Consider the following 111005-nt stretch of genomic DNA (forward strand, 5'->3'; position numbering starts at 1 on the left):
GGCTCGTGGTCCGCGGCGGAAACAGTCCCGTCGGCGCAGCCCCTCGCTCAGCAAGGCCGACTGGGGGCCGCTGGGCAAGCACCCCGATCTCGACGCGATCGTGGCCCGCCAGCGCCTGCAGTTGCCGCTCTCGGGCCGGCTCAGCGCTGCGGCGGTGAATCAGGCCTGGAAGCGCTGTGCCGCCGAGCACCACCCCGATCGCGGCGGAGCCCACGACACGATGCAGCTGGTCAACGGCGCCCGTGATCGTCTGCTGGGCCGCGGTGAGGCCTGATCCGGCCACCCTGACTCGACCACCACGTCGAACAGCACGCCGTCTCGATGCCGCAGCCTCCATGCCGCCGAGGGTCTGGTCATGCCCCAGGCGTGGCGGATGGCTGCCTGAAGATTGCTGCCTGCAGAGGGGGCTGCCGGGCGTCAGTCCCGCCGTGCGTCCTCAAGCTGCAGGGTGGTCTTGCGGATGCCGAGCTCCTGCAGGCGCCCACGGGCCTCGGCCAGCAGCTGATCCCGGCTGAGGCCCTCGGCCGCCAGCCGATGCGGATCGATCCGCACATGGGCGGTGAGGGCTGTACGCGACGTGCTCAATCCCCAGACATGCAGTTCCTCCACCTGCTGCACTCCCGGCAGGGCCGCCAGGGCGGCTTCGACCCGGCCCAGATCGACATGGCGGGGGGCGGCATCGAGGCTGAGGGCGACGGCCTCGCGCAGGAGGCCCAGGGCGCTCCAGATCACGGCGCCACCGACGCCGATCGCCACCAGCGCATCCAGCCTCACCCAGCCGGTGGCTGCCACCGTCAGGGCACTGAACAGCACCGCCACCGAGACCGCGGCATCGGTGAGCAGGTGCAGCACCGCCGCCCGCTGATTGAGGTCATGGTGATGGTCGTGGCCGAACAGCCGTGCCGAGAGCAGGTTGATCGCAATGCCCGCCGCCGCCGCCCACACCACTGGTCCGGCGTCCAGGGTGCCCGGCTCGATCAGCCGCTGGATCGCCTCGACGATCACCACCGCGCCGGCCCCGAGGATCAGCAGGCCATTGGTCAGGGCGGCCAGATGGGTGCTGCGGCCGTAGCCATAGGTGAAGCGGCCCCGCCCGGGCCGGCGACTGAGCCGATCCGCCGCCCAGGCCAGCACCAGCCCGACCACATCGCCGAGATTGTGCAGGGCGTCCCCGATCAGGGCGAGCGAACCGCTGCTGAAGCCCACCACCAGCTGCAGGGCCGTCAGCCCGGTGTTCAGCGCGATGCTCCAGCGGAAGGCCTGACCGCTGCGCCCGTCGCCGGGGTGTTCGTGTCCAAGGCCGTGGTGGGCATGGCCGATGGACTCATGGCTGTGGCCACCGGCATGGTCCTGGCCGGGATGGGGGTGCTCCATCCGCTCAGGCCTCACCGTGGGCGGCCAGATAGGCGGCGATCATGTCCTCCATGCCCTTCTGGGTGCGCCCATGGGGGCGCAGGCCCTTGGCGGCCCAGAGCTGGTCGAGCCGCATGCGCAGCTCCGGGGTGATCCAGCACGAGAGCAGCAGCTTGCCGTCGCGACTGGAGCTGCAGCGCCTGGGGGTCATGGGCATCTCCGCCTCGCTGAGTACATGTATACAAGTGGGTGGGCGCCCCTGCGGGCCGCGCACCGTCGCGCTGCGCCCGCGATCACTCGGTGGCCAGGAGCTCCGGAGCCCTGAGCGCGCTGTCGAGGCCGTCCGGGACGGCTGGTGGATCCTGCGGCACCAGCTCCGGGGGGTTGGGCTCGGTCTCAGGGCCGATCACATCCACGGACACGCGCTGCACGACCAGCCGGTAGCGGATGGGTTGATGGTCATTGATGTAGGCCTGAACCTCCGCCACCTGCTTGGCTGTCGGCAGGCGTGGATTGGTCACCCGCACGGAGGCCCGGATCAGCGGCGGGTTCTGGGTCCAGTCAATGCGGACCGTCACCAGCTCCGAATCCTTGCCGAGCGTGAGCGTGCGGTTCTTCAACGACGCCGTGATCGCCTTCTCGATCTCCACCAGGGCGGCCGTGCGCCGTGCCTGAGCCATCAGCGAGACAAAGCTTCCCGACAGCGGGATCAGCAGCAGAGCGGTGAGCAGGAGGCTGACCAGTCCGAGGCGACTGCGCCAGAGATTCACCCGGAATTCCGGCTGGCTGATCGCCAGGGTGATCAGTCCGCCGCTCAGGATGCCGAGCAGGTTGGCGGCAAACAGCAGGGCGGCCCCCAGCGCATCGCTCCACTGCGCCTCGGAGAGCAGCAGCCCGAAGGCGCAGACCGGCGGCACCAGGGCCACGGAGATCGCTGTTCCCGCCAGCGAGGAGACGGCCTTGGCGCTCACGGCGGCATAGGCCGCGATCGCACCGGCCACGAGGGCCACGCCGAGATCCAGGAGGTTGGGCTGGGTGCGGGCGGCCACCTCTGCGCCGAGGATCGGCAGCCCCACCAGCGATCCGAGCAGCACCGACAGCGCCACCGTGATCGCCAGCCCGATCAGCAGCGTCAGCAGGGCCCGGGCCACCAGACCCAGACGGCCCTGCAGGATCCCGAAGGCGGCGGAGCGCAGCGGCAGCATCCACGGTGCGATCAGCATCGCCCCGATCACCACGGCGCTGCTGTCGGCCAGCAGGCCCAGGGTGGCGATCGTCCCGGCGGCGAGGGTCAGGACGAGGAATTCCTGATCGCTGCGGGCATCGTCCTCGAACTGTTCGGCGAGGTCCTGCTCGGTCATCTCCGCCCGGTCATGCCCTCCCAGCACACCACGAGCCGGGCCTGGGGGACCAGCCGCCAGGCCACTGGATGACGGGCCACTGGATGACGGGGCACTGGATGACGGGGCACTGGACGGCGGGCTCGCCCGGATGCAAGAGGCTCCATTCGGAACATGGCTGGCCCGCTGCCGTGCCGCCCGAAGGGTTCCGGATGGCGCTGATAGGTTGTGCCCATGGTGAACAGTCCCCCGTAGCAGGGCCGTTGTGCTGCTGGAGCCCCGGGAGGGCCCTCGACGACCGCTGTGACTGAACGCTGAGACTGAACCTCGTGACCTTCTCCCTCAAGGAGTGGTGGGACCGGCCCCACCGCGACATCCTCTCGGGCCTGGTGGTGGCCTTCGCCATGATCCCGGAGGCGATCGCCTTCTCCGGCATCGCCGGCGTCGATCCCCGGGTGGGGCTGTTCGGAGCCTTCCTGCTGTCGGTGACGCTGGCGGTCGTGGGCGGGCGCACCGCGATGATCACCTCGGCCACCGGCTCCACCGCCCTGCTGATGACGGGTCTGGTGCAGCAGGGCGACGCCCTCGGCGAGGGCATGGGACTCCAGTTCCTGCTGGCGGCCGGCATCCTCACGGGCCTGCTGCAGATCGCCTGGGGCTATCTGCGCCTGGCCCATCAGATGCGCTTCGTGCCGCAGCCGGTGATGGCGGGCTTCGTGAACGCGCTGGCGATCCTCATCGCCCTGGCCCAGCTGCCGCAGCTGGGGCTGGACTGGTTCCAGCCCGAACCGGTGCCGGTCACGGCATCTCAGCTGCCTGCCGTCTGGGGCCTGATGCTGCTCACCCTGTTGATCATCTACCTGCTGCCGCGGCTCACAACCGTCGTGCCCTCGGCCCTGGTGGCGATTCTGATCAGCACCGGTCTCTCGATCGGGCTGGGGCTCGACATCCCCACGGTGGCCAGCCTCGGCACCCTGCCCGACGGCCTGCCGCAGTTCGGCCTGCCCCAGGTGCCGTGGACCCCGGCCACCCTCGGACTGATCCTCCCCACTGCCCTGGCGATCTCGCTGGTGGGTCTGATGGAGACCTTCCTCACCCAGGACATCCTCGATGACCTGACCGACAGCTCCAGTCCCAAGAACCAGGAAGCGCGCGGTCAGGGCCTCGGCAACATCGTCAGCGCCCTCTTCGGGGGCATGGCCGGCTGCGCCCTGGTGGGGCAGTCGGTGATGAACGTGGGCTACGGCGGTCGCACCCGCCTCTCGACGCTCACCTCCGGCGTGGCCCTGCTGGCGATGATCCTGCTCGCCAGCCGCTGGGTGAATCAGATCCCGATGGCCACCCTGGTGGGGGTGATGGTGATGATCGCGATCAACACCGCCAACTGGGACTCGATCCGCGCCATCCGCCGCATCCCCAGAAGTGACACGGCGGTGATGCTGCTCACGGTGGTCGTGACGGTGCTCACCCACAACCTGGCCGTGGGGCTCCTCTCCGGCGTGGCCCTCGCTGGCATCCTCTTCAGCCGAAAGGTGGCCAAGGTGATCGCCGTGCGCAGCGAACGGCTCGCCCCCGACCACCGCCTCTACCGGGTGCGGGGTCAGCTGTTCTTCGTGAGCAGCATCTATTTCCGCCAGGGATTCGCGCTGCATGAGCAGCCCCATCCCGCGCGCGTCACCATCGACATGGGTGAGGCGCACATCTGGGATCAGAGCGGTGTGACCGCCCTCGATCAGGTGATCCGCCGTCTCAAGCTCGGTGGCAGCGTCGTCGAGGTGGTGAACCTCAATCCCGAGAGCACCGACCTGTTCGCCCGCATCGGAGTCGCCGAGGAAGCCGGTGGGAGAGTCGGAACGGCGCTGAACGCGGCACATTGAAGCCCTGGCCCCCCTCCACCTCTGGATCCCGATGACCTCCTCACTGCGCCATGGCCTGCGGCTGATCAGCCTCTGGATGGTGTGGCTGCTGGCCATGCTCTTCCACGTCGATCTGGGCCTGATGCCGCTGTTCCACGGTCAGTCACCGGAGATCCACAGCCATGTGCACAGCGGGGCGCTCCCCTGGCTGTTCGGGGCGATGCTCGCCTATTTCCTGTTGCCCCTGATCGCGATTCTTCTCATCGCTTATGCCTGCACGTCCGAAGCGCCCGCGCAGCGCTGGCGCGGCTGGCGGCGGCTGCATTTCTGGTTCAGCATCGTCTACACGATCACCAACATTCCCCACCTGCTCGCCGACATCCTGGTGCCCGACTCCAGGGTGGATCAGGTCGTGCTGATGGTGGCGCTGGTGGTGTTCGGGCTGCTCATCAACCTCGAGGGATGGCGCTGGTGGCGCCAGAGTTCCAGCATTGCCTGAGGGCCGCGACAGAGCGACACGCGGCTCTGTCACAAATGTCACGCCCCCAGCCACCTGGGGCGGTTGCATCAAGGATCCCTGTCTTCCTAGAGAGGCATTGGCACCACAATCCCGTGTCGATGCAAAGACGGACCCGAACGATCCATCACGCACTTGTGTCTGCTGTCGCGATGGAATGTCGGGTGAGGGAACAGGAGCCCAGGCCCGCCCATCGCCTTCAGCACAGGCCTCTCACCTGGCGGCCTTTCGTTCCGGTGATGCTCACCACGCTGCATGGCTTGGGCCGCACCGTCACCGCCTTCCTCCACCTCCACCGGCTGACTGGTTCAGCCAAGGCTCCTGGAGCGGCCGGCGGAGCCCTTTCATGAGTGCCGCCCGCTCCCGCCGCAACGGCTGCCACGGGACCACCACCGACCCTCGCCCCAGGGGCGGGGTGGTGACCGTGGCGCTGCTGGGCATGCCGAACACCGGCAAATCCACCCTCTACAACCGGCTCACCGGCGGCAACGCTCAGATCGCCAACTGGCCGGGCCTGACGGTGGAGCTGCTGCGCGGCGCCATGCCCTCCGACCGCCAGGGCCGCGCCTATCAGCTGGTGGATCTGCCCGGCATCCACGACCTCAGCGGCAGCAGCGAGGACGAAGCGGTGGTGCAGCGCTTCCTGAGGCAGACGCCGCCGGATCTGCTGCTGCTGGTGCTCAACGCCAGTCAGATCGCCAGCCAGCTGCGCTTCCTGCTGCAGCTCAGAGCCCTGGCCATCCCCACGGTGGTGGCCCTGAACATGAGCGATGAGGCGCGGCGCTTCGGCCTCTCCATCGATGCTCACGGCCTGGAGCATGCGCTGGGAGTGCCCGTGCTGGCGGTGAGCGCTCGCCGCAACCAGGGCATCTCGGAGCTGATCGCGAGCGTGCACCAGCTGGGCGAGGGCCTGAGCGGCCCACCGCGGGAGGCCGATCTGGATCAGGCCCTGGCCGACATCCCCCAGGAGTGGGTGGAGACCCTGCTCTCGCAACACGTGCAGCTGCCGCCGCGCCAGGTGAACCGCCGCACGCGCCGGGCCGATCGCCTGCTGCTCCACCCCTTGGTGGGAGTGCTGCTGTTTCTGGCCATCGTTCTGGGCCTGTTCCAGCTGCTCTATGCGGTGGGCACGCCGGCTCAGGATCTGGTGGGCAGTGGGATCGACTGGATCCAGGAGGCGCTTCTGGAGCCGGTGCTGACGGCCCTCAACACCCCCCGGTTCCTGCGCGATTTTCTGATCGACGGCGTCTGGCTGGGGGTGGGCACGGTGGCCACCTTCCTGCCGATCATCTTTCTCTTCTACCTGGTGCTCGCCGTGGTGGAAGACTCCGGCTATCTGCCCCGGGCGGCCTTCCTGATGGATGGCTTCATGCGCTGGCTCGGCCTGGATGGCCGCGCCTTCGTGCTGCAGGTGATCGGCTTCGGCTGCAACGTGCCCTCGATCATGGGCACGCGGGTGATCCGCGACCGCGGCATGCGCCTGCTCTCGATGCTGGTGATTCCGTTTGCGCTCTGTCAGGCGCGGTTGACGGTGTTCCTGTTCATGGCCGACGTGTTCTTCCCGAAGCCCTGGTGGGCGCCGGGATTGGTGGTGTTCGGCTTCTATGTGCTCAGCTTCGTGGCAGTGGTGATCACCGGACTGGTGTTCAAACGGGTCTATCCGAGCCAGGAGGCCTTCGTGCTGGAGTTGCCTCCCTATCGCGCGCCGAGCCTCAGCACGATCCTGCGGCGGGGATGGACGCAGATGCTGAACTTCATGGTGACCACCCGCAGCTTCATCGTGCTCGGGGCAGCGGCGATCTGGCTGCTCACGAACCTGCCGCCCGGTGCGATCCAGGGCAGTGGCAGCACGATCGCCGACTGGATCGGTGGCCTGTTCCAGCCGCTGCTCGGGCCGATCGGCATGAATCCGGCACTCACCGTGTCGCTCTTCTTCGGCTTCATCGCCAAGGAGATCCTGCTCGGGGCGATGGCCGTGATCTACCGGACGAGTGAAGTCGATCTGGGCGGGGTGATCAGCGGCCTGATCACCCCCTTGCAGGCACTCAGTTTCATGACCTTCGTGCTCCTCTACACCCCCTGCCTGGGGACGGTGGCGGCCCAGCTCCAGGAATCGAAGAGCCGCGCCTTCGCGCTGCTGTCGCTTGGCTGGTCGTTGCTGCTCGCCTGGCTGATGGCCCTGGTGGTGTTCCAGGGCGGTCGCCTGCTGGGTTTCGGTTGATCAGCCGCAGGGGCGCACGCGCATCTCGCGGGCGTGCTCATCGCGCAGCATGAACTCCACAAACCCGCAGGCCAGGTGCAGGATGCCGCCCGGTCTGCCCCGACGCACCACCTCCACTTCGGCTCCGGGACGGATGCCAAGGGCCTTCAGTCGCTGCATCAGCACGGGATGGGACGGCAGGCTCTCGATGCGCACCATCACGCCGCGTTCGATGCTGCTGAGGGGCATGAAAACAACCTGAAGCAGTCTTCACCCTACGACCGGCATCCAGCAGCGAGAGGCTGCTGCGTTGTCACATCGGTCACAGGGTCGCGTGGTCAATGACGCGGCCCTGAGTGGACGCAGCCCCGCTCAGAACCGGAAGGAGGTCTTCACCAGGCCGCCCAGCTGCCGGAAGCTCTCGCCGCTCGGCGTGTCTCCTCCCAGCGGCCGGCTCAGATAGAACAGTGCCGGCGTGATGGCGATGTTGTCCGTCACCTGGAACTTGTACCACCACTCCCAGACGACGTTGCCGTCATTCGGTGTGGCGCCACCCTCCAGGCTCGTCGCGAAGGTGGGCTGTCCCACCCCCATCCCCAGCGCGTTGCCCGCCGCAAACACGTCCTGCCACTGCAGGCCCACGCTCCACGACTGGCTGGTCGTCACCAGGCCGTCGCTGGCGACACCGCTGTCATAGCTGGTGCTGTTCACGCCCCAGCCGGCGCTGATCGAGGGGATCCAGCCCGCCCTGGCCGGTTGCCAGTAGCCGCTCAGCCCGAAGGCCGAGGTGGTGCCGGGGTTGCTGAAGCTGCTCAGCGCGAAGTTGGTGCCATAGACAATCAGGTCGTTGCCGTTCTGGATCGACGAATAGATCGCCGCCAGGCCCCAGTTCTCCTGGCTGTAGCCCACCTGCACCGTGCCGGTTCCCCCGGATCCCGCCGTGGCGATGCCACCGTCTGCCGGTGATCCCACATCCCCGTTGGCGGCCACATAGTTGGCGCTGATCGCAAAGCCGTTCTTCTGCCACCACACCCCGGCGCCGGCGCCGAGGTTCTTGTTGTAGGCCGCCGGTGCACCGCCGAGGGTGAGCACATCCAGCACCGTTTCAGCCGGATACACGCTCGGCCAGATCGCCAGCATGTCCTCCTGACCGATGCGGCCGCCGATGCTGAAGGTGAAATCGCCGAGCGGGAACTGATAGAAGAGACGATCGATCGCCACCACATCACGGCCATCGGCGCCGCCGAGATCCTCCTGGAACGCCACCTCCAGCTGCGACAGGCTGCTGGGCCCCGCCCCCCCGAAGCTGCTGGCGGCAAAATTGCCGCCGCGCAGGTTGGTGCGCAGCAGATCCTTACCGCTGAAGCTGGTGTCGAACGTCAGCTGCAGGTCGTAGTTGAACGTGGTGGCTCCATAGAGCTCCCGGCTGCCGTCCACCAGTGCATCGGCGCTGCCGCCGAAGCTGTTAGCGCCCAGCACGAAGGTGGCCTGGCCCGACAGCTTGGTGGTGGTCGAGAACTGGGTGCTCTCCAGCTCTCCCACCTTGGCCTCCAGGCCATCGACCCGGCCGCGCAGCACCGCCAGCTCCTTCTCGAACTCCGCCATCAGCGTCCTGAGCTCGTCGGTCACCTCGCTGATGCGATCGAGGCAGGCATTCAGCAGGGCCGCGGCCTCGTAGCGGCTCATCGCCTGCCCCCCCTTGAAGGTGCCGTTGGGATAGCCCGCCACGCAGCCGTAGCGCTCGATCAGGTTGCTCAGCGCCTGATACGCCCAGTCCGTCGGACGCACATCCGAGAACTGGCTGATCGAGGTCACCTGCTCCCTGGTGGCGTAGGCATTGACCCCGGCAAGATTCAGCTCGGCGGCCTGGCCTGACAGCGGGACCAGGAACCCCAGGGCCATCGGTGCCAGGGCCCAGCGCTGCATAGGTGTCATCGGCTCTTCAGATCAGAAGGAGGAACAGGACAGGCCGGGTGACGTCCTGACGCGCGGGAATGATAACGGTTCTCATACGGTCTGGCAGTGGCGGGCCCGGTAGGTGCACGGCGCTCGGCGCCGGCGGCCCGGCAGCGGAGGCGCTAGACACCATCCAGCCCAAGGCCGGAAGCCATGAAGGAACTCACCCGCGCGATCAACGACCACCTGGCGTCGGAGTTCCAGGCCAGCCACACCTATCTGGCGATGTCGATCTGGCTGCGGGAAAAGGATCTCGCCGGCTTCTCCACCTACATGCTCGACAAGAGCAACGAGGAGCGCGGCCATGCCGCACGCATGATCGCCTATCTGGTGGACAGCGACGAACAGGTGGAGCTGCCGACCGTGGAGGCACCCGAGCGCCCGTGGAGCTCGGTGCAGCAGCTGTTCGATGCCGTCTACGAGCTCGAGAAGCGCGTCACCGCTTCGATCAACCGCCTCTATGGCATCGCCGAGCAGCAGGGGGAGCGCAGCGCCACGGCGATGCTCGACTGGTTCGTGGCCGAGCAGCTGCAGGAGGAGGCCGAAGCCCGCTTCGTCTGCAAGCGCCTGCGTCTCGCCGCTGACAACAGCGCCGCCCTGCTGCTGCTCGATCAGCAGTTCCTCGAAGGCACCGCCCTCAGTCACGTCAAGGGGGGCCTGAGCGCCAACGGCGGCACAGCCGAGGCCTGAGCGACGCCAGGGCACACCGCACCTCTCAGCGCTCCAGCAGCTGCCAGAAGCTCCACTTCTGGCCGAAGGCCTCCCGCAGCCTCCCCGCGAAGCTGCTGTGGGGCTCCACCCCCTGCCAGTCGTCGATGCAGGCGGCGAGCCGCTCGCACTGGCGCAGGTGCTCGGCCGCGTAGCGGTAGCGCTTCGAGCGGCCCATCGACAGGGCGAACACCACCATCGCCCGCAGCAGCAGGCTCGCGGCCACCGGATGCTCGGCGCTGAGGCGCTCGGCGGCGGGTTCATAGATCTCGAAGGCGTCGCCATCCCAGACCTCCCAGTGCTCGATCACGAACCGGGCCGCCCGCGGCAGGGAGGGCCAGAACACCAGGAACTGCAGTGCCGCCAGCCGCAGCGGATGCGCCTCCGCCACCGCCAGCGCCCGCTCCTCCGCCTCTACATCGGCGAAGTCATCGAGCCGCCTGAGGTAGTCGCGCAGCAGCGGAATCGAGAGGGTTCTGCCGAACACCAGCCAGCGGTGCGCCTGGGCGTCGTCGCTGCGGCCGAGGGCTTCGAGCACGGCGATGCGCGTGGCGTGCCACACCTCGGCCTCCATGATCTGCGTCGCGCCGGCGGCGTGATCCAGCACGGTCAGGGCCTGCTCGGCGCGGCCGGCCTGCAGGAGATGGCCCGCCACCTCGGCGGCGGTGGCGGGCCAGGTGAGCTGGGAGGGCTCGAACAGCTCCAGATAGCCCTCCAGATCGCCCCGGCCGCGGGCGAGCTGCTCCATCGTGAAGCGATCGATGCCGCCGCGCTCCAGCAGGGCCTCCTCCAGCTGCCGCAGGCCTGCCTCCCCCAGCACCGGCGCCAGCGCCGGGATCAGGCCCTCGAACTGGCCGTAGCCGTGCTCCTGCAGCAGATCCGCCGCGTGCTCCACCAGGGTGCCTGTGGGGGTGTTCGCTGCGGCGGCCAGGCTGGCCAGGGTGTCCACCCCCCGCTGGAACAGGCCGATCACCGCCCCGGTGGAATCGGAGCACCGGTCCAGCACCCCCTCGCTCAGCTCCAGCAGGCGCACCTGCAGCTCCACCGCCAGCGCCGGATCGGCGGCGGCGATCGGCCCTGTGATCGCCTGCTGCTGGGCCTCCAGATCCGCCAGCAGCGCCTTGCGCCTGGCCGAATCGATGAAGGTGGTGGACCGGGCGATCGCTGCCAATCGCTTGCGCACCTCCCGGGCCGCCTCCGCGGCGCCGCCGGCTGCGGCAAGCGCCAGGCGCAGACGCCGCTGGATCACGGCATGGCCGGCGCTCACCTCAATCAACAGCTCCGCCAGGACCGCCGCCCCCAGCGCCTCCAGGTTCCTGGCATTGAGGGTGCGCTTGGGGGCCATGGCCTCCGGTCAGGTGAGCTGAGCATGCCGGGGCCGGTGGGCCTCTGAGGGCAGAGACGGCGCTATCCGCCCGGCAGCCACTGGGCCTGGGTCACCGATGGCGGCAGCGGCTGGACCGTGAGTCGCTCCCCATCGATCAGCACGGCCCGGGCCGCCTGCCTGCCGTCGCCCCTCCAAGACAGGGGCCGCAACACCGTCAGCAGCTGGCCGGTGCTGGGATCCCAGTGCAGACCGGCGCCGGGTTCAGCTTCCCACTCCGGCAGATTGCGACGTGCCAACAGCCGTCCATCGCCACTGAACCGGGCCACGCTCAGGCGCGGCTGCCGGATGCCCTCCAGCAGCAGTGCCCACGCCCCCTGGCCGCCACGACTGCAGGCACTGGCCAGCAGCGCCTCCCCGCCCAGCCAGAGCTGCCGCGGGGCCTGCCCCGGCTCCACCAGCTCCAGGGAGCGGCGGTAGTCGGGCCAGTGGCGCACCAGCAAGGCGCGCCCGGCCTGCGGGCAGAAGCTGCTCAGATCGCGGCTGCCCGGCAGGATCTGACGACGGACCGGTTCGCTGCCCCCCAGCGACGCCGGCAGGGTCTGGAGGCTGAGGCCCTCCGGTTCGGGCACGAGCATGGCGCCGCCTTCCGGGGCCAGACGGATCGGGCCTCCGGCCTGGGTGGTGAGTGCGTGGATGCCCCCACCTGCGGCATGCATCACGGTGGAGCTGCCGTCGGCTTCGAGCCGACCGCTCTGCACCAGCAGATCGCCGCGGCGGTTGCTGCTGAAGTGGGCATAGAACACCGGTTCGTCCGCCAACGGAATCGCGCGGCCGATCTCCAGGTCGCCCTTCTGCGCTGATGCCCGGCGGGGGTTGTGCTGCTGCAGCGGAATGCGCCACAGCTGCAGACGGCCGTCGGCAAGCTGGCTGGCGGCCGCCACCGCGGAGCCATCCCCCAGCGGCAGCATCATCGGAATCGCCCGCCAGATCGGACTGATCGGCCGCCAGCGACCGGTGTGGTCGCGCAGCTGCAGCTGCTCCCCTCCGGCGACCTGCACCACAGCCACCACCGACGGGCGCGGATCCCAGTGCCAGCGGCTGGGGCGCAGAGCCAGGCCGCGCGGGTCATGGCCGGCCAGCAGCAGGTTCAGCGGACCCTCGATCCGCTGTCCCTCCTCGAGCGTCAGCAGCAGGGTGCTGCCCTGCCCGAGCCAGCGATGCGTCAGGGGAGGATCGAGGCGACTGTCCTTCTCCAGTCCCGCGGCCGTCATCGGCCGGCTGAAGCGCACCTGCAGGGCCGCCGGACCGGAGCTTGCCGGAGCCTGCCGGAGCTGCTCGAGCCGCGGGGGCTGGCGCTGGAGGAGCTGCTGCTGCACCAGCGCCAGGAGCGCCGGCAACCCCAGGGCCAGCACCAGCGGGCGTTTCCAGAGGGGAGTCATGGCTCGAGCGGCCGGGCCGGCCTCGGGATGGGTCGGATCCGGTCGGGCACCACCACCACATGGTCTCCCTCCACCTGCATGCGGCCCTCGATCGCCAGCCAGGTGTCGGCGACAGGGGATGGTGCGTTGGCGGGCCAGCGAACCGGCAGCCCCACGGGAGTGGCATCGGCCAGGCAGCAGCGCACCAGCAACCGCGCCAGCTGGGGCGGCTGGTCCGGCATCGGCAGCACGAAGCCGCTGATGCGCACCGGATCGCCCGCATGCAGCTGTGGGTCGGGCTGCTGGCGCAGCAGCCGCACCCAGTCCGTGAGGCTGCGCTGGGCCGGCGGCAGCACGAAGCTGAGGGATTCCGTCACGGTGTCGTCGGCTGGCCGCTGGCGGGCCAGATCCGCGAAGGAGGGTGCGGGAGGCACCGCCAGCAGAAGCAGGGCGATGGCGGCACTGAAGAGGGCCTGGCGCCGATCGCGCCGCAGCCCGGTCCGCTCGGCGGCGACCGACCGCTGCTTCCAGCCCAGCACCAGCTGAAGCAGGGCGATCAGCAGCAGGGCGAGTCCTGCCACAAGGACCAGGGGATGGAAGGCAGCGCGCAACAGCAGATCAAGCCGGCCGTCGACGCTGCTGCGCAGCAGCACGGCGGCCCACAGGCCCAGAACGGCAGCACGGATCAGAGACGCCACAGGTTCACCCACTGACCGATGAGCAGGACCACCAGCACGGCACCGGCGCTGGTGAGCAGCAGGGCGCGGGGTCGCAGCAGCAACCCGAGCAGGCCCACGAGCTTGAGATCGATCACCGGACCGAGAAGCAGAAAGGCGAGCAGGGCCCCGGGGGTGACATGCGCGGCGAACCCCAGGGCCAGGAAGGCATCGACGCTGGAGCACACCGACACCACCAGGCTGAGCAGCATCAGCGCCAGGATCGAAAGGGTCGGGGCACCCCCCACCGCCAGCAGCCACTCGCGCGGCAGCAGGGTCTGCACCGAGGCGGCGATCGCACAGCCGATCACCAGCAGCAGCGCCAGGCTGATGAATTCGCGGCTGCCATGGCGCAGCACCTCGCTCCAGGGGGGCCTGATCACCCGGGCCGGAGCAGGCGTCGCGCCGACCGGCAGACCGATCACCCCCGAACCGCGCTCGAGCAGGCTCACGCTCGCCAGGGGTTGATGCAGGCGCCGCTCCTCCAGCAGATCGTCCTGCAGCAGTTCTCCCTCCGGAAGCTGTCGCAGCAGCAGGGCCAGGGCCAGGGCCAGCAGCACCGCACCGAGCGGGCGGGCCACCAGCATCCAGGGTTGATCGGGGAAGGCGGCCCAGGTGCTCAGGAGCACGATCGGGTTGAGCACCGGCGCGGCGAACAGAAATCCCAGGGCGCTGCCCATCGGTGCACCGCCCACCAGCATGCGGCGCGCCACCGGCACATTGCCGCACTCACAGGCCGGCAGGGCGAAGCCGAGCGCCGCGCCGCTGAGGGGCCCGAGCACGGGATGGGGCGGCAGCCGCCGCAGCCACTCGCCCCCGGGACTCCACCACCGGGCCAGGGAGGCGATCAGCACGCCGATGAACAGAAACGGCAGCGCTTCGATCAGCAGCCCCTGGAACAGGGCCCAGGCCGTGGCCAGTCGCACCGGAAGCCTCCTGGTTTCAGCCGCAGATTCTGGGCAGACGAGCAGGCACCTGGGTGCGCCGCGGCGCCCTGGCGTCCGGCATCACTTCGGTGAAAGCGGGAGCGCAGGCCCGGGCCGCGCGGCTCCATCGGTGGGATCGAGCTGTTCGCCCAGCCAGGCCACCGGCAGCATCAGCAGCATGGGCAGCGCGCAGATCAGAAGCAGTTCCAGATCCAGCGGCGCCGTGCCGAAGAAGCTGTTCATCGCCGGCGTCTGACTGAACACAGCCTGCACGGCCAGCGTGCCGGCGATTGCCAGCAGGGTGGCGGGTGCCTGCATCAGCGCACGCCAACCCAGCCGGGGCAGGGTCCTCAGACCACGGCGCAGCTGGCTGATGCTCACCAGATACACCAGGTGGGCCAGCACCAGGCCCTGCACGGCCATGGTGCGGGCCAGGGCCAGTCCGCCGCTGTGATGCTGACCCCAGAAGAACAGCCCGTAGATCACCGCCCAGTTGAACAGCGAAACCACCAGCACGCGACGGATCAGGCCGCCGGTGAGCAGGGGCTGCTCGGGGGGGCGCGGCGGCTGGACCATCAGCTGCGGAGCGATCGGCTCGAACGCCAGGGCCAGCGACATCGTCAGCGAGCAGATCATGTTGAGCCAGAGCACCTGCAGCGCCGTGATCGGCAGAGGGGCACCCAGCACGGCGGACAGCAGGATCGTCATCGAGGCGCCACCATTCACCGGCAGCACGAAGGCCAGGGTCTTGCGCAGGTTGAGGTAGACCGTGCGCCCCTCCTCCACCGCCGCCTCGATCGTGGCGAAGTTGTCATCGGTAAGGAGCATGTCCGCCGCCTGCCGCGCCACTTCGGTGCCGCCTTCCCCCATGGCAATGCCGATGTCCGCCTGCTTGAGGGCCGGGGCGTCGTTGACGCCGTCACCGGTCATCGCCACCACCTCGCCGTTGGCCTGAAGGGCACGCACCAGCTGCAGCTTCTGGGCGGGCGCCACCCGCGCGAACACATCGACGCGATCCACCAATCCGGCCAGGGCATCGGGGTCGACTGTCGCCAGTTCCGGTCCATCGACGGCCACCACCTCCGGCGGTGGCCCCGCGTTCTGCCCCAGGTCCCTGCCGATTCCAAGCTGGAGCGCGATCGCCCGGGCGGTCTCGAGGTGATCGCCGGTGATCATCTTGACCCGGATGCCCGCGGCCTGGCAGGCGGCCACGGCCCGGATCGCCTCGGGACGCGGCGGATCGAGCATCCCCTGGAGACCGAGGAAATCGAGGTCTGCCGCGACGTGGCGATGCTCCAGCTGGTCGAGGCTGGGATCGGCCTGGCCGATGGCAAAGGCGAGCACCCGCTCGCCCTGGGCCGCCATCCTCGCCACGGCGGCTTCGATGGCAGCGCGATCGAGCGGCCGGGGCCGACCGGCGGCATCGAGCTGACGGCTGCAGCGCTGCAGCACCGCCTCCACGGAACCCTTCAGCAGGATCCGCTCACTGCCATGCAGGGTGGCCATGAACTGCTGTTCGGATTCAAACGGGATCGCGTCTCGGCGCGGGTGGCGGTCCATGGCCGCCTGGCGATCGATGCCGATCGAATGGGCCGCCGCCAGCAGGGCCGTTTCCGTGGGATCCCCCACCAGGCCCTCCCGCGTACTGGGCCGGGCGTCATTGCACAGCAATCCGGCCAGCACGGTCTCCTGAAGCGCCACATTGCTGAAGGAGCCGTTGGCCGGCCAGAGCTCCTCGATGGCCATGAGGGCACCACCGCCGTAGAGGTGGCGCACCGTCATCCGGTTCTGGGTGAGTGTGCCGGTCTTGTCGGAGCAGATCACCGTGGTGCTGCCCAGGGCTTCCACAGCCGGCAGGCGGCGAATGATCGCCCGACGCCGCGCCATGCGGTGCACCCCGATCGCCAGGGTGATCGTGACGATCGCCGGCAGCTCCTCCGGGATGGCCCCCACGGCCAGGGCCACGGCGCCATCGAACATCTCCTCGGCACCCCGCCCCCGCACCACCCCCACCAGGAACGTGAGAGCGGCCACCACGAGAATCGCCCTGAGCAGGGTGCGGCTGAAGCGCGCGAACTTGCGGGTGAGCGGGGTGGTGAGATCCACCTGCTCCTGCAGTGAGGTGGAGATGCAGCCCACCTGCGTGCGGTCACCCGTGGCCACCACAAGGCCCAGACCCTGGCCAGCCGTGACGAAACTGCCGGCGTAGGCCATGCCGATCCGCTCGGCCAACGGCGCCTCCGCTTCGACGGCCGTGGTGCCCTTACCCACCGGCAGCGACTCTCCGGTCAGGGCGGACTCATCGGCCTGCAGGTTGCGGCATTGCAGCAGGCGCAGGTCGGCCGGCACCCGTGCGCCGGCCTGCAGCGACACCAGGTCGCCGGGAACCAGCTGGGCGGAATCCAGACGGCGGCGCCGGCCGTCCCGCACCACCTCCACCTCGGTCTGCACGGAGCGGGCCAGGGCAGCGATCGCATCCTCGGCCTTGCTCTCCTGCACGAAACCGATCACGGCATTGATCACCGTGACGCTCCAGATCACCAGGGCATCGCGAGGATGGCCCTGGGCCAGCTTGACGCTGCCCACCACGAGCAGGGTGATCAGCAGCGGATTGTTGAACTGCAGCACAAACCGCAGCCACCAGGGCGTGCCGCCGCGCCGGGTGAGGGTGTTCGGTCCGTGGCTCTGCAGGCGCCGCTCGGCCTCGGCGTCGCTCAGGCCTCGTACGGCATCGCTGCCCCACAGCTCCAGCACCCGGGAGATCGGTTCCGCGTGGGGCTGGGGAAGGGCAGGCAAGGGAGCTGTCGGCATCGCGCTCCTGTCCATGCGCACGGGCCTCGTTCTAGGAGATCAGATCAGGCCGTGAAGCGGACACCTCGGCGGAGCGGCGCGAACCCAGGAGACATGTGGGTGCCCTTCACCCTGAAGCCCCAGCACTTCCCAGGCGAAGGGGTCTTGAAAGCAGAACCATGCAGCGCGGAATTGATGATGAGGAATCAGCTGGAATCCTCACCCGTTCGCTCACGACAGATGCTCCAGAGCAGCGATGGCACAACGAGCACGCTCCGAACCACCCCGAGTCAGGATTCTGTGGCGATGCGCTGCCGCATTCCCCTCTCGTCCTGGCGGCGATTTCGGTGCCTCCAGCTCCTGGCGCCGGCGCCTCAGCTGATCGCGATCACCCTGTCGCGGCCGCCGCTCTTGGCCTGGTACATCGCCTGATCGGCCCGCGCCACCACCGCGTCGATCGCATCGCCGGTCTGGATCAGGGTGACGCCGATCGAGAGGGTGGGTACCACCTCCCCATCCTCCAGCTGCAGGGGCGCGTGGGCGGCGGTGTGGACCTTGGCGGCGATCGCCAGTGCCGCCTGCAGGGAGGGCACGGCCTGCAGCACCACCAGCAGTTCGTCGCCGCCGATGCGACCGACCAGGTCGCCCTGGCGGATGTTCTGCCGCAACCGATCCGCGAGAGCCTGCAGCACCTTGTCCCCACCGCCGTGGCCGTGACGGTCATTGATCGCCTTGAAGTGGTCGATGTCGCAGAACAGCACCGCCAGAGCCCCATCGCTGGCCCGACGGTGATGCTCCAGCTGCTCGAGCTGCTCGAGAATCTCCTGGCGGTTGAACAGGCCCGTGAGCGGATCGGTGCGGGCGCGCCTCTCGAGAGCAAACTCGCTCTCCATCTCGGCCTGGGCATCCCGCCAGCTGCCCACCAGGCTCGTCACCCTGCCGTCGCTGTCCACGACGCCCCGGGCATTGACGCCCACCCAGTGGTAGCCGCCATCCTTATGGCGGACGCGCAGGCGGAACTGGCGCCGCTCGCCCCGCCGGAAGGCGGCCCGCATGTCCATCAGCAACTCCAGGTCGCCTGGATGCACGAAGTCAGCGAACGGCTGTTGCTCCAGTTCGGCCGGGGCCCAGCCGAGCAGGGGGGTCACCGAGGGGGTGATCCACTCGGTCTCGCCCGTCAGATTGGCGCGGAACACCACATCGGAGGCGTTCTCGGCCAGCAGGCGGAAGCGCTCCTCCGAGCTGGCGATCCTGTGGCTGGCCTGCCGCCGCTCGCTCACATCACGGAAGCTGAGCACCAGCCCCTGGCGCATCGCCACCGCCCGCAGATCGAGATACAGCGGCGGCTGCTCTTCGCACAGCCACAGCGGGGATTCATCGGCAAGCCAAGGCGGTCCGCCACGTGCCACCGCCATCAGCCTCTGATGGAGGTGTTCATTGCAGGTCACTGGTATCGCCTCAGGCAACGGCTGGCCCAACAGCTGCGGCTGGCTGCGACGGAAGAAGGCGGCAGCGGCGGGGTTGATCTCGGCGATCCGCAGCTGCGGATCGCCCAGCGCCGACTGGTCGAGGGTCAGGAACAGCAGAGGATCGACCAGAGCATCGATGGTGGCCGACAGCAGCTGGCGCTGCTGCTGCACCTCCTGCTCACGCTCCACCTGTTCGGTGATGTCGTAGTTGACGCCGATCATCCGCAGCGGCGTGCCATCGGGCCGGAGGCTGAGGCGACTTCGGGCCTGGATGGTGTGAATCGAGCCGTCAGGCCAGATCACCCGGAAGCGGGGCTGGTATTCCCGCCAGCCCCGCAGAGCGCCCTGCAGCTCCTGCAGCACGAAGGCCTTGTCGTCCGGATGCACGGCCTTTTCCCAGGCTTCCCGGGTGCCCTCGAAGTCCTCCGCCCGCAGGCCGTAGAGGCGGTACATCACCGGGTCCCAGGTGAGCACATCGGAGGTGATGTCCCAGTCCCAGATGCCCACCACCCCGGCGCTGGATGCTGCCTCCAGGTAAGCCGTCTTGGCCACCAGCTCGCTCACGTCGGCGATCTGTCCGATCAGGTCGCGGATGCTGCCGTCAGGGTCGCGGGTGCAGGCCACCACCAGGTCACCCCACTTGCTGCTGCCATCGCGGAGCAGGAAGCGTTTGCGCAGCCGGTAGCTGTCGAACTCGCCGTGATGCAGCCGGACCGCCAGCTTCTGGTCGGCCTCCAGATCCTCCGGGTGGGTCAGATCCTGCCAGGTGCACCGCAGCAGCTCGGCGTCACTGCGGCCGAAGAACGCGCACAGGGCTGCGTTCACCGTGAGAAACCGCCCCGAGAGCGGATCGCACAGGCACATGCCCACGCCGGCACTCTGTTGCACCGTTTCGAGGCGCTGCTGCAGGCGCCGCTCCTCCTCCTTCAGCTGCTCGAGGTGGCGCCTGTAGATGACGAGGCCGACACTGCCGGCGGCCGCCAGTCCGTAGAGCAGGGCCACCAGCGCCAGACCGACGGGCTGGGCGAAGACAGAGGTGCGGTGGAGCGCATCCGCCGGCACCTGGATCACCACCGCCAGCGGTTGCCGCTGACGGTCTCTGTCGAACACGAACAGCCCCTCACCCGAGCCGCCCTGGGCCGGCGGGAGCAGGGGATCAGCGAAATAGAGAAACAGCCCCTGGTCGGTGTGGACCACCCCGCGGGGCTGGCGCTGGATCTGCTGCCACACCCGTGGGAAGCGGGCGGCGAAGTTCATGCCGGCGCTGCCACCGGGTGGCGCGTTGATCGTGCGGCCGTCGTCGCTGAGGAGGTAGCCGAGCTCCAGGGCTGGACCGCTGTTGGTGATCCGGTTGAAGTCGTGGGCCAGGGGCGTGAAGGCCACCACCGCCAGCAGCAGGCCGCTGCGCTGGCCGGCTGCGTCGACCAGGGGACGGGCGGCGAGCAGCTCCGGGGCATCCCGCGCCGGCCATTGCACGCTGGAGAGCCACAGCTGATCGGGCTTGAGGGTCTGCGCCCTGCTGAGGGCGCTGGCCACAGCCGCCGCCGGCAGCGGGGTGGTGTTGCGGCTGCCTTGCGCCAACAGGCGGCCGTCCGTGCTGACCACCGCCAGGGCCCTGAGGCGTTCGTATCCCCGCAGCTGGGAACGGAACACCGCCTCCAACCGCTGTCGTCTCGCGGGGCTGGGACTGGACACCCCCAGCACATCGCGCATCGCCGGCACGGTGGTGATCACCGCGGTGTTGGCGGCCACCTCCTGGAGTGTGAACTCCACCTGCTTGCTGCCGGCTTCCAGCAGCCCTTCCACCTGCGCCTCCAGGGCCTGGCGGCGACTGTGCTCGTAGAGCGCCACCATCGGCAGCAGCACCAGACTGATGGCGCCGCTGATCGGCAGGAACACCCACAGGCAGCGCCACAGGAGACGCGGAGTCAGCGAAGAAGGCCAGGGTCTGCCCATGGCTGGAGGGTAGGCATGAAGACCTCCGCGAGATCGTCGACGGGGGGCGGGCCGTCACTCCCCTGGCAGCGAGGGGGATCCCTGCGCATGCTGGGAATGCCAACGAGGGCGTTTTCGTGGTGCGGGAGAGCTTGCGTTCAGCCCTGCGCGTCCTGGCCGCCCTGGCGATCGCCCTGCAGCCGGTCGGCGCCTGGGCCCGGGCCTCGCTCGATGGACTGCTCGAGCCCGTGCGCTTGCGCCATGGGCTGCCGGCCCTGGCCGCCGCGGTGGTCGTCAGGGGGGAGGTGGTGGCGGCCGGTGCGGTGGGGCTTCGCCGAGTCGATGCCGCCACACCGGTCACGCTGCAGGACCGCTTTCACCTGGGTTCCTGCACCAAGGCGATGACGGCGCTGCTGGCGGCGATAGCCGTGGAGCGGGGCCTGCTGCGCTGGGACTCGACCCTGGCTGAGCTGTTCCCGGGGCTGCGGGCAACGATGCGCCCGGCGATGGCCGGCGTGACCGTCCGCCAGCTGCTGAGCCACAGCAGTGGAATCGGCGACGATGCTCTGGCGGCGGCGTTGCAGCAGATCGGGGAGAACGGCAAGGCCAACCTTGATGGCCTGCGCCTCGAGATGGTGAAGATCTTCGTGCGCCAGCCGCTACAGAGCCCGCCAGGCACGCGCTTTCTCTATGGCAACGCCAACACCATCCTGGTGGGAGCCGCTCTGGAGCGGCTGCAGGGGCGCACCTGGGAGGAGCTGATCCAGGAGCAGATCTTCCAGCCGCTGGCGCTGGCAGGCGCGGGGCTGGGTCCGCAGTCGACCCCAGGTCTCACCGATGCGCCGCTCGGCCATCGACGCGTGCAGGACACGCTGCTGCCGATGCTGGCCGGTCCCAATGGCGACAACCTCCCGGTGATCGGACCGGCGGGCACGGTTCACATGGGCCTGCTCGGCGCCGCCCGCTGGCTCGGCTGGACGGCGGGTGAGGGACGCCGCGGGCCGGAGCTGGTGTCGCCGGAGAGCCAGCGGTTGCTGCACACGCCGGTGATCGTCACGGATCCGAACCGGCCTGAAGACGGGAGCTATGCCCTCGGTTGGGGTGTGGTGAAGCCGGCCTGGGCCTCAGGTCCGTGGTTGATGCATGCAGGGTCCAACACGATGAATCTGGCCCAGTTCTGGGTGGATCCCCGCCGTGACGTGGCTGTGGTGCTGCTCACGAACACGGCGGGCCCGCAGGCGGAGCAGGCCCTGCGAACCCTGGCGCCCCTGCTGGTGGAGAAGGCCGGGCTTCCACCGGGAGATGCACGTGGCGACCGGCCGCCAGCGCGGCAGGGTGTTCGACCGAAAGAACCCCAGCGCTCCCGTCTGCTTCCGATGCACAATCCGCTCAACGCAGCTGCTGAGCGGTGGTGATGATTGTTCCGTCGGTGGCAGCAGTCCCAACGATTCTGGCTTCTGAATGAACGATCACTCTCAAGGAAGCTCTGGAAAACCCAGCCGCCGCCGGGAGTGCAGACGCACCCGACTGAGATCTCGGCGCTTCACCAAGGCTGATCATGGGTTTTCCAGAGGTTCCTCAACTGAACCCTGGGCTCGATGCCATCACCTTCATGCCTGCTGATCCGCTTCCCTCCTGGAATGAGGGCCCAACCAAGCAGGGCATTCTCGCGTTCGTCGCCAGGGTGACAGACGAGACATCACCCGACTTCCTGCCTGTGGCAGAGCGGATTGCCGTTCATGACAACGATGGCACGCTCTGGCCGGAGAACCCCATGCCATTTCAGGCCGCTTTTGCGATTGACGAACTGAAGCGACGTATCCATGTTGAACCCGAACTCACGGGCGATCTCATGGTGCAGGCCGCCCTGGCGGGTGATCTGCAGGAGCTCCTCAAAGGCGATGACTTCGCCGGCCTGATGCGGATTCTGGCGCTCACCCATGCAGGAATGACCACCGATGACTTTCGCCATGCTGTGGAGTCATGGTTGACGACGGCAACGCATCCAAGGTTTGGCAGGCCTTATGACGCACTCACCTACCAACCCATGCAGGAACTGCTCGATCTTCTCCGCGCGCACGATTTCAAGAACTTCATCGTTTCCGGCGGTGGAGTGGACTTCATGCGCGTCTGGGTGGAGCGTGTGTATGGCATACCAAATGAGCAGGTTGTCGGTTCTGTGGCTCGCACTGTCTTTGAGCTTCGCGATGATGGCCCGGTGTTGACCAAGACCCTCGACCATCTCTTCGTCAATGACAGGGAAGGCAAGCCGGTCGCCATTCATCACCATATCGGCCGTCGACCTGTCGTCTGTTGTGGCAACAGCGACGGCGATCATGCCATGCTTCAGTACACCACGATCAAGAACCCACGCCCCAGCATGGGCATCCTTGTTCACCATACAGATGATGAACGAGAATATGCCTATGACGCCAGGACGACGAGCACCGGCAAGCTTGTTGAAGCTCTGAAGGCAGCCCCGGAAAGGGGTTGGCTCGTTGCGGACATGAAACAGGATTGGAACACCATCTTCCCGAATCAGTAGACGGAATCCCGCATAAGACCCATGGCCCCGGCCCATGGCACAGTTCGCTCGCGCGTCCGAGCGGCAGCATCCGGCCTGTAGGCCGTCCTGCGGCCCTCTGCCCTTGAGTTGAAGATGCACGAGCAAAAGTCCAGGGTCGTGGCAGGTTCGATCGTGCTGGCCTCCGATGATCCGGCCGCACTGGCTCAGTTCTATGGCGCCTTGCTTGGCGTTGAGCCGCAGCCGGGCGTGAGCGGCACGCACTGGCGCTTGCCCTGGCCGGCCGGAGGTTGGCTGGAGCTGTACGCCCCTTCCAGGACCAGGCCGCAGCCACGTCAGCAGGGTCGCCTGGCCCTGTGCCTGCAACGTCAGGCGGATGGCCAGGATGCCGTCGCCGTGCTCAATGCCTGGATCACCACAGCCCTCACTGTCGGGGCCTCGCTGGCGGTTCCGCCGCGGCAGGAACCGTTCGGTGCCGAGGCCTGGCTTCTGGATCCGGAGGGCAACCGCCTGCTGTTGTTGGTGCTGCCCTGAGGGTTGGGCGAGGCTGGGTTGAGTTCCCCCACCCATCATCAGGAGTCCATGGGCAAGCCGGTGACCTGGATCGCGGTGGGCACCTTCGTGCTGCTGGATGAAGGCCGCGGGGAACTGAACTGCGCGGTCACAACCGTGAGCGGGCCGAGCAGCGCTTCTCGCCGGCCTGCACCTTCAAGGTTGCCAATGCCCTGATCGGTCTCTCCCTGGGGGCAGTGACGAGCGTGGACGCTCTGATCCACTACACCGGCGATGCCAACCCGTTCATGCGTGAGTGGCTGGAGCCGATGGGAGAGTGCTCCTGGGCGGCAGACAGCAGCGGGCGACCATCCGGCCATTGCTCCGATACTCCCGACGGACTTCTGTAGCCCTTGGGTTGTCACGCAAGTCGACGTCTGCCAACCGTCAGCCTGCAATGCCGCTGACCAGCAGAAAAGCGTTGATCAGAACGATCAGCCCAGCGCAGAGCCAGCCCAGCTGCAGCAGCCAGCGGGGAGTGGGGAGAGCGGCCATCAATTGCCGATTCGCGCAGAAGATCATCAGCGGGATGACAGCAAAGGGCAGCTGCAGGCTGAGCACCACCTGGCTGAGCACCAGCAGTTCTGTTGTGGCGCCCTCACCCATCCACACAACCACTGCCAAAGCCGGAATCAACGCGAGGCTGCGGGTGAGCAGCCGTCGCTGCCAATCGGGCAGCCGCAGCTGCAGAAAGCCCTCCATCACCACCTGGCCGGCCATGGTGCCGGTGATCGTGGAGCTCTGCCCGGCTGCCAGCAATGCCAGCGCAAACAACAGGCTGGCCAGTGGGGTGCCGAGCAGCGGGCTCAGCAGGCGATAGGCCTCGGCGATCTCCTCGATCGGCTGCTCCACCACGCCGTGGAAACTGCCAGCAGCCACCACCAAAATCGCGGCGTTCACCAGAAACGCCAAGGTCTGGGCCACCACCACATCAGCGGTGGCGTAGCGCAACGCACGCTGCACACCACCCACCAGATCACCCCAACGGCGCGTCTGCATCAAGGGAACCTCGAATAATCGCCGTCCATCTGTAGGCAGAACGGACAAAAAGCCTGCATCATCTGACCCTGCTTTCAGCAGGGAGCAGCAGTTCGGAAAGAGCGCTAGTCTTTGATCTGTTTGCTTGTCTCTTCAGGCAGCCGCCATTGTCGCGCCAGTGCAGTGCAGATACCGGAGAAAGTTGTAGGTCAGATTCCTGAGTCCCCACCATATCTGGTTTCTGGCCAACCCAATCCGCCTGGTCAGCTTCCCGCGCATGCAGGTTGTCATCGCGCCAAATACGTGTTCAACTCGGGCTCTCACCTTTGAGCGTAGCTTATTCGTACCCATTCAGGGGGGCGGGACAGCTCATCGCGAACATCGATACGACTGAACCCTTGACGTCGGCTTGAATCCCGGTTGCATCTCAGGCAGAGACTTCCTGCGATGACCACCCCTCCGGCCGGGATTTCAGAAGCGGACTGGGCTTCCACTCCGGTGGGCGTGAGGGCTGGCTTCCTTGAGGTTCTTGCACAGCTCCAGAGACAACAGCAGGAGAACGACCAGCTCCGAGCGCAGCTCACCGACCTGGCGACGGAACTGGCCAGCCTGCGCGAGCGGATCGGCCGCAACTCCCGCAACTCCTCCAAGCCGCCCTCCAGTGACGGCACGGGTTTTAAGCCGCCCACCCGCTGCAAAGGCACTGGTCGCAAGCGGGGTGGTCAGCAGGGGCACCCGGGAGCAGGGCCGGAGCTGCTGCCGATCGCGCGTGTGGATGAGGTGCTCGAGCACCACCCGGACGCCTGCCGCCGCTGCGGCACCCTGCTACAGGGGGAGGATGCGGAGCCGCTGCGCCATCAGGTGATCGAGATTCCACCGATCAGCCCGGTGGTGATCGAACACCGTCTGCACCGTCTGGTCTGCCCCTGCTGCTCCACCAGCACCTGCGCCGAGCTGCCGGCGGATGTGGAGCCCAGCCGCTACGGCCCACGCCTGAGCGGCCTGGTGGGACTGCTGGGCAGCGCCTTTCCCCTGAGTTTCGGCCGAACCCAGGCGCTGCTGGATCAGCTGCTGGGTGTGGAAATCAGCCGCGGCGCTATCGCCACCATCCGGGCACGTCTGAGCGCAGCCCTGCAGCAGGCGGTGGAGGAAGCCCTGGAGGTGGCCCGGCAGCAGCCGGTGGCCTACGTGGATGAAACCGGCGCCCCCACCGGCAACGCCGACGGTTGTAATCCTGCTGGCAGGCGCGGCTGGCAGTGGGTCATGGTCACACCACTGGTTACGGTGTTCCTGCAGGGCCTGAGCCGCTCAAGTGCAGCGGCAATGGAGCTTCTGGGCCATACCTTTGCAGGGATCGTGGTGAGTGATCGCTTCTCGGCCTACAACCACCTGCCCGTGGAGCAGCGGCAGCTGTGCTGGGCCCACCTGATCCGGGATCTGGCGGCCATCGCTGAACGCCAGGGCGCCAGCAGGGAGATCGGAGCCCAGATGCTGGCTCTGCAGCAGCATCTGTTCGCTCACTGGCACCAGTGGAAGAGCGGAGCGATCGACCGGCCCCAGCTCCTGCATCGATGCCACCCCCTCCGCTTGGCGTTCGAGGCCACGCTGCAGCGGGTGGTGGATCTGGGCTGTGAGCGGGGCGAGCAAACGCCCTGGGCCCAGACGGTGCGAACCTGTCGCCAGTTGCTGCAGCGCAAGCAGGCGCTCTGGACTTTTCTGGAAACGCCAGGGATCGAGCCCACCAACAACGCTGCCGAGCGGGCACTGCGGCAATCGGTGATTCACCGCAAGATCAGCCATGGCGTCCAGTCCTCCGGCGGCGCCATCTGCCGCAGCCGGTTGCTCACCGTCACCGCCACCCTGCGGCAGCAGGGCCGCGATGTCTGGCAATTCCTGGAGCAGGCCTGGATTGCCCATCGCCTCGGCGGCGTGATGCCATCGCTGGTGCCGGATCGCTGAGGCAGCGATCACACGTGGAAGGAACAGATGGCCCCTCTCAGAGGAGAGATCGGAGATTGACTGACGCACTGGGGTGTCCCGACCCCTGAACGCTTACGCTTATTCCTCTCTTTGGCCTCCTTGCTGAGTGGATGATTCCTCGTTCCCTTTTCGTGGATATTGCTTTCATATCCAGCTAATTCCAGTAACTCCTCAAACTTCACTCCTGCATAGCCTGAATCCGCCCAGACGAAGTCATCGCTGTTCTCGGGATCGAGAACGTGGGTAAGCATCTGACTGTCGTGGATGTTGGCCGGGGTGATTGCGTATCTGCGGATGAAGCCATGAGTCGCATCGATGCAAATGCTATTCTTATATCCGTAGTGGCTGGTGCCGTTCTTCTTCACCCAGCGGGCGTCAAGGTCCTTCTGGCGCAAGCGGTTTGGCTTGTCTTCCCATCCTTCGGGCAGCTTGCCCTGCTTGATGGCTTCGTTCTCAGCTCGAGTATTTCTCTGCTTCGGCACAGGTACAAGCGTGGCATCGATAATCTGTCCACCACGAGCTTCCAGCCCTTGGGCTCGTAGGTGCCCCTCAAAACGCTCGAACAGCTCCTCAATGACGCCGGCATTGCGCAGCCGTTCGCGGAAGAACGCAACGGTGGTTGCATCGGGAATCGAGTTCATCACTCCAAGGCCGATGAACTCCTCGAACGACCGCCTGTCGTTGACCTGGAATCCAGCTCCTCATCACTGAGGTTGAACAGCTGCTGCAACACCAGCATCTTGAAGAGGATAAGGGGGCCGATCCTTTTCCTGCCGGCATTGCTCTTGCGCTCATGGGTATATCCCTGTTCCAGCAGCGACCGAAAGCTCTCCCAGGGAATCGACTCGGAGAGGGTCGTCAATACAGGCTTCTTGTGGCGAAGCTTTTGGATCCTCTTCTCTTCATCCCAGAATCCGCGCTGGCCCATTCAGGTATGCTGAGCTTTTCTTATCTTAGCTCTTATTTCAGGTCAGGCCAGGCCATGGCGTGATTTTTCGAGGTGCCCTCAAGCCGGTGTGCAGATAGAGATTGTGGGGCATCACGGTGGCGCCCAGGATCCCGGAGGCGAGGTAGAGCTGATGGCTGTCCTGGAGAAACCCTCCACGAGGAAGCAATCCTGCAGCAACTTGACTCCAATCGGGCTGCACCAGGAGCAGCTCGACCGCAAAGCAGGCACCCACCAGGGCCACCAGGGCGATGATCAGGGCTTCCAGGCGCCGCAGCCCCTGCTGCTGCAACACCAGCACCAGCAGCGTGTCGAAGCCGGTGAGCACCACACCCCAGACCAGGGGCAGTCGTAAGAGCAACTGCAGGGCAATGGCACTGCCCACCAGTTCGGCCAGATCGCAGGCCACGATGCCCACCTCCGCCAACAGCCAGAGCGGAATGCGCGAGCGTCTCGGCAGATGCAGCCGGCAGGCCTCGGCCAGGTTCAGGCCGGTGGCCAGGCCAAAACGGCAGCAAAGCGATTGCAGCAGCATCGCCATGGCACTGGAGAGGGCCACCACCCAGAGCAGGGCATAGCCGTAGCGCGACCCTGCCGCCAGGTCGGTGGCCCAGTTGCCCGGATCCATGTAGCCCACAGCCACCAGATAGGCGGGGCCGGCGATCCGCAGCAACCAGCTGAGGCGTTGACTCCTCATGGCAGGCGATCCGTGCCGCCAAGGTCCAGGCGAATGTGAAAAGTCAAGCTCCAGCGCTTCTTGCGTGATGGCCCAGCGGCCCAAGATCCTGCCAGCAGCTCCGCGATGTGTGTGAGCACAGCACTGAGGGATGCGCAGGGGCTGATCGGCGTACCGGAGCAAGCAGGCAACGGCCTGGGGCCGACGCTCCTGGCTTTGTTGTAGGGATCGAGCACGTTCAGATCACCCCACCCAGCCGGATCAGGCCACCCACCACCACGAAGGTGATCGCCAGGCCGGTGATGCCACGGATGTGCCAGGCCAGGCCAGGCCAGTGAGGTTGTCGAAGGCGGGGTGCGCAGCGACGTGCTGGTGCAGCTCAAAGAGGATGCCCGTCAGAACCTCGACGCGATTCGCTCGGTGCCTGTTGCCTTCTCCAATGGCATGACGGTGCCCCTCGGCAGCGTCGCCTGGATCGAGGAGGGACTGGGTTTCAACGTCATCAACCGTGAGGACATCCAGCGCATGATCGACCGCGAGGTGCGCCTGCCCCAGGGCTATGCGATCCGCTACGGCGGCCAGTTCGAATCGGAGGAGCGGGCCACCGCCAGCCTCGTGTCTTACCGCCTGGTCGCCGCCGCGGTCATCAGTGTGCTGATGGTGGCCTCGGTGAAGTCGCTGCCGGCCACGGTGGCGATCAGGCTCAACCTGCCGCTGGCCCTGATCGGCGGGGTGGTAGCGGTGCTGCTCACCGGCGGGGTGCTCTCGATCGCCTCGCTGATCGGCTTCATCACCCTGTTCGGCATCGCCGTGCGCAACGGTCTGCTGCTGGTGGACAACTACAACCGCCGCCACGCCGAGGGCCAGCCCCTGGAGCAGGTGATCCGCGAGGGAAGCCTGGAGCGCCTCAACGCCATCCTGATGACAGCTCTCTCCTCCGCTCTGGGGGCGTTGCCCCTGGCGCTGGCCTTTGAGGCGGGCAACGAAATCCTGCAACCCCTGGCGATCGTGGTGCTCGGCGGGCTGATCACCTCCACCGCGCTCACCCTGCTGGTGATCCCAGCGCTGTACGCCTGCTTTGGCCGTTGGCTGCTGCCCCCTGCTGCGGCTCCGGTGCTCTCCCTTGCTGCCCCCCAGCCATGAACCTCAGCCTTCCCCACCTCACGGGTCGTCTGCGTCAGCCCCGGGTGCTGCTTCCTGTGGCGATCGGCGCATCGCTGCTGCTGGGCATCGCGCTGGGGCGCCTGCAGGGCAGCCCAGGCAAAGCCCCGTCAGCTGCCGAAACAGCCAGCACCGAGCGCAGCGACTCCCTCGCGTTCAGCGACGAGCAACTGCGTCGCTCCGGCCTGGCCGCGGTGCGCCCGGAGGTGAGCAGCGGCACCGAACGGCCGATCTCCGGCTTTGTGGAGGCCAGCGGTAGGGGCGAGTTCCAGCGTCGGCATGCCGGTGGCGGGTCGGATCGTGCGCGTGCTGGTGGCACCGGGTGCTGCCGTCGAGGCCGGCGCGCCGATCGCTGAAGTGCAGAGCCCCGATGCAGCCGTGGTGCGCGCCGATGCGGATGCAGCGCGGGCCACGGCTCAGTCGCTGGCCTATCAATACCGCCTGGCCCTGCCCATGGCCCGCCAGGGTGCCCTCTCCGCGCAGGAGCTGGAGAGTCTGTCCGCCGCATCGCCAGCGTGACGGCAGCGGCTGAAGCCCGGGCCGCAGCAGCCAAGGCCATGGCGATGGGCCAGCCCGATGGCATGGGCCGTCTGCTGATCCGCACCCCGATCCAGGGCCAGATCGCGGCTGTCAAGGCCTCACCGGGAGCGGTGCTCCAGGCCGGTGAGGAGGTGGCGCAGGTGAGCGATGCTCGCGGCAGCGAACTCCGCTTTCTGGTGTCGCCGGTGCTGGCCGCCAACCTGGCGAGCGGCCAGCTGCTGCGGGTGCGGGCAGGATCTCGCGAGCTGCGCGCCCGCGTACTGGCCGTGGCTCCAGACAGCGGCAGTGCCAACCGGGTCAACGTGGTGCGTGCCGAGGCCGTCGATGCACCCCTTCCTCCGGCTGGCACGGCGGTGACCGCCCAGTGGTCGTGGGGCAGCAGTCCGCTGATCGGGTGGAGATCCTGCAAGGTCTGCGCAGCAGCGATGTGCTGCTGAGCGGCAATACGGGCAAGCTGCGCGATGCCATGGCGGGTCCACAGCCGACAACCCGGAGCTGAGCGAGCACGAACCTTCCGCCGGATCGAGATCTTCGTCGGCTGGTGGTCACAGTTCAGGATCGGTCGAATGATCCCGGCCGAGATGGCTGGTCGATCCCGGCTGAATCATGAGATCGCGCAACGCACAGAGAGGCGGACCTCACCCCCTCAGGAACCCGTCTGGCTGCATACACTCTGGAGACAGGCACGAGTGGCAAGCCATGCCATTTCAGAGGATTGGAGACCTCGATCTCTTCTACCAGCAAATCGGTAGCGGGCCCGATGTGGTGATGATCTCTGGACTCAGCGCCGATCACCAGATGTGGGAAACAGCGCGATTGGCGCCTGATTTTCGCGTCACCGTCTTCGACAACCGAGGCTGCGGTCAAAGCAGCATTCCCGAGGGGCCCTATCGACTGGAGATGCTGGCCCGCGACACCCTCGACCTGTGCGCAAGCCTCGGCATCCACAAGGCCCATCTCGTGGGCCACTCGATGGGTGGACACATTGCCCAGATCATTGCGGCGATAGCCGCCGATTTTGTAGACCGGCTGGTGATTGCCTGTAGCGAGCCAATATTCTCCGTGATCTCACAGTTGGCGACAAGCCAGCAGATCGCCCTTTACGACTGTGGAGTACCGCTCGAGGTGAGGGCAAGAAACTATCTCCCAGTGCTGTTCGATATGCCCTTTCTCAAGGACAGTGAGAGGGTCGAGAGCTACATCCGATCGGTTGTCAGTCATCCTCATCCCATGACGCAACAGGGCTATGTTGCCCAAACCGAGGCTCTGCGCGTCTTCGACACACGGGCGCTTCTGAAGCAGATCCGTTGCCCTACGCGGATCATCGCCGCGGAGCATGACCTGCTCACCCCGATGGCTGGCTCTGAATTCCTCTGCTATGAAATCCCGGGAGCTGAGCTGAGTGTGATTCCCGATAGCGGCCATGGTGTCTTCATCGAGCGCCCTGAGATGTTTTATGGACTGATCCTGGAGTTCTTGAAGGGCGGATGCGGATCATGGCGTTGAGATCATCTTTGCCGCCCTGGCAGCTCGTCAGCTGAAGCGGGGAAGCTTGCGCACCGGGGCATGCACAGCCCAGGGGCTGCTCAGGTCCTACAGGACCTGGGTGCCAGAACTGGGCAACAGCGCAAGCAGGGCCTCCAACAGCGTGCTCCTGTCCCCGCCGTTGGGAGACGATCCCATCAGCCTTCAACCACCGAAGGCCTGAATCAGAGCGGCTGCGTTCTGTCGCATCACCTGCAGATAGGTTCCCGGATCCTTGGCGGAATTGAGGCTTCCCGTTTCCAACGGGTCAAACACAACGATCTTCACCCCAAGATCCTGGGCCAGGGTGTTGAACGAGCGCCGCCCCTCCTGCGGTTCGCTCAGCAAAGCCTTGAGCTGCGTTGACCTGACCTCGGCCGCCACCCGCTGCAGATCGGCGGGACTGGGGTTCAGTTCCGGCACATCCACCAGGAATTCGGCCTTCAGGCCATAGCGCTGGGCGAAGTAGGGGGCGACATCGTGGAAGGCGATGAAGGTCTTGCCGCTGTAGGGATTGAGCTGATCGGCGATCTCGCTGTTGAGCTTCTGCAGCTGGGTGATGTACGCGGCTGCATTGCGCTTGTATCCCTCGGCGCAGCTCGGGTCCGCCTTGATCAGGCCATCGCGGATGGTTTCCACCTGCTGCACGGCCCGCAACGGATCCAGCCAGATGTGGGGGTTGACCGCCCCATGGGCATGACCGTGGTCACCATCCTCTCGATGCTCGTCGCCATGGGCATGGCCGTGCTCCGCTTCGGCTTCCGCCGAGTCGATGGTGTCAATACCCCGGCTGGAATCAATCACGGCGAGATCGCTGTTGCCGGCGGAGGCCACCAGCTTGTCGAGGAAGCTCTCCAACTCCAGCCCGTTCTTCACCAGCACCCGGGCCTGGCGCAAGGTCGTCAGATCGGCTGGCCTGGCCTGGAACTCATGGGGCCCTGTGTTGGCAGGGATGAGGGGGGTCACCGTGGCGCAGTCCCCGGCGACGGCCCGGGTGAACAGGGTGATCGGCAGGAAGGTGGTGACCACCTTGAACGTCCTGTCAGCTGCGGCATCAGGGGGCTCCTGGCGTGGTGCGCCGCAGGCGGCCAGCAACAGGACCCCGATCAGCCCCCCGGTCAACCTGAACAGGGCCTGGAGCCCGACAGGAGAACGCATCCGAAGTCCCCGGCGAGAATGGTTCTCATTCTAGAGCTGAGCCCTGTGGCAGGCGCCAGCAAGCCGATCAGCAGGTGTTGTCGATGCGCTCAGACCGGAATGGTTGATCTGGCAGCGGGGCCGATTTGCAGAGGGCTGAGACCACCCGACACAGGCGCGGCGCCGCCTTGCCAGCGCAGGTCGGAGGCCAGGGGCCAGAGGTCGTCGGCCCCGAGGAACCACTGGAGCAGGGCGCCATCAGCGCAGAGCTGCCAGCCAGCCAGCGTTCCTGTTGTATCGGCTTCAGCCTGACAGCTCTGAAGGCTCACGGCAGAGAGGCAGGTCAGAGGCTCTGGCGGGGTTGAGCCGGCAGCTGCTGGTGTCGATCAGTGCGATGATCTGACGGGTGAGGGGCTCGATGATCCTGGTGTTGCGACCATCGGAACAGCATCTGGCCTGGGCCTCCTGATAAGCCCAGTATTCGATCCTGGCGCTGCCCTGCTCTCTCCAGCCATCGGGGTGGAGCGACTCGATGATGTACATGCTGACTCGGGGAGACTGAGGACAGTCCAGCAATCCCTGAGGCCTGCCACGCAAAACTGCAGAGGATGTTTGGGATCAGTGTAATGGATTTGACCGTTCATCTCCGCGGCTCTTCTGGTGCTGCTAGCCGTGAGGATTTCGGCGCGCACCCGATGCCTATGGGCAGCTGACCTCTGCATGGCCCTTGCCGGTCAGCACGGTCGAGCCTGATTGTGGATGGAGCCCAAGGATCAGATTGATCCAGGTTCTCGCCTTGTCGTGATGTTCCGCTCCGTCCAACCTGAACATCGATTCAGCCCAGCAGCTGTCAGACCTTGCATTGTTGTCCGCACATCCAGATCGATCAGGATGGCTGAAGCCGGCAATGACTCCGACCGCCTCGATCCGCTCAGCCACCACGAGCCAGAAGAGCGTCCGGCGGCGGTGCTGACCTGGCTGCAGCAGGGTCACGAGCGCTTTCTTCAGGGACATTCCCTGCACCCCCACAGCACACGGGAGCGGATGCAGGCCGTGATCGAGGGGCAGCATCCCCTGGCCGCCGTGCTGGGTTGCGCCGATTCGCGCGTGCCGGTGGAGCTGCTGTTCGACAGCGGCTTCGGGGATCTGTTCGTGGTGCGCAACGCCGGCACGATGAGCACCACAGCCGCGATCGCCTCCCTGGAATACGCGGTCGGGCACCTGGATGTGCCCCTGATCGTCGTGCTGGGGCATGAAGGCTGTGGTGCCGTCTCAGCCGCCCTGCATCCGGAGCTGCTGCTCACCCCGAGCCTGTCGCAGGTGGTCGGTCAGCTGCGGATGGAGCTGCTGCAATACGGCGATCACCGTTCCCTGGAGGAGTCCTGCCGGCGCCACACGCTCAGTGCCGCCGGCAACCTGGTGCATTCCAGCGTGCTGCTCACCGATCGCCTCAGGGCCGGCCATCTGGCCGTGGTGGCGGGCTACTACGATCTGCACAGCAGCCGCATCGAGTGGATGGGTGATGTCACGCCCGTGCGCTATCGCGGGGCCGGCGAGCGCTGAACAGCAGAGCGCGTGTCTCAGTCAGCATGAGGGGAAGCTGGCTCCGGTTTGCCTCCTCACCCAGCAGGGAGACCTGATTCAGGGCAGAGGGTCCATCTGCCTGACGTCCACCTGCATCGGTTGGCCTGACGGTTCGACCTCCACCCGCAGCGGCTCCTCACTGGCTGCCACCTTCACCGGTGCATTCAGGTTCACCGCGGCCTTCACCGGCAGCTCCTTCTCTGAGCTGACAACCGCTTGGATGGGGGAGCGGACCTGCACCGGTGCCACCTGGAGACCCCCGGCAGGGCTGGTGAGCTGGACGTCCGCCTGAATCGGGGAGCGGACCTGCACCGGTGCCACCTGCAGCCCTCCGACCGAGCTGGTGAGCTGGGTTTGCAGACCGCCCGATCGCTCGGCCTGGATCGACACCGGCAACCGCGAAGCCACCGCAATGGTGAGGGGGATGGCGCCGCTGATGGCGACTGGCACCGGCTTGGACAGCAGCTGCTTGCCTGCTTCTCCCAGCGCTACGGCACTCAGCACGAGGGCCAGCGGCCAACGCCAGATCAGGCTGAGCTGAATCCAGATCGGTCGCTGCTGCTGAGGAGGGAGTGGAGCCATGGCTTGAGGATCGACCCGCGTGTTTCGACCATGAACCTCCATGCCGACACCACCGCAGGGCGGAGCGGCTCCTGTCGTGCCTTGGCCGACTGGAACAGATCGCAGGCGATCGGGAAATCAAGCGGCGAGGCGTGCTGCGCCGCGTCGAGCAGTTCGGCCAGGGCCACCTCCAGCTCCTGCAGGCTGTCGCGATAGCGGCCGTCCGCCAGGCGGGAACGGGCGTCCTGGCGCAGGGCCTCGGCGTTGATCGTGCGCACATCCCGCAGGCCGCGGAAGATGGCATCGACCTCGCCGGCCACCAGGCGCAGATCGGCGCGGATCACACCCCATCGGGGATCAGGGCGGTGGTCTGCAGGTTGCCGCGCTGCAGGGGCGCCCTCCAGCTGTCGTGGCGCACTTGAGACAGAGCTGGGGCAGTGCCCCTCACCACCCGGCTGGGCGTGAGCTCCAGCCAGGCGTAGGAGGTCAGGGCCTGCACGGTGAACACCCCGTCGCGGGCCGGAGCCCCCTGGATCAACCAGCCCTGGGCGTTGAGAGGCGAAGCAGCCAGGCCCGCAGGGTCGAGCATCCGCCGCCCATAGCGATCGGGGGGCAGGGCGGGGATGCGGATCGTCTCGCTCTCCCCGTCAAAGCCGCCACTGGCTGAGCTGAAATGCCGGACCCGCCAGAGGTCCTCACCAGCCGCCGGGCCGAGCACGGTGACCAGGCCCTGCCAGCGACCGGTGATCTGCACGGGCGGCCGGGCGATGCGCAGCGTTCCGCCTTCTGGGGTCAGCGCCTCGAGGCTCACACCCTCCAGCTCCACCGTCAGGTCGTCACTGCGGCGAGCTCCTGCCAGCGACTGCAGCGGCCCGACCCGTCGACCATCCAGTCGGATCGGCACTTCATTGCCTTGGGCCGCAGCTTGCCGGGCCTCTTTGCCCAGCTGGATGGTCGTGGTGACGGTCTCCACCAGGCGCTGCAGCTCCGCGCGATCCGCCCAACGCAGCCTCAGCCGCTGACCGATGAGCGCCTGATGGTCGAACGGGGCCTGCTCCAACGCGATCCACACCCAGTCCTCACGCGGGGCCTCAGGAGCGGCAATCTCCTGCGGCGTCGGCAGGATCAGGCGCCCGATCCACTCAGCGCTGGCGCGATACAGATCCGCTCTGGGCCTTTGATCCAGCGGGTAGCTCTCCGGCCGGCTCCAGATCGAGCGACTCGCGAGCACCTCGCTGCTCTGCGGCAGTGGCTTTGTTGGGGTGCCACGCGCGGCCGGCGGCAGTGAGGCTGAGGTCTCAAGCCCAGAGAAGACGCCCTGCATGAGGCCCAGGGCGAGCACCGTGGCGAGCAGCCATCGGGACAATCCACCCAGGATCCGTCGACGTCGGCGAACTTCCACGACGCGCCGTGAACTGCACTTTGGCGCGGAAGGTAGTGGCAAGTTCTGCAGATGGCCACAGGGCATTCGTCTCTGTGGGGATCCATGAAAAGTGGCGCCCTTTGCTGAGCGCCCTGTACTCAATCGTCCGAGGCGTTCACGCTCACCCAGCCAGCTCCAGCCACCAGCCGGTCCCAGGACCCTCGACCATCCAGCGCCGTCCCCAGTTCCGCTCCGAGTAGCGCTGAGCCTTGCCACTACCCAACGCAGTGCTCACATAGCCGCCGCCGACCAGATCGGCCTCGCCGTTGGGGTCATGCATCAGCAGCGTGCGGGTGGCCGGATCCCAGCCGATCACCAGGCTCCAGTGGCCGCCACCCGAGGGAGCCGACACCGGACCGTGATGCAGCCAGCCCACAGGAACAGGAATCCCCATCCTGAGCTGGGCGATCAGCTGCTCGATGCGGCCATCGGTGCGGAACTCGGCCTGAATCCCCAGAGTTTGCAGCGTCCGGATCTGGGCAGCTGCAACGGTGGTATCCCCATGGCGCTGCAGCAAGGCCAGGTAGCGATCATCCAGCTGCCCGGCTCCGGCAAGGCACCCCGGCCTGAGGAAGGCGGCGGCCATCGCGCAGGTGGAGGAGAAGCACATCCGCAAGCCCTGGCTGGTGGCGCTGTCGCGCTGGCACAGGTACGGCACCGGAAGGGTGATCGGCTGGTTGAACGCCGCGCTGGCCTTGTTCGTCTTGAATTTCTGGGTTGAGATCGTGGACGGGGACATGGAGCACACGGCAGGGCCCCAGAGGGTTCCGCCCGCCCACGAACCGGTGACGGCCAGAGGAGGGCCATGACCGAGAGTCAGCAGATGCCACCACACCTGAGCGAACTCAGCCCCGACGACTGGCGCCGCATCGTCGATGCCCTGCGCTACCTCGGCAGAGACCTCCACCACCGCTCCTTTGCGGTGAGCGATGACCGTCGCCGCCTGCTGTGGGAGGAGATGGACCAGTGCCTGGCTCTGGCGGAGCGCCTGCAGGAACAGATCGGCGCCGACATCACGACCCCCGAGGGCTGATCACCTCCCGGCACCGGCCACCAGTCACCCACCAGCCCGGAACCCTCAGGAGTTCTCCGCACGCTCCGGGATGGAACCCCGCCGGCTGGTGGTCTGGATCGCGGCCGGCATCCTGGGTTTCCAGGGCGGCACACTCGCCCTCGACCTGCTCAACTGCACCGTCCTCTCCTGGCTCTACGTCCGCCGGTATGGGCTGGAGCGGTTGGAGCCATCCGTCACGATCGAGCAGAGGCCACCAGCGGGACTCGGAGGGCCTGAAGCCGGTGACAGGTCGCGTGATCAGCCCCAGCCCGCCAGTTCACCGCATCAGACGCCTCCGAAGCCGGGCCCTGGGACGGTGACCATCGATCCCACCGAGGTCTTCTGCAACCGGCCCCGCAGCCGCGTGGATGACGCGGTCGGCCAGGGGCTCAGCATCCTCGCCGGCCTCGCCCTGGGGGGATCGGTGGGGACTGGTGGCCCAGGGCAGAAGCCCTGAGTTCAGCGACCAGACAGCCAGTGAACGGTGGGTAGCCTTCCGCGTTCGCTGGACAACCTGCTGAGATGTGGTTGGAGACCGAGGAGATCAGCAAGCAGCTCCGGATCAGCCGTCAGACCCTCTGGCGCCTGCGCCGCCGTCGTCTGCTGAAGGAAGGGCAGCACTGGACCCGCAAGACCCCAGGCTGCCCCCGTTCCGACATCCTGTGGCACTCGTTCCGCTGTGAGCTCGCCCTGGGCCGGGTTCCCCACTAGCCCAAGCCGGCAGCCTGGAGTTTCCTGGCCAGAGCGATGAGCTCTGGCGTCACACCCGCCGGCAACGCCGGAGTCACCCCTGCCGCAGCGGTCGCAGGGGCTCCGGCATCCCTTGCCTCAGGATTGCGCCCTTCATCAAGGTCCCGCTGACGCAGCAGGTGGGCCAACTTGTGCTCCGCACGCTCCTCGACCAGATAGCGGCTGGCGTGCACCGCTTCGCTGTGACCCATCGAGGCCGCCTTGACGGCTGTGGACCAGGTGGTCGTCGCTTTGGCCCGCAGCGCCCAGGCATGGCGCAGGTCATAGAGCTTGCAGCGGTCGCGCTTGGCCTTGGGTTTCGGCTTGCCGGGCAGCTGCCGCGGTTGGTGATAGCCGTAGAGCTTCACCGGGATCTCCCGATCCTCACGGCCGCGGTTGCGCAGCCAATGGGCCAGGTGGATCGACAGCTCGCCATTGTTGAAGAACTGCACGGTGCCGTCCGCCCGCATCGCGGTCTTGACCGGATGGCGGCGCCTCAGCTCCGCGAGCATCGCCTTCGAGAAGTCGCGATCGTCCAGGCGGTACCGCTCCACCCACTCCCTGGGCAGGGGCAATGCAAAGCGATGCCCCGTCTTGGTCTCGGCGCCATCGCCATGGCTGACGAAGCTCCCGACCTCGATCACGCCGGCGTCGGCCTCCACGTCTCCGGGCAGCCGGTCGATGTGCCACACCTCATGGCCGCGCAGGCCGTAGGTGGCGATGACGGCCATCACCCAGCCCCTCAGTGGATCGCTCTGTTGGAGGTGGTCCAGCCAGGCCTGGATGTCCTCGGTCCTTGGAATGAAGCGGGGAGCGGGAGCGCGCAGCTTGCCGGCGCTTTTCTTGAGCTGGTCGAGCTTGGCGCGTAGGTCGGGGGTGGCAATCGGAATGCCTCGCTGGGCGAGCTAGTTCACCATCTGGATCACGCCATAGAACCCCTTGCTGTTGTATGGCCGGCGGATCAGCTGATGGCTTGGATCTTCACGCCAGAGTTGCAGTGAGACAGGTGTGTACAGGCAGAACTCCTCCAGCTGGCCGGTGGTGGCGATCTGATCCGGATCGAAGGTCAGTCCGAAATAGCCCTTCGGCCGGAAGCAGACGAATGGATTGCGGTCCCGTGCCTTGGGCCCTCCCGGTGCGATCCAGGTCTGGACCAGTCCGCACAGCTCCCCCCAGCTGAGTTGCCGCTGCAACGGCTCGCCAGCCCTGGAGGCCTCCAGTTCGTCCCAGATCCGGACAGGCCAGCCCTGGGTGCCCCGCTCGTGGACCCTCAGCAGCAGGTCGGCCAGATCCCAGCAGGCCTGGTCGTCATCCACCCGGTATCCGCGCGCGGCCTGCTGGCGGCGGGGCGGAAGGGTGTCGTACACCTGGATGAAGGGGCTTCTGGGCGCCTGCTTGATCCGGTAGCGGCAGCCTGCGGCCTGGAGCCGCAGCTGTGCCTGAGTGAACGTGTCCTTGGCACGCATGACAGGGGGGTCTGTCTCAACCCCTCAGTCTCGCCAGGGCTTGAGGAACTCAGTTCCTCAAAACTGCTACGCAGGGGGTCACCTGGCTACGCACTGGTACAGCTGAACCCCTGTTTCCGGGAGGCTGAGAGCCCTTGCGATTACTGGCTTTTGAGCCAGAAGCAAGCTTGCGTCTGATATGGGTCGCCTGAGATTCGAACTCAGGACCAATCGGTTAAAAGCCGAGTGCTCTACCGCTGAGCTAGCGACCCTGGTTGCAGTACGCCTTCCCTGCTGGGGACTGCGTTCTGGCCTGCCTCCGGACTGATGGCCCTGCAGACCCCAAGAACGTATCACCCGACCATCCCCCCTCTGCAAGCGCCCGACACCTGGTGTGCAGGTTGGCCGGGAGGGGCTCTGAGAGCACGGCGGACAATGGCATCAGACCGTTCTGTCGTCATGCCCCGAGCCCCCTGGCCCGATCCGCAGATCCATCCCGAGGCCTGGGTGTCGGAGCAGGCCGTGCTGATCGGTGATGTGCGCATGGCGGCCGGAGCCAGCCTCTGGCCCACCGCCGTCGCCCGCGGTGATGTCTGCCCGATCACGATCGGTGGGGACAGCAATGTGCAGGACGGTGCCGTGCTGCATGGCGATCCCGGACAGCCGGTGACCATCGGCCGTGAGGTGACCATCGGCCATCGGGCCGTGATCCATGGAGCCACGCTCAACGACGGCTGTCTGATCGGCATCGGCGCGATCGTGCTCAATGGCGTCACGGTGGGCGAAGGGGCCCTGGTGGCCGCCGGTTCGGTGGTCACGAAGGACGTGCCTCCCGGCGCTCTGGTGATGGGTGCGCCGGCGCAGGTGAAACGCGAGCTCAGCGCCGAGGCGATCGCCGGCCAGCGTGAGCACGCCCGCCGCTATCGGCTGCTGGCGATGGTGCATGCCGGGCGGGGACACGATCCCGGTTTCTGATCGACCTGCGGACCTGAACGCCGCGCAGAGGCTGCCAGCAGCATCGGCCATGCACCCGCCGTGCCCCTGTCGCATGCGCTCAGCGGCTTACAGATGCTCCTGTCTGTCGCCATGGGGGGGGACTTGTCACTGGCGCCGCCCGTCGATTGCGTCGAAATCGCAAGCCTGGGCCGTGGGTGAGCGTTTCCCGCGGCTGGGTCCTTAAGATCGGCCGAACCTTCTTCCGCCTGCCGCCATGGATCTCCGGGTCGTGCTCGTCGCTGCTCCGATCGTGCTGGCGGCGTCCTGGGCCGTGTTCCATATCGGCCGCGCCGCTGTTGGCCAGCTTCAACTGATGCTCAAGCGCGCCCGCGCCTGATCCCTGTTCCATTGTCCTGAGCTGGCCGCCCGGTGACCGCTGAACTCCTGGTCATCGGAGCCGGCCTGGCCGGCACGGAAGCCGCCTGGCAGATCGCTCGAGCTGGTCTGCGGGTGCGGCTTGTGGAGATGCGCCCGGTGGTTCGCTCTCCGGCGCACCACAGCGCTGAATTCGCCGAGTTGGTCTGCAGCAACAGCTTCGGTGCCCTGAGCAGTGATCGGGCTGCGGGCCTGCTGCAAGAAGAGCTGCGGCGCCTTGACTCGCTGGTGATCGGCACCGCTGACTCCCATGCCGTTCCCGCCGGCGGAGCCCTGGCCGTCGATCGCGGTCGCTACAGCGCTGCCCTCACCGCCGCCCTCGAGCAGCATCCGCTGGTGACGGTGGAGCGTCGCGAGCAGACCGAACTGCCGCCGCAGGGCCAGATTGCCGTGCTGGCCACCGGTCCGCTCACCAGTGAGCCTCTGGCGGAGCACCTGCGCTCCTTCACCGGTCTGGACGATTGTCATTTCTTCGATGCCGCCAGCCCGATCGTCGAGGGCGAGAGCATCGATCTGAATGTGGCCTTCCGCGCCTCCCGCTACGACAAGGGCGACGCCGACTACATCAACTGCCCCATGGATCAGGAGCAGTACCTCGCCTTCCGCGAGGCGCTGCTGGCCGCCGAGCAGGCCGAACTCAAGGACTTCGAGCAGGAGAGCGCCCATTTCTTCGAGGGCTGCCTGCCGATCGAGGAGCTCGCTCGCCGCGGTGAGGACACGATGCGCTACGGGCCGCTCAAGCCGATCGGCCTCTGGGATCCCCGATGGGGCGATGTCAACGACCGCGACGTGCGCCGTGCGAAGCGCGCCTATGCCGTGGTGCAGCTGCGTCAGGAGGATAAGGACGGCCGGCTGTGGAACCTGGTCGGCTTCCAGACCAACCTCAAGTGGGGGGAGCAGAAGCGGGTGCTGCGTTTGATTCCGGGCCTGGAGAACGCCGAGTTCGTGCGTTTCGGCGTGATGCACCGCAACACCTTTCTGGAGTCACCGCGGCTGCTCGATCCCACCCTGCAGTTCCGCACGCGCCCCACGCTGCTGGCGGCGGGCCAGATCACCGGCACCGAGGGTTACGCGGCGGCGGTGGCCGGTGGCTGGCTGGCGGGCACCAACGCCGCCCGGCTGGCGCGGGGCCTGGAGCCGCTCGTGCTGCCGCGCACCTCGATGATTGGTGCGCTCACCCACTTCATCGCCGAAGCCCCCTGTGGCGGGGCGGGCAAACGGGGCGGCTTCCAGCCGATGCCCCCCAACTTCGGCCTGCTGCCGGAGCTGAGCGAGCGCATCCGCGACAAACGGCGTCGCTACGGCGCCTACCGCGACCGGGCCCTGGCGGATCTGGCGGCTGTGATCCGGGCTCAGGATGTCCCGCCAGGAGTCGCCATCCACACGGGCGCAGCCTTGGGGCCGCTCGCTGAGCCGGCGCCCCTGCTGCACACCGTCCCCTGACGTGGCGATCCCGCTCTGAGGTCTAGGGTCGCCCGAGCCCTCCGGAGCCCACGGTGACCGCAACCCTTTCCGACCGATCCGCCCTGGCTGCCTCGGGTGGACAGGACTGGGACGTGATCGTGATCGGCTCCGGAATCGGCGGTCTGGTGACCGCCAGCCAGCTGGCCGCCAAGGGGGCGAAGGTGCTGGTCCTGGAGCGCTACCTGATCCCTGGTGGCAGCGGCGGCAGCTTCCGGCGTGAGGGCTACACGTTTGATGTGGGCGCCTCGATGATCTTCGGCTTCGGCGAGAAGGGGCACACCAACCTGCTCACCCGTGCCCTCGCTGATGTGGGCGAGCGCTGCGAGACCCTCCCCGATCCGGCCCAGCTCGAATACCACCTGCCCGGCGATCTTCATGTGGCGGTGGATCGCGACTACGAGCGCTTCATCGCCGATCTCACCGCGTTGTTTCCCCATGAGGCGAAGGGTATCCGCGCCTTCTACGACACCTGCTGGCAGGTGTTCCACTGCCTCGATGCGATGCCGCTGCTGTCGCTCGAGGATCCGGCGTACCTCACCAAGGTGTTCTTCAAGGCGCCGCTGGCCTGCCTCGGCCTGGCCCGCTGGCTGCCGTTCAACGTCGGTGATGTGGCGCGGGCCCACATCCAGGATGAGCAGCTGCTGCGCTTCATCGACATGGAGTGCTTCTGCTGGAGCGTGATGCCGGCGGACCGCACGCCGATGATCAATGCCGGCATGGTGTTCTCCGACCGCCACGCCGGCGGCATCAACTATCCCAAGGGTGGTGTCGGTGTGATCGCCGAAAAGCTGGTGGCGGGGTTGGAGAGCCACGGCGGCTCCATCCGCTATCAGGCCCGCGTCACCAAGGTGCTGATCGAGAACAACCGCGCCGTCGGTGTGGAGCTGGCCAGCGGCGAGACGATCCGGGCCCGCCGCGTCGTCAGCAATGCCACCCGCTGGGACACCTTCGCCGGCGAATCCGGCCGTGAGGGGGCTGTGGCCCAGCCGCTGGTGGACGCCGCCCACACCCCTGCGGCCGAAAGCACCTGGCGCCGCCGCTACCGGCCCTCGGCGTCGTTCCTGTCACTGCACCTGGGCATCGATGCCTCCGTGGTGCCCGCAGGCTTCCACTGCCACCACCTGCTGCTGGAGGACTGGGCGCAGATGGAGGCCGAGCAGGGCGTGGTGTTCGTCTCGATGCCCACGCTGCTTGATCCGTCCCTTGCGCCGGAGGGCTGCCACATCCTGCACACCTTCACCCCCAGCTCGATCGAGGCCTGGAAGCACCTGTCTCCTTCGGAGTACAGGGCCAAGAAGCAGGCGGATGCCGACCGGCTGATCCAGCGCCTCGAGGCGATCCTGCCCGGTCTGCAAGGCGCCATCCGTCATCGGGAGGTGGGCACGCCGCGGAGCCACCGGCGTTTTCTGGGTCGCATGGGCGGCAGCTATGGGCCGATCCCGGCGATGCGCCTGCCCGGCCTGCTGCCGATGCCCTTCAACCGCACCGGCCTGAGGAATCTCTACTGCGTCGGCGATTCCTGCTTCCCCGGCCAGGGCCTCAACGCCGTCGCCTTCAGCGGCTTCGCCTGCGCCCACCGCATCGGCGCCGACCTGGGTCTCAACCCCTGGAAGTTGCCGGACTGAGTCCCCGCAGCGATCTGGAGTCTCAGTGGTGGAACGAGGAGGGCCGTTCGGCCGGCATCGGCATCGGCCCATCGAGACTCTCGAACCACTCCACGGCCCGTTCGATGTCATCGAGCAACAGATCGGCCATGTCGCGGCTGAAGCCAGCCCGCACCACGAAGCGCAGCACCGCCACATCCTCACAGTGGGCCGGCAGCGTGTAGGCGGGCACCAGCCAGCCCCGCTCGCGCAGTTTCGCCGAGAGGTGAAACACATCCCACCGGGTCACTGCGGCATCCGTTGCCACGGCGAACACCGGCAGCTGGCCGGCCGGGTGGCTGAGCAACCGCAGCCCCGGCAGAGCGGCGATGCCATCAGCCAGGTGGCAGGCGATCGCCTCCAGCGTGGTCATGCGCTGGCGGTAGCCGTCCTGGCCGAGATGCAGGAAGTTGAAGTACTGGCCCACCACCATCGCGCCGGGGCGGGAGAAGTTCATGCCGATCGTCGGCATCTCGCCACCCAGGTAGTTGACGTTGAAGCGCAGTTGTTCAGGAAGCACCTCCTGATCGCGCCACAGAGCCCAGCCCACTCCGGGCAGGACGCCACCGTATTTGTGTCCGCTGCTGTTGATTGAGAGCACCCGCGGCAGGCGGAAATCCCACACCAGCTCAGGCGAATTGAACGGAGCCACGAAGCCGCCGGAGGCGGCATCGACATGGATCGGCAGATCGAGGCCGGTGCGCTGCTGCAGATCATCGAGAGCCGCATGCAGCTCGGCGATCGGCTCGTAGCTGCCATCGAAGGTGCTGCCCAGAATGCCCACGACGCCGATCGTGTTCTCGTCGCACAGCGCGATCGCCTCCGGCACCCCCAGCTGCAGCCGCTGCGGCGTGATTGGCACCAGCCGTGGCTCGACATCGAAGTAGACGCAGAACTTCTCCCAGCAGATCTGGGTGTTGATGCCCATCACCAGATTGGGCCGGCTCGCGTCGAGACCGGCCGCCTGCCTGCGCTGACGCCAGTGCCACTTCATCACCAGACCGCCAAGCATGCAGGCTTCGCTTGAGCCGGTGGTGGAGGTGCCGACGACGCGCTCGGCATCGGGGGCATTCCAGAGATTGGCGAGGATCCGCAGACAGCGCGCCTCGATCTCAGCGGTCTGGGGATATTCGTCCTTGTCAATGATGTTCTTGTCGCTGCACTCCTCCATCAGCCGCCGCGCTTCGGGCTCCATCCAGGTGCCGACGAAGGTCGCCAGGTTGAGGCGGGAATTGCCATCCAGCATCAGATGGTCGTGGATCAGCTCATAGGCCAGATCCGCCTGCAGGCCCTGTTGCGGCAGCTCATCCCTGGGAATCTCGGCCGGAAGGTTCGCCGCCGCCAGGCGCGCGCTGAGCTCGGCGGTCACCCCCAGCGTTGTGGGGCGTCGGCGGGCGGGCATGAGGAGGTGGCGAAACACTCCATTCAAGCCCAGGCCTCCAGATCCACCAGTCCTGCCGCTGCCGGCCAGCGTGCCGGGGGAGACTGAGAGCCGCTCCTGATGCCGATGGATCTCCACTACCGCTTGCAGTGCTTCGTCCGGCCGCAGCCACCGGGTTTTGCGGAGGGGCTGCGGCTGGCGCTCTGGCAGGGCACCGGCACGGCTGCCACCGCCGCTGCGGTGCAGCAGAACCTGGAGCGACTCGATGCCGTGGCTGCGATCGCCGCCAGCCAGCAGGTGCAGTTGCTCGCCTTCCCCGAGCTCTATCTGAGTGGCTACATCGTCACACCTGAGCTGGCGCGTCTGCTTGCGGAACCTGTCGATGGCCCCTCGCTGCAGCGGGTTGCCGCCGCTGCACGCCGCCATGGGCTGGCGATCGCCTGTCCCTATCCGGAGCGGGTCGTGGTGGCCGGTGAGGAGCGTTTCTACGACGCCATTGCCCTGTTCGATGACCAGGGCGTGCTGCTGCGCAACTACCGCAAGACGCATCTGTGGGGTCCCGATGAACAACGCTGCTGGACGCCCGGCTATCTGTTTGCGGAGGAGGGCGAGGCGCTGACCGTGCAGCAGGTGCATGGATGTGCTGTTGGTTTGCTCAACTGTTATGAGGCCGAATTCCCGGAGCTGAGCCGGCGGCTGGCGTTGCAGGGCGCACAGATGATCCTGATTCCCACCGCCGCCGATGCCTGGGCCCTGCTGAGTACCGGTGAGCGCACCGATCGGCCCTATCCCGATGTCTCACGCAGCCTGATTCCGGCCCATGCGATTCACAATCAATGCTTCGTCGCCTACGCGAACCGCTGTGGTGTCGAGACGGTGGACGGACGCGAGATGGCCGCTTATCTGGGCAACAGCATCGTCGCCGGCCCCCATGGCGACGTGCTCGTGGCGGCACGGCCGGAGCCGACACTGCTGATCGCCGACTGCCTTCCCAGCGACTACGGGCCGTTTCATCCGGCCGGCACGCGTTATCTCGACGATCGTCGGCCCGAGCTGTATTGAACCGGCGGCCGGCCCCGTCAAGCGGGGGAACCCCGCTCGCCTGCGGCTCACGCCCGGGCCAGGGGGTCCATAGGCTGGGCGCCCCGCTGCCGCAGTCGATGGGCGCCGCCCCGCTCCCCGCTTCCGAAGATCTGGCCCGCTACCTGGAGCAGCGCGGTGAGCTCGGCAAGCCCTGGATGTGGCATCTGCTGCGCCTCGCCAAGCTGCAGGAGGCCAAGGAGAGCATGGATCCCCAGCAGTTCATCGAGGAGCTGCAGCAGGCCCATGCCGATCTGATGCGGCTCGGGGAGTTCTGGAAGGGCCGCGAGGCCGAGGTGTTCGGTGGCCAGTACCGCCCTCCCGAGGTGATCGAACCCCTGCCGGGTTCCGCCGACGATCGATGACGGGGGCTTCCACCTACCGGATGGCGCCGCTGATCCGGGGCACGCTCGTGCTGCTGTATCTGGTGTTGGTGTTGCCGCTGGCGCCGCTGGCCCCACCTTCGCTCAAGCCCCTGCTGCTCGTGGCTCTGCCCCTGGGCCTGCTCCTGGTGCTGGCGATCAGCAGCGAACAGGTCGTGCTCAACGACGACGGCATCGCCGTGGGCCATCCGCTCTGGTGCCGCTGGCTGGTGCGGCGCGGCTGGCAGCTGCCCTGGCGTGAGATCCGCTCGATCACGCCGGTGGCCACCAGCCAGGGAGGGCGCGTGTTCTACCTGCGGGCTGCCGATGGATCCGCCTGGCTGCTGCCGCAGCGTGTGGAGCGGTTCGACGACTTTCTCGCACGTTTCGCGGGCCATTCCGGCCTGGACACCACGGCGATCGGTCGCATCAGCCCGCCCTGGACCTATCGGTTGCTGGCGATTCTTTGCGCTCTGATGCTCTCAGCTGAGCTGATCCTGGGATTGTGGCTCTGGCATCAGGGCACGGCTGCCTTCTGATCCATCAATCCTGATGGTTCAGCGGGAGCTGTTGGGCGTCAGCGAGTTGACGTTCGAGCTCCCGGGCACCGGCGCCGGCATCTCGGTGACTTCAGGAAGATTGTCGAGGCTGAAGCGATAGCCCTGCTGGCGCATCGTCTCGATGCCGCCACCTTCTCCCAGCCCGGCCTGCTCGAGCTTGCGGCGCAGGGTGAGCACCTGGGTGTCGACCGAGCGTGGCCCACCGCTGAACGGAGGCCAGGCCATGCGGAGCAGTTCCTGACGGCTTCGCACCACCCCCGGCGGCATCAGCAGGGCACAGAGCAGGGCGAACTCCCGCGGGCTGAGCTCCACCGGTTGATCGCGCAGGGTCACCTGGCGCAGCAGCAGATGCACCTCCAGAGGCCCGACACAGACCCGTTCCTGCAGGCCGGAAGTGTTGCGGCGCAGCAGGGTGCGGCAGCGGGCCGCCAGCTCCTCGAGACCGAACGGCTTGCGCAACACGTCATCGGCACCGGCATCGAGCAGGGTGACGACGGGTTCGGAGCCGGTCCGGGCGGTCAGCACCATGACCGGACAGTGCAGCTGGGCCGCCAGGCGCAGCGCCGAGGTGCCCTCCAGGAGCTCGGCGCTGACCAGAAGGTCGGGTGCCTGGTCGTGGCAGATCTCCAGTGCTTCGCGGGCCGTGGCCACAGCGGCAGAGAGGTGGCCGTCCTGGCGCAGGCGCTGGGCCAGCACGGTGCGGAGGGTGGCATGGGGATCGACCACCAGGACGCGCTTGGGAGAACCTGTGGGATCGCTCATCGGCCCCTCCCGGTCACCGTGCCGGAGACGTTGGAACGGCAGAACCTGGATTGTGGTGGAAAAGCCATCATTGCCACGAAGGTTCCAGGAACCGCAAAGGGGGAGTCAGGGACTGACCCACCATTCATGGGGAATTGCGACCCAACGTAACGGTGTTTGCGCATTCGCGCGAGTCCCGCGCCGGCCATGGCGCCCCGTTCGCGTGGATTCGCTGACCTGGCCGGGATCATGGGATCACGGCCTGCGAGGGGCGTCCAGCCCGGCTGCCGCCCTTGCAAGTCACTCCACTGCCGCGTTCAGGAGACAGAATGGCCGCACGGCTCGGACATCCATGACCGCCCTGCAGCACCCCGACGCCATCCGCCACTTCCAGTCGCTCTGTGACGCCTGTCAGGAGCTGGCCCATCGCTTCCATACCCCGGCCGAGCTCCGCCTCTATGCCGATGGGTATCTGCATGCGCTCCGCCGCACAGCTGTGCTTGATCCCCTCTCCCAGCGGCGTCTGGAGGAACTCATCGATCGCTGGATTCAGGACCCCTCCTCCTTCGTCGGACCGGATGGTGATCCACGCGCCCTGTTCGAACCAAATGCGGGACGGTATTGAACCCAGGCTTGCCCCCTCCAGACGCCTGCACAGCGCCGGCTCAGCGGACTGAGGACGACAGCCACGCGGCCTGAGAGTCAGGGAGATTGGGGTTTGGCAGGGATGGCGCCATCGCTGTGGCGCCATCTGAGAGAAGCGCGACGCCCGAATGCCGGACGCCGCGGCTCGGGTTCAAGCCTGGTGAGCGCCCAGGCCGACCGGTCCTCGCTCCCTCAGGAGGCCAGGGCGATTTCCAGCTTCTCGCGCAGTTCGCCGTTGTTGTACATCTCGATCAGGATGTCGGAGCCGCCCATGAACTCACCACGCACGTAGACCTGCGGGATGGTCGGCCAGTCGGAAAACTCTTTGATGCCCTGGCGAATCTCCGGATCGGAGAGCACATCGAAGGTTTCGAAGGGCACGCCAAGTGCATTGAGAATCTGCACGACGTTGTTGGAGAAACCGCATTGGGGCATCAGCTTGTTGCCCTTCATGAACACGAAGACCGGGCTGCTGCCGATCAGGGTTTCGATGCGTTGCTGAGTCGAGGCGTCCATCGCTGCGAGAAGAAGGAAGGCGGAAAGGAGTTGTTCAGACGATCATCGTCTGAGCGGGAACATGATGACGAGGCCGTCGGTCAGGCCTCGTCGAGGAGAGCCCGTCCGGACGGTGAGTTCATGGAGTTGCCGTCTGGACGAAGAATTCATGGAGTGGCCGTCTGGACGGCCAGGGCATGAATCGCTTCGCTGGCCAGCTCCTGACGCAGGGCGCCATAGACGAGTTGGTGCTGTTTCACCCGGCTGAGCCCTGCGAAGGCGGAGGAGACGACGCGCACCTGCAGGTGATCGCCTCCCCCGGTCAGGTCTTCGACCTCCACCGCCGCATCGGGCAGGGCTCGGCGGATGGCGTCCTGAACAGCATCCGGCTGAACCATGGGATCGGGGAAGCGGTGAACTGGAACGGGCGGGAATCTAGGGGGCCGGGCGGGCAGCTGCCGAATCGGGTTAGCCGTTCAGCCCAGATCAGCTGCCGCCGGCAGCGGCGTAGGGGGTGCTGACGAAGCCGATCTCCAGCAACTGCTGGTAGGCCTTGCGTCCCTGCTCGGAGGCCGGGGTCATCGCGGTGACCACCTCGACCAGCAGCGGAACGGCCACCTCGGGCTGCCCCTGGCGGCGGAGCAGGGCGGCGAGACGCAGGTTGGCCTGGGTGAGCAGATCAAGAGCCTGGCGCCCCTTATCGTCCATCTCGCGCGGAATGCGGGCATCGAGGCCCCGGAAGGCCCCGGCGATGCTGCGATAAAAGCCCACCAGGTTGCGGCTGGCGGTGCGGGCTTCGTCGTACAGGCGGCGGGCTTCGCCCAGGTTTCCGGCGGCCACCGCGGCATCACCCCTGCTGAGCAGGGTGCGGACCGCATTGGCATCGAAGGCACCGGTCACGGCCTGGGTCTGGGCCGGATCGCTCTGCGCTCGCGCTGCCGGAGCGGCCATGGGCAGAGCCAGGCAGACCAGGGAGGCGACCAGGGCCAGGGAACGGCGGCGCCGTGTCAGGCGAGCGGACGCGGGCTGGGAGAGGGGCCGGGGCACGGAGTCGGCGCTGGGAGACCGGAACTCTACGGGGATTGCAGTGGCCGCCCCACGGCCTCCCGGGCCGCTTGCTCGGCCGACTGCATCGCCGCCATCAGCTGCTGATTGAAGAGGCGGGCGGCATCGCGCCCCTGGCCCTCGGGCCGCAGCGGCTCGCTGAAGCTCACCGCTGCCGCATCCCCCAGCCGCGGCCGGGAGTGTCCGTAGGCGATCCCCACCGGCACCACGGAGACCGGTACCCCCTGGCCGAGCGCCAGCAGGGCGAGCCGGGCCAGGCCCTGGTGCAGCCGGATCGGGCTGTCATCGCGGCGGATGCAGCCCTCCGGAAACACCACCAGCTGCTCTCCCGCCTCGAGCAGATCGATGGCGTAGCGCAGGCTCGCCAGCGTCGGACGTCCCTGATCCACCGGGAAGCAGCCGAGGCGGTGCAGGAACCAGCCCTGCACACCCTGCATCTCGTCCTTGGTGACCATGAAGCGGCAGTCGCGGCCTGTGACGCGGCGACCGGCCGCATGGGGCAGCAGCAGCGCATCCCAGCGAGCCCGATGGGTGGGCGCCAGCAGCACCGGGCCCTCCCGGGGCAGGTGGTGGTGGTTGAGCACCTCGATGCGGCGGAAGTAACCCTGCAGGGCCACGTCCTGCGTGAGCACCATCGCCAGCGGCGACAGCCAGGGACTGATCCCGTTGCACAGCCCCCTGGCGCGCTCGATCGGGGCCGCCGAACGGCTCGGATTCCCCACCGACTGCTCCGACTGCACCGCCAACACCGGTTTCGGGTCTGCTCGACAACGCATTCCGAACCTAGGGGCAGGGGGTGGCCCCGGTCGGTGTGCGCAGGCAGTTGCCTCTGCGGCCGCCAACGTCCGCCGGGGTCCATGCGGCAGGGTCGTGTCGGCGGGTGGAGCGTTCCATGCCGCGGTGGTGCACCGGCGGCTCGATACGGTCGTGGCGGCCTGCCGGTCCCCTCTTCTCCGCTGCTCGTCCATGGCCAGTCTCGGCGTCAACATCGATCACATCGCCAACGTCCGACAGGCACGCCGGACGGTGGAGCCCGATCCCGTCTCCTACGCGCTGCTGGCGGAACTGGGGGGCGCCGATGGCATCACCGTGCATCTGCGGGAGGACCGGCGCCACATCCAGGACCGCGACGTCGAACTGCTGCGGGCCACGGTGCGCACCCGCCTCAATCTCGAGATGGCCGCCACCGCCGAGATGGAGGCGATCGCCCTGCGCCTGCGGCCCGACATGGTGACCCTGGTGCCGGAGCGCCGCGAGGAGGTGACCACCGAGGGTGGCCTGGACGTGCGCGGCCAGCTGCCGGCGTTCACGGCCCTCACCCGGTCCCTGCAGCAGGCGGGGATCGGCGTCAGCCTGTTCGTCGATGCCGACCCGGACCAGCTGGAGGCCTGCCGCCAGAGCGGGGCCCGCTGGGTGGAGCTGCACACCGGTCGTTATGCGGAGGCGTCCTGGGCTGAGCAGCCGCAGGAGCTGGCGCGCCTGGAGAAGGGCACGGCCCTGGCCCGCGAATTCGGCCTGCGCGTCAACGCCGGCCATGGCCTGACTTATCAGAACGTCGAGCCGATCGCCGCCATCCCCGGCATGGAGGAGCTCAACATCGGCCACACGATCGTTGCCCGCGCCCTGGCGGTCGGTCTCGAGCAGGCGGTGCGGCAGATGAAGGCCCTGGTTCAGAATCCACGCCGCGAACCCCTCTTCGGCCAGCGTCATCCATGAGCACCTACCACTTCGTCGCCGCCAGCGAGGCCTTCCTGTGTGAGGAGGAGCCGCTCGAGGAGGTGCTGCGCGAGCGGGTGCGTCACTACGGCGAACAGGGCAGGGAGATCGACTTCTGGCTGGTGCGTCGTCCCGCCTTCCTGGAGGCTCCGGAGCTGGCCGACACCGCGTCCAACGTGCCTCGGCCGGCGGCGGCGGTGGTGTCCACCGATGAGACCTTCATCACCTTCCTGAAGCTGCGCCTGGAGTTCGTGGCCCGAGGCCGGTTCGAGGCCCCCAGCCCCTCGATTCCCGATGCCCTGGCGTCTCAGGCCTGATCGCCCTGGCCACTGCGACGGCGGTGGCGGGCAGCGCGGCCACCGTCTCACCGGTGGCGCACGCGGTGGTGGCGCTCAGAAGAGGCCCAGGAATTTCCGGCGCGGTGCCTCCTGTCCGTCAGCGGTCCCCTGGGCCGCCGGGGCATCCTGCTGGTAGCGGGGCTTGCGATCGCCGACAGTGAACACCGCCTCCTTGTTCTTCCACCACACCCAGTCCCGGATCGGCGGCGTGTTCTGAAGCTCCTGACGGGTGAGACCGAGGCCGAGCCTGGCCGAGGCGTTGAGCAGCACGTCCAGCATCGCCTCCCCGTCCTGACAGGCGGCCAGTGCTTCGTTGGTGCGCCTGGCTCCATCCAGTGCCTTCACCAGCAGGGCCACCCGTTGGGTCACGGGCAGGGATCGGGGATCGCGCTCCATCCAGGCGTCGGGCGGGACCGGCACCGTATCAGCGATGACCGGCTGCCGTCGTCTGCGGCACGGGCGTTTTCGGCCAGGGCGAGGCACCGATCAGCGGCGCTGATCATGCCGGGGGGCTGACAGCGGGTCGCGCGGCGAGCAAAAGTAGGGCATCGCACTTGCCCGATGTCGCCCCAAGCGATCACCCCGACAGCGCCGGTCGCGCCATCGGGCAGTCCAACTTCCGGCAACAGGCCGGCTCCAGGCCCCAGCCCGGCCATTGACAACGCCGCACCGGCGTCACCGTCGCCTCGTCACTGGGTGATCAGTGATGTGCACGGCTGTGCCGATGCGCTGCATCAACTGGTCGGCCTGCTGCCTGCGGACGACCGGGTGGTGCTCTGCGGTGATGTGATCAACCGCGGCCCCCGCATCGAGGCCGCCATGGAGCTGGCCTGGCATCTGGTGGCGAGCGGGCGGGGTGTCTGGCTGATGGGCAACCATGAGCAGCGGCTGGTGCAGCAGCTGCGGGGCGAGGCCTGCGGGGAGCGCCACCTGCTCGCCGGCAGCGATACCTACCGCCAGCTGGGCGGCCGGTCGTGCCGCCGCTGGCTGGAGCGCCTCGAACAGCTTCCCCTGGTGCACTGGGGGGAGGGCTGGACCGCCACCCATGCAGGCTTCGACCCGCTCACCTGGCAGCCGCACCTCACCGTGCGCATGGCCTTCTGGCAGCACTACAACGGGCGCTTCGGGACGGTCATCGTCGGCCACACGCCGGGGCCTCAGGTGCGCCGGATCCGCGACATCGTGCTGATCGACACCGGCGCCTGCTACGGCGGTCCGCTGACTGCCTTCTGCGCGGACACCGGGGAAGAGCGCTCAGTGGCCGGACTGTCCGCCCCGCGTCACTCCGACCCCTCCTGGACGACCGGTTCGCCCGGGCGTCTGGCCGGCAGCCTGAGCTGAGGCAGCTCCAGCCCGATCCGGAGCCCAGCCCATCGTGCTGACCCTCTACCGCAGCAATCGCGCCGAGCTGCTCGCCCAGGTGCTGGCCACCCGCCTGTGGTTGGAGCCGCCCGGCCCTCTGGATCAGATCCAGGTGGTGGTGAACACCTGGCCCACGAGCCGCTGGCTGGCGGAGCAGATCGCCCTGGCCAGACCCGATCCGGCCGAGCCCGCCGGTGGCGGCATCGCTGCCAATCTGCGCTTCCCGTTCCCCGCCAGCCGCCTGCGCGCGCTGGTGGATCAGCTGCTGGCCGGCGAGGAGACCGCTATCGAGGGGGCTGACCCCTGGCGCGCCCAGAACCTGGTGTGGCCGGTGCTCGAGCTGCTGCCGGCCCTGCTGAAGGAACCCGAGGCGGCACCGCTGCGGCAGTGGCTGGAGCGGCGTGGCGCCGATCAACGCCAGCTGGATCGCCCCCTCTGGCAGCTGGGCCGTGCCATCGCCGATGCCCTCGACGACTACGGCCTCTACCGACCCGCCATGCTTGAGGCCTGGCTGGAGGGCCGCGATTGCGATGCGGCCGGACAGCCCCTGGCCGAGGCGTTGCGCTGGCAGCCGTTGCTGCTGCGTCGGCTGGCGCAGCGGTTGACGCGCCTGCCCTTCGGCCTGCGCGCCCGTCAGGCGATGGCCCTGCTGCAGCAGGGCCACCCGTCTGAGGAAGGTGGCGTCGGGGCCGGGCAGCCACTGCGGCTGTTCGGTCTGAGCAGCCTGGCGCCGGTGCAGGTGGAGCTGCTGCAGGCCCTCTCGCAGCGGATGGCGGTGGAGCTCTACCTGCTCACCCCCTGCCGCGACCTGTGGCAGCGCCACGATGCCCGCTCCGGGGAGCCGCTGGGCAGCGACTGGTTGCTGGAGGTGCCCGGTCTGGAGGCCCGCTTCGGACGGCTGGGAGCGGAGTTCCAGCAGTTGCTGGAGGCCAGCGGCGAGACCCAGCCGGGAACGTGGGATGACTACGACGCCTTTTTCCTGCCGGCCACGGCCGCTCGTGGCCCGGCCAAAGGCGCCCGCGGCCAGACCACCGCCTCTCACGGCCGGTCGGCAACGCTGCTGGAGCAGCTGCAGGAGCTTCTGGCGACGGGGGAGACACCCCCTGGGGAGGAGGAGACAGACGAGGCAGAGACTGCCGGCGCCTCGGGGGGCGAGGAGGCCGACACCGGTGCAGCCGCCGACCCCCTTGCAGACGCGGCCGAAGGCCGATCCGCGCGACTCCTCCACCGCGCCCCCGATGACCGTTCCCTGGAGTTCCACGCCTGTCCCGGCCGACTGCGCCAGCTGCAGATCGTGCGCGATCGGCTCCTGCAGCTGCTGGCTGCGGATGACACGCTCGAACCACGCGACATCCTGGTGATGACGCCCCAGGTGGAGGCCTTCGCGCCGCTGGTGGGGGCGGTGTTCGGCGACAGCGAGGCCACCGGGGTGGCGCTGCCCTGGCGCCTCACGGACCGCAGCCAGCAGAGCGAAGCCGGCATCAGCCAGGGCCTGCTCACCCTCCTGCAGCTGGCCGGTGACCGGCTCACGGCCACCGCCCTCGAGGCCGTGCTCAGCTGTGGGCCACTGCTGCAGCGGCAGGGGATCGACCCGGCCGAAGCCGGTGAGATCACGGCACTGCTGCAGCGCTGCGGCTTCCGTTGGGGCCTCGATGCCCGTGCCCGCGCCGGTGATCCCTGCCACAGCTTCAGCTGGGCGATCGACCGGCTGGTGCTCGGCCTGGTACTGCCCGAGACGCCGGGGCTGGCCCCGGCGGAGACGGCGCCGCTGGCCTTGACAGGGACCCTGGAGCAACAGGGCCGCTGGCTGGCCCTGTTGCGGCAACTGCGGCAGAGCCTCACCTGGCTGGGGCAGGCCCGCACCGTCGCCGACTGGGTGCAGGGACTGCGCGACCAGCTGCCGCTGTTGTTCGGCGATGGCGGCGAACGGGCCTGGGAGCTGCAGGGCCTGCAGGCGGTGCTCGCCGACTGGAAGGCGATCGCCGGCGACAGCCCGCTGCTGCTCGAGGCGCCGGTGGTGGCGGAGGTGCTGGCGGAGCGGCTGAGCGAAGGCAGCGGCCGCTTCGGCCATCGCTCCGGTGCGCTGACGATCAGCGCCCTGGAACCGATGCGCGCCATCCCCCACAAGGTGGTGGTGCTGCTGGGTCTCGATGCGGGCGCCTTCCCCCGCCAGCGGCAGCGGCCGGGCTTCCATCTCCTCGAGCAGCAGCGGCGCCTGGGCGATCCGAACAGCGGCGATCAGGACCGCTACGTGCTGCTCGAGAGCCTGCTCTCGGCCCGGGCGCACCTGCTGATCAGCTGGAGCAACCGCGATGAGCGCACCGGCGAGGGCCAGGAACCGGCCGCGCCGGTGCGCCAGTGGCTGGATCTGCTGGCGCAACAGCTGAAAGGCCCGCTGCCCCTGCGCGAGCACGCCGCCAGCCCGCTGGAGCGCCGCAACTTCCTGGCCGAGCCGCCCTGGCCGCCCGCCAGCTGCGATCTGCGCCTGCTGCAGGCCCGCCGCCAGCTGGAGCAGGCGCCCGAGGCGGCGGTGTTGGGCCTCGCGTGCCGTGAGCCGGAGCCGAGCGTGGGCGTCGACGAGGCGCACAGCGGTCGCGGCGGCGTGGCGCCACCGAGCCCTGCTGACGACCAGCCCATGGCGGCGGAGCCGGCTGCTCACTTCCCCGCGGAGAGCGCATCGCCTGCTGAAGCCTGGGCCGACCTGCGGGCCTGGATCGAAGCCCCGCAGGCCCGCTGGCTGGAGGAGTTGGGTCTGCGGCCGCGTGAGTGGGACGAGCCGGTGCGCGACCTGGAGGATCTGCAGCTCGATGAACGCCGGCGCGCCTCCCTGCTGCGAGCCCAGCTCGATGGCGACGGTCTGCCGCCGCCGGAGGTCGAACCCGACTGGGCCGGACTGGAGCGGGGCCGGGGCGTGCTGCCGCCACGGGCCGCCGGGGAGCTGGAGGTGGTCCAGCTGCAGACGCGTTGGCGATCGCTGCAGGCGTGTCTGGAGGGTCTCGGGCCCGCCCACCATGAGCCCGCCAGCTGGCAGGGCCTGGAGGCGGTGTTGCCCTGGCGGGGCGACCAGCTGGTGCTCGCGCACACCGCCAGACCCCGCTGCCGCCAGCGACTGCGGCTGTGGCTGGAGCTGCTGCTGGCGTCAGCCGCAGGCCATGCCCCGACTGGTGCCGCCCTGGTGGGGCGCGACAAGCAGCGGTTCCGGCTCCTGGAGCAGATCCAGGCCCCAACGCCCTCCCGCGCCACCGAACTGCTGGAGCAGCTCATCCAGTGGCGCGAGGAGCATCGCCTCAGCTGCTGGCCCCTGCCTCCGGAGACCGGCTGGGCCTACGCCGCGGCCGAGGCGGCGAAACCGGGCGAGGGCAGGGGCTGGAGCAAGGCGCGGGAGGCCTGGGAGGGGGGCTTCCACAGTGATGGCGAGCGACGTGATGCGGTCCAGGCCCTGTGCTTCGGCAGCGATCAGCCCCTGGCCGAGCTGCTCACCCCAGTGGTGGAGGAGCTGGCCCTGGCGCTGCATGGGCCGATGCTCGAGCTCCGGCAGGAGGTGAAGGCGTGACGCTGCCTCCCTTCGAGCCCAACGCCATGCCGCTCACTCCGGGCATCCGCCTGCTCGAGGCCAGTGCCGGCACGGGCAAGACCTTCGCTCTGGCCCATCTGGTGCTGCGGCTGGTGAGCGAGGGCTCGCGGCCCCTGGCGATCGAGCAGCTGCTGGTGGTCACCTTCACCGCCGCCGCGGCCGCCGAACTGCGCGACCGCATCGCCGGCCGTCTGCAGAAGGCCCTCGGGCTGCTTGAAGCGATCGCGGCAGCCAGCGCGGACCCCGACGATCCGGCGCCTCCACTGCCGCCCGATCTGGATCAGCCGCTGCGCGAGTGGCTGGCGGCCCAGGGGCCGGATCCGGCTCCGCTGCTGCGTGGCCGTCTCCTGCTGGCCCTGGAGCAGCTCGATCGCGCCGACATCACCACCATTCACGGGTTCTGCCGCCGCACCCTGCAGCGGCAGGCCCTGGAGGCGGGACTGGGGCCGGCGGTGGCGCTGGAGAGCGGCGCCGCCGAGCGCCGCGGCCAGATCGTGCATGACTACTGGCAGCAGCAGGTGCTGCCCCTGCCCGCCGGGCACCTGGCGGGCCTGATCAGTCGCGGCGTCGGCCCCGATCGTCTGGCCGTTGTGCTGCAGGCCCTCGATGGCGATCCGGCCCTGGAGCTCGATCCCCTTCCTGAGGGTGTGGAGCTGGAACAACCCCTGGCCACCCAGCTGCAGGCCCGCTGGCAGGCGAGCTGGACGCGGTTCGCGGAGCTCTGGCGGCGCGACGCCGAAGAGCTGGAGCACAACCTGGCCGCCAGCGCCAATGCCGCCAAGGCGAGCGGCATCGACTACCGCCCCTATCGGCTCAAGCCCAGGCCGGACAAGCTCGACACCGTGAATGGCTGGCTGTCTGGCCTCGAGGAGCCTCCCGGCTACGGAGATCTCCTGGAGGTGAAGCCGCTGCGCGACTACTTCCACCCCGGCCCGGTGCAGAAGCTGGAGAGCGCTGCGCACCCCGAGGGCACCCGCCTGCCCCAGGCCGAGCTGCTGCAGGCCATCGCCGATCTGGTGGATGGCCCTGCGGAGCTGCTGCTGCTGCATTTCGCCCACTGGGGCCGCGCCGAACTGGCGCGTCGACGCGAGCGCAGCGGCGAGATGGGCTACGGCCAGCTGCTCGAGCAGCTCGATCCCGGCGAGCAGGTTGACCCTGGCGACACGTTGGGGCCTCGCGAGCAGCCGGATACACCGCTGCTGCGCGCCGTGGCCGCTCGCTACCGCGCCGCCCTGATCGACGAATTCCAGGACACCGATCCGATCCAGTGGCGCATCCTGCAGGGAGCCTTCGGCGGCGATCCCCCCCGCCATCTGCTGGTGATGGTGGGCGACCCCAAGCAGGCGATCTATCGCTTCCGCGGTGGTGAGCTGGCCACCTACCGCCGGGCCGCCGTGCAGGCGGAGGCCCGCTACGGCCTCGTGGAGAACCGCCGCTCCAGTTCCGGCCTGATTGACGGGCTGAATGCGCTGATGCGACCCGGTCTGGTGCGCTCCGAGCTGGAGGTTCCCGAAGTCCTCTGCCGGGCCCGTGGCGAGGAGCTGACCCTGGAGGCCGGAGAAGCGTCACTGCAGCTGCTGCAGCTGGAGCCCGACCAACTGGAGAAGCAGGTGGCGGCGTTCTGCCAGAGCCTGCTCGAGCGCCATCTGCGACTCTGCAAGGGGGCCAGCCACCGGCTGTTGGAGCCGGGCGACCTCTGCCTGCTGGTCAGCACCCACAAGGAGGCGGAGGCCCTGCGGGTCGCCCTGGAGCGCCGCGGCCTGCCCAGCCGGTTGGTGAGCCAGGGGGATGTGTTCGCCAGTGAGGGAGCCCTGGCCCTGCAGCGGTTGCTCGATGCCCTCGGCGCCCCTGGTGATCCGGGCCGCCTGCGGCTGCTGGCCGCCTCCACCCTGCTCGGGTGGAGCGCCGAGCGGATCCGCAGCGCCACGCCCCAGGCCTGGGATGGGCTGGCAGAGCGGATCGCCCGCCTGGCGGAACGACTGCCGCAGCAGGGGTTGACCGCGGTCCTCGGACAGCTGCTGTCCGGCGAGGGCCTGGCCCGGCTGGCCCTGCGCGGCCGCGCCCTGGCCGATCTGCAGCAGGCGGCCGAGCTGCTGCAGGAGCAGATGCATCGCCAGGGCCTGAGCCCGGTGGCCGCCGCCGACTGGCTGCGAAACCTGCGCCTGCAGGAGGAGCGCGAGGTGCCTGAGGAGCACCGCTGCCGCAGCGATGCGGCCGAATCGGCGATCGCCGTGGTGACCATCCATCGCAGCAAGGGTCTGGAGTATCCGGTGGTGATCTGCCCCAGCCTGTGGCGTGGCGAACGGGCCACCCGCGGCGGCAGCGCCAGCGTGGGCCGTCGCTGGCGGCCGCCCGGCAGCCGGCGCCCCCGCTTCGATCTGCACCTTGACCCTCGCTGGGGACCGGGCCGCGACGCCGCCCTCCAGAACGCCGAGGCCGAACGTCAGGAGGCCGAGCGCAAGGCCTATGTGGCCTGCACGCGGGCCCGTCACCTGCTCGTGCTCGGTTGGCCGGGTGCCGATCAGGCCCAGCAGGGCAATCCGCTCAGCCCCTGGCTGGTGGACGAAGGCTCGGAGGACGGTCTGCGGCGGTTGCCCCTGCACAGGATCGATCCCGACGCCCTTCCACCCGCCCGGCCACGCTGGCGACCCGGTCCATCTCGCGGAGAGCTTCAGGCGGGACCGCGGCCGGAGCGCAGCCTCGACAGCCGCTGGGGACGCGCCAGTTATTCCGCCTGGACCCACGCCGCCGCCGCCCTGCCGCCGGAGGCGCGCGATGAAGGCCGCGACAGCGACGCCCTCAGCCGCGATGGCGAGGACGCCGTCGCCGAGGTCGGCGAGGGTGTGGAACCGGGCGCTGAACGGAGCCACGATCAGCTGCCCGCATCGGCATCCGCATCCGCATCCGCATCCTGGCCTGCCCTCGGCCCCCTGGCCCGCTTCCCCCGCGGGGCGGGGCCGGGGGATGCCCTGCACCGCATGCTCGAGCTGATCGACTACCCCGCCCTGGCGGCCGGCGACCTCGAGGCGGCCGCTGGTGTGGTGTCGCGGGAGCTGGACCGCGCCGGCCTGGCGGCCGATCTGGCCGGCGGCGTGCTCACGGCCTTCCAGCAGCTGGTGCAGACCCCCCTGGGCGGTGAGCTGGGCAGCCTGCGACTGGCTGATCTCGAGCCGGCTGGCTGGCTCAATGAACTGGCCTTCGATCTGCCCCTGTCCATCGGCCCGGAGCGGCTGGTGCGCAGCAGCGGCCTGGCGGAGGTGTTCCGCCGCCACAACGGCGGCCGTTTCGGCAGGGACTACGCCACCCAGGTGCAGGCCCTGCGTGTGGCCAGTCGCGGTTTCCTCACCGGTTCGATCGATCTGGTGTTCCGCTGTGGGGAGCGCTGGTGGGTGGCGGACTGGAAGAGCAATTTCCTCGGCCGGCGCGATGCTGGCGGTGCCGTGCTCCGCTGCGGCCCGGCCGATTACTCCGGTGCGGCGATGGAGCAGCTGATGGCGAGCAACCATTACCCGTTGCAGGCGCACCTGTACCTGGTGGCGCTGCATCGCTACCTGCGCTGGCGCCTGCCGGGCTATGCCCCGGAACGCCATCTGGGTGGCTACGCCTACGTCTTCCTGCGGGGCGTGCCGGGTCCGGTGGCAGGCGAGATCTGCGCCGATGACGTACCGGGGGTGCTCGTGGAGCGGCCGCCTCTGCAACGCCTGCTGACTCTCGACGCGCTGCTGCGGGAGGGCCAGCCGTGAGTGTCCTGGCCCCGGCTCTGCTCGACAGCCTGCGGCGTCTGTTGCCCATCCCCACGGCCGCCCGCCTGGACGCGACCGCCGACCTCGCCCTGCAGCAGGTGGTGACGGCCCTGGCCGCTGCCCTCGAGCGCGGTGAACTGGGCCTCGATCTCGACGCTCCTGCCCCGGAAGCCGTCCTGGTGGCGGAGAGCGAGCCGATGGCGGAGAGCGAGCCAACGGTGGTCGAGTCCGGGCCGGAACCGCGATCGGGACCGTTCCGTTCCGCACGCACCAGCGGCGCATCCGGCGCTGCCCACAGCGGCGCGGGCAGCCCAGACGCGAGTCAGAGCGACAGCCCTGTCACCAGGGCCAGCGTTTCTCCCACGCCGCCGGCCTGGCCCGACGACCATCTCGCGGCACTGGAGGCCTGCGGCTGGCTGGTGGATGCCAGCGCTCTCGACGAGGCGCCGGAAGCCCCGGTGGTGCGCGATGGGCACTGGCTGCGCTGGCGGCGCTGGCATCAGCAGCTGCACCACTGCACCTCCACCCTGATCGCCCGTGGCCAGGCGAGGTTGGCGCCCGCCCCGAGCGCCACCCAGCGGGGCCAGGCCCTGCAGAGGGCCGCGGCTGCCGGTCTCGATCCGCAGCAGTGCGGAGCCGTGGAGGCTCTGCTGCAGCACCGTCTGGTGCTCCTCACCGGCGGGCCTGGCACCGGCAAGACCTCCACCGTGGTGCAGATGCTGGCGGCCGCCCGGCGCCTGCAACCTGACCTGCGAGTGCAGCTGGCGGCTCCCACCGGCAAGGCTTCCGCCCGTCTGGGGAGCGCCGTGGCGGCGGGGGCCGCGGCCCTGGAGCCCAGCCTGGCCGAGCGGTTGCGGGATCTCCCCTGCGGCACCCTGCACCGGCTGTTGGAGGCCCGCGGTGACGGAGCGGGCTTCCGCCGCGGACCGGCGCTGCCGCTGGAGCTGGATCTGCTCGTGGTCGATGAGGTCTCGATGGTTGACCTTCCGCTGATGCAGGCCTTGCTGGCAGCCCTGCCCGAAGCGTCCAGGTTGCTGCTGGTCGGCGATCCGGATCAGCTACCGCCGGTGGGGCCTGGAGCGGTGCTGCAGGAGCTCTGTCGCTCGACATCCCTCACCGCCCTTGGCCCGGCCGCAGTCGAGCTGCGCACGACCTACCGCAATGACGGAGCGATCGCCGCGCTGGCCGCCACGCTGCGCCACCGCTCCGGGCCGGGTGCCGATGGGCTGGAGATCCTGCGCCCTCGGCTCGCGCAGCTCCAGCCCGGCGACAACGTGCAGTGGCTGGAGGTGCCGGCCAGGCGCCTGCCGTCCAAGGCGCTCGAACGTCTGTCCCTGCATCAGCGGCGCCTGGCGGAGCTGGCGGCGGAACTGGGGAGGCTCGATCCGCAGATCGGGGGCGAGCCCGATGGGGCCGATGCCCTGCTGACCGAACTGGAGCGGCTGATCCTGCTCAGCCCGATCCGCCAGGGACCCTGGGGCGTGGAAGGGGTGCACCGGGCCCTGCTGGGCGAGGACCTGGCCGGACCCCTGCAGGGCTGGCCCCTCGGCACGCCCGTGCTCAACCGCCGCAACCTGCCGGAGCAGGGACTGGCCAACGGCGACATCGGGGTGCTGGTGGCTGGCGCGGGCGGGGGCTGCCTGGTGCTCTTCCCCGGACGGCGCCTGCTGCATCCGGCGCGTCTGGCGGGAGCTGAGCCCGCCCTGGCGCTCACGGTGCACAAGTCCCAGGGCAGCCAGTACGGCGAGGTGCTGCTGTTGCTGCCGGCCGGTCGCCCTCTCGATGCCAGCCTGCTCTACACCGCCCTCACCCGCGCCCGGGAGCAGGCTCTGCTGATCACCGAGCTCTGAGCTGCCCCTTCCCCTGCTAGGGCCGCGGAGCGTCCCCAAGGCCTCCGCCACTCGCCAGCGTTCGCTTCATCACCGGCGATCGACTTCCGTCCTGGATGCGGTTCTGCCGCATCCGCGCGCCCTGATCGGGCCGAACCGCGTCCGGCGGGTTCCACGGCCCCACCCGGGCTTTCTGCCTACGTTGAAGCGCTGCCGCCGCAACCCTTGCACGCCCGAGACGCCATGGATCCGGACCCTCTTGCCCTGGCCTCATCCGTGGCGGGACATGGCCGCAGCGAGCGTCCCTGGGGCTGGTTCGAGACCCTGGCCGAGGGGGAGGGCTACCGGGTGAAGCGGCTGCGGCTGCACGCCGGGCGGCGCATCAGCCTGCAGCGCCACCGTCACCGCTGCGAGCACTGGGTGGTGGTGGACGGGCAGGGCACGATCGAATGCGGCGGTCAGCAGCTCGAGGCCGTCGTCGGCACGACGGTCTTCATCCCGGTGGGTGGCCTGCATCGCGCCAGTGCCGGGGTCGAAGCGCTGGAGATCATCGAGGTCCAGCGGGGATCTCTGCTGAGCGAGGAGGACATCGAGCGATTCGACGATGATTTCGGACGTGTGGTAAAGTCTTTTATCAGCCTTTGAACCAGGGCAAGGCAACATCGAGCGTCCAACCGGCGGGGATTCTGCTGCAGACGCTCACCCCAAGGTCTGTTGCCGGCCTGAGTTGAAGGATTCATCAGGCCCCAGATCTTGACCATGACGATTCAGGGTGACGCCCTTGCCGGCGCCACCGTGCGCGGCGCTGCCATGCCCGAGACGGTTGTTGCTGCAACGGCTCAGGTTGACGACAGCTCGCTCCAGTGTGGCGACGTGTCGATGAGCACCCCGCAGGCCCCTGTGGAACATCCCCAGGGCGCCGGCAGCCCGGACATCGCCCCGGACCTGCTGCTCGACTCGGCCCACACCGAACCGACCGCCTCTTCCGGATCCCTCCCGGCATCTGACGCCGAGAACGGCTCACTGCCCGCGGTGCACGGTGAAGCCATGGCCGCTCCTGTCGCTGACGACGTCCAGGCCGAGCCGATCTCCGGGGTGGCATCGGAACCCGCCGCTGATGGTCCGGCTGCCGGTTTCGCACCCTTCGGTCTCGGCGACGATCTCCTGCGTGGGCTCGCCGATCTCGGCTTCCAGACCCCCTCGCCCATCCAGCAGGCCGCCATCCCCGAACTCCTGCTCGGTCGCGACCTGGTGGGTCAGGCCCAGACCGGCACCGGCAAGACGGCCGCTTTCAGCCTGCCGTTGCTGCACCGCCTCGATCCGCAGCAGCGCACCCCCCAGGTGCTGGTGCTGACCCCCACCCGTGAGCTGGCCATTCAGGTGGCCGATGCCATCAACAGCTATGCCGCTCATCTGAGCCGTGTGCGGGTGGCGGCCATCTACGGCGGTTCCGATTTCCGCGAGCAGATCCAGCAGCTGCGCCGCGGTGTTCAGATCGTGGTGGGCACCCCGGGCCGGGTGATGGACCACATGCGTCAGAACACCCTCGACCTGAGTGGGCTGCGCACCCTGGTGCTCGATGAGGCCGATGAGATGCTGCGCATGGGCTTCATCGACGACGTCGAATGGGTGCTCGAGCAGCTGCCTGCCGAGCGTCAGGTGGTGCTCTTCTCCGCCACGATGCCGCGGGAGATCCGCGCGCTGTCGCATCGCTATCTGCGCGAGCCCGCTGAGGTCACGATCCGCACCAACAACGCCGACGGCAAGCGGATCCGTCAGCGGCACCTGGTGGTGCATCCCTCTCAGAAACTCGAGGCACTCGAGCGGGTGCTCGAGGCCGAGCGCTCCGAAGGGGTGATCATCTTCGCTCGTACCAAGGCGGTCACCCTGACCGTGGCCGAATCGCTGGAAGCGCACGGCTACGAGGTGGCCGTCCTCAACGGTGACGTGCCCCAGGCCCAGCGTGAGCGCACGATCGAACGCCTGCGCGATGGCCGTGTCGATGTGCTGGTGGCGACCGACGTGGCCGCCCGCGGGCTGGATGTGGAGCGCATCCAGCTGGTGATCAACTACGACATCCCCTTCGATGGCGAGGCCTATGTCCATCGCATCGGCCGTACCGGCCGTGCCGGCCGCCGCGGTGAGGCGATCCTGTTCCTGACCCCGCGCGAACGGCGCTTCCTGGGTGGGTTGGAGCGGGCCGTCGGCCAGCCGATCGAAGCGATGGAGGTGCCCGCCAACGCCACGATCAACCAGCATCGTCTCGACCGCCTGCGCGAGCGTCTCACCGAGGCCCATCGCCAGGCGCCCGTGAGCGATGAGGAGCGTGCATTGCTCAGCGAGATCGTGCAGCGGGTGGCAAGCGAGCAGGGCTGCACCGGGGAGGAGCTGGCCATGGCTGCCCTGGCGCTCACCCTGGCGGGCCGACCGCTGTTGATCCAGGGGGAGGACCGTTGGACAGTCCCCCAGCGCTCAGCCCGCGAAGGCGGTCGCGAGGGGGTGCGTGATGGCGGCCGGGAGCGCGTCTCCCGCGATGGCTCCCGCCGGCAGGCACCGGAGCGTCAGGACGGCCCGCCCGAACCGCACATGGAGCGTTTCCGCATCGAGGTGGGCTGGCGCGATCGGGTCAAGCCGGGCAACATCGTGGGCGCCATCGCCAACGAAGCCGGTCTGCAGGGTCGCGCCATCGGTCGCATCCGCATCTTTGATGCCCACAGCACCATCGATCTGCCCCGTGGCATGCCTGAGGACGTCTTCCGCGACCTGCAGCGCCTGCGGGTCATGAACCGCGAACTTCAGATCTCCCGCCTCGACGCCTGAGGCGGGGACGGCTTCGTCCCTCCCTCCCCACGACAGCGCTTCATGGACCACGTTCTCCCTCCGAGGCGATCGAGACCCTCCCGGTGGCTCCTGTTGCCGGGAGCGGTGATCACCGCCCTGGCGCTGTCTGCGTCAACCCTGCTGGAGCGGCCCGCCAGGGCCGGCTCCACCATGGGGGCGATTGTGCGTGCGTTCTGTCTGTCCGCGTTTGAGAACGAAATGTCCCAGGCGGGGAGGACCCCGCCCCAGGGCATGGCCAACTTCGCCTGCAGCTGCGTCGAGGAACGGCTCCGCAGTGGGAATGCGCTGGAGTCCGCCAAGCGCGACTGCCGCCAGGCGACGGCCCGTCGCTATCCGATCTGACTCCACAGGGTGGGCAAGGCCCTGCGGGCCTGGCTCCTCTGTCTGTGTGCCACAGCCTGAGCTCAGGCGCACAGACCCGTCACCTCGCCGGTGGACATCTCGCAGAACTCCGCCAGTGACAGGCGCTCCACAGCCATGACGAGCGAGTGCTGCACCTCCACCGCTTCGCTGGCGACGAGGGCCTGCAGCAGATCGAATTGATCCTGGCGAGAGAGCTCGCCGTCCTCACACCAGGCGAGGCTCCAGGGAACGGGGGCCGTCATCACGGGGATCGCGGATCAGGATTTGCTGACATTGGGACAGTTTTGCGGATGGCGAGGCGATCTTCCGATTTGCTTCGCATCTGCTTCAAACCTCTTCACGCATGGCCCGCAACCCGGGCCGGCGAATCCCGGGTTGTAGGCTGGCTTCGATTCCAAGGCGTTCAGGCTCCCTTCGGCACGCCCAGCTCGCTGTGACCCTTCAGGGCTCGACCCTGCCTCCAGGCTTCGATCTCCGGCTTCACTGTTCAACTGGCTCCCTGGGACATCCCGGCAACAGACGAATCGCATTCGCTTTCAACAGTTCCAGGCTCCATTCATGACCATTTACGTGGGCAACCTCTCGTTCCAGGCCGAGCGGGAAGACCTCCTCGATCTCTTCGGCCAGTACGGCGAGGTGCGCCAGTGCAGCCTGCCCCTCGACCGTGAGACCGGCCGCAAGCGCGGATTCGCTTTCGTCGAGCTCGCCGACGACGCCTCCGAACAGAAGGCCATCGACGACCTCCAGGACGTGGAGTGGATGGGTCGCATGATCCGCGTCAACAAGGCCACCCCCCGTGAAGGCGGCGGCGGCGGCGGCGGTCGCGGCGGTTATGGCGGCGGCGGCGGCGGCGGTCGCTCCGGCGGCGGCGGTTATGGCGGCGGCGGTGGTGGTCGCAGCGGTGGTGGCGGCTACGGCGGCGGTGGCGGCGGTGGTTATGGCGGTGGCGGTGGCAACCGCTGGTGATCCGCTGACCAGCAACGACGATCCGGGGCTCTCCAGGCTGCTTCGGCGCCTGGAGCCCCATCGACGCACCCTGTGGCTGGCTTCCAGCTGCTCGGTGCTCAACAAGCTTTTCGATCTGGCGCCACCGGTCCTGATCGGCCTGGCCGTCGACGTCGTCGCCAGGCAGCAGACCTCCTGGCTGTCCAATTTCGGCTTCAGCACCGTTCCCGCCCAGCTGACGGTGCTGGCGGTGCTGACGTTCCTGATCTGGAGCGCCGAGTCGCTGTTCGAATATCTCTACGGCCTGCTCTGGCGCAACCTCGCGCAGACGGTGCAGCACGAACTGCGGCTCGAGAGCTACGACCACCTCCAGCATCTGGAGATGGCCTTCTTTGAGGCGGGCAGCAGTGGACGGCTGCTGACGATCCTCAACGATGACATCAATCAGCTCGAGCGCTTTCTCGATCACGGCGCCAACGAGATCCTGCAGCTGATCACCACCGTCCTGGCCGTCGGTGCAGCGATGCTGGTGCTCTCGCCGATGGTTGCGGGTGTTTCATTTCTGCCGATTCCGGTGATCCTGTGGGGCTCCCTGCGTTTCCAGCGCCGCCTGGCCCCTCGCTACGCCGAGGTGCGGGAGCGGGCAGGCGCGATCGCCTCCAGCCTGTCCAACAATCTCGGCGGCATGCTCACGATCAAGAGCTATGCGGCCGAGGCCTGGGAACTGCAACGTCTCGGGGAGGAGAGCCAGGCCTACCGGCTGAGCAACCGCCGTGCCATCCGTCTGTCGGCGGTATTCGTGCCGCTGATCCGTTTTGCGATCCTGTTCGCCTTTCTGGCGATTCTGGTGATCGGAGGCCTGCAGGCCTGGCGGGGCACCATCGCCATCGGCACCTACAGCTTTCTGGTGTTCGTCACCCAGCGGCTTCTGTGGCCGCTCACCACGCTGGGCCGCACCCTCGACGATTACCAGCGGGCGATGGCCTCCGCACGCCGGGTGCTCGATCTGCTCGACACCCCCATCGCCATTCCCAGCGGCGAGCGGCGGCTGGAGCCGGACACGGTGCGTGGCGAGCTGCGCTTCGAGTCGGTCACGTTCGCCTATGCCGATCGTCAGCCGTTGCTCGAGGGTCTCGATCTGCGGGTGCCGGCCGGCAGCACCCTGGGCATCGTCGGGGCCACCGGTTCGGGCAAGAGCACGATTGTGAAGCTGCTGCTGCGGCTCTATGAGCTTCAGGGCGGCCGCATCCTGCTCGACGGCGTGCCCATCCAGACGCTTGACCTGCGGGACCTGCGCCGCGCCATCGGCCTTGTCAGCCAGGAGGTGTTCCTGTTCCACGGCACGGTGGCGGAGAACATCGCCTATGGCAGCTTCGCCGCCAGCCGTGCTGCGATCGAACGCGCCGCCCTGCTGGCGGAAGCCGCCGCGTTCATCGAGGCTCTGCCCCACGGCTACGACACCGTGGTCGGGGAGCGCGGCCAGCGGCTGTCCGGCGGCCAGCGCCAGCGGATCGCCCTGGCGCGCGCCATTCTCAAGGATCCGCCGGTGCTGGTGCTCGATGAGGCCACCGCCGCGGTTGACAACGAGACCGAGGCGGCGATTCAACGCTCCCTCGAACGGATCACCGCTGACCGCACCACCGTGGTGATCGCCCATCGGCTCAGCACTGTGCGTCACGCCGACCGGATCGTGGTCATGGAGCACGGCCGCATCGTCGAGAGTGGCGATCACGACGGGCTGCTGCGCCGCGGCGGTGCCTATGCCGGGTTGTGGCGCGTCCAGGCCGGACTGAGGCCCGAGGAGGAGCTCCGCCTCTGATCGGCGGGGAACGGAGCGCCGTTCTCAGCCTGTTGCCGAAGCGTCTCAGGCTGAACATCGTCGTTCACAGACTGTGAACTAGTGTCTCGCGATGACATCACCCGTGGCCCCGCGCCCGATGCGGCCTCGTTCCCGTCAACCCTTTTCCGCTGCAGTCGGGCTGGCCATGCTGGTGGGCCTCGGCACCGGCCTGGTGCTGGCCCGGCCCCTGGCCGGTCTGCTCAGCGAGCCGGAGGGCAAGGATCAGTTCTCGCTCTCCAATCCCTTCTCCGCCTGGGGGCAGGGCATCGGTCGCCAGAACCTGCTGGTCCTCGGAACCGACGTGGGCGGTGGCAACACCGACGTGATCGCCGTGGTGCATGTCGCCGACGGTGTCACCAAGGTCACCCAGATTCCGCGCGACACCTACGTGGAGGATCCCCGCTTCGGGCCGGTGAAGATCAACGCTCTCTACAGCCTCGGTGGCGTTGACACCATCAAGGCGGAGCTCTCCACCCAGCTGAATCGATCGATCAAGCACCATCTGGTCGTCAATCTCGCCTCGATCCGGCGTATGGCTGATCAGCTGGGCGGCATCGAGGTGGATGTTCCGAAGCGGATGTTCTACGTCGATCGCAGCCAGGGGCTGTCCATCGACCTGCAACCCGGGGTCCAGACCCTGCGCGGGCGCGACCTGGAGGGCTTCCTGCGCTTCCGCCATGACGAGACCGGAGATCTCGGCCGCATGGAACGTCAGCAGCTGGCGCTCAAATCCCTGTTCCGCAAGCTCTCCGAGCCCCAGAACCTGGTCCGCCTGCCCGCCCTGCTGCTGGCGAACGGCAAGGACATCCAGACCGACCTCGGTCCGATGGAGCTCGGTGGGCTGATCACCAGCATGGGCGGCACCACCCTCAAGGCCCAGCGTCTGGATGGACGCCCCTTCGATCAGGGTGGCGTCAGCTACTGGGATGCCGACTGGGCCAGTGCTGATGAACCCCGGGGCAACGAGGCGGCTGAGGAGTCCTCCGCTGCCTCCCCTCCCGGCGGTTCCGGAGACGGCGAGCGTCCTCATCGCTTCCTTTTCTGAGCCGCGTGCTTCTCGCCCCGGTGCAGGTTGTCAGGATCCTCCTCGGGGACCATTGGCCTGCTCGCCGATTCGGAACCATTGCCGTTTCCCTCGTCGCCGTTGCTGCGATCCGAGAGGGTGATCAGGGCCAGCAGCAGGGCCAGCAGCGCCAGCAACGGGCTGGAGGCGGCCACCGTCACACCCAGGGCGGCGGTGAACCAGATCGAGGCGGCGCTGCTGAGTCCCTTCACCTCCGGTTTGCCGTTGTGGCGCGAAGGACGGGGGGTGAGGATCTCGCCGGCGCCCAGAAAGCCCACCCCGGTTGCCACCCCCTGGATGACGCGGCTGCGGGCCTGAGGATCGGATCCGGCCGCCATCACCATCAGGGCGGCGCTGAGTCCCACCAGCACATGCACGCGCAGCCGGTTGGGATGGGGCGTCGCGCCGTGATGGGCACGGTTGATCCCCACCGCCATCCCGCAGAGCACCGCCAGGCCCATGCGCAGCAGCGCTTCGATGTCGGGAGTGAGCTGCAGGATCATGGAGGAGATGGCGACCACAGGACCACCCGAAGACCGGGGATGCCGGGGTAGCGGCCCGGTTGGCCCGGGCGGTGAGCCGTTCCAGGGATGGCTGCCATCGTGACAACAGCTGGCATCGTGGCAAGTCCGGGGCGGCGGCGCTTTGCTGGCGTGGCCCGGCCAACGATCGGCTACGGAAGGCGCTGAAGTGACTGCCGATCTGCTGCGCAACACGCTCAAGCTGGCCACTGCCGCCTTCCTCACTGCCGCGATCGCGGTCTGGAGCGAGCGGATCGCCTACGTCTGGTACCCCCTGCTGGCGGTGATCATTGTCGTGGATGACAACGACGATCACACCCTGGAGGCCGCCACCGGCCGGATCATGGGCACCGTGCTGGGTGGCCTGATCACCTTCCTGGTCCATACCGTCCTCAGCGGTTGGATCGGGGTGCTGGTGTCGATGCTGCTGATGGTTCCGGTGCTGCAGTTGCTCGGTTGGCAGAGCGCCCTGGGAACGGCGGGCATCACCAGCATCATGTTTCTGATGATCCCCACCCACGTCGCGCTGAACTGGGACTACGTGTTCAACCGTGGTCTCGATACGGTCGTGGGCTGCCTCGTCGGGATCGGGGTGGGGTTGCTGTTCTGGCCACGCAACGCCCGGTCGCAGATGGAACAGGCGGATGGGCACCTGCGCCGCCAGATCGCCGACCAGCTGCAGCGCTACCGCGACTGGCTGGAGCGGGGCCACAGCCGGCCGGCTCCCCTCGATCCGGCGCCACTGACCAGTGATCTGCAGCGGCTGGAGCAACTGCTGGCCCAGGAGCAGGCTGGGCCCCGCCGCCATGCGCTGCAGCAGGGCCGCTGGGAGCAGCGGTTGCGGCTGTGGCAGCTGACGCACTTTCACTGGGTGGCCTGGGAACGGCTTCTGGCGGAGCTGCCTGAGGAGGAGATTGCGGCGTCTGAGCCGTTGCGCCAGGTCGTGCTGACCCTCGGGCAGCAGCTGCTGGGTGAGCCTCGGCCGCCGCCGCCGCGGCAGCCACAGCAGTGGCGCCAGCTGGCCGCCGGGCGTCAGTTGCCGCTGCTGCCCCTTCTGGCGCTGGCTGAGGAGTGGCGGCCGCTGCATGCCTGCCTGGGCGGACTACACCGCACCGCCACGACGTGATCAACCGCACCGCCCTGCGCACCGCCGTCACCACCGGCCTGGCGAATGCCTTCGCCAGCCTGTCGGGGGTGCAGGACAGCCAGTACGCGCCGCTGGCGGTTCTGTCAGTGGCCACGGGGAGCTACGGGGGCGCCCTGCAGCTCGGCCGCCAGCGCCTGCTCGGCACGGCCCTGGGCGCGGCGTTGTTGCTGGTGGGCTACGAGGGACTCAAGGAGCTGCCGCTGCCGCTCGGGCTTGCCATCACCCTCGGCGGCTTGCGGCTGCTGGGAGGCCTGCTGCAGCTGAAGGTGGGCTACAAGGTTGGCGGCATGATCATCGTGATGGGCTGGCTGGTGCATGAGGGCAGCCTGGCCAGCTGGCTGCCGCTGCGCTTCTTCTGGATGGCCTTCGGGGTGCTGTTCACCCTGCTCAGCCTGCGGCTGTTCTGGCCGGCTCGCGGCCGCGACCAGATCTTCTCGGCCTACGCCAATCTGCTGGCCCAGCTGCAGCTGGCGTTGTGTCAGCTGGCGGATGGGCTCCTGGCGGATGACCTCCAGGCCGGGAGCATGGAGGGCGAAGGCCCGCCGCTGCGGGTCGCTTCTGCAGGCGAGGATGCCCAACGGGCCCACCCGGTGCGCTCCCGGGCCCTCCAAAGGCAGTTGCAGGCGGCGCGGAGCCTCAGGCCGATCCTGCTGCAGGAACTGGGGACGCGGCCCGGCCGCCATCCCGCTGCCCTGCTGCTCGCCAAGCTGGACGCCACGGCGTCGCGGCTGGTGACCCTGGTGCGTGCCATGGAGCGCTCCGCTCCCGCCCCGTTGCCCCCGGCGCTGCTGCAGCCTCTCCATCGCGCCGAAAGCGACCTTCTCCGTGCCATGGCCGCGCAGCTGCAACTGTGGGAGCAGCGCATCCGCAGCCGGTCGCCTCACCATCACGGCGGCCTCGGCCTCCCCGAGCCGCCCCTGCAGGGGATGCGGCTGCCCAGCAGCTGGCAGCAGGTGGATCAACGCCTCAATGACCCGGCTCTCGACAGTGCCGGCAGCGAACGGCTGGAGCGCGTCGCCGTGCGCCTTTCGCTCTGCCGCCAGGCCGAGCGGGCCATCCGCGATGGCGAAGCCAGCTGGCGCATCATTCTCCAGCGACCCTGATTGGAAGGCCGAAGGCGAACAGTCCTTCCTGACTGCCGCGGATCCGCGCTCCGCCACTTTGGGCCTTCACTGGCTTCCGCTGGCAGCTGTCTGGCGTCAACGATGGTGCTTCACCGCCCCCCATCGCTGTGAATCTCCTGCGCCAGGGCTTCCGCCAGGGCCGGCAGGCTCGAGAAGGCGCCACTGGCTCCGGCCAGCACCCACAGCCCCGCTGCCACCCTCGCGCTCATGGGACATCCATCGCTGCAGTAACTCACCGGTATGAGCTGGAAGCGTCCCCGCGACGCCAGGGCGGGATCCAGCCGCGCCAGCTCCTGGCGCAGCAGGCGCTCCAGCCAGGGTGCATCGGGTTCGCCCTCGTCACCACCGAGGGCATCGCCGGGTGGCAACCAGCTGATCTGCCCGGCCAGCAGCCCGTTCCCCCACGGAGCCAGTCCCACGTCCACCACCCAGCGCCGGCCGCCGTGGGCGTGCCCCAGCCGTTCCAGGCCCGGCCGCTGCAGGTGGCGCGGAAACACCAGCCAGCCGCGCTGAACCGCCCTCAGCCAGGGACCCTCACCCTGCCGGTGCCTCTCCACCAGCACCCCCGCCCAGCTGCAGCGCAGCCGATCGGTCAGGGCGGGCCAGAGACCGCGAGAGGCCGCGCCGGCCGCCAGCAGCACCCGCCGCCGTTCCAGCCTGCTGCCGTCCCGCAGTTGCAGAGACCAGCCTTTGCCTCGGGATTCCAGCCTGCGGACCGGTTGCTCCCGTCGCTGGACCCTCGCCCGCCTCAGCGCTCCAGGCAGTGCCTCCGCCAGAGCCACCGTGTCGACGCGTGAGAAGGGAAGCGGCACCGGCAGGGGTGGCAGTCGCGCCAGGAGGCCATCCAGCGGCCGATCCCCCATCCGTGCCATCCAGGTCCGGTGATCCCGAGCCCCGGGAGCCGAACCGGGCCTGGGTGCCAGCCCGTGGGTGACCACGGCGCTGGTGTGCCATCCCAGGGGGCCATGGAAGGCCTCCAGCTCCCGCCAGCGCTCCGCGGCAGCAACCCCGGCCACGGCTCCGTAGCTGAGCGCGGTGGCTGCCGGCAGGTCATCGGTGCTACACGGCGGCCCGATGAGTTCAACGGCCATGCCGCGTCGGGCCAGGGCCAGGGCCGACAGGGACCCCGCCAGACCGGCCCCGATCACCGCCACCGGGACGGAATCCGGAACCGGGGCCGGATCGCCGGAGGCCGCCATCAGCGCCTTCCTCAGATCTGAAGGGTGAACGAGGTGATCACCCGCTCGAACAGCTCCTGCACCTTGGGCCAGCGCACCTCGTTGGTGCTGGCGGCGAAGGTGTAAAGCCGGCCGCGGTCACTCACCACCGTGGCCAGTTCGTGGCGATCACGGTCCGCCAGATGCACGGCGTATTCCAGGTCATAGAAGATGTGGCCGCCCTGCTCCCGTTCGCGCGCCTCCACCAGTTCGGCGGAACGGCCGCTGCCCTCCGGGGCGATCACCACCCGCCGCAGCGTCTCGCCCACCGCGACGGCGCTGCCGAGGTTCTCGACATCGCGATCGGGCTTCACCTCGGAGATCACCAGGCTCAGTGTCTCGTCGCTGTTGATCAGGTCGTGGAACACCACCTGGGGCCCGTTGCTCACCTGCACGCGCGTCCAGCCGGTGGGATAGAGGAAGGCGTAGCGGCCATCGGGGCTGCTGAAGGAATTGAGGCCCGCGGCGGCGGCGCTGCAGGCCCCCAGCCCCACTGCCAGGACGCAGAGCAGGACCAGACTGAACAGCAGGCGCGGCAGCCGGCTCCAGGAGGCATTGAGGCGTGCGGCGAGACCCATGGCGGCGCGTCGGATGGGCCGCATTCTCCCCCGGCCGCGGACCCACCCGTCGGGAGGACCTCGCGGCCTGTCCGGTTCCGGGCAGTCCAGGGTGGGGTTCCGCTCTGTCCGGGGTTCTGCCTGACGTGAGGCTGCCCAGCGGCCGGAGCGGATGGTTGCCGCATTCGGCAGACTGGGCCGCGTCAGGCGCCCGCCCCCACTCCTTGGCTCTACGGACTCGCGCTCTGACTCTGGCCCTGGCCGGCCTGCTGCCCGTGCACGGTGCGCTGGCCGCACCGCTCCCATCAGCGTCTCCCGGCAGGCTGAGCACCACGACCACGGAATCGCTGGAACGCAGCTGGCAGCGCCTCGATGCGGAGCTGCGTGCCCTCGATCAGCTGTTACCCAGCGAACCGGAGCCGGTGGTGCGCGACGTGCTCAGTGTTCCGGAGCTGCCGCCCAACCTGATCCGGGCCAATCAACCTGCGGCGGGTCCGATCCAACCGGCGCAGACCGATCCCGCCCCCCCGCTGGCTCTGCCTGGTGCGCAGCAGCTCCAGGCGGGCGGCATCGCCGGTGTGAGCCTGGAGCAGGCGCTCGCCATCGCCTTCTCCAACAGCGCCGGCCTGCAGGCCCAGCGTGAGCAGGTGGCGGCGTCCCTGGCGACGCTGCAGGCCGCCATGGGCTCCTACTGGCCCCGGATCACCGCCTTCGCCGGCGGCGGCTACGAGCGCAGCCGCAGCATCACCACCTCCCTGGCCGGCAACAACACCCTCGGCTTCGGCCCCAATTTCGATCCACCCAACGGCGCCTTCTATGTGCCGGAGGGGGGCTACGCGACGCTCACCGAAGGCAGTGCCACTTTCGAGGGCGGGGTCCAGCTGGATTACGCCCTGCTCGACTTCGCCCGCACCCCGAAGGTGCGCGCCGCCCGGGCAACGCTCGCGCAGCAGCGCAACCTCTACGCCAATCAGTTGCGCAGCCTGCAGCTGCAGGTGAGCGAGGCCTACTACCAGCTGCAGCAGAGCGAGCAGCTGGTGCGCGTCTACGACGCCAACCTGCGCAACGATCTGGTGATCCTGCGCGACAGCCTTGACCTCAAGCAGGCCGGCCTGGTGCCGCGGCTGGATGTGCTGCGGCGCCGGGCCATCCAGGCTGCCGACGAGGAGAGCCTGATTCAGGCGATGGCCGACCGGGCCGTCGCCCGGCGCCAGCTGGCCCAGCTGCTCAACCTGCCGCCTGAGGTCACCCCCAGCGCCAGCGATCCGATCGTGGTGCAGCCCCGCTGGCCCCTCGATCTGGAGGCCAGCCTGCTGGCCGCCTACCGCGGCAACCCGGAACTGGAGGCGATCCTGGCCACCCGTTCGGCTCTGGCGGAGCAGAAGCAGGCCACCGCGGCCGCGCTCCTGCCGAAGTTGTCCCTCTTCGCCAATGCCGGAGGCAACAGCAACCAGACGAGCCTGGGCAACTTCGAGATCGGTGGCGGAGGCTGCTGCGGCGCCACGGCCCTCCCCCTGAGCAGTGGCAACGGCTGGGACTGGTCGGTGGGCCTGACCTTCACCTGGCTGCTCTTCGATGCCGGCACCACCGCCGCCGAGGCCAGGGCGCTTTCCAGGCGGGAGGCGGCCGTGGCCCAGCAGTACGCCGCCAGCCGCAACGACATCCGCCTGCGCCTCGAGCGGGCCTTCTTCAATCACGAGGCCAGCCTCGCGAAGCTCAGTTCCGCCCGCCGCGGCGTGGCGGCCTCCCTGGAGGCCTTCCGCGATGTGCGCCTGCGCTATCAGAGCGGGCTCTCAAGCGAGGTGGATCTCTCGATCACCCAGGATCGCCTGATCAGCAGCCTGGTGCAGCGTCTCAACGCCACGGTGAACGTCAATGTGACGTATGCGCGCTTGTTGCGTGAGCTCCTGCCGATGCCCAGGGATCCCAGCCAGCCGCTGGTGCCCCAGCTGCAGCTCAGCGGCACCGCCCCTTGAGCGGCAGCGGCACGATGGTGTCCCGTTCGCTGACGCTCAGCCCGCTCTGGCGCAATGCGCTGCGGCTGTGGCTGGCGTCCACCCTGGCGATCGGAATCATGCTCTGGTGCGGCCAGACCAGCCAGCTGGGCTGGGCGCTGGTCCTGGCGGTGATCTTCATCAACGAGAACGACATCTCGCCCCTGCGCAGCATCGGGCAGTTGCTCGCCGCAGCCATGGTGGGCCTCCTCACGGGGCTGGTGGTGCATCACATCGCCACCGGCTGGCTGATGCTGGCCATCGGGATGCTGCTCGCCGGAGTCCTGGTGCGGGCCCTCGGGCTGCTCAAGGGCCTGTCGATGGGCTATCTGATGAGCTGGGCGATCGGCACCACTCCCGCAACCGCGAGCTTCTCCTGGACCCTGGCTTACGAGCTGGGACTGGCCGTGGTGGTGGGTACCCTGTGCTCCCAGGTCGCCACCTGGGTGTTCTGGCCCCGCTCCCCCCTGCGCCAGCTGCCTGAGCTGGAGCGCGGTCTCGCCGCCCAGCTGCTCGATCAGATCCGCCTGGTGGATCGCTGGCTGCGCGAGGGTGGTCCTCCCCCTGCCTCCCTCCGCTCCCGCCAGCTCCTGCCCCAGATCCAGCAGCTGCAGCAGCTGCGCAGTGCCGCCCATCCAGTGACGTCCCCCCGTCAGAAGGTGCGGCTGCTGCGGCGCTGGGCCCAGGCCGGCGACCTCTGGCGCCAGCTGCTGCGCCAGTGGCTGCTGCTCGAGCCCATGCTGCTGCTGTTGCCCGCGCCGCTCCCCCCGTCCCAGCCTCGCCTGCTGCTGCTCGGGCGTCTGGAGCTCCTTCAGGCGAGGTTGCAGGGCGATGCAACGGCCCCGCAGGCTCTGAGCCCCGTCGCTCCCTCCGCTCCCGCCTCGGCATGGATCGCGGAAGCCGATCATCTGCAGGTGTCACCCCCGCTCCTGCTCGCCCTCGCGGCGCAGAGCCAGGAGTTGGAACAGTTGCTACGTGGCCGCACACTCTGTCGTCGCGGCCTCGAGCGCCTGCTTGGCGCAGAGCCATGAGCGGCTCCTCAATGCGCGACACCTTCCGCCTCGCGCTGACCGTGGCGGCGGTGAACGGTTTCACCACGCTCACGGGTCTGCCGTTCGGCACCTACGCCTCCCTGGCCGTGCTCACCGTCACGGTGGGCAGCTACGGCAACACCCTCGAGCTGGGGCGTCAGCGCCTCATCGGCACCCTCATCGGCGGTGTGGTGGTGGCGTTCGGCTACACCGCCTGGGGCCACCTGCCGCTGATGATCGCCCTGCCCCTGGCGCTGCTGCTCGCCAGGCTGATCGCCGGCTCCCTGCGGCTCACCGTGGGGTACTCGGTCTGCTGCTTCGTGGTGGTGATGGGCTGGCTGGAGCACGACCAGCAACTGACCGACTGGATCCCGCTGCGGCTGTTCTGGACCGCCTTCGGAATCCTGGTGGCGCTGCTCAGTCTGCGGCTCTTCTGGCCGTCGCGGGCCCGCATGGAGCAGCGTCTGGGCTTGCTGGCGCTGCTCCAGGACCTGGGAGGCGCCCTTGATCTCTTCAGTTCCTCCCTGCCCGCCGCCGAGCGCAGAAGGCTGCTGGGACCCCGTCTAAGGGATCTGCGCACCTCCCTGCTGCGGCTGCGGGAGCAACGTCAGGCGGCCCTGCTCGAGCTGGGATCCAGCGCGGAGCAGCATCCCATCGCCCGCATGTGGGACCTGCTCGATCAGGCCTGCGAGGCCCTGCTCATCGATCTGGACGCCCTGCGCCGTCAGAGTGAACTGCCCTGGCAGCACTGGGGGCTGGAGCGGGAACACGACGCCACCGTGCGGTTCATCGCCAGCGCCGCCGAACGGTTGTGGCGCTGGCGGGAACAGCTGCGCGGTTCGCTGCACCTGCAGCTGCCGCCCCCCGAGCCGCTGCCCCTGCTGCCGCTTGAGGTGCTGCAGGGCAGCTCGGAGGCCCTGAGTCGACTCGAACCCGGGCAGCTCTCCGCCGTCGCGGCGCGGTTGATGCTGCTCAATCGCATGGATCACACCCTGGCGTCCACCGAACACCAGTGGCGGGCGCTGCTGCGCTGAGGCTGCTCCCCCGGATCCGGCCTCTCAGGCATCGGGCCGGGACGACCACCAGCGCTCGATCCGATACAGCAGGACCACCAGCAGCACCACCAGCCAGAACCACAGTTCCGGCGGGTTGGCGTTGAACAGGATCACCAGCAGCACCACCTCGCTTACGAGCCAGGGAAATTCCTGTCGCAGCAGGGGGTTACCGATCACGGGCCAACGCCGGTTCATCAGAGGTGTCAGGGGAGGGTGCCGGGCTGCCTGAGGTCCGGTCGGTTCCAGCGCCGGTCGATCCAGGGTGTGCGGTAGCCGCCGGTGAGCGAACGCAGGCCCGGGATCACGTAGGTGATCGGCGAGCGCCATTCCACATAGGCATGGGTGGAGATGGTGAGGCCATCGCGGATCGGGAACACACCGCTGCCTCGTGAGAGGGTCCAGCGGTAGCCATCGACGCTGGCCGGATCGCGCTCCAGTTCGATCTCACTGCGCATCACCGGGCCGTTCTTGACCAGCTCCTGGGCCAGCTGAGGGTTGCCCACGGTGGTGGAGATGTCCTCCTCGGTCGCGGGAAGGGTGAGCACCTGTGTGACCTTGCCGACGATGCCGCCGAAGCGCCCCCGCTGATTCCAGAGCGGCACCACCTCGACGGGAATGCCCAGCGGCAGGCGGCGGGCATCGGCCGGTGCGAAATAGGCCACCGCCTTGAGGGGCCGCTCGCGGGCATCCGGTTGTTCCGGGCGTCCGATCGTGCCCAGCCTCTGGCCGGTGCCCACGGTCTGGCCGGGAATGACCTGCAGATCGAGCACGGTGCCGTCCCGTTCGGCGATCACCTTGCCGTCGAAGGCGATGCGGGCTTCGATCACCCGGATCGCCCGGATCAGGTCATCGATCTGATAGCGGCGCTGCAGGGCCTGGGTCTCGATGTTGAGCTTGATCTGCTGAAAGTTGGTGAGAACCTCCTTTTCCTGGATCTTGATGGCGTCGAGATTGACGCCGGTGCTGGTCAGGCCCTGCTCAGCTGAGACCACCTCACTCGAGAGTGGGGCCACCACCTCACGCTTCGCCAGCCAGTCGAGCCGGCGCAGCTTGGAGGCGTAGGTGGCCTGCAACTGGCCATAGCGCTCGCGGTCACTGGCGAACTTGGCCAGGGAGGTCTCGAGCGAGCGCTTCTCGCTGCCGAGCCGCTGGGCATCCCGTTCATCGAGCCGGGCGTTGTCGCGCTGCAGTTGCGCGAGGTTGCCACGTTGCTGCTGGAGCTGGCGCTCCAGCACCGGCAGATACAGGGTCATCAACACCTGGCCGCGCCGGACCCGCTCGCCAACCCTGACTCCCACCTCGCGCACCTGGCCGCCGGCGCGGGCGTTGAGGATGCCGGCGTTTTCCGGGTAGATGAGCACGCCGGTGCCGCTCACCTCAGTGGGCACCGGCCAGAACAGAGCCCACAGCGCCAGCACGCCGCTGACGCCCGCGAGGGCCACCCCGACCTGGGCGTGGTCGCTGAGGCCGCCCCAGCCCCGTCGGGGAGAGGGCAGCGGCTCCGGCGGCGACTGGGCGGAGGGGGGAGATGGAGCCTGCATCCGGGCCAGCATGCAGGATGCCCCGTTGGCTGTCACCCCCCAGGGCGGCCGGGGCGCGGACCAGACGGAGATCAGCGGCGAGAGCTGCCTAGATTCAGGCCCTTCGCGGCGGACTGCTGAGCGGCTTCACCCGACCCCTGGCGCGGCTGATCGAGCAGTTCGAGCGCCTGCCCGGCATCGGGCCCCGCACCGCCCAGCGCCTGGCCCTGCACCTGCTGCGCCAGCCCAGTGAGCAGATTCAGGCGTTCGCCGAGGCCTTGCTGGCGGCCCGCAGCCAGGTGGGCCAGTGTCGCCGCTGCTTCCATCTCTCGGCCGAGGAGCTTTGCGAGATCTGCTGCAACGAGGAGCGCCGCAACGGCCAGCTGTGTGTGGTGGCCGATTCGCGCGATCTGCTGGCCCTGGAGCGCACCCGTGAATTTCGCGGCGGGTACCACGTGCTCGGTGGGCTGATCTCGCCGATGGATGGCGTCGGGCCGGAACTGCTGCAGATCCAGCCGCTGATCGAACGGGTGGATCGCGAGGGCGTCCAGGAGGTGATCCTGGCCCTCACCCCGAGTGTCGAGGGCGACACCACCAGCCTGTATCTGGCCCGGTTGCTGCGGCCGTTCACCGCCGTCAGCCGCATCGCCTACGGCCTGCCGGTGGGCAGTGAGCTCGAATACGCCGATGAGGTGACCCTGGCGCGGGCTATGGAGGGGCGGCGGCCGCTGGAGTGACGGATGTTTGGGGTTCGTGATCAGCTATACAGCAGAGATGGGTGGTTTTGAGTATGCGATAGGGAAGAACTGATCTGTTGGTGGTTTGATGATGCGTGGCCAGTCTTCCATCGCACTTGAAATTGAGAGCCTCTTCAATCTGTTCGATCACGATGGCGACGGAATCATCACTGCCACTGAGTTGGAACGGAGTCTCGCGAGCCTTCAGGAGGTGATCCCGGCAGCAAGCGCCGCTGAACTGCGTGCCCTCGTTTCTCAGCAGGGCCAGCTGCGGGTCGATCAGTTCGTCGCCTTGACCCAGGACCAACCCTGCTTTGATCTGACGGTCAACCTGCGCGCGTTGTTCCACCTGGTCGATCTGGATGGAAACGGATTCCTGAGCCGCCATGAAATCGGCGAACTGCTGCAGCTGTTGGACTGCAAGGCCACACCTGAGGCGATCGAATCATTGCTCGCAGCCCATGATCATGATGACAGCGGCACAATCGGCCCGGATGAATTCATCGCCATGCTCAATGAGCAGTCCGCAGTCTCGATTCGTCTCGCCGATCTGAAGCGCCTCAAGAAGAGCGCGATGCAGTACAGCCAGGCGGCCCGCACCCCCCGGATCGCCCTGGTGGAGGTGGATTGTGATCTCGGTGCCGGGATCCCTGGGGCCGGCTCCGGCATCGACATGCTCAAGCAGGCTGCTGCGCGTCAGGAGTCTCTGCGCGCGATCTGCGACAGCCTGCTGGCCGATATCGATGCTGGCCTCCAGCCCGCGCCGGCCCGCGCCGGTTCAGAGAAGCAGGCAGCTCACACGCCCTATGCCCGCAACATTGAATGCATCGCACAGGTGATGACCGAAGCCGCCGGACTGGTCTCCCGGGTGCGCAGTCAGGGACTCTTCCCGGTCGTGCTGGCTGGTGATCACTCGACAGCAGCGGGAACAATCGCCGGCTTGCGCCGCGCCCATCCCGGCAGCCGCATCGGAGTGGTGTGGATCGATGCCCATGCTGACATCCATTCACCCTTCACCACACCGTCCGGGAACATGCATGGAATGCCGGTTGCGATTGCAGCGGCTCACGACAATCATGGCCAGGCGATCCGGCAGCCGGATGCCTTCACGCTGACGCAATGGCAGCGCTGCAAGCAGCTCGCGGGGACAGGAAGCGCCGCGATGGAACTCTCTGATCTGATCTATGTCTCGGTGCGCGATACCGAACCAGCCGAGGATGATGCCCTGCGTGCCCACGGCATTCCTGTCATCACGACCGAGGACGTGCGCCGCAATGGTCCGGAAACGACTGCCCAGTCCTGTCTGGATTATCTCGGCAACTGTGATCTGATTTATGTGAGCTTCGATGTCGACAGCATGGATGCCACCATCTGCAAAGGCACAGGGACACCCGTTCCCGGAGGGTTGTGGCTTGATGAGGCACGACGCATCAACGCCGCTCTTCTGGCTGATCCAAGGGTGATCTGCTGGGAGATCTGCGAGATCAATCCTCACCTCGACACCCTCAATACGTTGGCCGAAGTCTCCTTGAGCATTTATCAGAGCGTGCTCGAGGTGTTGCAGCGGCGTCTCTGAGGCCCGTTGTTGCCGCCACAGCTGTTCAGTGCGGCTGAGTCCCTCGCCCCCACGCCATGAGACCGCCTGAGAACCCGTCAGCGCCCGATGTCTTCGGGCTTCTCAACAGCTTTCTGAGCTCTCCAGGACGAAGCGACGACGTCCTGGACGATGCCGCATTCGCACCCCGTCTCATCCTGCCCACGGCCGGTACATTGCCAGGCCTCGCGAGACGCCTTGGCGGCGGTTCTGTCGCCCATGGGTTGTGCGTGACCGGCCGCAGCCTGGCCCAGGCGATCTTCATCAACAACCCGGTCAGTGGTCTCCTGCTGCTCCTGGCCCTGCTGCTGCAGGGACCGGTGATGGCGCTGGTGCCTCTGATCGGCATCGCCGCTGCCAACCTCACTGCCAGCGTCATCGGCGCCGATGCGGCAGCCCGTCGCCAGGGGATTCATGGCTTCAACGGGGCTCTGGTGGGTGCCGCCGTGGCGGCCTTCGCCGCTTTCTCCAGTCCGGCGGCGACCCTGGCCTGGCTGCTGTCGGCGCTGCTGGCAGCCGCTTGCACCACGCTGCTGATCGAGACCCTCGGGCGCTCGATGCTGCATCGATTCGGGGTGCCCCCGCTCACCCTGCCGTTCTGCCTGGTCACCTGGCTGCTGCTTGCCGTGGCGCAGGCCCTTCCCGCAGGCGTGCTGCCCCTGGCGGACACCGTTCTCCTGCCGCCGCCTGAGCCGATGGCTCTGATGCTGCCCCTCGGGACGGTGCGCGGTTTCGCTCAGGTGTTTCTCTGCCATTCACTATCCGCTGCTCTGCTGGTGCTGGCGGCTGTAGCGGCCGCCAGTCCGCTGGCGGCTCTGCTGGGTCTGGCGGGAGGTCTGGTGTCGAGCCTCACCAGCCTGGCGCTGGGCATGGATCCTGCGTCCGTGGCCCTGGGCCTGGGCAGCTACAACGGCGTTCTCTGTGCCATCGCCATCGGCGGCATTTTCCATGCCCCCCTTCCTGCGAGCGTTGTGATGGCCCTCCTCACGGCCATCGCCAGCGCGCTGCTGGCTCCCCCCTTGGCCATGGCGCTCGGGGTGGTGGGCCTGCCCGCGCTGACCGGACCGTTCGTGCTCGCAACCCTGCTGATGCTGCCGGCGCTGCGTCGTCATCTGCCAGCCCTGCTTCCCGTGGCGCTGCACGCCCTGGTCACGCCGGAGGAGCACCGTCAGCGCCACAGGGTGGCCAGGATCTTGCTGGGCGACCTTTGCCGTCGTCTGAGCCGGGCGGTGCACGGCGAGCGCCGGCTCTGGTTGCTTCCCCAGATCACCCCCCTGCAGCGCAGGCAGCTCGGGCAGATGTTCACGCGCCTGGACAGCGACCAGGACGGTTCTGTCAGCCTTGAGGAATGGATGCATGCCCTGTCCGACCGGGACCCCCACACCACCCGTGCCCGCTTGCGCGAGGTGATGGCCTCCATGGATCTTGATGGGGATGGCCGGGTGGATCGGAACGAGTTCTCCGAGCTGATGCTTCGGCTCAGGCGGCTGGCCGCTGGCCGGAAGCGGCTGTTCACCTATCTCCAGCCCGTGGACCGCGACAGCGATGACCGCCTTGATCCGACTGAGTTCGACCGGTTGCTGCGCAGTGTCGGCCAGCCTCCGCTGCAAGGTGAGGAGCGGCGGCGCCTTTTCGCGAACACCGGCGGCACCCTCAGCTGGAGCACCCTCCTGGACAGACTGCTGCTCATCTGACTGCGGTACACCCGGTGCCCATCAACAGCCGTTACAGCGCCATCCCGCCGGCCGAGCGGCTGCCCGGCTGGCTGCGATCACCGATCGGCAATGCCAGCGCCCTGGAGGGAGTGCAGGGTGTGGTGAAGCAGCAGCGGCTGCACACCATCTGTGAGGAGGGTCGCTGCCCCAACCGGGGGGAGTGCTACACCGCCGGCACTGCCACCTTCCTGCTGGGGGGGCCGATCTGCACCCGCAGTTGCGCCTTCTGCCAGGTGGACAAGGGCCAGGCGCCCGCACCGGTCGATGCCGCTGAACCGCAGCGGGTGGCGGAGGCGGTGCGGCAGCTGGGCCTGCGCTACGTGGTGCTCACCGCCGTGGCCCGCGACGATCTGGCCGACCACGGCGCCGGCCTGTTCACGAGCACCATCGCGGCGATCCGGGCTGTGGATGGCGGCGTCCGCATTGAGGTGCTCACACCGGATTTCTGGGGCGGTGAGCGCGACCCCGAACGGGCCGAAGCGCTGCAGCGCCAGCGCCTGCAGACGGTGCTTGACGCTGCGCCGGTGTGTTTCAACCACAACCTCGAGACGGTGGAGCGGCTGCAGGGAGAGGTGCGTCGCGGCGCCACCTACCGGCGCTCCCTGGGTCTGCTGGCGGCGGCGCGCGAGCTGGCGCCTGGGATTCCCACCAAGAGCGGCCTGATGCTGGGCCTGGGTGAGACCGACCAGGAAGTGCTGCAGACCCTCAGGGATCTGCGGGCAGTGGACTGCCAGCGGCTCACCCTCGGCCAATATCTGCGGCCGTCCCTGGCCCACATCCCGGTGGCCCGCTACTGGAGCCCGGAGGAGTTCGAGGCGCTGGGCGCCATCGCCCGCGACCTGGGCTTCGCCGATGTGCGCAGTGGCCCGCTGGTGCGCAGCAGTTATCACGCCGAACTGGCCGGCTGAGGGGCTTCCCCGGGCCAGCCGGGACATCTCATCCGTCGTGCGGGTTCAGCGGTGAAGGCCTCTTCGAGCCAGGGGTCCTGTGGAGCCGATGGATGGCCTGGTGTCCGCATGCGGCCGATGCCACCCGCATCCGCCATCAGGGTCAGAAGAACCGCTGGCGGGATTCCGGGCGCCGGCGCTCCAGCGGCAGGGAGCGCTGGTTCTCCTCGGCGATCTGCAGGGCCGCCAGCGCGCCGGAGAGGCCCACCAGGGCCATCAGCGCCAGCCACCAGATCCCCGGGCTCCGGCCCGAAGGACTCCAGCGCTGTCGTCGTCGGGAGCGGCGCAGCGGGATCACCTTCGCACCGAGGGGCTCGCCGCAGCGACCGCACACCATCCGCCCACCCAGCGAGCGGTCGGCCTTCACGGCCCAGCTGCCGCATTTCGGACAGGACATCCACGCTCTGATCACCTGGGCCCATGCTGCAGCTGATCCAGCCCTGGCGCCTGCGATCGCGACCAGCCCTCCCAGCCAGGAGGCCAGCACGTGAGAGATCGCGATGCGCCGCTGATGGCCTGGAAACGGTGCGGAATGTCCCCATCCGGGAGCATCGCAGCCGGCACGATCCCGGGAGAGTGAACAGGTGCCGAAGCTTCCTTGATGGCCGCCACACCGACGTACACCTCCACCCTGAGCATCGGCGAGCTCATCGCCAATTACTCGCTGTATTGCAAGGCCCTGCGCATCCTCGTCCGCGAGGGCACCACGGTGGAGAAAGCGCGCCGCACCGTCTGCTGGACGCGTCTGCAGTCGCTGCATCAATGCCTGCCGCGGGAGTATCGCGATCCCGAGCAGCTGTTCTTCCTGCTGCGCCGGGAGCTGCAGAACGGTCCCAGGCCCTGAGCCGGTCGGTCGCTGGAGTGCAATCCCTTCGGCCTCCTCCCGTCCGTCCCCGCTTCGATCGTTCCGCGTCGGGTGGGGGAGGTTCCCTGCCGCACTCCCCCTGGCCGTGTATCAGCAGGGGCGCAGCTGCCCGGATCCGACGTACCGGCAGGACTCACCGTCCGGGATCCAGCACCACAAAGCGACTGCGCAGGTGCAGCGTGGCTCCGGGGGCCAGCTCCAGGCGACGGTCGCCGCTGAGCAGGGACTGGCGGGGCCCGGTCCAGGGCTCAAGGCACACCATCGGCCGCGGCGGTTCGCTCCACAGCACCACCAGATCCCAGGGATGGCTGCACTGCAGTTCAATCACCCGGCCGTTGCCCCGATCCCGCAACCGAACCGGGCCGGCGGGCCGGCTGAGCAGATCGATGCCATCAGCCAGCCGTGGCAGCTGCGTGGCCGTGGTTGCCGGAGCCATTGTCAGGTGATCGAAGCACGCGTCCGGCAGCCCTTCCACTGCGACGCTCTCCAGGCTCGAGACGGCGAAATAGGGATGCAGCCCGAAGCTGAACGGCATCAGCGGGGTTCCCGCTGCTGCGTCGGTGGCGCCAGCCCGATGCGGATCCGTCCCGAGGTGCTCCACGCTGGCACTCAGCTCCAGGCCGGCCTCCATCAGGCGAGCCTCCAACTTCAGCCGGAAGCTGAATGGATAGGCCGCCCGTGTCGTCGGGTCATCGGCCAGTTCCATCGCCACACCACGCCCGTCGGGCAGGGGCTCGAGCTGCCAGGGCAGATCGCGGGCGAACCCATGCTGCGCCAGGGTGAAGTCTCCCTGGGGCAGTGGCAGCCGGTTGCCGGGCAGCCCGCCGCAGATCGGGAACAGAACCGGCATACCGCCCCGCACTGACAGGGCCGGATCGGCGAAGCGCGCCTCGTCGAGATACAGGAGCTCGCGGCCCTGGCTACGCCAGCCGCTGATCAGCCCACCGCGCTCCGGCACCAGCCGCAGTCGATCACCGGTGGCGGGATCCTCGAACTCCCAGTGGGGATAGGGCGCGTCCCGGTGGATCAGAGCCATGGGATCGAAGGCGGGGTTGACGGCGCGGCCGGGCGGGCCCTGGTCCTGGCAGGCCGGGGTGACCCTGCCGCAGCCCGTTCAGGCTAGGAGCGGCCGGTGAGGGCGGTCCCGCCGCCGCGGATCCCGAGGGATCTGCATCTGCAGGCACAGCCTCGCAGTGGAGTCGCCGCATCTGGTCCCGGACCCCTTGGGGGTCAGCGGCGCTCCACCACCTGCAGGCCGATCGGCGCCACGGCGATGAGCGCCAGCTTGATGTGCTGGAGGCCGAAGGGGATGCCGATGATTGTCACGAAGCAGGCCAGGGCGGAGGTGAGATGCCCGATCGCCAGCCACCAGCCCGCCAGCAGGAACCAGATCACGTTGCCCACCAGCCCGAGCGGTCCGGTGCCCAGGTCGTTGTGGCCGGTGATCTCCGCCCGGCTGCGGGCTTCGCGGCCGAAGGGCCACAGGGAGAAGTTGCCGATCACGAAGCAGGAGCGCGCCCAGGGCAGACCCACGATCGTGATCGCCGCCACCAGGCCGGCCAGCCACCAGCCCAGCGCCATCACCAGACCGCCGCAGACGACCCAGATCACATTCAGCAGAAAGCGCAACATGCCGGTCGCCAGCCAGGGGCTCCAACGTAGGGAGTCCGGTCCTGGGCATCCCGGCCGATCCGCTGCGCAGTGCGGAGGCGCCGCACCCCGGGAGTGAACAGACAGGTCCTGCTGTCGCAGCTGGGGCTCAGATCGCCGTGATCCTTTTCCTGTCGCGGCTCTGCGGGTCGCTGATGACGCGGGTGGGCCAGCCGCCGGTGATCGGCGAGATCCTGTCGGGGATCGTGCTGGGGCCGACGGTTCTCGGCTGGATCACGCCCGGGACCATGCAGGCCCTCTTCCCCGGGCGTTGCGGCTGCCCCTGGAGTGGCTCTCCCAGTTGCGTCTGATCGCGTTCATGACGGAGAGCCGTACCCCACCACGACCCCAGAGCCTTCACATGCTGTTACAGTTGCAGTAACACTTTGAAATGTCCATGGACAACTCCTCCCGCTTCGGCTTTGTCGCCTTCGCCGAAACCTGGAACGGCCGCCTGGCCATGCTCGGTTTCGTGATCGGCCTCGCCACCGAGCTGCTCACCGGCCAGGGCATCCTCTCCCAGATCGGTCTGGGTTGAGCACATGAGCACCGACTACACCACCGCCATCGCCTGCGTCTTCGGCCTGGTGGTCGTCTTCACGGGGATGGTGACCTTCCTGCTCACCCGCCCCAGCGATCTCGCTCCCACTGGCAAACGATGACCTTCGGGACCCTGGCGCTTCTGCTCATCGGCACGTGGCTGGTCAGTGCCCTGCTGCTGCCGCGTGGCGCCGCGAACTGAATCCTTTCCGTCCATTCACCCCACCCACAGAGGCACCATGACCAACACCCCCGCCAATGACCGCTGGTTCCAGCACCGCGCCGAGGAGCTGATCCATATGGAGCAGCTCAAGCGCGTCGAGCTGTTCAACGGTCGCGCCGCCATGCTCGGCATCGTCATCGGCATCCTCACCGAAGCGATCACCGGCTCGGGCATTGCCCACCAGATCGGCCTCGGTGCCCTGGTCGACGGTTACGCCGCCTGCCGCACCCAGTTCCTGCCCTTCTGCTTCTGATCCCTTCCGTCTCCTGCGGGATCCTGCCGACCCCCGGGCACTGCCCGGGGGTTTTGCGTTGCAACCACCGCCAGCGACCGTAACCAGCGTGTTCATCAGCACGCACCGTTCTCGAGCGCACCTGACCCAATGGTGAGAACCTTCTGGCTGGCGCCGGTGAGGCCGGGCTGCAGGATCCACCGGCGCCTCCATCCTCAAGCTCTGCCATGACTGCACCGATGCCCCCGGATGTGCTGGTGATCGCGGCCAGCAACGGTGAAAACCTGAAGCTGGCCGAGCGCTTTGCAGCGGCCGCCCGCCAGGCCGGGCACAGCGCTGATGTGCTCGACCTCACCGCCATCGATCTGCCGCTGTTCACGCCGCGCTCCCAGGCCACCCTCACGGCGCCACCGGCCCTGGCGGCGCTGCAGGCCCAGCTGGCTGCCGCCCCACGCTGGGTGATCTGCACGCCCGAGTACAACGGCTCGATCCCGCCGGTGCTCACCAGTGCCATCGCCTGGCTGTCCGTGCAAGGCGATGACTTCCGCGCCCTGTTCAACGGCCGTCCGGTGGCGATCGCCACCCACTCAGGCGGCGGCGGCCACACGGTGCTGACCGCCCTGCGGCTGCAGCTCGCCCACCTCGGCGCCCACGTGGTCGGCCGCCAGCTGGTCAGCAACAAGCTCCAGCCTGCGAAGGACGACTCGATCGCCGATCTGATCCAGCGCCTTCAGCACCTCCACCTCACGCAGCCATGAGCCACTCCGCAGCCCCCTCCACCGCCAGCGGCCTGCTGTTCCGCCCTGCCGGCGAGCGCTTTCACAGCCAGCTCGACTGGCTCGATAGCTGGCACAGCTTTTCATTCGGCTCGCACGTCGACCCGGCCTGGATGGGTTTCGGTCCGCTGCGGGTGATCAACGACGACCGCATCGCCGCCGGCCGCGGCTTCGGCATGCATCCCCACCGCGACATGGAGATCATCACGGTGATGGTGGAGGGGCAGCTGAACCACCGCGATTCGATGGGTCACGCCGAGGTGCTGCGTGCCGGAGAGGTGCAGCGCATGAGCGCCGGCACAGGGGTGGTGCACAGCGAGATCAACGAAGGGGATCAGCCCTGCCGCCTGCTCCAGATCTGGATCGAACCGAACAGCGCCGGCATCGACCCCGCCTACGAGCAGAAGCCGTTCGCCATCGGCTCGGACTGGACACTGCTCCTCGATCCCGACCGCCGCGATGGCGCGATGGCGATCCATCGTCCCGTGAGGCTGTGGCGGGCCCGTCCCGCGGCCGGCGACGGGGTGGCTCTGGCCCTCACCGCCGGCAGCAAGGGTTGGATCCAGCTGATCAGCGGCGCCGGTGCCGTGGACGGACATCCGCTGGTGGCGGGCGATGGACTGGGCTTCGCCGCCGGATCGCTGCAGCGCTTCATCGCCGGCGCGGACGGCGCCGACCTGCTCCTGTTCGAGCTGCGCTGAGACGGCACAGCAGGTCCGCACGGCGGCCACTGCACGGAGCCGCAGCCGCCACGGATGGGCTGCCGCGCAGAGTCCATGGATGGGTGCCAGTCCCCTGCTGAGTGCTGGCGCCAGAGCGAGGGCCCACCATCCTGGGAGGAGTGCGTTCCAAACGAACCATGCCGTGGTTGCGCCGTCGTTGCGGGCCGCGTTCCGCCGGGCTGCTCGCCCTGCTTCTGATGCTGTTGCTGGTGGTCACCGGCGCCGGCGTTGGCGGGCTCATCCCTTCGGTTCATGCCGTTGCGGCGGTGTCCCCTGGGTCGCCCGGCTCCGGTGGCATCCCTCCCATCGCCGGCCCTGTGGCCCTGGATCCGGCGCCGGCTGCAGGGAATTCCAAGGCGTCCCGACCGGCAGGGGCACCACCGGATGAGCACTGGGTGACGCTCGATGGCCAGCGTGTGATCGAGATCCGGGTGGCAGCCGGAGCCCAGGAACCGGCGGCTCTGGCCCGCCAGGCCACCCAGGAGCTGAAGAAGCTTGCGGACGATCCGCTGTTGCGTCCGGACCAGCTGGTGGTGGTGGAGCATCCGCCCTACTGGATGGTGGCGCAGCGGATGGCCGATGGCACCACCCAGCCGAGGCTGGCGGTGGATGCGCGGGCGGCGAGCAGTTTCGGCCTGTCACAGCAGGCGCTGGCGGAGCGGTACCGCGATCAGCTGCGGGCGGCGATCCGCCGCTACCGCCGCAGCCACAGCCTGCAGTCCTGGCTGCGAGGCACCGCCCTCGCTGCAGCGCTGCTGGGGGTGTATCTGCTCTGGTTGCACTGGCAGAGGCGCCTGCACCGTGGCCTTCGCCGCACCCTGCTGGCCCGCTGCCCGGGCCTGCGCCTCGGGCCCACCCAGCTGCTGGAGCCGGCCCAGCTGCGTCGCCTGCTGCTGATCCTGCTCAACCTGCTGCACTGGGCCCTGCTGCTCCTGGTGAGCTACCTGCTGATCCCGCTGTTGCTCGGGTTCTTTCCACCCACCCAGGAGCTGGCGGCGGGCTTGCGCGGCCAGATTCTCGCGGCCGTCGGCGGGCTCGGCAGCCTTCTGCTCGCCCAGGTGCCCGCGCTGCTGGCGATCGGTCTGATCCTTGCGGTCACGGCCCTGCTGATGCGGGCCAGCAATGCCTGGTTCCAGGCGTTGGACCAGGGGCGGGTGCGCCTGCCGGGGTTCTATCCGGAATGGGGCCGTCCGACGGGCCGGATCGCAGCGGTCCTGATCGTGCTGGCCGGGCTGGTGACGGCCTATCCCTACGTCCCCGGCGCCGGCAGCAAGACCTTCCAGGGCGCGGGCCTGTTCGTGGGGGTGCTGGCAGCCCTCGGATCGAGTGCGGTGGCCACCAATGTGATCAGCGGTGTGATGCTCATCTACACCCGAGGCTTCCAGGAGGGGGATCGGGTGGAGATCAACGGTGTCCTGGGCGTGGTGCAGGACCGGGCGCTGCTCGTCACCCGTATTCTCACGCCGCGCCAGGAGGTGGTGAGCATCCCCAATGCGACCGTGATCGGGGCTTCGATCGTCAACTACAGCCTTGCGCAGCGGGAGTCCGGCGTGCCCGTGGCGGTGGCCACCACGGTCACCATCGGCTACGACGTGCCCTGGCGCCAGGTCCATGCTCTGCTGCTGGAGGCCGCCACCGAGACGGAGGGCATCAGCGACGATCCAGCTGCCTTTGTGCTGCAGACCTCCCTCAATGATTTCCACATCAGCTATGAGCTCAATGCCCATGTGCGGGAGGTGAGCCTCTACCGCCAATCCCTTTCGCGGCTGCTCGGAGCGATCCAGGACCGCTTCGCCGCCGCCGGCGTGGAGATTCTCTCGCCGGGCTATCACGCCGTCCGCAACGGCAATCGCAGCACGGTTCCACCGGCCTCCGCCTGAGCCCAGATCGTCAGCGGCGCCGGCTGTCTCTCAGCGTGCCTCCAGCGTCGTCAGCTTGTCGGATGGGGCGTCGGCGCGGTGAGCGACACCCCCCTCCCGTTCCACCCCCCCGCAGACGTTTCCGTTCAGTACCAGGGAACCCCAGAGGGGATCCTGGAGCGCAATGGGCCATCGAGTGCTGGCGCAGCCCGGACAGCCTGGCTGCGCCGCTCCGGGGCCACGGATCAGCCTCAGCGCTGCAGGAGCCAGCGCAGAAGCGACAGGGCGATGATCAGGCCGATGCCGATGTTCCACAGAAGCGCGGACCGGCCGCTCAGGCGTCGCAGCCAGTTGGGGAGGCGATCCCCCCAGTGCTCCACGGCCAGGACCAGCAGCAGGAACACCCCGAGCGGCAGCCCGATGGCCAGCAGCAGGTTCCGTGCCATCCAGCCTCGTCCGGTGACACCCGCAGCCTATCGACACTCTCCGGCCACTTCGCCCGCCGCCGGCAGCTGTCCTCCTGCGATCACTGGGCGCCCTTCCTCCCCCTGGTGGAGGGGGTGATCGTTGCAGCGGCCCAGGGAGGTGTGAGGGAGGTGCCTCTCTGGAGCTGGCCGAGTCTGCCGAGGCTGGACCCTGCTCATACTCCCCAGCTGGACCGCAGGCTGCCAGTAAAAAGCCGCCCCCCAAGGGGCGGCAGATTCCAGGCTGGAAGCCTGGCTCAGGGAGTACCCAGCAGGGAACTCAGATCACCAGCGACCGCCGCCGGAGTTGGCACTGGGGCGCGGCTCAGCCTTGTTGACCCGGATCATGCGGCCCATCCACTCCACATCCTGGAGGTCCTGGATCGCCTTGTTCTCGTCGCTGGCCTCGGCCATTTCGACGAAGGCGAAACCGCGCTTGCGGCCGGTCTCGCGATCGAGGGGCAGGCTGCACTTGCGCACCGAGCCGTACTCGGAGAACAGGCTCTGAAGGTCCTCCACTTCGGCATCGAAGGAGAGGTTGCCCACGTAAATCGTCATGAAAAGTAGAACTTATGAACCCGATTCGTCGAAAGCCCTGGAGAAAGTCGCTGGCCGAGTGGAAACCCGTGGAGTGTGGAACCCCGCGGTGCTCACCGTCTGGAGGAGAAACCCCTGAAGAGTGGTCGTTGAATCCCTCCAATCCTACACCAGAACTGTGGACGGTCGCTCTATTGTCCGCCGCCGGACGGCGTCGCCAGCAAAAAGCGCCGCGTCGGCGGCGCCTGGGCTTCCCGGAATCGTCCGCCAGGAGCTGCGGGCGACCCCGTTCATCCTGCGCTTGCGGGCGTGTCGTTGCCCGCAATCTTCCGCATCACCTCAGCTTCATGGGGCTGGGTGGCGTGGATGGCCCGCCTGCACCAGTCTTCCCAGCGTTGTCGCGGCCATCGTTCGCCGCATCCGGGTCAGGCGTTCCGCTCACGACCGGTTGTGTGGGCTTCGCCCTCTGTCGCGACCGGCTCGCTACCTTTCTCGCCCAAGCCGAGACAGACCCATGGCGGGCTCGCTGGTGGCCGAGAAGCGCATCCATGTTGTGCGCTGGCTGCTCACAACCGGTTGGCTGTTGATCATCGGCTCGCTGTTCTTTGATCCATTCACAGTCCGCTTCACCGAGCCTGATCATCCCTGGAGTCCACTGCGCCTGCCTGCCACCTGCGTGGAGGTGCAGGGGCGTTGCCTGACCGAAGCCGCCTATCCACTGGGTACGACGCTGTTCTGGGGAGCTGTCGTGCCCTCCGCCATCTTCGTGCTGCTGGTCTTCGGGCATGAACTCTGGCGCCGCATCTGTCCGCTCTCCTTTCTGTCGCAGATTCCCCGTGCGCTCGGCTGGCAGCGTCAGATCGAAACCCGAAATCCGAAATCTGGGGTGGTGCGCCGGCAGGTGGCCAGGCTCCCCGCCACCTCCTGGCTGGCTCGCCATTACTCCGCGCTGCAGTTCGGCTGGCTGTTCGTCGGCCTCTGCGGTCGCATTCTGTTCTTCAACGCCGACCGGCTCGTCCTGGCAGGGTGGCTTCTCTTCACCATTGCCGCAGCGATTGCTGTGGGCTGGCTATATGGAGGCAAGGCCTGGTGTCAGTACTTCTGCCCGATGGCTCCGGTGCAGGCCATCTATTCCACACCGGCTGGCCTGCTCGGCAGCCATGCCCATCAGAGCCCGAGGTCGATCACCCAGTCGATGTGCCGCACGGTGCTGCCGAATGGCGACGAACAGAGCGCCTGCGTGGCTTGTCAGCAGCCCTGCATCGATATCGATGCCGAGCGGATGTACTGGGCTCGTCTTGCCACACCGGCCTTCGCTTTTGAGCGTTATGCCTACGTCGGTCTGGTGCTCGGTTATTTCCTCTACTATTATCTCTATGCTGGAAACTGGGATTATTATTTCTCAGGCGCCTGGGTGCGTCAGCCTGATCAGCTTGCCCATCTGCTGAGTCCTGGTCTGTTTCTGTTCGGCAAGGCGATCAATCTGCCGAGGCTTGTGGCGGTGCCGATGGTCCTGGGGTTCTTCACCTGGCTCGGTTGGTTGTCGGGCCGTGCGATCGAAGCCTGGATGCGCCGTGGCGCCCGCCATCAGGGCGAGCAGCCCGAGATGACACGGATCCGCCACCGGGTGTTTGTCGTCGCCACTTTTGTGGTCTTCAATCTCTTCTTTCTGTTTGCGGGGCGGCCGTTGCTGCTGCTGGCACCTGACTGGGTGCAGTACCTGTTCGATGTGGCTGTGGTGGTCACGAGCAGCCTGTGGCTGGTGCGCAGCTGGCATCGCAGCCCCGCCCTGTACGACCGTGAAAACCTGGCGGAGCGCTTCCGGCGTCAGCTGGAGAAACTCGGTCTGGATGTGAGCCGCTTCCTCGAGGGACGCAGTCTGCGTGATCTCAGTCCCGATGAGGTGTATGTACTCGCGCGGATACTGCCGGGATTCGGCAGTGAACAACGCCTGGAGGCCTACAAGGGCGTTGTGCATGACGCTTTGCAGGAGGGGTATGTCAATGCCGCCAGCAGTCTTGAGGTGCTGCGGCGCATGCGTCAGGAGCTGGGCATTTCCGATGATGCCCACCGCCAGCTTCTCGATCAGCTGGGCGTCGAGGATCCCGCCCTGCTGGACCCTGATCAGCGTCGCAGCCTGGAGGATCAGGTGCGCTTGAGCGGCTACCGGCGTTCGCTCGAACGGCTCCTGCGCCTTCAGAACCGCGAGGTGAGTCGTGCCCTGGCGGATGGCGTCGACGCCGATCCGATCGATCCGAATGCTCTTGAGGCGCTCCGTCGTCTGTACTCGATCAGTGCCGGGGAGGACGAGCAGGCCAGAGAGCAGCTGGCTCCGGCGGAGGCGGCCGCCCGTCGCACGGCCTTGCTGCTGCAGCGGCTCGGCGAACTGAGCCAGACCCTTGCCGCCCTGGAGCACCCCACCTTGTCCGGCTTCGAGCCCCTGGTGGCTCTGGCAAGGGATCAGCTGCTCCAGAGACAGGAACTCTGCGGGCGCAGCATCCTGCGGGGACTGGGCACCCTGGGCTCCGATCCGTTGGTGCCTGAGCTGGCGCAACGGCTGGCGGCAACTCTGCCTGGCCTGGTTGAGGAGGTCCTCTCCGACGACGCCCGGCGTCGAGAGCTCTCAGCGGAGGTGCTCCAGGTGCTCCAGCAACCGCTGTTCAGCAACGAGCCCCCTCAGCCAACGCTCTCAGCCGCCCAGGCCCTGGCCGAACTGGATCGCCTCACCGCCGATCCCAACCCCTCGCTGGCTCTGGCGGCGGTGGTTCTGAGTGCCGCCCTCGATGCGGAAAGCGGCAGGCATCGTGCCGGCCAACTCGCTCAGGATGCGCAGGCACCGGCCTGGCTGCGGCAGACAGCGGCGCAACTGCTGAGCCTGGAGGGGCCCTGGCAGCTGGCCGCAATGCCGGAGCTGGAGAAGCGTGTCGTGCTGGCCACCAGTGATTTCTTCCGACACACCTGGAGCGACACGCTCGATGCGCTGGCGGAGAAGGCCGAGATCCGTGCCTATCAGTCCGGTGAGCTGATCACCGAGACAGGAGACACCTGTCGCGAACTGCTGCTGCTGATCGAAGGAAGCGCGAGGGTCGAGCACCGCAACGGCGGCCGGTGCTGGCTGGAGCAGATGCGGCCGGGGCAGGTGCTTGATGAGCTGGAGGTCCTCAGCAACAGCCACTCCGAGAGCACGATCGCTGCCGACATGGATGGCACACGAGTGTTGGCCGTACCCGTCGATTCCTTTGACGCCACCCTGGAGCGCGATCCCGAGTTTGCCCGCCGCGTCCTGGCACTCGAAACCCGGCAGCTGCAGCGGCTCACCCGTGAGGTCGGTCCGGCCGAATCGCGGCCTCTTTGAAACCTCATGGCGTCGTGTCGCTCCACGCCGTGGATCAGCCGACGCTCGACGGTGGTTCGATTCCAGCGCAGGAGAGAGGCTCCCGCCCGGCGCGACAAGCGGGGCAGTCGCGATGATGCCCAGAGCAGAGGGGTCAGCTCCCCGCAACTCCAGACCCGAGATCCGTGATGATTGATCCGATGTCAGCCCCCTCGAAGACTGCGCCATCAACAGGAACGGCAAGCTTCGCTGACTTCGCCCAACGGGCTGACTATTCCCTGATGAATACACTGCATGCCGATCCGCAGGCGACTGCGGATGGCTGTGATCACCAGGCCCGCGAGGTGTTCTCCGGTCACTATGTGCCGGTGACGCCCACGCCGCTTCCAGATCCAGAGCTCGTCGCCTACAGCAGCACGCTGTTCAGTGAACTCGGCCTCAGTGAAGCGCTGGCCCATGACGAGCCCTTCCTCCGCTTCTTCGCGGGTGATCTCAGTGTCGCCCGTGCGCCGATGCGCCCGGTTGGCTGGGCGACCGGTTACGCCCTGTCGATCTACGGCACGGAATACATTCAGCAGTGTCCGTTCGGAACTGGCAATGGCTACGGCGATGGCCGCGCCATTTCCGTGTTCGAGGGCCTCTTCAATGGCAGACGCTGGGAGATGCAGCTGAAAGGGGGCGGCCCGACGCCCTATTGCCGTGGGGCTGATGGACGGGCCGTGCTCCGCTCCAGTGTGCGCGAGTTTCTGGCGCAGGAGTTGATGCACGCCCTTGGAGTTCCCACCTCGCGCTCCTTGACCCTGGTTGTCTCGCGACTGGAAACGGTTCGTCGTCCTTGGTACGGGCCGAAGTCCAGGGCGTTCAATCCCGACATCCTGGTGGATAACCCTGCTGCAATCACGACCCGCGTGGCACCGTCGTTCCTGCGGGTGGGTCAGGTGGAACTGTTTGCCCGTCGCGTGCGGACCAATGCGCATCCGGGTGCATTGAACGAACTGCAGATGATCGTGCACCATCTGATCGAGAGGAACTACCGGCCAGACATCGATCCGACGCTGCCCTTCACCGAGCAGGTGGTGGCGTTAGCCGAGTGTTTTCGGGGACGCCTCATCTCCCTTGTGGCCAACTGGATACGCGTTGGCTACTGCCAGGGCAACTTCAACAGCGACAACTGTGCCGCCGGTGGATTCACCCTCGACTACGGGCCCTTCGGCTTCTGTGAGCTGTTTGATCCCCGCTTCCAGCCCTGGACCGGGGGAGGCGAGCATTTTTCATGGTTCAACCAACCTGTCGCGGCCGAAGCCAATTACCACATGTTCTGGGCCGCCATCCGGTTGCTGCTTGCCGAGCAGAACGATGCTCTGGCGAGGCTGGATCTGCTGCGGGAAGACTTCCGTCTTGCCATGAACCGTGAGCTCGAAGCCATGTGGGCGAGCAAGCTCGGCCTGCCCAGCGCTGACGCCATGCTGATCCAAGAGCTTCAGCAGCTCATGGTGGCGTCCAAGGTCGACTACACGATCTTCTTCCGCAGGCTGTCAGCCATTCCAGAGGATATCTCGGTCCTGAAGGGAAGCTTCTATCGACCCAGCTCAGAGCAGCTTGAGACCGGATGGGCGCAGTGGTTGCAGCGGTGGCGCACACAGATCACAGCCGGTGGTGACACCAGAGCGGCGTCCGCAGCGATGAAGCGGATCAACCCTCAGTTCACCTGGCGCGAGTGGTTGGTCGTTCCTGCTTATCAGCAGGCGGAGCATGGCGATTTCCGCCTGATCAAGGATCTCCAGGCGGTGTTCAACTCTCCCTATGAGGAACAATCAGAGGAGGTGGGGAGGACCTACGACCGCCTCAGGCCCGAGGAGTTCTTTCATGCTGGTGGCGTCTCCCATTACAGTTGTTCTTCATGAACGTACTCGCTTCCCTGAAGGGGCACGGGCGGGGATGGCATGTGGTTTCCATGGCGAAGAGCAACCTCTCAGGACCTCCGCAAGGACGGTCCTTCCAGGTGGAAGATCGATACGGACTTACTGATCGGGATTTCAATGACCAGCAGGCGATGCCCACGGCCCTCGAGATTAACGGGATCCCCTGACCACGGTCAAGGATCTGCGCCTTGCCTCTGGAGGCTCTCGGCTCTCCAGAGGCTCCAGAGCAAACAAATGGTCGCCGATTTGTCTGCCCCACTCGTTCAGGAGGTGGTGTCGCGTATCAGAATGGACCGCTTCATGACGGAAACGGCAGGCCCAATGTCACGCGTGTTCCGCTCCTGTGTTCAGAACCATATGCAGAGACATGATTGTTGTGATGAGGTGAGCTGATTCCGAAGGCTTCTGTCTTGTCGAGCGGTGGCATCGCCTTTGATTCAACGGTGCTCAATCAGATCAGCGGGGGTGTATCGCACCTTTGCCAGTCCGGCGTATTTGTCGGATGAATCGCGATAACCAGCAGCGCAAACCACGCAGCTGCGATAGGGGCTCCTCTCCAGATTCAGGATTCGGTCGTAGTCGGCTGGGGAGAAGCCCTCGATCGGGCAGGTGTCCACTCCCAGCAGTGCCGCACTGGTCATCAAGGTACCCAGGGCGACGTACACCTGTTTTGCGGTCCAGCACTCGATCTGCTGGCTCTGGGGACCGTCGATCAGATTCTTCTGCATCAGTTCGGGACTCCTGAAAAAGCCAGATCGACTGCAGCGCAGCTGGTTTCAGCGGTCGAGGCTCGCTAAACTGGCCTTGCAAGGGGCAATCGATGATTGCTGCAACTGTTCAACCCAGTGGATGTACCGGAAACACCATAACGGGCAGCTTTCAATCGAGGCGTTCCATCTCCCTTTTGGCGGAACATTGGACCCGGACAACCGCTGGGTGATCTTCTCCTCTCTGATGCCATGGGAAGAGCTGGAAGAAACGTATGCCCCTCAGTTCAGCCCCACGACTGGTGCCCCCGCGAAGTCTGTGAGATTGGCATTTGGTGCGCTGTTCATTAAGCAGCGCCTTGGCTTGAGCGATGAGGAAACCGTCGAGCAGATCCGAGAAAATGCATACATGCAGTATTTTTGGGTTTTGCCGGCTACACCAATAAATCACCATTCGACCCGTCGATGATGGTGCATTTCCGCAAGCGTTTCTCAGAGGACGACCTCAAGCGGATCAACGAACTGATTGCAGAACGCGGTAAGGCCATGGTGATCGAGGCTGTGTCGTCACGGCAAGATGACGACCCCCCCGACGATCCAAGTGTTGATGCTGGAACCCAGATCTCCATTGACGATTTCGTGAAGCCAGCAGATTGGCCCGAGGACAAGAACTGTGGAACATTGACCATCGATGCCTCTTGCACGCCAGCCGACATCACCTATCCCACTGATCTGAAGCTACTCAATGAGGCGAGGGAGTCAACCGAACGAATCATTGATGATCTGCGCAGTCAGCACCCAGATCTGCGTAAGCATAAGCCTCGATATGATCGAGGCAGGGCGCGTGCTGCTTTCCTCAATGTCGCCAAGCAGAAAAAGCCACGTCGTCGCAAAACAAAAGCCGCAATACGCCGCCAGCTCGACTACCTGCAGCGCAATCTTGATGCCATCGATGCCCTGATCGCCTCTGGCGCAAGCCTTTCGGGTCTCAAGACGCATTGGTGGCAGAAGCTTCTCGTGATCAGTGAGCTGCACCGACAGCAGACGATCTTGCTGTACTCCAAGACACGCAGCATGCCCGACCGCATCGTCAACTTGATTCAGCGACATGTTCGCCCCATTGCTCGTGGCAAAGCAAGAGCCGCTTTTGAGTTTGGTGCCAAAATTAGTGTTTCCGTGCGCAATGGCTTTGCCTTCCTTCACAGGATCAGCTGGGATCCGTACAATGAGTCCGAAGACTTGATTTCACAAACCAAGAAGTACAAGCGAGAGCATGGCTGCTACCCTGAGCGCATCTGCGCCGATCGCATCTACATCAACACTAAGAATCGAAACTTCTGTACGAGGAACAATATCCGACTATCTGGCAAACGACTTGGGAGGCCACCGAAGGATCCAGGAGTCAACGCTGTGCACCAGCAGCAGCTCAGCGCTGACCAGCGCAAGCGAAACGAGGTTGAGGGTGTCTTTGGTTCAGGGAAGCGCAAGTATTCACTTCAGTTGATCATGGCTCGCCTGCCTCAGGGTGCAGAAACGACGATCTCGATGGCATTCCTGGTGATGTGTGCCGAGAAGATCCTGAGGCTCCTCCGCCTCTTTTTTGTCGCGATTTATTCCTGGTTTTTGTGCGTTACAACGTCTTGGCTGGCTCTTGGTGGCGCCAAGAAGCATTTGCCAGTTTGAGGCAGCCGAATCGCCGGTTGCTGTAAAGCCGCGGATTCGAGCTGCCATCACCCCTGTTCGTCGGCTTGCCCCAGTGAGGCACGCGAGTCGTTTTTCAGGAGTCCCGAACTACGTGATGCGCCTGCGCGGTGATGCCGAGATCCACGGCACCGCAGCGCCTCTGGGCTGCCAGGTGCGCCGGCTGCGGTTGCCCCGCGGCCACTGCCGCGGTTTCCGGGATGTGCAGCTCTGGGGTGATGGCCAAAGGCGGGCCAATCTGGTGCTGGCCCGCCCGATCGGCATCAGGGCTTCCGAGCCCTGGTATCTGGTCAGCAACCAGTCTCCCGGCCTGGATCTGGTCTGGGCCTACGGCCAGCGCTTCTGCTGCGAGCAGCTGTTCCGGGACCAGAAATCGGGGATCTTCCAGCTGGAGAACAGTCGCCTGCGCGATCCAGCCCGCATCGATCGGCTCCTGCTGGTGGTCGCCATCGCTGTGCTGATCAGCAGTGTGCAGGGCTACACCGTCAGCCTCAGCGGCCAGCGCCCGCTGGTGGATGCGCACTGGAGACGTGGACTCAGCTTTGCCCGCATCGGTCTGCACTGGCTGCAGCAGAGCGCCATCGCCAGCGGCCGTGCCCTGCTGGCCTGGCTGCCGATTCCACTACGGCCCCTTGAACCCTGCATCCCCAGCCGCGGTGTGCGCAGACGGCAAAACGAGCCCTGGTCCACGCGGGTTGACCTGCCGCCACCGCTTCTGATCGCCGCCGCCGGACCGATGGCGATCGCATGACGATCTCGGATGAGATCTGTCCGTCAGTCAGGGTGCTCTGTCCGATGGCCCGCGGCGGCTGCGGCAGCAGGACCCTCAACGTGGAACTGCAGCAGCTGCTCAATCCTGACCCCAGCGAGCAGGTGGAGCGCTTCGGGTGGAGGTTTGCGCCGGGCGACAAGGTGATGCAGGTGGCGAACGACTACGAGAAGGAGGTGTTCAACGGCGATCTGGGCACGATCGATTCCCTCGATGCCGACAACTCCGAACTGACCGTGCTGTTCGAGGGCAAGCCGGTGGTCTACGGCTGGGGCGAGCTCGACAACCTGGTGCCGGCCTATGCCTGCACGATCCACAAGAGCCAGGGCAGCGAATACCCGGCGGTGGTGATTCCGCTGCTGACGCAGCACTACGCGATGCTGCAGCTGCGCGGCAGCAGCGATTTCGACACGCTCGCTGACTACCAGGCCTTTCTGGCGGAGGTCCGCGATGACTACAACCGTCCGCGTCTGTGCCGGCTGGAGCAAGAGAAAGCGGCGCTGCGGCCACTGCCGCCATTCCGCTTTGCCGACTACGACATCGAGCAGCTGACAGTGCGGCGCACCAGCACGATCGAGGTGCGCAAGGTGGTGTATTCGGTTCCGCCGCGGCTGATCGGCCAGCGGTTGACGGTGCGGATCTTCCACGACCGGCTGCAACTGCTGCTCGGCCGCCAGCTGGCCTGCGAACTGGAGAGGCTCCACGGCGGTGTCGAACGGCATGGACGGGCGTGGAGCATCGATCTGGAGCACCTGATCGATGCCCTGCGCCGTAAGCCGCGGGCCTTGCTGCACTGCCGCTATCAGCAGGAGCTGTTCCCCGATGAGCGCTGGTGGCAGCTGTGGCAGCAGCTGCGCAATGGCGGCGACCGTGACGCCGCCGCCCGCCTGGTGGTGGAAGCCCTGTATGTGGGCTGCCGGCTGGCCGGTTACGAGCCGGTTCTGACCTGGCTGGAAAAGGCCCACCAACGGCAGGGGCTGTCGCTGGCGGCGCTGCAGCAACGCTTCCGGTTGCCGCCCCATCGCCCCCTGCCCACGCAACGCATCCCTCAACACCCCCTGCAGAGCTATGACGATCTCCTCGTCCTCCGTGCCAAGGCCCCAGGCAGCGGAGGCCGCCCTGCCGATCCTGTTGCGGCAGCTGCGGCTGGCACGGATCCGCTCCCACTCGCAGAGCATCGCCTCGCAAGCTGAGACCGAGGGCTGGAGCCACAGCCAATTTCTCTATTCCCTCTGCGAGCAGGAGGTGGAGCAGCGCCAGCAGGCCCGCCAGCAACGGCTGCTGCGTTCGGCCCAGCTGCCCTGGAGCAAGGCGCTCGCGGACTATGACCACAGCGGCAGAATCGAGGCCGGCCCATGGCAGGAGCTGGAGGGGCTGACCCACCAGAGCGAATGGCTGCAGCGGGGTGAGAACGTGCTGTTGTTCGGCCCCAGCGGCGTCGGCAAGACCCATCTGGCGATCGGCATCGTCCTGGCGCAGATTGCGTTGGATCAGCCCTGCCGCTTTTACCCAGCCACGGCACTGGTGCAGGAGCTGCAGAAGGCCCGCGCCGACTACAACCTGCCGCAGGCACTGGAGCGGCTGGATCGCTACCCGCTGCTGCTGATCGATGACATCGGCTATGTGCGGCGCGATGAGCAGGAGAGCAGTGTGCTGTTTGAGCTGATCTGCCACCGCTACGAGCGCCGATCGCTGCTGATCAGCGCCAATCAGCCGTTCACGGCCTGGGATGAGATCTTCCCCAGCAGCTCGATGACCGTCGCGGCGGTGGATCGGCTGGTGCATCACTGCCACATCGTCGAGATCGGCGGCGACAGCCACCGCCGCGCCGATGCCGAACGCCGCGCAGGGAGGCGGCGCAAGGAGCAGGGATAGGGCGAGGAGACATTGACGCGAGGCGACAACCTGGCGCCGATCAGCGCAGCCCCCGGTGGTGAGCTCCGCGCTGCCGGCGGACTATGGGGTCCGCCGGCTCGTGCGCTCCGCCAGAGGTTGGGGCGGAGAGTCACCAGCGGTACCGGCCAACCGGGTTGTCGTCTGCTGCCGAACACGAAAAGCCAGTGCTGATCGGACTTCTGGCAGGCAGGTGGCTCAGTTTTCATGTCGCCGCCCCCAGGTTGTCGCCGGCGACAACCTGGGGGCGATCAGGGACTCTCACCGGCCAACTTGGTTGTCGCGAAACGGCCAAGGGGGTTGACGCGGATCACTGCAGCGCAACCTCGTCTACACCGGCCTCACTCGCGGCAAGCAGCTGGTGGTGCTGGTGGGGCAGAAGAAGGCTCTGGCGATGGCGGTCAAAAACCACCGCGGCCGGAAGCGTTACACCCGCCTGCAGGCCCTGCTCACCGGCTGATCCGCCGGGGCCGCTGTGCGGTGTCGATCAGCAGGTTCTGCAGCAACTCCCGGCTGCTCACCAGCAGGTGGGCTATCCAGGTTCCCGTCAGCTTCGGCTCCGCCACTCGATCACCCCTGCAGCGGCTGATGCGCTGCTTGATCTCAGCAAGCTCCCGGCCGATGTTGCGCACCATCGCCTCGGTGGTCTCGCGCGGCATGGGGACATGCGGCTTTTGCATGGCTTCCACCCTGTCGTGTCTTCAGCCGAACCGGTAGTGCTTGCGCACCGGGGCCTGCACGTCCCAGGTGCAGCTCAGGCCCTGCTCGAACACCACCAGATCACCGGCTCCGAACCGCACTGGCTCACCGCCATCGGGGATGACAGTGACATCTCCCTCCAACAGCAGACAGGTCTCCTGCTCGTCGTAGGTCCAGGGGAAGGTGCTGACCCCACAGCCCCAGGTCGGCCAGCTCTTCACGCCCAGGCTCTGCAGCTCCGCCGGATCCGGGTTGGACGTGACCGTGATGCCAGCTGCCATGGCTGTCTGCGTGAGGACCTGGGGCATTGTCGGCGGGAGCCAGGCAATAGGCGGTGAGCACAGCCCGGATGGGGTGCTCATCCACGACAGCCGCGATGGGTCATGGCCACTGCCACCTCCACTCCTCCTCCCGCCACCAGCACTGCCGCCGCCTCCAGCGGCCAGGGCGCTGACGACAGCTACGCACCCGCCGGCCAGAGCGCCGATGGGGGTGCTGATCCCCAGGGCGACACCACCTCAGGCGAATCGGCAGCTCCGCCGGCTACGGCAGCCGCCGCGGCTGCTGAACCCGGAGGTGACGACAGCCGCTCCTCCGATCCGCTCAAGGCCGAACGCCGCAAGAACAACCAGCTGGAAAAGGAGATCCGCACCCTCCGCCAGCAGCTGAACCGCTTCTCGGAGATCAACCCCGAGGAATACTCCCGTCTTCAGGAGGCCGAGCGCCAGAAGCAGGTGCTCGAGGAGCGCATGGAGCTGCGCGAGCGCCAGATGGAGGAGGCCTCCGCCCAGAAGGTGGCCGCCGTCGCTGCTGAGCGCGATGAGGCCAAACAGCAGGTGCTCCAGCTCCGCAAGGACCGCCTGCTGGAGCGCGCCTTCTCCCAGGCCGAGGGCCGCACCGGCGGTGATCGCCGCGGGACGTTCTTCGACATCTTCAAGGGGCAGCTGGGCGGCTGCTTCCGCCTGGGCACCGACAAGGACGGCAAGGACGTGCTCGAACCGCTGGACGGCCAGGGCAAACCCTTGCTCGGTGATGACGGCCGGCCCCTGACCACCGCCGACTTCCTCGACGAGATGCGGGTGCATCCCGTCTACGGCTTCCTGTTCCAGCAGCGGGGCCCGGCCGGGATGCAGGCCGCCGGCGCCATGACGGCCTCCGGCATCGCCAGCAACGGCGAACCGCTCAACCCCCAGGCCATGAGCGCCTCGGAGCTCTACCGCGCCTCCTTCGTAGTCAACGGCCGCACCCCCTCCCGCCGGCCCTGAGGGGCCAGGGGCCCCTTCCATGTGGGATCTCGGGCTGTGCCGGGTGGACGGCAATGGGGAGAGGTGGGCTGGCCGGGCCGCCAATCGTGTCTCGCTGCTCAGGCCGGCCACCTGCTCCACTCCGAGGCGTCCCGTGACTCTTCGACTGCTTCATCTGTTCTTCTCACCTTTCAAAGCCATGAATGCTCTGCTCGATCGCATCGTCGCCGTGATAGCTGGCTTCCAGTCCCGCGAGGCGGACCTACGCAAACAACTGGCCGACGCACTGGCGGATGACGCCGCTGACGCTGCCGCCATCGACGCCGCTCGCCGCGATGCGCTGGCCGCCATGGAACGCGCCGCCACCGCTGAGGCCCTGGTGGCTCAGCTGCAGGCCAGCGCCGATAACGCCACCAACCAGCTGACCGCCATTGATGCCTTCATCGATCAGTTCGTGCCTGCCCTCACCGAGGTTCCGGTTGCGGCTGAGGACCAGGCAACCACCGTCACTGAGCCGGAGGCCGCCCCTGCTGGGTCGACGACTGGTGAGGTTGTCGCAGGCGACAACTCCGGTGCCGATGATGCTGCCCCTGAGGCGGACACCGATTCCGACGAACCCGCAGCGGCCTGATCACCATGCCGCGCCGGAGCAAGGACTTCTATCGCGGCATCTCCTTCCAGCCGCCGGCCGCGGTCGCCGCTGCTGCCCGTCGCGCCCTCGAACGGCGGGCCCAGCAGCCGCCTTGTCAACGCGGCATGACGCCGGTGGGGCTGGCCCGCGCCCGTCAGCTCGCCAACCGCCAGGAGCTTTCACCGCAGACGATCGATCGGATGGTGAGCTACTTCGCCCGCCACGCCATCGACAAGCAGGGCTCCAGCTGGAGCGACTACGGCAAAGGGCGCCAGGCCTGGGATGGCTGGGGCGGCGACCCCGGCCTGCGCTGGGCCCGGTCGATCGCTCGACGGATGGACGCTGCTGAAGTACGCGCCTGATCGCGCCGGGATGGCGCCGCCCACGATCCAACGAATCACAGTCACTCGGCAGCAGGTCCAACCGAACCAGACCCACAGCAATCCGCCTGGGGCAGGAGTATCAACGCAGCGACAACACACAACCCTCAAAAGGGGAGAAAGCCGCGCAGAAAAAATCGTCGATTCTCCTCATGATTTTCACTTCGAAATCAAGCTCCTGCAAGTGCTCGTAAATCCTCGCAGAAGCTCACAGGCGAATCAAAACTGGAGGGGTATTCCCCTGTTTACGGAAACGGCTGCAGAGCCGCTCGGAAAATTTCTCAATTCTGGAAAATCACTGCCTGGACCTCCTCTGCAGTTCAGCACTCTGGGGCGGTACAGTCGGGCTTCGTGCACCACCGGTGGTGGGAGTCTTGGCTGGGTGCCACCATGGGTAGCGGCGTCGACAGGAGTGCTGATGACGGCCACCACCTTCAACGTGCAGAACCTGCGGGGCCAAGCCCTGCTGTTCCGCTGCCTGGAGACGGGCTTCGTGACGACAGCTCCAGCCCTGACCCGCTACCAGCAGGGGCGCGGGATCGACACCAGCCGTCGGGAGCTGGTGGGCGAGCGGCCGGCGCAGTGGTGCAGCACGCGGCCCGTGACGATCTGCGAGCACTGCGGGCTGGCGATCAAGGGCAACCAGTGGACGGTGCGGCAGCACCAGCAGAGCAAACGTTGCACCAGATCCAGGACTCAGCTGCATGTCTGATGGATCGCCCAACCTGGCTGCATCTGCCCTGACTTGTGGTGCTCGTCTTCGCCACCTCGCTCAGGGCCTGGCGAGTCAGCGACCTTGTCGTCCTCGTAGGTGCGAGGCCGGCCAGGCCGCAGCTCGTCGTGGAGCCCTTCCAGACCCAGTTCCAGATACCTCATACGCCACTTGCCGACGGTCATGCCCGCCAAACCCATCCGCATGGCGATGGCGGTGTTGGATTCACCTGCACCGCAGCCAGAACGATCTGGGCACGCTGCACGATCGAATGAGGCGGCGAGCGGGAGCTGGCGATGCCCTGCATTTGCTGAACCTCGTCATCGCTGAGCACCAGCGGCGGCATCGGACGACCAAGAGCCACGGAGCAGCAGGAAGACACTCCTTATTCTATAGCCTATTTCCGGGACGGCACACTAGCCGCGCTGAATAAAAGTGTTACCCGTGCAAGATGATGGTCCGCCAATGCCTGCAACTTCCCCCAGTCAACAAGGTTGAAGATCGTGGCCCTTCTGTCGAACCACACAGGGCAACATATGACGTCGCGGGCCGGTGGCTCATTCGCTCAACTTGCGTAGGTACTCCTCGTCACTGCTGTGCTAGCGGCGTCTGGGGAACAGGCTGAGGCGCTCTCTCCAGACCATCAGCACGGAGATGTCCGGATCCGCCGCGATCGGAGTGGCGGCGGCATAGGCAAAGGCCAGCACCAGCGCCATGATCACCCCCCGGCCGGCTCGCTGCAGGAGGGCCCAGGTGCGTCCCCGATTGGCCATCGCCTGGAAGCGGCGTTGCAGCAGCTGCTCCGATTGATCGACGCTGGCCAGGAAGCTGCGTTTCAGTTCCGGCAGGGATTGATCGAGGCTGGCGGCATCGAGCAGCAGATCCGGGGCCTGGATGTCGCGGATACGCCGCTGCAGATCGGCGAGGCTGCTCGATGCGCGGATCTCCTGGCGCATCCGGTTCAGATTGGCCTCCACCCGCTGCTGGCGGTTGCGTTGCGCGCTGTCGAGGGTCTGCAACGAAAGGCCTGTGGCCACCAACTGCACAGGCACCATCAGCAGAAATCCGAGGACCGCGATGACCCCGAGGCGGCCGAGGCCCTCCCAGCGGGCCTGCAGACGCCGGTTGGCGGGATCGAGGTAGGCCGCCAGTTGCAACAGGCCCAGGCCAAGCAGGGGCCAGAGGCCATTCTCCAGCAGCACCCCCGCCACTCGTAGCTGCCAGGCGGGCTCCAGCAGGCGCAGGGGCACTAGCTGGCTGAACACCGTCAGCCCGTAGATCACGAACAGGGCCACGCCGATGGTCGAGAGCGCCGGGGCGAGCATCATGGGGGGCTGGGGCCGGGCGCTGCGGCTGCTGCTCGTGGTGTCTGAATCAGGGCGATGAGGCGCTTCCGGCCGACGGCTTGATTGACCGCCGTGCCTGGCCCCGGAAGGTGGCAACTGGCTCATAGAGACAATGTACAGAGAATGGCTGGTGTTTCGCTTCGCTCTGAGTCAGGGTATGGCTCCGGTCAGGGTTGGATGACGTTGCTGGCTTGTTGTCTGCCTATAAAAGTCCAGAAAATCAGAAGCGGCGCAAAGAGGGATCCACGCCAGCAACAGCGTCACAAGGCCGGAACGCCTCACCCAGGAATAGAGCGAGACGGCTGCACTGACCTGCAGGATCGTGGATCATCTGTTCGTAGGAGACGTGCAGGACTTGCCAGTTGGGGCGGTGATCGATGAGGTTCAGAAGTAATTGTAATTCCGTGTTGTATTGCAGCTCCAGAGCAGCCGCTGTCACGCCTACAGACTTTGATCGCACCTGAGGCTGACTTGCAGCAAGGACGGCCACCTGTTCTGTAGCCAGTCGCTGCTTCATAGCCTCCTGGCTGCGCAGCACCGAGTCGAGGGGGCGGTGCATCACGACCAGCCTGGCGGGGAGCTGTGCCGGTAGATGGCGCAGCAAAGGAGTCACCACCTTCACTGCCCTGCCACGGCCTTGATCGAGCCAGGCCAGGTCGTTGGGACCTTGCCTGAGCAAGAGCTGGCGGACCGGCTCGAATTCGTAATAGCCGAGTGGATTACTGGCATCGGCGAGGCGCATACCATCGCTCAGCAGCGAGATGCCACCGAACTGCAGCACCCGCATCAGCATCGAGGTGCCGCTGCGAGGCAGGCCGCTGACCACGACCAACTCCTCGGGTGAGCGGGCCGCAGCAGCAGCGGGCTCATGCTCACACAAGCCGGCGTACTGAAGCTCGAGGCTGGCAGTACTGGTCGTTGGCCCAGCGCTCAGGTCCGAGTGACTCCAGTCGTCGCAGGCAAGGCGTCGTCGAATGGCGCGGATGCGCTCGGCCAAAATGGTGGCTTGGCTGCGGTATTGGAAGGCCTCAACGGGCCGGTCGGCGTGCAGCTTCTCGAGAGCCCGATAGGCCAGCAGCAGTGAGGGGTTCTGCTGCAGAGCAACGCGAAGTTCGGCAGTGGCGTCGCTGCGACGACCGAGGCGCGCCAGCGACAGGCCAAGGATCAGGTGCAGACGTGGGTTGAAGTACACAAGGGCGAGCGACTGAGCTGCGCACTCGGCTGCCTGAGACCAATCACGACGACGGAACTGAATCTCTGCACGTAGGGTGGACAGATTCTGGTGTTCCGGTTCGATCGCCAATAAGCGCTCGACAACGGGTAAAGCTTCCTCCAGGCGTCCCAGCTGCACGAGGATCGACGCGGCCAGAGAGGCCTGGGGGAAAGGCAGGCTGGAAGGATCGTCGCGCCGTTCGAGCAGCGGCTTCAGCAGATCGGTGGCGGTGGCGCGGTCCTGCTCAAGAAGCGCCTGCTGGATCCACGCTCCGGTGAGATCCAGGCCTGCCCGCAGCTCGATCAGGCCCCGGCGCTCAAACTGTTGCCGTCTCACAGCGGGGTCGTGGCCGTGGGCATCGGCTTGTACGGAGGGTGATGGCAGGCTCTCGAGGGCCTGAGCGGCTTCGTTGGCGTAGCGTCCAGCCTGCTCCGTCAGCTGTTCGAGGGCGGCTCGGCGCTGGGCGATCCGGCCGCAGCGACCGTAATAGTCAAGGAGGTGAAGCCCGAAGCGGTGTTCCTTCGGCCACTCCCGCCACAACGTCTCAAGGATGGGGATGGACTCATAGGGCCTGCCGCCGTCAGCGAGGGCGCGAGAGAGATTGTAGTCAAGCTCGCGCACGGTCTCGCGCACCGCCTCGCTGCGGTCGTCCGGCAAGGGCGACACATACCCCAACGCCACCAGCTGCTCGAGCTGAGCGGCGATGGCCCGGGGATCCTGGGTGCTGCCGGGGGGATGGCAACCGGATGGGCCATCCACGGTCTCCCAGGAGCTGATCCGCTCCACCACGGGCGGATCCTGCCAGGCCTGCACCTGGGCGTTGCCGTCCATGTCAAGACCCACCGGCAGGCCGAACAGGGTGAGCACGGTGGGGGCGATGTCGAGCACCGAGGTGCCATGGATGCGCTCTCCCTGGCGCAGGCCGGGACCAGCCATGACCACCATGCCGAAATAACGATGTTCGGCGGCGGGGCCAGCCGGTTCACAGGGAATCCAGCCGGGCCTCTGTTCATCGGAATGGAAGCCGTGATCGCTGACGATGATCACGTGCGCCTCTGGGCCTACCAGCTCGAGGTAGCGTCCGAGCATGGCGTCGTGCCACTGATACACATTGCTGACCACATCTTTATACAAATCGAACTCTTCTTTGCTCACCCACTCCTGACGCGGTGGGTAGAATCTCATGAAGCGATGGCAGGCATGATCGATCGCGTCGAAATAGACAGCGGCGAAATCCCATTCCTCGCTTTCCAGCAAATCGGTAGCGACTGAGTGGATTGAAAGGTTTTCGGCGATCACCTTGGCCAGGTCGTGCAACGACTTATCTGTCTCTTGATTGACCTGCTCGGCCTTGGGCACGAACAGGCGCAGAAGCTCCAGCGACAGCTCGCATGGACGCACCCTCAGCTCCCCCAATTCATCGGCCAGTTCCGGCGGATGCACCATGCCGCGAGGTAGCGATGGTGGTGGGGTGTCGGGATCGTCCGGAACTTTCTGGAAGTGGTTGGAGACCATCACCCCATCGATCGGCTCGGCGGGGAAGGAGGGCCACCAGCCGACCACGATCGAACGCTTGCCGTTCTGATTGAGGATGTTCCAGAGCGCTTTGGACGTCCGCGACAGCACCGAGCAAGGTCGAACGGCGGTCCCGTCGGCCGTCGGTTCGCTGAAGCCGAGAATG

112 protein-coding genes, 1 tRNA gene and 1 pseudogene (2 of these 114 only partly in view) are annotated in these 111005 nt (G+C 67.5%); 65 read left to right on the plus strand and 49 right to left on the minus strand.

Annotation, left to right across the window (positions count from 1 at the left end):
- Positions 1–274, plus strand: partial view of a molecular chaperone DnaJ gene (locus H8F25_RS02665; RefSeq protein WP_197211904.1) — the 3' portion only. 143 nt of this gene lie to the left of the window's left edge; only the last 274 of its 417 coding nucleotides appear in the window; the start codon falls outside the window, past its left edge; its stop codon occupies positions 272–274.
- Between the two features lie 143 nt (positions 275–417).
- On the opposite strand, the gene H8F25_RS02670 is transcribed toward H8F25_RS02665, so the two are convergent.
- The 3 genes from H8F25_RS02670 to H8F25_RS02680 form a co-directional block, all read right to left on the minus strand.
- Positions 418–1374, minus strand: a complete 957-nt coding sequence (locus tag H8F25_RS02670; protein ID WP_197211905.1) for a cation diffusion facilitator family transporter — start codon at positions 1372–1374, stop codon at positions 418–420.
- 4 nt (positions 1375–1378) lie between these two features.
- Entirely contained in the window at positions 1379–1564 is a 186-nt protein-coding gene (locus H8F25_RS02675) for a hypothetical protein (protein ID WP_197211906.1), read from the minus strand.
- Between the two features lie 82 nt (positions 1565–1646).
- Positions 1647–2714, minus strand: coding sequence for a DUF389 domain-containing protein (locus tag H8F25_RS02680; protein WP_197211907.1), 1068 nt, complete (start codon positions 2712–2714; stop codon positions 1647–1649).
- A gap of 308 nt (positions 2715–3022) precedes the next feature.
- On the opposite strand from H8F25_RS02680, the gene H8F25_RS02685 reads away from it, so the two are divergent.
- From H8F25_RS02685 to feoB, 3 genes are all read left to right on the plus strand, one after another.
- Positions 3023–4570, plus strand: a complete 1548-nt coding sequence (locus tag H8F25_RS02685; protein ID WP_197211908.1) for a SulP family inorganic anion transporter — start codon at positions 3023–3025, stop codon at positions 4568–4570.
- 31 nt (positions 4571–4601) lie between these two features.
- Positions 4602–5048, plus strand: coding sequence for a hypothetical protein (locus H8F25_RS02690; protein WP_197211909.1), 447 nt, complete (start codon positions 4602–4604; stop codon positions 5046–5048).
- A gap of 364 nt (positions 5049–5412) precedes the next feature.
- The gene (gene feoB / locus H8F25_RS18020) at positions 5413–7287 is read left to right on the plus strand and encodes a ferrous iron transport protein B (RefSeq protein WP_197211910.1); all 1875 of its coding nucleotides are present in this window, start codon (positions 5413–5415) and stop codon (positions 7285–7287) included.
- Here feoB and H8F25_RS02700 read toward each other — a convergent pair whose 3' ends face one another.
- Both H8F25_RS02700 and H8F25_RS02705 read right to left on the minus strand, forming a co-directional pair.
- The gene (locus H8F25_RS02700; protein ID WP_197211911.1) at positions 7288–7515 is read right to left on the minus strand and encodes a FeoA family protein; all 228 of its coding nucleotides are present in this window, start codon (positions 7513–7515) and stop codon (positions 7288–7290) included.
- Between the two features lie 123 nt (positions 7516–7638).
- A complete protein-coding gene (locus H8F25_RS02705; protein WP_197211912.1) occupies positions 7639–9201 on the minus strand; it encodes an iron uptake porin in 1563 nt (520 codons plus the stop codon).
- Between the two features lie 174 nt (positions 9202–9375).
- Here H8F25_RS02705 and H8F25_RS02710 point away from each other — a divergent pair, with 174 nt between their 5' ends.
- Positions 9376–9912, plus strand: a complete 537-nt coding sequence (locus H8F25_RS02710; RefSeq protein WP_197211913.1) for a ferritin — start codon at positions 9376–9378, stop codon at positions 9910–9912.
- 25 nt (positions 9913–9937) lie between these two features.
- Here H8F25_RS02710 and H8F25_RS02715 read toward each other — a convergent pair whose 3' ends face one another.
- The 6 genes from H8F25_RS02715 to H8F25_RS02740 all read right to left on the minus strand — a co-directional run bounded on the left by H8F25_RS02715 (position 9938) and on the right by H8F25_RS02740 (position 20532).
- A complete protein-coding gene (locus H8F25_RS02715) occupies positions 9938–11275 on the minus strand; it encodes a DUF6880 family protein (protein ID WP_197211914.1) in 1338 nt (445 codons plus the stop codon).
- 62 nt (positions 11276–11337) lie between these two features.
- Positions 11338–12696: a hypothetical protein gene (locus H8F25_RS02720; protein ID WP_197211915.1), complete on the minus strand. Its 1359-nt coding sequence runs from the start codon at positions 12694–12696 to the stop codon at positions 11338–11340.
- Positions 12693–13364, minus strand: coding sequence for a TIGR03943 family protein (locus H8F25_RS02725; protein WP_231597300.1), 672 nt, complete (start codon positions 13362–13364; stop codon positions 12693–12695). Before H8F25_RS02725 ends, H8F25_RS02720 begins: the two co-directional genes overlap by 4 nt.
- Positions 13361–14317 (minus strand): permease, encoded by a 957-nt coding sequence (locus H8F25_RS02730; RefSeq protein ID WP_197211917.1) that lies wholly within the window; start codon positions 14315–14317, stop codon positions 13361–13363. The genes H8F25_RS02725 and H8F25_RS02730 overlap by 4 nt, the downstream gene beginning before the upstream one ends.
- A gap of 81 nt (positions 14318–14398) precedes the next feature.
- Positions 14399–17128, minus strand: coding sequence for an HAD-IC family P-type ATPase (locus tag H8F25_RS02735; protein ID WP_197211918.1), 2730 nt, complete (start codon positions 17126–17128; stop codon positions 14399–14401).
- A 353-nt stretch (positions 17129–17481) separates the two neighbouring features.
- Positions 17482–20532, minus strand: coding sequence for a PAS domain-containing protein (locus H8F25_RS02740; protein WP_197211919.1), 3051 nt, complete (start codon positions 20530–20532; stop codon positions 17482–17484).
- Between the two features lie 131 nt (positions 20533–20663).
- Between H8F25_RS02740 and H8F25_RS02745 the strand changes: the two genes are divergently transcribed.
- The 3 genes from H8F25_RS02745 to H8F25_RS02755 all read left to right on the plus strand — a co-directional run bounded on the left by H8F25_RS02745 (position 20664) and on the right by H8F25_RS02755 (position 23569).
- Positions 20664–21926, plus strand: a complete 1263-nt coding sequence (locus tag H8F25_RS02745; RefSeq protein ID WP_197211920.1) for a serine hydrolase — start codon at positions 20664–20666, stop codon at positions 21924–21926.
- 143 nt (positions 21927–22069) lie between these two features.
- A complete protein-coding gene (locus tag H8F25_RS02750; protein WP_231597013.1) occupies positions 22070–23056 on the plus strand; it encodes an HAD family phosphatase in 987 nt (328 codons plus the stop codon).
- A 114-nt stretch (positions 23057–23170) separates the two neighbouring features.
- Positions 23171–23569, plus strand: coding sequence for a VOC family protein (locus tag H8F25_RS02755; RefSeq protein ID WP_197211921.1), 399 nt, complete (start codon positions 23171–23173; stop codon positions 23567–23569).
- Between the two features lie 405 nt (positions 23570–23974).
- Here the strand turns inward: H8F25_RS02755 and H8F25_RS02760 are convergent, their stop codons facing one another.
- Positions 23975–24586 carry an Nramp family divalent metal transporter gene (locus H8F25_RS02760; RefSeq protein ID WP_231597014.1) on the minus strand — a complete coding sequence of 204 codons (612 nt, stop codon included), beginning with the start codon at positions 24584–24586 and terminating at the stop codon, positions 23975–23977.
- Between the two features lie 132 nt (positions 24587–24718).
- On the minus strand, positions 24719–24916 hold the full coding sequence (locus H8F25_RS02765) for a transposase (RefSeq protein ID WP_370525798.1): 198 nt from the start codon (positions 24914–24916) through the stop codon (positions 24719–24721).
- A 96-nt stretch (positions 24917–25012) separates the two neighbouring features.
- Here H8F25_RS02765 and H8F25_RS02770 point away from each other — a divergent pair, with 96 nt between their 5' ends.
- Positions 25013–26524, plus strand: a complete 1512-nt coding sequence (locus H8F25_RS02770; RefSeq protein ID WP_197210249.1) for an IS66 family transposase — start codon at positions 25013–25015, stop codon at positions 26522–26524.
- Positions 26525–26532: 8 nt separating this feature from the next.
- Here the strand turns inward: H8F25_RS02770 and H8F25_RS02775 are convergent, their stop codons facing one another.
- Genes H8F25_RS02775 through H8F25_RS02780 form a run of 3 tightly spaced genes read right to left on the minus strand, consistent with a single transcriptional unit; the run spans position 26533 to position 28188 of the window.
- Positions 26533–27186, minus strand: a complete 654-nt coding sequence (locus tag H8F25_RS02775; RefSeq protein WP_255518294.1) for an IS5 family transposase — start codon at positions 27184–27186, stop codon at positions 26533–26535.
- Entirely contained in the window at positions 27186–27473 is a 288-nt protein-coding gene (locus H8F25_RS17920; protein ID WP_255518295.1) for a transposase, read from the minus strand. The genes H8F25_RS02775 and H8F25_RS17920 overlap by 1 nt, the downstream gene beginning before the upstream one ends.
- A 37-nt stretch (positions 27474–27510) precedes the next feature.
- Positions 27511–28188, minus strand: coding sequence for an Nramp family divalent metal transporter (locus tag H8F25_RS02780; protein WP_231597015.1), 678 nt, complete (start codon positions 28186–28188; stop codon positions 27511–27513).
- 312 nt (positions 28189–28500) lie between these two features.
- Between H8F25_RS02780 and H8F25_RS02785 the strand changes: the two are divergent.
- From H8F25_RS02785 to H8F25_RS02805, 5 genes and pseudogenes are all read left to right on the plus strand, one after another.
- A pseudogene (locus tag H8F25_RS02785) lies at positions 28501–29310 on the plus strand (efflux RND transporter permease subunit); the annotation flags it as partial.
- Positions 29307–29684: a hypothetical protein gene (locus tag H8F25_RS02790; RefSeq protein ID WP_197211922.1), complete on the plus strand. Its 378-nt coding sequence runs from the start codon at positions 29307–29309 to the stop codon at positions 29682–29684. The pseudogene H8F25_RS02785 and the gene H8F25_RS02790, both read left to right, overlap by 4 nt.
- Entirely contained in the window at positions 29608–29847 is a 240-nt protein-coding gene (locus tag H8F25_RS02795) for an HlyD family efflux transporter periplasmic adaptor subunit (RefSeq protein WP_370525799.1), read from the plus strand. The genes H8F25_RS02790 and H8F25_RS02795 overlap by 77 nt, the downstream gene beginning before the upstream one ends.
- Positions 29844–30305 (plus strand): HlyD family secretion protein, encoded by a 462-nt coding sequence (locus tag H8F25_RS02800; RefSeq protein ID WP_197211924.1) that lies wholly within the window; start codon positions 29844–29846, stop codon positions 30303–30305. The genes H8F25_RS02795 and H8F25_RS02800 overlap by 4 nt, the downstream gene beginning before the upstream one ends.
- A gap of 262 nt (positions 30306–30567) precedes the next feature.
- The gene (locus H8F25_RS02805; RefSeq protein ID WP_197211925.1) at positions 30568–31374 is read left to right on the plus strand and encodes an alpha/beta fold hydrolase; all 807 of its coding nucleotides are present in this window, start codon (positions 30568–30570) and stop codon (positions 31372–31374) included.
- Between the two features lie 183 nt (positions 31375–31557).
- Here H8F25_RS02805 and H8F25_RS02810 read toward each other — a convergent pair whose 3' ends face one another.
- From H8F25_RS02810 to H8F25_RS02815, 3 genes are all read right to left on the minus strand, one after another.
- Entirely contained in the window at positions 31558–32550 is a 993-nt protein-coding gene (locus tag H8F25_RS02810; protein WP_197211926.1) for a metal ABC transporter solute-binding protein, Zn/Mn family, read from the minus strand.
- Positions 32551–32639: 89 nt separating this feature from the next.
- A complete protein-coding gene (locus H8F25_RS17500; RefSeq protein WP_231597017.1) occupies positions 32640–32858 on the minus strand; it encodes a hypothetical protein in 219 nt (72 codons plus the stop codon).
- Positions 32833–33072, minus strand: coding sequence for a hypothetical protein (locus H8F25_RS02815; RefSeq protein ID WP_197211927.1), 240 nt, complete (start codon positions 33070–33072; stop codon positions 32833–32835). Before H8F25_RS02815 ends, H8F25_RS17500 begins: the two co-directional genes overlap by 26 nt.
- 348 nt (positions 33073–33420) lie before the next feature.
- Here H8F25_RS02815 and H8F25_RS02820 point away from each other — a divergent pair, with 348 nt between their 5' ends.
- A complete protein-coding gene (locus tag H8F25_RS02820) occupies positions 33421–34092 on the plus strand; it encodes a carbonic anhydrase (RefSeq protein WP_197211928.1) in 672 nt (223 codons plus the stop codon).
- A gap of 78 nt (positions 34093–34170) precedes the next feature.
- On the opposite strand, the gene H8F25_RS02825 is transcribed toward H8F25_RS02820, so the two are convergent.
- From H8F25_RS02825 to H8F25_RS02840, 4 genes are all read right to left on the minus strand, one after another.
- Positions 34171–34695 (minus strand): hypothetical protein, encoded by a 525-nt coding sequence (locus H8F25_RS02825; protein ID WP_197211929.1) that lies wholly within the window; start codon positions 34693–34695, stop codon positions 34171–34173.
- Positions 34641–35018, minus strand: coding sequence for a hypothetical protein (locus tag H8F25_RS02830; RefSeq protein ID WP_197211930.1), 378 nt, complete (start codon positions 35016–35018; stop codon positions 34641–34643). The genes H8F25_RS02825 and H8F25_RS02830 overlap by 55 nt, the downstream gene beginning before the upstream one ends.
- A complete protein-coding gene (locus H8F25_RS02835; protein WP_197211931.1) occupies positions 35015–36040 on the minus strand; it encodes a hypothetical protein in 1026 nt (341 codons plus the stop codon). The genes H8F25_RS02830 and H8F25_RS02835 overlap by 4 nt, the downstream gene beginning before the upstream one ends.
- Before the next feature lie 178 nt (positions 36041–36218).
- Complete coding sequence (locus tag H8F25_RS02840) at positions 36219–36836, minus strand: papain-like cysteine protease family protein (protein ID WP_231597018.1); 618 nt, start codon at positions 36834–36836, stop codon at positions 36219–36221.
- A 66-nt stretch (positions 36837–36902) separates the two neighbouring features.
- On the opposite strand from H8F25_RS02840, the gene H8F25_RS02845 reads away from it, so the two are divergent.
- From H8F25_RS02845 to H8F25_RS02855, 3 genes are all read left to right on the plus strand, one after another.
- The gene (locus tag H8F25_RS02845; protein WP_197211932.1) at positions 36903–37130 is read left to right on the plus strand and encodes a hypothetical protein; all 228 of its coding nucleotides are present in this window, start codon (positions 36903–36905) and stop codon (positions 37128–37130) included.
- A 70-nt stretch (positions 37131–37200) separates the two neighbouring features.
- Positions 37201–37608 (plus strand): hypothetical protein, encoded by a 408-nt coding sequence (locus H8F25_RS02850; RefSeq protein WP_197211933.1) that lies wholly within the window; start codon positions 37201–37203, stop codon positions 37606–37608.
- Between the two features lie 65 nt (positions 37609–37673).
- The gene (locus H8F25_RS02855) at positions 37674–37862 is read left to right on the plus strand and encodes a hypothetical protein (RefSeq protein WP_197211934.1); all 189 of its coding nucleotides are present in this window, start codon (positions 37674–37676) and stop codon (positions 37860–37862) included.
- Here H8F25_RS02855 and H8F25_RS02860 read toward each other — a convergent pair.
- The 3 genes from H8F25_RS02860 to H8F25_RS02870 all read right to left on the minus strand — a co-directional run bounded on the left by H8F25_RS02860 (position 37859) and on the right by H8F25_RS02870 (position 39597).
- Entirely contained in the window at positions 37859–38611 is a 753-nt protein-coding gene (locus H8F25_RS02860; RefSeq protein ID WP_197211935.1) for a hypothetical protein, read from the minus strand. The two genes, H8F25_RS02855 and H8F25_RS02860, sit on opposite strands and share 4 nt — an antisense overlap.
- A 174-nt stretch (positions 38612–38785) precedes the next feature.
- Entirely contained in the window at positions 38786–39346 is a 561-nt protein-coding gene (locus H8F25_RS02865; protein WP_197211936.1) for a hypothetical protein, read from the minus strand.
- A 179-nt stretch (positions 39347–39525) separates the two neighbouring features.
- A tRNA-Lys gene (locus H8F25_RS02870) sits at positions 39526–39597 on the minus strand.
- A 187-nt stretch (positions 39598–39784) separates the two neighbouring features.
- Between H8F25_RS02870 and H8F25_RS02875 the strand changes: the two genes are divergently transcribed.
- The 4 genes from H8F25_RS02875 to crtH all read left to right on the plus strand — a co-directional run bounded on the left by H8F25_RS02875 (position 39785) and on the right by crtH (position 43785).
- The gene (locus H8F25_RS02875; RefSeq protein WP_197211937.1) at positions 39785–40300 is read left to right on the plus strand and encodes a gamma carbonic anhydrase family protein; all 516 of its coding nucleotides are present in this window, start codon (positions 39785–39787) and stop codon (positions 40298–40300) included.
- Between the two features lie 235 nt (positions 40301–40535).
- On the plus strand, positions 40536–40658 hold the full coding sequence (locus tag H8F25_RS02880; protein ID WP_197211938.1) for a photosystem II protein Y: 123 nt from the start codon (positions 40536–40538) through the stop codon (positions 40656–40658).
- A 32-nt stretch (positions 40659–40690) separates the two neighbouring features.
- Positions 40691–42139, plus strand: coding sequence for an FADH(2)-oxidizing methylenetetrahydrofolate--tRNA-(uracil(54)-C(5))-methyltransferase TrmFO (trmFO, locus tag H8F25_RS02885; protein ID WP_231597019.1), 1449 nt, complete (start codon positions 40691–40693; stop codon positions 42137–42139).
- Between the two features lie 53 nt (positions 42140–42192).
- A complete protein-coding gene (crtH, locus tag H8F25_RS02890; RefSeq protein ID WP_231597020.1) occupies positions 42193–43785 on the plus strand; it encodes a carotenoid isomerase in 1593 nt (530 codons plus the stop codon).
- 22 nt (positions 43786–43807) lie between these two features.
- Here crtH and H8F25_RS02895 read toward each other — a convergent pair whose 3' ends face one another.
- On the minus strand, positions 43808–45205 hold the full coding sequence (locus tag H8F25_RS02895; RefSeq protein WP_197211939.1) for a glutamate decarboxylase: 1398 nt from the start codon (positions 45203–45205) through the stop codon (positions 43808–43810).
- A 99-nt stretch (positions 45206–45304) separates the two neighbouring features.
- On the opposite strand from H8F25_RS02895, the gene H8F25_RS02900 reads away from it, so the two are divergent.
- The 3 genes from H8F25_RS02900 to H8F25_RS02910 all read left to right on the plus strand — a co-directional run bounded on the left by H8F25_RS02900 (position 45305) and on the right by H8F25_RS02910 (position 47165).
- Positions 45305–46246 (plus strand): carbon-nitrogen hydrolase family protein, encoded by a 942-nt coding sequence (locus H8F25_RS02900; protein ID WP_231597021.1) that lies wholly within the window; start codon positions 45305–45307, stop codon positions 46244–46246.
- Positions 46247–46344: 98 nt separating this feature from the next.
- The gene (locus tag H8F25_RS02905) at positions 46345–46629 is read left to right on the plus strand and encodes a hypothetical protein (RefSeq protein WP_197211940.1); all 285 of its coding nucleotides are present in this window, start codon (positions 46345–46347) and stop codon (positions 46627–46629) included.
- Positions 46626–47165, plus strand: a complete 540-nt coding sequence (locus H8F25_RS02910) for a hypothetical protein (protein WP_197211941.1) — start codon at positions 46626–46628, stop codon at positions 47163–47165. The genes H8F25_RS02905 and H8F25_RS02910 overlap by 4 nt, the downstream gene beginning before the upstream one ends.
- A gap of 18 nt (positions 47166–47183) precedes the next feature.
- Here H8F25_RS02910 and H8F25_RS02915 read toward each other — a convergent pair whose 3' ends face one another.
- Complete coding sequence (locus tag H8F25_RS02915) at positions 47184–47948, minus strand: response regulator transcription factor (RefSeq protein WP_231597022.1); 765 nt, start codon at positions 47946–47948, stop codon at positions 47184–47186.
- A 331-nt stretch (positions 47949–48279) separates the two neighbouring features.
- On the opposite strand from H8F25_RS02915, the gene H8F25_RS02920 reads away from it, so the two are divergent.
- The gene (locus H8F25_RS02920; RefSeq protein ID WP_197211942.1) at positions 48280–48552 is read left to right on the plus strand and encodes a DUF6761 family protein; all 273 of its coding nucleotides are present in this window, start codon (positions 48280–48282) and stop codon (positions 48550–48552) included.
- Between the two features lie 212 nt (positions 48553–48764).
- On the opposite strand, the gene grxD is transcribed toward H8F25_RS02920, so the two are convergent.
- The 4 genes from grxD to H8F25_RS02940 all read right to left on the minus strand — a co-directional run bounded on the left by grxD (position 48765) and on the right by H8F25_RS02940 (position 50767).
- Positions 48765–49088, minus strand: coding sequence for a Grx4 family monothiol glutaredoxin (gene grxD / locus H8F25_RS02925; RefSeq protein WP_197211943.1), 324 nt, complete (start codon positions 49086–49088; stop codon positions 48765–48767).
- A 146-nt stretch (positions 49089–49234) separates the two neighbouring features.
- On the minus strand, positions 49235–49465 hold the full coding sequence (locus H8F25_RS02930) for a BolA family protein (protein WP_197211944.1): 231 nt from the start codon (positions 49463–49465) through the stop codon (positions 49235–49237).
- Between the two features lie 88 nt (positions 49466–49553).
- Positions 49554–50018: a hypothetical protein gene (locus H8F25_RS02935; protein ID WP_231597301.1), complete on the minus strand. Its 465-nt coding sequence runs from the start codon at positions 50016–50018 to the stop codon at positions 49554–49556.
- Positions 50019–50140: 122 nt separating this feature from the next.
- On the minus strand, positions 50141–50767 hold the full coding sequence (locus tag H8F25_RS02940) for a 1-acyl-sn-glycerol-3-phosphate acyltransferase (RefSeq protein WP_197213371.1): 627 nt from the start codon (positions 50765–50767) through the stop codon (positions 50141–50143).
- Between the two features lie 331 nt (positions 50768–51098).
- Here H8F25_RS02940 and H8F25_RS02945 point away from each other — a divergent pair, with 331 nt between their 5' ends.
- Both H8F25_RS02945 and H8F25_RS02950 read left to right on the plus strand, forming a co-directional pair.
- The gene (locus H8F25_RS02945) at positions 51099–51848 is read left to right on the plus strand and encodes a pyridoxine 5'-phosphate synthase (RefSeq protein ID WP_197211945.1); all 750 of its coding nucleotides are present in this window, start codon (positions 51099–51101) and stop codon (positions 51846–51848) included.
- Positions 51845–52165 carry an MgPME-cyclase complex family protein gene (locus H8F25_RS02950; protein WP_197211946.1) on the plus strand — a complete coding sequence of 107 codons (321 nt, stop codon included), beginning with the start codon at positions 51845–51847 and terminating at the stop codon, positions 52163–52165. The genes H8F25_RS02945 and H8F25_RS02950 overlap by 4 nt, the downstream gene beginning before the upstream one ends.
- A 75-nt stretch (positions 52166–52240) precedes the next feature.
- On the opposite strand, the gene H8F25_RS02955 is transcribed toward H8F25_RS02950, so the two are convergent.
- The gene (locus H8F25_RS02955; RefSeq protein WP_197213372.1) at positions 52241–52582 is read right to left on the minus strand and encodes a hypothetical protein; all 342 of its coding nucleotides are present in this window, start codon (positions 52580–52582) and stop codon (positions 52241–52243) included.
- 165 nt (positions 52583–52747) lie between these two features.
- Here H8F25_RS02955 and H8F25_RS02960 point away from each other — a divergent pair, with 165 nt between their 5' ends.
- From H8F25_RS02960 to H8F25_RS02990, 7 genes are all read left to right on the plus strand, one after another.
- Positions 52748–53527: a metallophosphoesterase gene (locus H8F25_RS02960; RefSeq protein WP_197211947.1), complete on the plus strand. Its 780-nt coding sequence runs from the start codon at positions 52748–52750 to the stop codon at positions 53525–53527.
- 34 nt (positions 53528–53561) lie between these two features.
- Positions 53562–57101, plus strand: a complete 3540-nt coding sequence (locus H8F25_RS02965) for an exodeoxyribonuclease V subunit gamma (protein ID WP_231597023.1) — start codon at positions 53562–53564, stop codon at positions 57099–57101.
- A complete protein-coding gene (locus H8F25_RS02970; RefSeq protein ID WP_197211948.1) occupies positions 57098–60865 on the plus strand; it encodes a UvrD-helicase domain-containing protein in 3768 nt (1255 codons plus the stop codon). Before H8F25_RS02965 ends, H8F25_RS02970 begins: the two co-directional genes overlap by 4 nt.
- Complete coding sequence (locus H8F25_RS02975; RefSeq protein ID WP_231597024.1) at positions 60862–62715, plus strand: AAA family ATPase; 1854 nt, start codon at positions 60862–60864, stop codon at positions 62713–62715. The genes H8F25_RS02970 and H8F25_RS02975 overlap by 4 nt, the downstream gene beginning before the upstream one ends.
- A 222-nt stretch (positions 62716–62937) precedes the next feature.
- A complete protein-coding gene (locus H8F25_RS02980; protein ID WP_197211949.1) occupies positions 62938–63339 on the plus strand; it encodes a phosphomannose isomerase type II C-terminal cupin domain in 402 nt (133 codons plus the stop codon).
- A gap of 114 nt (positions 63340–63453) precedes the next feature.
- On the plus strand, positions 63454–65514 hold the full coding sequence (locus H8F25_RS02985) for a DEAD/DEAH box helicase (RefSeq protein ID WP_231597025.1): 2061 nt from the start codon (positions 63454–63456) through the stop codon (positions 65512–65514).
- 93 nt (positions 65515–65607) lie between these two features.
- Positions 65608–65877, plus strand: coding sequence for a hypothetical protein (locus tag H8F25_RS02990; protein WP_231597026.1), 270 nt, complete (start codon positions 65608–65610; stop codon positions 65875–65877).
- 62 nt (positions 65878–65939) lie between these two features.
- Here H8F25_RS02990 and H8F25_RS02995 read toward each other — a convergent pair whose 3' ends face one another.
- Entirely contained in the window at positions 65940–66140 is a 201-nt protein-coding gene (locus tag H8F25_RS02995; protein WP_197211951.1) for a hypothetical protein, read from the minus strand.
- A gap of 316 nt (positions 66141–66456) precedes the next feature.
- Here H8F25_RS02995 and H8F25_RS03000 point away from each other — a divergent pair, with 316 nt between their 5' ends.
- The 3 genes from H8F25_RS03000 (at position 66457) to H8F25_RS03010 (ending at position 69728) form a co-directional block, all read left to right on the plus strand.
- Positions 66457–66864, plus strand: coding sequence for an RNA-binding protein (locus tag H8F25_RS03000; protein WP_197211952.1), 408 nt, complete (start codon positions 66457–66459; stop codon positions 66862–66864).
- Positions 66836–68662: an ABC transporter ATP-binding protein gene (locus H8F25_RS03005; protein ID WP_197213376.1), complete on the plus strand. Its 1827-nt coding sequence runs from the start codon at positions 66836–66838 to the stop codon at positions 68660–68662. The genes H8F25_RS03000 and H8F25_RS03005 overlap by 29 nt, the downstream gene beginning before the upstream one ends.
- 118 nt (positions 68663–68780) lie before the next feature.
- Complete coding sequence (locus H8F25_RS03010) at positions 68781–69728, plus strand: LCP family protein (RefSeq protein WP_231597027.1); 948 nt, start codon at positions 68781–68783, stop codon at positions 69726–69728.
- Here H8F25_RS03010 and H8F25_RS03015 read toward each other — a convergent pair.
- Complete coding sequence (locus tag H8F25_RS03015; RefSeq protein ID WP_197211953.1) at positions 69710–70249, minus strand: MgtC/SapB family protein; 540 nt, start codon at positions 70247–70249, stop codon at positions 69710–69712. The genes H8F25_RS03010 and H8F25_RS03015 overlap by 19 nt on opposite strands.
- A 187-nt stretch (positions 70250–70436) precedes the next feature.
- Here H8F25_RS03015 and H8F25_RS03020 point away from each other — a divergent pair, with 187 nt between their 5' ends.
- Together H8F25_RS03020 and H8F25_RS03025 are read left to right on the plus strand one after the other, a co-directional pair.
- Positions 70437–71393 carry an aromatic acid exporter family protein gene (locus tag H8F25_RS03020; RefSeq protein WP_197211954.1) on the plus strand — a complete coding sequence of 319 codons (957 nt, stop codon included), beginning with the start codon at positions 70437–70439 and terminating at the stop codon, positions 71391–71393.
- Entirely contained in the window at positions 71390–72517 is a 1128-nt protein-coding gene (locus tag H8F25_RS03025) for an FUSC family protein (protein WP_197211955.1), read from the plus strand. The genes H8F25_RS03020 and H8F25_RS03025 overlap by 4 nt, the downstream gene beginning before the upstream one ends.
- A gap of 110 nt (positions 72518–72627) precedes the next feature.
- On the opposite strand, the gene H8F25_RS03030 is transcribed toward H8F25_RS03025, so the two are convergent.
- Together H8F25_RS03030 and psbP are read right to left on the minus strand one after the other, a co-directional pair.
- Positions 72628–73737: an FAD-dependent oxidoreductase gene (locus H8F25_RS03030; protein WP_197211956.1), complete on the minus strand. Its 1110-nt coding sequence runs from the start codon at positions 73735–73737 to the stop codon at positions 72628–72630.
- A gap of 11 nt (positions 73738–73748) precedes the next feature.
- On the minus strand, positions 73749–74333 hold the full coding sequence (gene psbP, locus H8F25_RS03035) for a photosystem II reaction center PsbP (RefSeq protein ID WP_197211957.1): 585 nt from the start codon (positions 74331–74333) through the stop codon (positions 73749–73751).
- Positions 74334–74536: 203 nt separating this feature from the next.
- Between psbP and H8F25_RS03040 the strand changes: the two genes are divergently transcribed.
- Genes H8F25_RS03040 through H8F25_RS03050 form a run of 3 tightly spaced genes read left to right on the plus strand, consistent with a single transcriptional unit; the run spans position 74537 to position 78371 of the window.
- Positions 74537–76288, plus strand: a complete 1752-nt coding sequence (locus H8F25_RS03040) for a TolC family protein (protein WP_197211958.1) — start codon at positions 74537–74539, stop codon at positions 76286–76288.
- Complete coding sequence (locus H8F25_RS03045) at positions 76285–77337, plus strand: hypothetical protein (protein WP_231597028.1); 1053 nt, start codon at positions 76285–76287, stop codon at positions 77335–77337. The genes H8F25_RS03040 and H8F25_RS03045 overlap by 4 nt, the downstream gene beginning before the upstream one ends.
- The gene (locus H8F25_RS03050; protein WP_197211960.1) at positions 77334–78371 is read left to right on the plus strand and encodes an FUSC family protein; all 1038 of its coding nucleotides are present in this window, start codon (positions 77334–77336) and stop codon (positions 78369–78371) included. The genes H8F25_RS03045 and H8F25_RS03050 overlap by 4 nt, the downstream gene beginning before the upstream one ends.
- Before the next feature lie 24 nt (positions 78372–78395).
- Here the strand turns inward: H8F25_RS03050 and H8F25_RS03055 are convergent, their stop codons facing one another.
- Together H8F25_RS03055 and H8F25_RS03060 are read right to left on the minus strand one after the other, a co-directional pair.
- Complete coding sequence (locus H8F25_RS03055; RefSeq protein WP_197211961.1) at positions 78396–78587, minus strand: hypothetical protein; 192 nt, start codon at positions 78585–78587, stop codon at positions 78396–78398.
- A gap of 8 nt (positions 78588–78595) precedes the next feature.
- Positions 78596–79933, minus strand: coding sequence for an NHLP bacteriocin system secretion protein (locus H8F25_RS03060; RefSeq protein ID WP_197211962.1), 1338 nt, complete (start codon positions 79931–79933; stop codon positions 78596–78598).
- A 146-nt stretch (positions 79934–80079) separates the two neighbouring features.
- Here H8F25_RS03060 and recR point away from each other — a divergent pair, with 146 nt between their 5' ends.
- From recR to lipA, 4 genes are all read left to right on the plus strand, one after another.
- Positions 80080–80649 (plus strand): recombination mediator RecR, encoded by a 570-nt coding sequence (gene recR, locus H8F25_RS03065; RefSeq protein WP_231597303.1) that lies wholly within the window; start codon positions 80080–80082, stop codon positions 80647–80649.
- 91 nt (positions 80650–80740) lie between these two features.
- Positions 80741–82225, plus strand: coding sequence for an arginase family protein (locus H8F25_RS03070; RefSeq protein ID WP_197211963.1), 1485 nt, complete (start codon positions 80741–80743; stop codon positions 82223–82225).
- A gap of 248 nt (positions 82226–82473) precedes the next feature.
- Positions 82474–83937: an urea transporter gene (locus tag H8F25_RS03075; protein WP_197211964.1), complete on the plus strand. Its 1464-nt coding sequence runs from the start codon at positions 82474–82476 to the stop codon at positions 83935–83937.
- 20 nt (positions 83938–83957) lie between these two features.
- Positions 83958–84866 carry a lipoyl synthase gene (gene lipA / locus H8F25_RS03080; protein WP_370525867.1) on the plus strand — a complete coding sequence of 303 codons (909 nt, stop codon included), beginning with the start codon at positions 83958–83960 and terminating at the stop codon, positions 84864–84866.
- A gap of 142 nt (positions 84867–85008) precedes the next feature.
- Here lipA and H8F25_RS03085 read toward each other — a convergent pair whose 3' ends face one another.
- Positions 85009–85302 (minus strand): hypothetical protein, encoded by a 294-nt coding sequence (locus tag H8F25_RS03085; protein ID WP_197211966.1) that lies wholly within the window; start codon positions 85300–85302, stop codon positions 85009–85011.
- A gap of 204 nt (positions 85303–85506) precedes the next feature.
- On the opposite strand from H8F25_RS03085, the gene H8F25_RS03090 reads away from it, so the two are divergent.
- Positions 85507–85749, plus strand: a complete 243-nt coding sequence (locus tag H8F25_RS03090; protein WP_197211967.1) for a DUF3136 domain-containing protein — start codon at positions 85507–85509, stop codon at positions 85747–85749.
- 154 nt (positions 85750–85903) lie between these two features.
- Here H8F25_RS03090 and H8F25_RS03095 read toward each other — a convergent pair whose 3' ends face one another.
- Positions 85904–86806 (minus strand): galactose mutarotase, encoded by a 903-nt coding sequence (locus H8F25_RS03095; RefSeq protein WP_197211968.1) that lies wholly within the window; start codon positions 86804–86806, stop codon positions 85904–85906.
- 194 nt (positions 86807–87000) lie between these two features.
- A complete protein-coding gene (locus tag H8F25_RS03100) occupies positions 87001–87402 on the minus strand; it encodes a YccF domain-containing protein (RefSeq protein WP_197211969.1) in 402 nt (133 codons plus the stop codon).
- A gap of 173 nt (positions 87403–87575) precedes the next feature.
- On the opposite strand from H8F25_RS03100, the gene H8F25_RS18080 reads away from it, so the two are divergent.
- The 6 genes from H8F25_RS18080 to H8F25_RS03130 all read left to right on the plus strand — a co-directional run bounded on the left by H8F25_RS18080 (position 87576) and on the right by H8F25_RS03130 (position 91793).
- Entirely contained in the window at positions 87576–87731 is a 156-nt protein-coding gene (locus H8F25_RS18080; protein WP_370525868.1) for a hypothetical protein, read from the plus strand.
- Positions 87732–87811: 80 nt separating this feature from the next.
- Positions 87812–87958, plus strand: a complete 147-nt coding sequence (locus tag H8F25_RS03110) for a chlorophyll a/b-binding protein (RefSeq protein ID WP_197211971.1) — start codon at positions 87812–87814, stop codon at positions 87956–87958.
- A 241-nt stretch (positions 87959–88199) separates the two neighbouring features.
- Complete coding sequence (locus H8F25_RS03115) at positions 88200–88436, plus strand: chlorophyll a/b-binding protein (RefSeq protein WP_197211972.1); 237 nt, start codon at positions 88200–88202, stop codon at positions 88434–88436.
- Between the two features lie 206 nt (positions 88437–88642).
- Positions 88643–89173, plus strand: a complete 531-nt coding sequence (locus H8F25_RS03120; protein ID WP_231597030.1) for an NADPH-dependent FMN reductase — start codon at positions 88643–88645, stop codon at positions 89171–89173.
- Positions 89170–89892 (plus strand): pirin-like bicupin family protein, encoded by a 723-nt coding sequence (locus H8F25_RS03125; RefSeq protein ID WP_197211973.1) that lies wholly within the window; start codon positions 89170–89172, stop codon positions 89890–89892. Before H8F25_RS03120 ends, H8F25_RS03125 begins: the two co-directional genes overlap by 4 nt.
- Before the next feature lie 158 nt (positions 89893–90050).
- Complete coding sequence (locus tag H8F25_RS03130) at positions 90051–91793, plus strand: mechanosensitive ion channel family protein (protein ID WP_231597031.1); 1743 nt, start codon at positions 90051–90053, stop codon at positions 91791–91793.
- Between the two features lie 230 nt (positions 91794–92023).
- Here the strand turns inward: H8F25_RS03130 and H8F25_RS03135 are convergent, their stop codons facing one another.
- Both H8F25_RS03135 and H8F25_RS03140 read right to left on the minus strand, forming a co-directional pair.
- Positions 92024–92218 carry a hypothetical protein gene (locus H8F25_RS03135; protein ID WP_197211974.1) on the minus strand — a complete coding sequence of 65 codons (195 nt, stop codon included), beginning with the start codon at positions 92216–92218 and terminating at the stop codon, positions 92024–92026.
- 303 nt (positions 92219–92521) lie between these two features.
- Complete coding sequence (locus tag H8F25_RS03140) at positions 92522–92794, minus strand: RNA-binding protein (protein WP_197211975.1); 273 nt, start codon at positions 92792–92794, stop codon at positions 92522–92524.
- Positions 92795–93287: 493 nt separating this feature from the next.
- On the opposite strand from H8F25_RS03140, the gene H8F25_RS03145 reads away from it, so the two are divergent.
- Together H8F25_RS03145 and H8F25_RS03150 are read left to right on the plus strand one after the other, a co-directional pair.
- Positions 93288–96128 carry a cyclic nucleotide-binding domain-containing protein gene (locus H8F25_RS03145; protein WP_197211976.1) on the plus strand — a complete coding sequence of 947 codons (2841 nt, stop codon included), beginning with the start codon at positions 93288–93290 and terminating at the stop codon, positions 96126–96128.
- A 167-nt stretch (positions 96129–96295) separates the two neighbouring features.
- Entirely contained in the window at positions 96296–98011 is a 1716-nt protein-coding gene (locus tag H8F25_RS03150; protein ID WP_231597032.1) for a protein adenylyltransferase SelO family protein, read from the plus strand.
- Between the two features lie 455 nt (positions 98012–98466).
- Here the strand turns inward: H8F25_RS03150 and H8F25_RS03155 are convergent, their stop codons facing one another.
- Positions 98467–98757 carry a nitroreductase family protein gene (locus H8F25_RS03155; RefSeq protein WP_197211977.1) on the minus strand — a complete coding sequence of 97 codons (291 nt, stop codon included), beginning with the start codon at positions 98755–98757 and terminating at the stop codon, positions 98467–98469.
- A 121-nt stretch (positions 98758–98878) separates the two neighbouring features.
- Here H8F25_RS03155 and H8F25_RS03160 point away from each other — a divergent pair, with 121 nt between their 5' ends.
- The 5 genes from H8F25_RS03160 (at position 98879) to istB (ending at position 103081) form a co-directional block, all read left to right on the plus strand.
- Entirely contained in the window at positions 98879–99205 is a 327-nt protein-coding gene (locus H8F25_RS03160; protein ID WP_197211978.1) for a transposase, read from the plus strand.
- Positions 99157–100419: an IS5 family transposase gene (locus H8F25_RS03165; RefSeq protein ID WP_197211979.1), complete on the plus strand. Its 1263-nt coding sequence runs from the start codon at positions 99157–99159 to the stop codon at positions 100417–100419. Before H8F25_RS03160 ends, H8F25_RS03165 begins: the two co-directional genes overlap by 49 nt.
- A gap of 115 nt (positions 100420–100534) precedes the next feature.
- Positions 100535–101188: a hypothetical protein gene (locus H8F25_RS03170; RefSeq protein ID WP_197211980.1), complete on the plus strand. Its 654-nt coding sequence runs from the start codon at positions 100535–100537 to the stop codon at positions 101186–101188.
- On the plus strand, positions 101185–102399 hold the full coding sequence (locus H8F25_RS17510) for an ATP-dependent RecD-like DNA helicase (RefSeq protein ID WP_231597033.1): 1215 nt from the start codon (positions 101185–101187) through the stop codon (positions 102397–102399). Before H8F25_RS03170 ends, H8F25_RS17510 begins: the two co-directional genes overlap by 4 nt.
- Positions 102338–103081: an IS21-like element helper ATPase IstB gene (gene istB, locus H8F25_RS03180; RefSeq protein ID WP_231597034.1), complete on the plus strand. Its 744-nt coding sequence runs from the start codon at positions 102338–102340 to the stop codon at positions 103079–103081. Before H8F25_RS17510 ends, istB begins: the two co-directional genes overlap by 62 nt.
- Before the next feature lie 467 nt (positions 103082–103548).
- On the opposite strand, the gene H8F25_RS03185 is transcribed toward istB, so the two are convergent.
- Together H8F25_RS03185 and H8F25_RS03190 are read right to left on the minus strand one after the other, a co-directional pair.
- Positions 103549–103758 carry a hypothetical protein gene (locus tag H8F25_RS03185; protein WP_231597035.1) on the minus strand — a complete coding sequence of 70 codons (210 nt, stop codon included), beginning with the start codon at positions 103756–103758 and terminating at the stop codon, positions 103549–103551.
- A 42-nt stretch (positions 103759–103800) separates the two neighbouring features.
- The gene (locus tag H8F25_RS03190; RefSeq protein ID WP_231597036.1) at positions 103801–104079 is read right to left on the minus strand and encodes a cupin domain-containing protein; all 279 of its coding nucleotides are present in this window, start codon (positions 104077–104079) and stop codon (positions 103801–103803) included.
- 102 nt (positions 104080–104181) lie between these two features.
- Between H8F25_RS03190 and H8F25_RS03195 the strand changes: the two genes are divergently transcribed.
- From H8F25_RS03195 to H8F25_RS03210, 4 genes are all read left to right on the plus strand, one after another.
- The gene (locus H8F25_RS03195) at positions 104182–105063 is read left to right on the plus strand and encodes a hypothetical protein (RefSeq protein ID WP_197211984.1); all 882 of its coding nucleotides are present in this window, start codon (positions 104182–104184) and stop codon (positions 105061–105063) included.
- Between the two features lie 178 nt (positions 105064–105241).
- Complete coding sequence (locus tag H8F25_RS03200; protein WP_197211985.1) at positions 105242–105673, plus strand: hypothetical protein; 432 nt, start codon at positions 105242–105244, stop codon at positions 105671–105673.
- Between the two features lie 5 nt (positions 105674–105678).
- A complete protein-coding gene (locus tag H8F25_RS03205; RefSeq protein ID WP_197211986.1) occupies positions 105679–106035 on the plus strand; it encodes a hypothetical protein in 357 nt (118 codons plus the stop codon).
- Positions 106036–106471: 436 nt separating this feature from the next.
- Positions 106472–106765 carry a hypothetical protein gene (locus H8F25_RS03210; RefSeq protein ID WP_197211987.1) on the plus strand — a complete coding sequence of 98 codons (294 nt, stop codon included), beginning with the start codon at positions 106472–106474 and terminating at the stop codon, positions 106763–106765.
- Positions 106766–107364: 599 nt separating this feature from the next.
- Here H8F25_RS03210 and H8F25_RS03215 read toward each other — a convergent pair.
- Together H8F25_RS03215 and H8F25_RS03220 are read right to left on the minus strand one after the other, a co-directional pair.
- Positions 107365–108093: a hypothetical protein gene (locus tag H8F25_RS03215; RefSeq protein WP_197211988.1), complete on the minus strand. Its 729-nt coding sequence runs from the start codon at positions 108091–108093 to the stop codon at positions 107365–107367.
- Positions 108094–108331: 238 nt separating this feature from the next.
- On the minus strand, positions 108332–111005 hold the 3' portion of the coding sequence (locus H8F25_RS03220; protein ID WP_231597037.1) for an alkaline phosphatase family protein. The gene runs 212 nt beyond the window's last position; 2674 of the gene's 2886 nt are visible here — the last part of the coding sequence; the start codon falls outside the window, past its right edge — the gene reads right to left on this strand; the stop codon is at positions 108332–108334.

The sequence above is a fragment of the Synechococcus sp. CBW1004 genome, assembly GCF_015840715.1.
GTDB lineage: Bacteria > Cyanobacteriota > Cyanobacteriia > PCC-6307 > Cyanobiaceae > Cyanobium.

Bases quoted from the DNA above. Each gene is read 5' to 3' on its own strand.
- H8F25_RS03095 (WP_197211968.1), bottom strand. From the start codon at position 86,806: ATGGCTCTGATCCACCGGGACGCGCCCTATCCCCACTGGGAGTTCGAG.
- H8F25_RS17510 (WP_231597033.1), top strand. From the start codon at position 101,185: ATGACGATCTCGGATGAGATCTGTCCGTCAGTCAGGGTGCTCTGTCCG.
- H8F25_RS02950 (WP_197211946.1), top strand. From the start codon at position 51,845: ATGAGCACCTACCACTTCGTCGCCGCCAGCGAGGCCTTCCTGTGTGAG.
- H8F25_RS03160 (WP_197211978.1), top strand. From the start codon at position 98,879: ATGTACCGGAAACACCATAACGGGCAGCTTTCAATCGAGGCGTTCCAT.
- H8F25_RS02815 (WP_197211927.1), bottom strand. From the start codon at position 33,072: ATGTACATCATCGAGTCGCTCCACCCCGATGGCTGGAGAGAGCAGGGC.
- H8F25_RS03210 (WP_197211987.1), top strand. From the start codon at position 106,472: ATGACGGCCACCACCTTCAACGTGCAGAACCTGCGGGGCCAAGCCCTG.
- H8F25_RS02810 (WP_197211926.1), bottom strand. From the start codon at position 32,550: ATGCGTTCTCCTGTCGGGCTCCAGGCCCTGTTCAGGTTGACCGGGGGG.
- H8F25_RS02935 (WP_231597301.1), bottom strand. From the start codon at position 50,018: ATGGCCGCTCCGGCAGCGCGAGCGCAGAGCGATCCGGCCCAGACCCAG.
- H8F25_RS02750 (WP_231597013.1), top strand. From the start codon at position 22,070: ATGGGTTTTCCAGAGGTTCCTCAACTGAACCCTGGGCTCGATGCCATC.
- H8F25_RS02955 (WP_197213372.1), bottom strand. From the start codon at position 52,582: ATGGAGCGCGATCCCCGATCCCTGCCCGTGACCCAACGGGTGGCCCTG.
- H8F25_RS03135 (WP_197211974.1), bottom strand. From the start codon at position 92,218: ATGGCACGGAACCTGCTGCTGGCCATCGGGCTGCCGCTCGGGGTGTTC.
- H8F25_RS02805 (WP_197211925.1), top strand. From the start codon at position 30,568: ATGCCATTTCAGAGGATTGGAGACCTCGATCTCTTCTACCAGCAAATC.
- H8F25_RS02765 (WP_370525798.1), bottom strand. From the start codon at position 24,916: ATGGGTACGAATAAGCTACGCTCAAAGGTGAGAGCCCGAGTTGAACAC.
- H8F25_RS03170 (WP_197211980.1), top strand. From the start codon at position 100,535: ATGCGCCTGCGCGGTGATGCCGAGATCCACGGCACCGCAGCGCCTCTG.
- H8F25_RS02980 (WP_197211949.1), top strand. From the start codon at position 62,938: ATGGATCCGGACCCTCTTGCCCTGGCCTCATCCGTGGCGGGACATGGC.
- H8F25_RS03190 (WP_231597036.1), bottom strand. From the start codon at position 104,079: ATGGCAGCTGGCATCACGGTCACGTCCAACCCGGATCCGGCGGAGCTG.
- H8F25_RS03055 (WP_197211961.1), bottom strand. From the start codon at position 78,587: ATGAACCGGCGTTGGCCCGTGATCGGTAACCCCCTGCTGCGACAGGAA.
- H8F25_RS02900 (WP_231597021.1), top strand. From the start codon at position 45,305: ATGCCGATGGATCTCCACTACCGCTTGCAGTGCTTCGTCCGGCCGCAG.
- H8F25_RS02930 (WP_197211944.1), bottom strand. From the start codon at position 49,465: ATGGTTCAGCCGGATGCTGTTCAGGACGCCATCCGCCGAGCCCTGCCC.
- H8F25_RS02735 (WP_197211918.1), bottom strand. From the start codon at position 17,128: ATGCCGACAGCTCCCTTGCCTGCCCTTCCCCAGCCCCACGCGGAACCG.
- H8F25_RS02940 (WP_197213371.1), bottom strand. From the start codon at position 50,767: ATGGTGCTCACGCAGGACGTGGCCCTGCAGGGTTACTTCCGCCGCATC.
- H8F25_RS02670 (WP_197211905.1), bottom strand. From the start codon at position 1,374: ATGGAGCACCCCCATCCCGGCCAGGACCATGCCGGTGGCCACAGCCAT.
- H8F25_RS03005 (WP_197213376.1), top strand. From the start codon at position 66,836: ATGGCGGTGGCGGTGGCAACCGCTGGTGATCCGCTGACCAGCAACGAC.
- H8F25_RS02855 (WP_197211934.1), top strand. From the start codon at position 37,674: ATGTGGTTGGAGACCGAGGAGATCAGCAAGCAGCTCCGGATCAGCCGT.
- H8F25_RS02760 (WP_231597014.1), bottom strand. From the start codon at position 24,586: ATGCAGACGCGCCGTTGGGGTGATCTGGTGGGTGGTGTGCAGCGTGCG.
- H8F25_RS02700 (WP_197211911.1), bottom strand. From the start codon at position 7,515: ATGCCCCTCAGCAGCATCGAACGCGGCGTGATGGTGCGCATCGAGAGC.
- H8F25_RS02825 (WP_197211929.1), bottom strand. From the start codon at position 34,695: ATGGCTCCACTCCCTCCTCAGCAGCAGCGACCGATCTGGATTCAGCTC.
- H8F25_RS03085 (WP_197211966.1), bottom strand. From the start codon at position 85,302: ATGTCCTGTCCGAAATGCGGCAGCTGGGCCGTGAAGGCCGACCGCTCG.
- H8F25_RS03050 (WP_197211960.1), top strand. From the start codon at position 77,334: ATGAGCGGCTCCTCAATGCGCGACACCTTCCGCCTCGCGCTGACCGTG.
- H8F25_RS03115 (WP_197211972.1), top strand. From the start codon at position 88,200: ATGACCAACACCCCCGCCAATGACCGCTGGTTCCAGCACCGCGCCGAG.
- H8F25_RS03155 (WP_197211977.1), bottom strand. From the start codon at position 98,757: ATGCAGAAGAATCTGATCGACGGTCCCCAGAGCCAGCAGATCGAGTGC.
- H8F25_RS03010 (WP_231597027.1), top strand. From the start codon at position 68,781: ATGCGGCCTCGTTCCCGTCAACCCTTTTCCGCTGCAGTCGGGCTGGCC.
- H8F25_RS02755 (WP_197211921.1), top strand. From the start codon at position 23,171: ATGCACGAGCAAAAGTCCAGGGTCGTGGCAGGTTCGATCGTGCTGGCC.
- H8F25_RS02945 (WP_197211945.1), top strand. From the start codon at position 51,099: ATGGCCAGTCTCGGCGTCAACATCGATCACATCGCCAACGTCCGACAG.
- H8F25_RS02880 (WP_197211938.1), top strand. From the start codon at position 40,536: ATGGATCTCCGGGTCGTGCTCGTCGCTGCTCCGATCGTGCTGGCGGCG.
- H8F25_RS03120 (WP_231597030.1), top strand. From the start codon at position 88,643: ATGACTGCACCGATGCCCCCGGATGTGCTGGTGATCGCGGCCAGCAAC.
- H8F25_RS03215 (WP_197211988.1), bottom strand. From the start codon at position 108,093: ATGATGCTCGCCCCGGCGCTCTCGACCATCGGCGTGGCCCTGTTCGTG.
- H8F25_RS03150 (WP_231597032.1), top strand. From the start codon at position 96,296: ATGATTGATCCGATGTCAGCCCCCTCGAAGACTGCGCCATCAACAGGA.
- H8F25_RS02675 (WP_197211906.1), bottom strand. From the start codon at position 1,564: ATGACCCCCAGGCGCTGCAGCTCCAGTCGCGACGGCAAGCTGCTGCTC.
- H8F25_RS03110 (WP_197211971.1), top strand. From the start codon at position 87,812: ATGTCCATGGACAACTCCTCCCGCTTCGGCTTTGTCGCCTTCGCCGAA.
- H8F25_RS03090 (WP_197211967.1), top strand. From the start codon at position 85,507: ATGGCCGCCACACCGACGTACACCTCCACCCTGAGCATCGGCGAGCTC.
- H8F25_RS03060 (WP_197211962.1), bottom strand. From the start codon at position 79,933: ATGCAGGCTCCATCTCCCCCCTCCGCCCAGTCGCCGCCGGAGCCGCTG.
- psbP (WP_197211957.1), bottom strand. From the start codon at position 74,333: ATGGGTCTCGCCGCACGCCTCAATGCCTCCTGGAGCCGGCTGCCGCGC.
- H8F25_RS02850 (WP_197211933.1), top strand. From the start codon at position 37,201: ATGGAACCCCGCCGGCTGGTGGTCTGGATCGCGGCCGGCATCCTGGGT.
- H8F25_RS18080 (WP_370525868.1), top strand. From the start codon at position 87,576: ATGACGCGGGTGGGCCAGCCGCCGGTGATCGGCGAGATCCTGTCGGGG.
- H8F25_RS03030 (WP_197211956.1), bottom strand. From the start codon at position 73,737: ATGGCGGCCTCCGGCGATCCGGCCCCGGTTCCGGATTCCGTCCCGGTG.
- grxD (WP_197211943.1), bottom strand. From the start codon at position 49,088: ATGGACGCCTCGACTCAGCAACGCATCGAAACCCTGATCGGCAGCAGC.
- H8F25_RS03125 (WP_197211973.1), top strand. From the start codon at position 89,170: ATGAGCCACTCCGCAGCCCCCTCCACCGCCAGCGGCCTGCTGTTCCGC.
- H8F25_RS03070 (WP_197211963.1), top strand. From the start codon at position 80,741: ATGCGTGGCCAGTCTTCCATCGCACTTGAAATTGAGAGCCTCTTCAAT.
- H8F25_RS02845 (WP_197211932.1), top strand. From the start codon at position 36,903: ATGACCGAGAGTCAGCAGATGCCACCACACCTGAGCGAACTCAGCCCC.
- H8F25_RS02905 (WP_197211940.1), top strand. From the start codon at position 46,345: ATGGGCGCCGCCCCGCTCCCCGCTTCCGAAGATCTGGCCCGCTACCTG.
- H8F25_RS02895 (WP_197211939.1), bottom strand. From the start codon at position 45,205: ATGCCCGCCCGCCGACGCCCCACAACGCTGGGGGTGACCGCCGAGCTC.
- H8F25_RS02690 (WP_197211909.1), top strand. From the start codon at position 4,602: ATGACCTCCTCACTGCGCCATGGCCTGCGGCTGATCAGCCTCTGGATG.
- H8F25_RS02865 (WP_197211936.1), bottom strand. From the start codon at position 39,346: ATGCGTGCCAAGGACACGTTCACTCAGGCACAGCTGCGGCTCCAGGCC.
- H8F25_RS02910 (WP_197211941.1), top strand. From the start codon at position 46,626: ATGACGGGGGCTTCCACCTACCGGATGGCGCCGCTGATCCGGGGCACG.
- H8F25_RS17920 (WP_255518295.1), bottom strand. From the start codon at position 27,473: ATGGGCCAGCGCGGATTCTGGGATGAAGAGAAGAGGATCCAAAAGCTT.
- H8F25_RS02720 (WP_197211915.1), bottom strand. From the start codon at position 12,696: ATGACTCCCCTCTGGAAACGCCCGCTGGTGCTGGCCCTGGGGTTGCCG.
- H8F25_RS03205 (WP_197211986.1), top strand. From the start codon at position 105,679: ATGCCGCGCCGGAGCAAGGACTTCTATCGCGGCATCTCCTTCCAGCCG.
- H8F25_RS02920 (WP_197211942.1), top strand. From the start codon at position 48,280: ATGACCGCCCTGCAGCACCCCGACGCCATCCGCCACTTCCAGTCGCTC.
- H8F25_RS03200 (WP_197211985.1), top strand. From the start codon at position 105,242: ATGAATGCTCTGCTCGATCGCATCGTCGCCGTGATAGCTGGCTTCCAG.
- H8F25_RS02775 (WP_255518294.1), bottom strand. From the start codon at position 27,186: ATGAACTCGATTCCCGATGCAACCACCGTTGCGTTCTTCCGCGAACGG.
- H8F25_RS03015 (WP_197211953.1), bottom strand. From the start codon at position 70,249: ATGATCCTGCAGCTCACTCCCGACATCGAAGCGCTGCTGCGCATGGGC.
- H8F25_RS02705 (WP_197211912.1), bottom strand. From the start codon at position 9,201: ATGACACCTATGCAGCGCTGGGCCCTGGCACCGATGGCCCTGGGGTTC.
- H8F25_RS02915 (WP_231597022.1), bottom strand. From the start codon at position 47,948: ATGAGCGATCCCACAGGTTCTCCCAAGCGCGTCCTGGTGGTCGATCCC.
- H8F25_RS02960 (WP_197211947.1), top strand. From the start codon at position 52,748: ATGTCGCCCCAAGCGATCACCCCGACAGCGCCGGTCGCGCCATCGGGC.
- feoB (WP_197211910.1), top strand. From the start codon at position 5,413: ATGAGTGCCGCCCGCTCCCGCCGCAACGGCTGCCACGGGACCACCACC.
- H8F25_RS02820 (WP_197211928.1), top strand. From the start codon at position 33,421: ATGGCTGAAGCCGGCAATGACTCCGACCGCCTCGATCCGCTCAGCCAC.
- H8F25_RS02985 (WP_231597025.1), top strand. From the start codon at position 63,454: ATGACGATTCAGGGTGACGCCCTTGCCGGCGCCACCGTGCGCGGCGCT.
- H8F25_RS03185 (WP_231597035.1), bottom strand. From the start codon at position 103,758: ATGCCGCGCGAGACCACCGAGGCGATGGTGCGCAACATCGGCCGGGAG.
- H8F25_RS03130 (WP_231597031.1), top strand. From the start codon at position 90,051: ATGCCGTGGTTGCGCCGTCGTTGCGGGCCGCGTTCCGCCGGGCTGCTC.
- H8F25_RS03145 (WP_197211976.1), top strand. From the start codon at position 93,288: ATGGCGGGCTCGCTGGTGGCCGAGAAGCGCATCCATGTTGTGCGCTGG.
- H8F25_RS02875 (WP_197211937.1), top strand. From the start codon at position 39,785: ATGCCCCGAGCCCCCTGGCCCGATCCGCAGATCCATCCCGAGGCCTGG.
- H8F25_RS02860 (WP_197211935.1), bottom strand. From the start codon at position 38,611: ATGGCCGTCATCGCCACCTACGGCCTGCGCGGCCATGAGGTGTGGCAC.
- H8F25_RS02795 (WP_370525799.1), top strand. From the start codon at position 29,608: ATGCCGGTGGCGGGTCGGATCGTGCGCGTGCTGGTGGCACCGGGTGCT.
- H8F25_RS03195 (WP_197211984.1), top strand. From the start codon at position 104,182: ATGGCCACTGCCACCTCCACTCCTCCTCCCGCCACCAGCACTGCCGCC.
- H8F25_RS02710 (WP_197211913.1), top strand. From the start codon at position 9,376: ATGAAGGAACTCACCCGCGCGATCAACGACCACCTGGCGTCGGAGTTC.
- H8F25_RS02680 (WP_197211907.1), bottom strand. From the start codon at position 2,714: ATGACCGAGCAGGACCTCGCCGAACAGTTCGAGGACGATGCCCGCAGC.
- H8F25_RS02790 (WP_197211922.1), top strand. From the start codon at position 29,307: ATGAACCTCAGCCTTCCCCACCTCACGGGTCGTCTGCGTCAGCCCCGG.
- H8F25_RS03140 (WP_197211975.1), bottom strand. From the start codon at position 92,794: ATGACGATTTACGTGGGCAACCTCTCCTTCGATGCCGAAGTGGAGGAC.
- H8F25_RS02740 (WP_197211919.1), bottom strand. From the start codon at position 20,532: ATGGGCAGACCCTGGCCTTCTTCGCTGACTCCGCGTCTCCTGTGGCGC.
- H8F25_RS02840 (WP_231597018.1), bottom strand. From the start codon at position 36,836: ATGTCCCCGTCCACGATCTCAACCCAGAAATTCAAGACGAACAAGGCC.
- H8F25_RS02780 (WP_231597015.1), bottom strand. From the start codon at position 28,188: ATGAGGAGTCAACGCCTCAGCTGGTTGCTGCGGATCGCCGGCCCCGCC.
- H8F25_RS03100 (WP_197211969.1), bottom strand. From the start codon at position 87,402: ATGTTGCGCTTTCTGCTGAATGTGATCTGGGTCGTCTGCGGCGGTCTG.
- H8F25_RS02770 (WP_197210249.1), top strand. From the start codon at position 25,013: ATGACCACCCCTCCGGCCGGGATTTCAGAAGCGGACTGGGCTTCCACT.
- H8F25_RS02995 (WP_197211951.1), bottom strand. From the start codon at position 66,140: ATGACGGCCCCCGTTCCCTGGAGCCTCGCCTGGTGTGAGGACGGCGAG.
- H8F25_RS02715 (WP_197211914.1), bottom strand. From the start codon at position 11,275: ATGGCCCCCAAGCGCACCCTCAATGCCAGGAACCTGGAGGCGCTGGGG.
- H8F25_RS03000 (WP_197211952.1), top strand. From the start codon at position 66,457: ATGACCATTTACGTGGGCAACCTCTCGTTCCAGGCCGAGCGGGAAGAC.